103 protein-coding genes, 8 tRNA genes, 2 other RNA genes and 1 pseudogene (1 of these 114 cut by a window edge) are annotated in these 115,343 nt (G+C 38.5%); 60 read left to right on the forward strand and 54 right to left on the reverse strand.

The window, feature by feature from the left end; translation table 11 throughout:
* The first annotated feature begins 47 nt into the window (after nt 1-47).
* Entirely contained in the window at nt 48-500 is a 453-nt protein-coding gene (locus AC1M9K_RS07295) for a hypothetical protein (protein ID WP_481588905.1), read from the forward strand.
* Nucleotides 501-537: 37 nt separating this feature from the next.
* Here AC1M9K_RS07295 and AC1M9K_RS07300 read toward each other — a convergent pair whose 3' ends face one another.
* The 7 genes from AC1M9K_RS07300 to rpoD all read right to left on the reverse strand — a co-directional run bounded on the left by AC1M9K_RS07300 (nt 538) and on the right by rpoD (nt 8,961).
* Nucleotides 538-2,055 (reverse strand): outer membrane protein transport protein, encoded by a 1,518-nt coding sequence (locus tag AC1M9K_RS07300; RefSeq protein ID WP_035267884.1) that lies wholly within the window; start codon nt 2,053-2,055, stop codon nt 538-540.
* A gap of 307 nt (nt 2,056-2,362) precedes the next feature.
* Nucleotides 2,363-3,757 carry an APC family permease gene (locus tag AC1M9K_RS07305; RefSeq protein WP_035267885.1) on the reverse strand — a complete coding sequence of 465 codons (1,395 nt, stop codon included), beginning with the start codon at nt 3,755-3,757 and terminating at the stop codon, nt 2,363-2,365.
* A gap of 267 nt (nt 3,758-4,024) precedes the next feature.
* Entirely contained in the window at nt 4,025-5,209 is a 1,185-nt protein-coding gene (locus AC1M9K_RS07310; protein ID WP_035267887.1) for an iron-containing alcohol dehydrogenase, read from the reverse strand.
* Nucleotides 5,210-5,211: 2 nt separating this feature from the next.
* A complete protein-coding gene (locus AC1M9K_RS07315; RefSeq protein WP_035267888.1) occupies nt 5,212-5,745 on the reverse strand; it encodes a hypothetical protein in 534 nt (177 codons plus the stop codon).
* Nucleotides 5,746-5,822: 77 nt separating this feature from the next.
* A complete protein-coding gene (gene lipB / locus AC1M9K_RS07320; protein ID WP_481588906.1) occupies nt 5,823-6,479 on the reverse strand; it encodes a lipoyl(octanoyl) transferase LipB in 657 nt (218 codons plus the stop codon).
* 129 nt (nt 6,480-6,608) lie between these two features.
* Nucleotides 6,609-6,896: a YbeD family protein gene (locus AC1M9K_RS07325; RefSeq protein WP_092766921.1), complete on the reverse strand. Its 288-nt coding sequence runs from the start codon at nt 6,894-6,896 to the stop codon at nt 6,609-6,611.
* A 127-nt stretch (nt 6,897-7,023) separates the two neighbouring features.
* The gene (gene rpoD / locus AC1M9K_RS07330) at nt 7,024-8,961 is read right to left on the reverse strand and encodes an RNA polymerase sigma factor RpoD (protein ID WP_228133303.1); all 1,938 of its coding nucleotides are present in this window, start codon (nt 8,959-8,961) and stop codon (nt 7,024-7,026) included.
* A gap of 297 nt (nt 8,962-9,258) precedes the next feature.
* Between rpoD and AC1M9K_RS07335 the strand changes: the two genes are divergently transcribed.
* Together AC1M9K_RS07335 and AC1M9K_RS07340 are read left to right on the forward strand one after the other, a co-directional pair.
* Nucleotides 9,259-9,465 carry a PA3496 family putative envelope integrity protein gene (locus tag AC1M9K_RS07335; protein WP_092766845.1) on the forward strand — a complete coding sequence of 69 codons (207 nt, stop codon included), beginning with the start codon at nt 9,259-9,261 and terminating at the stop codon, nt 9,463-9,465.
* A gap of 66 nt (nt 9,466-9,531) precedes the next feature.
* Nucleotides 9,532-10,056 carry a YecA/YgfB family protein gene (locus AC1M9K_RS07340; RefSeq protein ID WP_092766844.1) on the forward strand — a complete coding sequence of 175 codons (525 nt, stop codon included), beginning with the start codon at nt 9,532-9,534 and terminating at the stop codon, nt 10,054-10,056.
* A 26-nt stretch (nt 10,057-10,082) separates the two neighbouring features.
* Here the strand turns inward: AC1M9K_RS07340 and AC1M9K_RS07345 are convergent, their stop codons facing one another.
* The 3 genes from AC1M9K_RS07345 to trhO all read right to left on the reverse strand — a co-directional run bounded on the left by AC1M9K_RS07345 (nt 10,083) and on the right by trhO (nt 12,228).
* Complete coding sequence (locus AC1M9K_RS07345; RefSeq protein ID WP_051586650.1) at nt 10,083-10,667, reverse strand: DedA family protein; 585 nt, start codon at nt 10,665-10,667, stop codon at nt 10,083-10,085.
* A gap of 91 nt (nt 10,668-10,758) precedes the next feature.
* Nucleotides 10,759-11,100, reverse strand: coding sequence for a hypothetical protein (locus AC1M9K_RS07350; protein ID WP_481588907.1), 342 nt, complete (start codon nt 11,098-11,100; stop codon nt 10,759-10,761).
* A gap of 195 nt (nt 11,101-11,295) precedes the next feature.
* On the reverse strand, nt 11,296-12,228 hold the full coding sequence (gene trhO / locus AC1M9K_RS07355; protein WP_481588908.1) for an oxygen-dependent tRNA uridine(34) hydroxylase TrhO: 933 nt from the start codon (nt 12,226-12,228) through the stop codon (nt 11,296-11,298).
* A 91-nt stretch (nt 12,229-12,319) separates the two neighbouring features.
* On the opposite strand from trhO, the gene AC1M9K_RS07360 reads away from it, so the two are divergent.
* Nucleotides 12,320-12,826, forward strand: a complete 507-nt coding sequence (locus AC1M9K_RS07360) for a DUF1289 domain-containing protein (RefSeq protein ID WP_171076814.1) — start codon at nt 12,320-12,322, stop codon at nt 12,824-12,826.
* A 58-nt stretch (nt 12,827-12,884) separates the two neighbouring features.
* Here the strand turns inward: AC1M9K_RS07360 and panD are convergent, their stop codons facing one another.
* From panD to AC1M9K_RS07405, 9 genes are all read right to left on the reverse strand, one after another.
* Nucleotides 12,885-13,265: an aspartate 1-decarboxylase gene (panD, locus tag AC1M9K_RS07365; protein ID WP_035269276.1), complete on the reverse strand. Its 381-nt coding sequence runs from the start codon at nt 13,263-13,265 to the stop codon at nt 12,885-12,887.
* Nucleotides 13,266-13,412: 147 nt separating this feature from the next.
* On the reverse strand, nt 13,413-13,991 hold the full coding sequence (gene pth / locus AC1M9K_RS07370) for an aminoacyl-tRNA hydrolase (protein ID WP_035269278.1): 579 nt from the start codon (nt 13,989-13,991) through the stop codon (nt 13,413-13,415).
* Nucleotides 13,992-14,010: 19 nt separating this feature from the next.
* The gene (gene rplY / locus AC1M9K_RS07375) at nt 14,011-14,307 is read right to left on the reverse strand and encodes a 50S ribosomal protein L25 (RefSeq protein WP_035269282.1); all 297 of its coding nucleotides are present in this window, start codon (nt 14,305-14,307) and stop codon (nt 14,011-14,013) included.
* A 98-nt stretch (nt 14,308-14,405) separates the two neighbouring features.
* A complete protein-coding gene (locus AC1M9K_RS07380) occupies nt 14,406-15,359 on the reverse strand; it encodes a ribose-phosphate pyrophosphokinase (RefSeq protein WP_035269283.1) in 954 nt (317 codons plus the stop codon).
* A gap of 36 nt (nt 15,360-15,395) precedes the next feature.
* Nucleotides 15,396-15,470, reverse strand: a tRNA-Gln gene (locus AC1M9K_RS07385).
* A gap of 91 nt (nt 15,471-15,561) precedes the next feature.
* A tRNA-Gln gene (locus AC1M9K_RS07390) sits at nt 15,562-15,636 on the reverse strand.
* A complete protein-coding gene (gene ispE / locus AC1M9K_RS07395) occupies nt 15,616-16,476 on the reverse strand; it encodes a 4-(cytidine 5'-diphospho)-2-C-methyl-D-erythritol kinase (protein ID WP_481588909.1) in 861 nt (286 codons plus the stop codon). Before ispE ends, AC1M9K_RS07390 begins: the two co-directional genes overlap by 21 nt.
* Nucleotides 16,477-16,488: 12 nt before the next feature.
* Nucleotides 16,489-17,073, reverse strand: a complete 585-nt coding sequence (gene lolB / locus AC1M9K_RS07400) for a lipoprotein insertase outer membrane protein LolB (RefSeq protein ID WP_481588910.1) — start codon at nt 17,071-17,073, stop codon at nt 16,489-16,491.
* Between the two features lie 6 nt (nt 17,074-17,079).
* Entirely contained in the window at nt 17,080-18,792 is a 1,713-nt protein-coding gene (locus tag AC1M9K_RS07405; RefSeq protein WP_481588911.1) for a tetratricopeptide repeat protein, read from the reverse strand.
* 76 nt (nt 18,793-18,868) lie between these two features.
* On the opposite strand from AC1M9K_RS07405, the gene hemA reads away from it, so the two are divergent.
* Nucleotides 18,869-20,152: a glutamyl-tRNA reductase gene (gene hemA / locus AC1M9K_RS07410; protein WP_481588912.1), complete on the forward strand. Its 1,284-nt coding sequence runs from the start codon at nt 18,869-18,871 to the stop codon at nt 20,150-20,152.
* A gap of 23 nt (nt 20,153-20,175) precedes the next feature.
* Here hemA and AC1M9K_RS07415 read toward each other — a convergent pair whose 3' ends face one another.
* Both AC1M9K_RS07415 and AC1M9K_RS07420 read right to left on the reverse strand, forming a co-directional pair.
* Nucleotides 20,176-22,071 (reverse strand): DNA primase, encoded by a 1,896-nt coding sequence (locus AC1M9K_RS07415; protein WP_481588913.1) that lies wholly within the window; start codon nt 22,069-22,071, stop codon nt 20,176-20,178.
* Nucleotides 22,072-22,200: 129 nt separating this feature from the next.
* On the reverse strand, nt 22,201-23,217 hold the full coding sequence (locus AC1M9K_RS07420; RefSeq protein ID WP_179997751.1) for an outer membrane protein assembly factor BamD: 1,017 nt from the start codon (nt 23,215-23,217) through the stop codon (nt 22,201-22,203).
* A 71-nt stretch (nt 23,218-23,288) separates the two neighbouring features.
* Between AC1M9K_RS07420 and rluD the strand changes: the two genes are divergently transcribed.
* The 5 genes and pseudogenes from rluD to AC1M9K_RS07445 all read left to right on the forward strand — a co-directional run bounded on the left by rluD (nt 23,289) and on the right by AC1M9K_RS07445 (nt 28,811).
* The gene (gene rluD, locus AC1M9K_RS07425) at nt 23,289-24,341 is read left to right on the forward strand and encodes a 23S rRNA pseudouridine(1911/1915/1917) synthase RluD (RefSeq protein ID WP_035269298.1); all 1,053 of its coding nucleotides are present in this window, start codon (nt 23,289-23,291) and stop codon (nt 24,339-24,341) included.
* 17 nt (nt 24,342-24,358) lie between these two features.
* A complete protein-coding gene (gene pgeF, locus AC1M9K_RS07430) occupies nt 24,359-25,108 on the forward strand; it encodes a peptidoglycan editing factor PgeF (RefSeq protein ID WP_481588914.1) in 750 nt (249 codons plus the stop codon).
* A 29-nt stretch (nt 25,109-25,137) separates the two neighbouring features.
* Nucleotides 25,138-25,720 (forward strand): annotated as a pseudogene (locus AC1M9K_RS07435) (flavodoxin family protein).
* A 271-nt stretch (nt 25,721-25,991) separates the two neighbouring features.
* Nucleotides 25,992-27,254 carry a hypothetical protein gene (locus tag AC1M9K_RS07440; RefSeq protein WP_228133287.1) on the forward strand — a complete coding sequence of 421 codons (1,263 nt, stop codon included), beginning with the start codon at nt 25,992-25,994 and terminating at the stop codon, nt 27,252-27,254.
* Between the two features lie 261 nt (nt 27,255-27,515).
* Nucleotides 27,516-28,811: a hypothetical protein gene (locus tag AC1M9K_RS07445; protein WP_481588967.1), complete on the forward strand. Its 1,296-nt coding sequence runs from the start codon at nt 27,516-27,518 to the stop codon at nt 28,809-28,811.
* Between the two features lie 29 nt (nt 28,812-28,840).
* On the opposite strand, the gene smpB is transcribed toward AC1M9K_RS07445, so the two are convergent.
* Entirely contained in the window at nt 28,841-29,317 is a 477-nt protein-coding gene (gene smpB, locus AC1M9K_RS07450) for an SsrA-binding protein SmpB (protein WP_035269908.1), read from the reverse strand.
* A 139-nt stretch (nt 29,318-29,456) separates the two neighbouring features.
* On the opposite strand from smpB, the gene coaD reads away from it, so the two are divergent.
* From coaD to AC1M9K_RS07470, 4 genes are all read left to right on the forward strand, one after another.
* Nucleotides 29,457-29,948, forward strand: a complete 492-nt coding sequence (coaD, locus tag AC1M9K_RS07455; protein WP_035269911.1) for a pantetheine-phosphate adenylyltransferase — start codon at nt 29,457-29,459, stop codon at nt 29,946-29,948.
* Nucleotide 29,949: 1 nt separating this feature from the next.
* Nucleotides 29,950-30,213 carry a YfhL family 4Fe-4S dicluster ferredoxin gene (locus AC1M9K_RS07460; RefSeq protein WP_092766836.1) on the forward strand — a complete coding sequence of 88 codons (264 nt, stop codon included), beginning with the start codon at nt 29,950-29,952 and terminating at the stop codon, nt 30,211-30,213.
* 28 nt (nt 30,214-30,241) lie between these two features.
* An RNA gene (gene rnpB, locus AC1M9K_RS07465) (RNase P RNA component class A) lies at nt 30,242-30,623 on the forward strand.
* Nucleotides 30,624-30,695: 72 nt separating this feature from the next.
* Nucleotides 30,696-30,772: transfer RNA gene (locus tag AC1M9K_RS07470), tRNA-Met, on the forward strand.
* Nucleotides 30,773-30,829: 57 nt separating this feature from the next.
* On the opposite strand, the gene AC1M9K_RS07475 is transcribed toward AC1M9K_RS07470, so the two are convergent.
* A complete protein-coding gene (locus tag AC1M9K_RS07475; protein ID WP_481588915.1) occupies nt 30,830-31,192 on the reverse strand; it encodes a hypothetical protein in 363 nt (120 codons plus the stop codon).
* 202 nt (nt 31,193-31,394) lie between these two features.
* Here AC1M9K_RS07475 and AC1M9K_RS07480 point away from each other — a divergent pair.
* Nucleotides 31,395-31,471 (forward strand) — tRNA-Met (locus tag AC1M9K_RS07480).
* Nucleotides 31,472-31,505: 34 nt separating this feature from the next.
* Here the strand turns inward: AC1M9K_RS07480 and AC1M9K_RS07485 are convergent.
* The 3 genes from AC1M9K_RS07485 to AC1M9K_RS07495 all read right to left on the reverse strand — a co-directional run bounded on the left by AC1M9K_RS07485 (nt 31,506) and on the right by AC1M9K_RS07495 (nt 34,973).
* On the reverse strand, nt 31,506-32,525 hold the full coding sequence (locus AC1M9K_RS07485; protein ID WP_481588916.1) for a hypothetical protein: 1,020 nt from the start codon (nt 32,523-32,525) through the stop codon (nt 31,506-31,508).
* The gene (locus AC1M9K_RS07490; RefSeq protein WP_481588917.1) at nt 32,518-34,143 is read right to left on the reverse strand and encodes an NAD+ synthase; all 1,626 of its coding nucleotides are present in this window, start codon (nt 34,141-34,143) and stop codon (nt 32,518-32,520) included. The genes AC1M9K_RS07485 and AC1M9K_RS07490 overlap by 8 nt, the downstream gene beginning before the upstream one ends.
* A gap of 341 nt (nt 34,144-34,484) precedes the next feature.
* Entirely contained in the window at nt 34,485-34,973 is a 489-nt protein-coding gene (locus AC1M9K_RS07495; RefSeq protein ID WP_481588918.1) for a hypothetical protein, read from the reverse strand.
* 282 nt (nt 34,974-35,255) lie between these two features.
* Here AC1M9K_RS07495 and AC1M9K_RS07500 point away from each other — a divergent pair, with 282 nt between their 5' ends.
* From AC1M9K_RS07500 to AC1M9K_RS07510, 3 genes are read left to right on the forward strand one after another with little or no spacing between them, the layout of a single operon-like run.
* Complete coding sequence (locus tag AC1M9K_RS07500) at nt 35,256-36,209, forward strand: metal-dependent hydrolase (RefSeq protein WP_481588919.1); 954 nt, start codon at nt 35,256-35,258, stop codon at nt 36,207-36,209.
* A 15-nt stretch (nt 36,210-36,224) separates the two neighbouring features.
* Nucleotides 36,225-37,070 carry an SDR family NAD(P)-dependent oxidoreductase gene (locus AC1M9K_RS07505; RefSeq protein ID WP_035269936.1) on the forward strand — a complete coding sequence of 282 codons (846 nt, stop codon included), beginning with the start codon at nt 36,225-36,227 and terminating at the stop codon, nt 37,068-37,070.
* Between the two features lie 15 nt (nt 37,071-37,085).
* On the forward strand, nt 37,086-38,663 hold the full coding sequence (locus tag AC1M9K_RS07510; RefSeq protein WP_481588920.1) for a flavin-containing monooxygenase: 1,578 nt from the start codon (nt 37,086-37,088) through the stop codon (nt 38,661-38,663).
* Between the two features lie 157 nt (nt 38,664-38,820).
* On the opposite strand, the gene gltA is transcribed toward AC1M9K_RS07510, so the two are convergent.
* A complete protein-coding gene (gltA, locus tag AC1M9K_RS07515) occupies nt 38,821-40,095 on the reverse strand; it encodes a citrate synthase (protein WP_481588921.1) in 1,275 nt (424 codons plus the stop codon).
* Nucleotides 40,096-41,136: 1,041 nt separating this feature from the next.
* Between gltA and sdhC the strand changes: the two genes are divergently transcribed.
* From sdhC to AC1M9K_RS07565, 10 genes are all read left to right on the forward strand, one after another.
* Complete coding sequence (sdhC, locus tag AC1M9K_RS07520; protein ID WP_035268514.1) at nt 41,137-41,535, forward strand: succinate dehydrogenase, cytochrome b556 subunit; 399 nt, start codon at nt 41,137-41,139, stop codon at nt 41,533-41,535.
* Nucleotides 41,535-41,900, forward strand: a complete 366-nt coding sequence (gene sdhD, locus AC1M9K_RS07525) for a succinate dehydrogenase, hydrophobic membrane anchor protein (RefSeq protein WP_035268511.1) — start codon at nt 41,535-41,537, stop codon at nt 41,898-41,900. Before sdhC ends, sdhD begins: the two co-directional genes overlap by 1 nt.
* A gap of 12 nt (nt 41,901-41,912) precedes the next feature.
* Entirely contained in the window at nt 41,913-43,811 is a 1,899-nt protein-coding gene (sdhA, locus tag AC1M9K_RS07530; RefSeq protein ID WP_035268510.1) for a succinate dehydrogenase flavoprotein subunit, read from the forward strand.
* Between the two features lie 14 nt (nt 43,812-43,825).
* The gene (locus AC1M9K_RS07535) at nt 43,826-44,536 is read left to right on the forward strand and encodes a succinate dehydrogenase iron-sulfur subunit (RefSeq protein ID WP_035268507.1); all 711 of its coding nucleotides are present in this window, start codon (nt 43,826-43,828) and stop codon (nt 44,534-44,536) included.
* Nucleotides 44,537-45,274: 738 nt separating this feature from the next.
* Nucleotides 45,275-48,097, forward strand: a complete 2,823-nt coding sequence (locus AC1M9K_RS07540; protein ID WP_035268518.1) for a 2-oxoglutarate dehydrogenase E1 component — start codon at nt 45,275-45,277, stop codon at nt 48,095-48,097.
* 17 nt (nt 48,098-48,114) lie between these two features.
* Nucleotides 48,115-49,335, forward strand: a complete 1,221-nt coding sequence (gene odhB, locus AC1M9K_RS07545; RefSeq protein ID WP_035268505.1) for a 2-oxoglutarate dehydrogenase complex dihydrolipoyllysine-residue succinyltransferase — start codon at nt 48,115-48,117, stop codon at nt 49,333-49,335.
* A gap of 60 nt (nt 49,336-49,395) precedes the next feature.
* The gene (gene lpdA, locus AC1M9K_RS07550) at nt 49,396-50,829 is read left to right on the forward strand and encodes a dihydrolipoyl dehydrogenase (protein WP_035268502.1); all 1,434 of its coding nucleotides are present in this window, start codon (nt 49,396-49,398) and stop codon (nt 50,827-50,829) included.
* Nucleotides 50,830-50,996: 167 nt separating this feature from the next.
* The gene (gene sucC / locus AC1M9K_RS07555) at nt 50,997-52,163 is read left to right on the forward strand and encodes an ADP-forming succinate--CoA ligase subunit beta (protein ID WP_035268500.1); all 1,167 of its coding nucleotides are present in this window, start codon (nt 50,997-50,999) and stop codon (nt 52,161-52,163) included.
* A gap of 12 nt (nt 52,164-52,175) precedes the next feature.
* Nucleotides 52,176-53,066, forward strand: coding sequence for a succinate--CoA ligase subunit alpha (gene sucD, locus AC1M9K_RS07560; protein ID WP_481588922.1), 891 nt, complete (start codon nt 52,176-52,178; stop codon nt 53,064-53,066).
* 76 nt (nt 53,067-53,142) lie between these two features.
* A complete protein-coding gene (locus AC1M9K_RS07565; RefSeq protein WP_481588923.1) occupies nt 53,143-53,622 on the forward strand; it encodes a hypothetical protein in 480 nt (159 codons plus the stop codon).
* Between the two features lie 4 nt (nt 53,623-53,626).
* Here AC1M9K_RS07565 and rsmD read toward each other — a convergent pair whose 3' ends face one another.
* Nucleotides 53,627-54,178, reverse strand: a complete 552-nt coding sequence (gene rsmD / locus AC1M9K_RS07570) for a 16S rRNA (guanine(966)-N(2))-methyltransferase RsmD (protein WP_035268497.1) — start codon at nt 54,176-54,178, stop codon at nt 53,627-53,629.
* Nucleotides 54,179-56,332 carry a penicillin-binding protein 2 gene (gene mrdA / locus AC1M9K_RS07575; protein WP_481588924.1) on the reverse strand — a complete coding sequence of 718 codons (2,154 nt, stop codon included), beginning with the start codon at nt 56,330-56,332 and terminating at the stop codon, nt 54,179-54,181.
* A gap of 236 nt (nt 56,333-56,568) precedes the next feature.
* On the opposite strand from mrdA, the gene AC1M9K_RS07580 reads away from it, so the two are divergent.
* The 4 genes from AC1M9K_RS07580 (at nt 56,569) to AC1M9K_RS07595 (ending at nt 59,428) form a co-directional block, all read left to right on the forward strand.
* Nucleotides 56,569-57,084: a hypothetical protein gene (locus AC1M9K_RS07580; RefSeq protein WP_035268492.1), complete on the forward strand. Its 516-nt coding sequence runs from the start codon at nt 56,569-56,571 to the stop codon at nt 57,082-57,084.
* A gap of 64 nt (nt 57,085-57,148) precedes the next feature.
* Nucleotides 57,149-58,465 carry a DUF445 domain-containing protein gene (locus tag AC1M9K_RS07585; protein WP_035268489.1) on the forward strand — a complete coding sequence of 439 codons (1,317 nt, stop codon included), beginning with the start codon at nt 57,149-57,151 and terminating at the stop codon, nt 58,463-58,465.
* A gap of 75 nt (nt 58,466-58,540) precedes the next feature.
* The gene (adk, locus tag AC1M9K_RS07590) at nt 58,541-59,200 is read left to right on the forward strand and encodes an adenylate kinase (protein WP_481588925.1); all 660 of its coding nucleotides are present in this window, start codon (nt 58,541-58,543) and stop codon (nt 59,198-59,200) included.
* A gap of 75 nt (nt 59,201-59,275) precedes the next feature.
* The gene (locus AC1M9K_RS07595; protein WP_171076785.1) at nt 59,276-59,428 is read left to right on the forward strand and encodes a hypothetical protein; all 153 of its coding nucleotides are present in this window, start codon (nt 59,276-59,278) and stop codon (nt 59,426-59,428) included.
* On the opposite strand, the gene nth is transcribed toward AC1M9K_RS07595, so the two are convergent.
* Nucleotides 59,425-60,126: an endonuclease III gene (gene nth / locus AC1M9K_RS07600; protein WP_481588926.1), complete on the reverse strand. Its 702-nt coding sequence runs from the start codon at nt 60,124-60,126 to the stop codon at nt 59,425-59,427. The genes AC1M9K_RS07595 and nth overlap by 4 nt on opposite strands.
* Entirely contained in the window at nt 60,127-60,918 is a 792-nt protein-coding gene (locus AC1M9K_RS07605) for an RnfABCDGE type electron transport complex subunit B (protein WP_481588927.1), read from the reverse strand.
* A 336-nt stretch (nt 60,919-61,254) separates the two neighbouring features.
* Between AC1M9K_RS07605 and gdhA the strand changes: the two genes are divergently transcribed.
* On the forward strand, nt 61,255-62,598 hold the full coding sequence (gdhA, locus tag AC1M9K_RS07610) for an NADP-specific glutamate dehydrogenase (RefSeq protein ID WP_035268479.1): 1,344 nt from the start codon (nt 61,255-61,257) through the stop codon (nt 62,596-62,598).
* A gap of 51 nt (nt 62,599-62,649) precedes the next feature.
* On the opposite strand, the gene AC1M9K_RS07615 is transcribed toward gdhA, so the two are convergent.
* The 5 genes from AC1M9K_RS07615 to AC1M9K_RS07635 all read right to left on the reverse strand — a co-directional run bounded on the left by AC1M9K_RS07615 (nt 62,650) and on the right by AC1M9K_RS07635 (nt 68,253).
* Nucleotides 62,650-63,426, reverse strand: coding sequence for a DUF4377 domain-containing protein (locus tag AC1M9K_RS07615; protein ID WP_481588928.1), 777 nt, complete (start codon nt 63,424-63,426; stop codon nt 62,650-62,652).
* A gap of 153 nt (nt 63,427-63,579) precedes the next feature.
* Complete coding sequence (locus tag AC1M9K_RS07620) at nt 63,580-64,356, reverse strand: DODA-type extradiol aromatic ring-opening family dioxygenase (protein ID WP_481588929.1); 777 nt, start codon at nt 64,354-64,356, stop codon at nt 63,580-63,582.
* Between the two features lie 100 nt (nt 64,357-64,456).
* Nucleotides 64,457-64,939, reverse strand: a complete 483-nt coding sequence (gene rlmH, locus AC1M9K_RS07625) for a 23S rRNA (pseudouridine(1915)-N(3))-methyltransferase RlmH (RefSeq protein WP_481588930.1) — start codon at nt 64,937-64,939, stop codon at nt 64,457-64,459.
* A 156-nt stretch (nt 64,940-65,095) separates the two neighbouring features.
* On the reverse strand, nt 65,096-67,522 hold the full coding sequence (gene lon / locus AC1M9K_RS07630; protein ID WP_481588931.1) for an endopeptidase La: 2,427 nt from the start codon (nt 67,520-67,522) through the stop codon (nt 65,096-65,098).
* A 116-nt stretch (nt 67,523-67,638) separates the two neighbouring features.
* Nucleotides 67,639-68,253, reverse strand: coding sequence for a 5-formyltetrahydrofolate cyclo-ligase (locus tag AC1M9K_RS07635; RefSeq protein ID WP_481588932.1), 615 nt, complete (start codon nt 68,251-68,253; stop codon nt 67,639-67,641).
* A gap of 225 nt (nt 68,254-68,478) precedes the next feature.
* Between AC1M9K_RS07635 and AC1M9K_RS07640 the strand changes: the two genes are divergently transcribed.
* Complete coding sequence (locus AC1M9K_RS07640) at nt 68,479-69,735, forward strand: putative solute-binding protein (protein WP_481588933.1); 1,257 nt, start codon at nt 68,479-68,481, stop codon at nt 69,733-69,735.
* 253 nt (nt 69,736-69,988) lie between these two features.
* Here the strand turns inward: AC1M9K_RS07640 and AC1M9K_RS07645 are convergent, their stop codons facing one another.
* From AC1M9K_RS07645 to AC1M9K_RS07660, 4 genes are all read right to left on the reverse strand, one after another.
* Nucleotides 69,989-70,963: a hypothetical protein gene (locus AC1M9K_RS07645; protein WP_481588934.1), complete on the reverse strand. Its 975-nt coding sequence runs from the start codon at nt 70,961-70,963 to the stop codon at nt 69,989-69,991.
* 401 nt (nt 70,964-71,364) lie between these two features.
* A non-coding RNA gene (gene ssrS, locus AC1M9K_RS07650) (6S RNA) lies at nt 71,365-71,548 on the reverse strand.
* A gap of 101 nt (nt 71,549-71,649) precedes the next feature.
* Nucleotides 71,650-71,934 carry a cell division protein ZapA gene (locus AC1M9K_RS07655; RefSeq protein ID WP_180027932.1) on the reverse strand — a complete coding sequence of 95 codons (285 nt, stop codon included), beginning with the start codon at nt 71,932-71,934 and terminating at the stop codon, nt 71,650-71,652.
* Nucleotides 71,935-71,936: 2 nt separating this feature from the next.
* On the reverse strand, nt 71,937-72,488 hold the full coding sequence (locus AC1M9K_RS07660) for a hypothetical protein (RefSeq protein WP_481588935.1): 552 nt from the start codon (nt 72,486-72,488) through the stop codon (nt 71,937-71,939).
* A 65-nt stretch (nt 72,489-72,553) separates the two neighbouring features.
* Here AC1M9K_RS07660 and AC1M9K_RS07665 point away from each other — a divergent pair, with 65 nt between their 5' ends.
* From AC1M9K_RS07665 to AC1M9K_RS07685, 5 genes are all read left to right on the forward strand, one after another.
* Nucleotides 72,554-73,174 carry a UPF0149 family protein gene (locus AC1M9K_RS07665; protein WP_092766815.1) on the forward strand — a complete coding sequence of 207 codons (621 nt, stop codon included), beginning with the start codon at nt 72,554-72,556 and terminating at the stop codon, nt 73,172-73,174.
* Nucleotides 73,175-73,256: 82 nt separating this feature from the next.
* Nucleotides 73,257-74,576 carry a Xaa-Pro aminopeptidase gene (gene pepP, locus AC1M9K_RS07670; RefSeq protein WP_481588936.1) on the forward strand — a complete coding sequence of 440 codons (1,320 nt, stop codon included), beginning with the start codon at nt 73,257-73,259 and terminating at the stop codon, nt 74,574-74,576.
* Nucleotides 74,577-74,771: 195 nt separating this feature from the next.
* Nucleotides 74,772-75,980 carry an FAD-dependent monooxygenase gene (locus tag AC1M9K_RS07675; protein ID WP_481588937.1) on the forward strand — a complete coding sequence of 403 codons (1,209 nt, stop codon included), beginning with the start codon at nt 74,772-74,774 and terminating at the stop codon, nt 75,978-75,980.
* Nucleotides 75,977-77,215, forward strand: a complete 1,239-nt coding sequence (locus AC1M9K_RS07680; protein ID WP_481588938.1) for an FAD-dependent monooxygenase — start codon at nt 75,977-75,979, stop codon at nt 77,213-77,215. The genes AC1M9K_RS07675 and AC1M9K_RS07680 overlap by 4 nt, the downstream gene beginning before the upstream one ends.
* A gap of 170 nt (nt 77,216-77,385) precedes the next feature.
* The gene (locus AC1M9K_RS07685) at nt 77,386-77,634 is read left to right on the forward strand and encodes a hypothetical protein (RefSeq protein ID WP_035269751.1); all 249 of its coding nucleotides are present in this window, start codon (nt 77,386-77,388) and stop codon (nt 77,632-77,634) included.
* A 40-nt stretch (nt 77,635-77,674) separates the two neighbouring features.
* Here AC1M9K_RS07685 and rsmI read toward each other — a convergent pair whose 3' ends face one another.
* Entirely contained in the window at nt 77,675-78,517 is an 843-nt protein-coding gene (gene rsmI, locus AC1M9K_RS07690; RefSeq protein ID WP_481588939.1) for a 16S rRNA (cytidine(1402)-2'-O)-methyltransferase, read from the reverse strand.
* 11 nt (nt 78,518-78,528) lie between these two features.
* On the opposite strand from rsmI, the gene AC1M9K_RS07695 reads away from it, so the two are divergent.
* The 4 genes from AC1M9K_RS07695 (at nt 78,529) to AC1M9K_RS07710 (ending at nt 81,526) form a co-directional block, all read left to right on the forward strand.
* Nucleotides 78,529-79,467, forward strand: coding sequence for a penicillin-binding protein activator (locus tag AC1M9K_RS07695; protein ID WP_481588940.1), 939 nt, complete (start codon nt 78,529-78,531; stop codon nt 79,465-79,467).
* A gap of 4 nt (nt 79,468-79,471) precedes the next feature.
* Nucleotides 79,472-79,888, forward strand: a complete 417-nt coding sequence (locus AC1M9K_RS07700; protein ID WP_481588941.1) for a YraN family protein — start codon at nt 79,472-79,474, stop codon at nt 79,886-79,888.
* A gap of 64 nt (nt 79,889-79,952) precedes the next feature.
* Complete coding sequence (locus AC1M9K_RS07705) at nt 79,953-80,645, forward strand: BON domain-containing protein (RefSeq protein ID WP_481588942.1); 693 nt, start codon at nt 79,953-79,955, stop codon at nt 80,643-80,645.
* On the forward strand, nt 80,645-81,526 hold the full coding sequence (locus AC1M9K_RS07710) for an alpha/beta hydrolase (RefSeq protein WP_481588943.1): 882 nt from the start codon (nt 80,645-80,647) through the stop codon (nt 81,524-81,526). Before AC1M9K_RS07705 ends, AC1M9K_RS07710 begins: the two co-directional genes overlap by 1 nt.
* Before the next feature lie 23 nt (nt 81,527-81,549).
* Here AC1M9K_RS07710 and nudC read toward each other — a convergent pair whose 3' ends face one another.
* The 3 genes from nudC to dnaQ form a co-directional block, all read right to left on the reverse strand.
* The gene (gene nudC, locus AC1M9K_RS07715) at nt 81,550-82,308 is read right to left on the reverse strand and encodes an NAD(+) diphosphatase (protein ID WP_092766807.1); all 759 of its coding nucleotides are present in this window, start codon (nt 82,306-82,308) and stop codon (nt 81,550-81,552) included.
* On the reverse strand, nt 82,308-83,948 hold the full coding sequence (locus AC1M9K_RS07720) for a chemotaxis protein (RefSeq protein WP_481588944.1): 1,641 nt from the start codon (nt 83,946-83,948) through the stop codon (nt 82,308-82,310). The genes nudC and AC1M9K_RS07720 overlap by 1 nt, the downstream gene beginning before the upstream one ends.
* 119 nt (nt 83,949-84,067) lie before the next feature.
* Nucleotides 84,068-85,495 (reverse strand): DNA polymerase III subunit epsilon, encoded by a 1,428-nt coding sequence (dnaQ, locus tag AC1M9K_RS07725; protein ID WP_481588945.1) that lies wholly within the window; start codon nt 85,493-85,495, stop codon nt 84,068-84,070.
* 215 nt (nt 85,496-85,710) lie between these two features.
* Between dnaQ and AC1M9K_RS07730 the strand changes: the two genes are divergently transcribed.
* From AC1M9K_RS07730 to AC1M9K_RS07755, 6 genes are all read left to right on the forward strand, one after another.
* Nucleotides 85,711-88,923 (forward strand): lytic transglycosylase, encoded by a 3,213-nt coding sequence (locus tag AC1M9K_RS07730; protein ID WP_481588946.1) that lies wholly within the window; start codon nt 85,711-85,713, stop codon nt 88,921-88,923.
* Between the two features lie 39 nt (nt 88,924-88,962).
* A complete protein-coding gene (locus AC1M9K_RS07735) occupies nt 88,963-90,810 on the forward strand; it encodes an extracellular solute-binding protein (RefSeq protein ID WP_481588968.1) in 1,848 nt (615 codons plus the stop codon).
* 11 nt (nt 90,811-90,821) lie between these two features.
* A complete protein-coding gene (locus tag AC1M9K_RS07740) occupies nt 90,822-91,892 on the forward strand; it encodes a microcin C ABC transporter permease YejB (RefSeq protein ID WP_481588947.1) in 1,071 nt (356 codons plus the stop codon).
* A 2-nt stretch (nt 91,893-91,894) separates the two neighbouring features.
* A complete protein-coding gene (locus AC1M9K_RS07745; protein ID WP_481588948.1) occupies nt 91,895-92,905 on the forward strand; it encodes an ABC transporter permease in 1,011 nt (336 codons plus the stop codon).
* Entirely contained in the window at nt 92,883-94,460 is a 1,578-nt protein-coding gene (locus AC1M9K_RS07750; protein WP_481588949.1) for a dipeptide ABC transporter ATP-binding protein, read from the forward strand. Before AC1M9K_RS07745 ends, AC1M9K_RS07750 begins: the two co-directional genes overlap by 23 nt.
* 102 nt (nt 94,461-94,562) lie before the next feature.
* Nucleotides 94,563-95,807 carry an NADH:flavin oxidoreductase/NADH oxidase family protein gene (locus tag AC1M9K_RS07755; protein ID WP_481588950.1) on the forward strand — a complete coding sequence of 415 codons (1,245 nt, stop codon included), beginning with the start codon at nt 94,563-94,565 and terminating at the stop codon, nt 95,805-95,807.
* 59 nt (nt 95,808-95,866) lie between these two features.
* On the opposite strand, the gene AC1M9K_RS07760 is transcribed toward AC1M9K_RS07755, so the two are convergent.
* The 6 genes from AC1M9K_RS07760 to AC1M9K_RS07785 form a co-directional block, all read right to left on the reverse strand.
* Nucleotides 95,867-97,270, reverse strand: a complete 1,404-nt coding sequence (locus AC1M9K_RS07760; protein ID WP_481588951.1) for an iron-containing redox enzyme family protein — start codon at nt 97,268-97,270, stop codon at nt 95,867-95,869.
* 157 nt (nt 97,271-97,427) lie between these two features.
* A tRNA-Glu gene (locus tag AC1M9K_RS07765) sits at nt 97,428-97,503 on the reverse strand.
* Nucleotides 97,504-97,548: 45 nt separating this feature from the next.
* A tRNA-Glu gene (locus AC1M9K_RS07770) sits at nt 97,549-97,624 on the reverse strand.
* 24 nt (nt 97,625-97,648) lie between these two features.
* A tRNA-Glu gene (locus AC1M9K_RS07775) sits at nt 97,649-97,724 on the reverse strand.
* A gap of 214 nt (nt 97,725-97,938) precedes the next feature.
* Complete coding sequence (locus AC1M9K_RS07780) at nt 97,939-99,351, reverse strand: amino acid permease (protein WP_481588952.1); 1,413 nt, start codon at nt 99,349-99,351, stop codon at nt 97,939-97,941.
* 108 nt (nt 99,352-99,459) lie between these two features.
* Nucleotides 99,460-99,535: transfer RNA gene (locus AC1M9K_RS07785), tRNA-Glu, on the reverse strand.
* Between the two features lie 270 nt (nt 99,536-99,805).
* On the opposite strand from AC1M9K_RS07785, the gene AC1M9K_RS07790 reads away from it, so the two are divergent.
* Both AC1M9K_RS07790 and AC1M9K_RS07795 read left to right on the forward strand, forming a co-directional pair.
* Nucleotides 99,806-100,273 (forward strand): YaiI/YqxD family protein, encoded by a 468-nt coding sequence (locus tag AC1M9K_RS07790; protein ID WP_035266848.1) that lies wholly within the window; start codon nt 99,806-99,808, stop codon nt 100,271-100,273.
* Between the two features lie 23 nt (nt 100,274-100,296).
* On the forward strand, nt 100,297-101,205 hold the full coding sequence (locus AC1M9K_RS07795) for a DMT family transporter (protein ID WP_481588953.1): 909 nt from the start codon (nt 100,297-100,299) through the stop codon (nt 101,203-101,205).
* Between the two features lie 9 nt (nt 101,206-101,214).
* On the opposite strand, the gene AC1M9K_RS07800 is transcribed toward AC1M9K_RS07795, so the two are convergent.
* Nucleotides 101,215-101,790 carry a PilZ domain-containing protein gene (locus tag AC1M9K_RS07800; protein WP_481588954.1) on the reverse strand — a complete coding sequence of 192 codons (576 nt, stop codon included), beginning with the start codon at nt 101,788-101,790 and terminating at the stop codon, nt 101,215-101,217.
* A gap of 23 nt (nt 101,791-101,813) precedes the next feature.
* Here AC1M9K_RS07800 and AC1M9K_RS07805 point away from each other — a divergent pair, with 23 nt between their 5' ends.
* From AC1M9K_RS07805 to AC1M9K_RS07815, 3 genes are all read left to right on the forward strand, one after another.
* Nucleotides 101,814-103,049 carry a lipoprotein-releasing ABC transporter permease subunit gene (locus AC1M9K_RS07805; RefSeq protein WP_092766794.1) on the forward strand — a complete coding sequence of 412 codons (1,236 nt, stop codon included), beginning with the start codon at nt 101,814-101,816 and terminating at the stop codon, nt 103,047-103,049.
* On the forward strand, nt 103,042-103,719 hold the full coding sequence (gene lolD / locus AC1M9K_RS07810; RefSeq protein WP_035266856.1) for a lipoprotein-releasing ABC transporter ATP-binding protein LolD: 678 nt from the start codon (nt 103,042-103,044) through the stop codon (nt 103,717-103,719). The genes AC1M9K_RS07805 and lolD overlap by 8 nt, the downstream gene beginning before the upstream one ends.
* A gap of 82 nt (nt 103,720-103,801) precedes the next feature.
* Complete coding sequence (locus tag AC1M9K_RS07815; protein ID WP_481588955.1) at nt 103,802-106,291, forward strand: DNA internalization-related competence protein ComEC/Rec2; 2,490 nt, start codon at nt 103,802-103,804, stop codon at nt 106,289-106,291.
* Here AC1M9K_RS07815 and AC1M9K_RS07820 read toward each other — a convergent pair.
* Nucleotides 106,288-107,223, reverse strand: a complete 936-nt coding sequence (locus tag AC1M9K_RS07820) for a lysophospholipid acyltransferase family protein (protein WP_481588956.1) — start codon at nt 107,221-107,223, stop codon at nt 106,288-106,290. The genes AC1M9K_RS07815 and AC1M9K_RS07820 overlap by 4 nt on opposite strands.
* Nucleotides 107,224-107,354: 131 nt before the next feature.
* Here AC1M9K_RS07820 and sppA point away from each other — a divergent pair, with 131 nt between their 5' ends.
* A complete protein-coding gene (gene sppA, locus AC1M9K_RS07825) occupies nt 107,355-108,368 on the forward strand; it encodes a signal peptide peptidase SppA (protein ID WP_481588957.1) in 1,014 nt (337 codons plus the stop codon).
* On the forward strand, nt 108,365-109,174 hold the full coding sequence (locus AC1M9K_RS07830; protein ID WP_481588958.1) for an alpha/beta fold hydrolase: 810 nt from the start codon (nt 108,365-108,367) through the stop codon (nt 109,172-109,174). The genes sppA and AC1M9K_RS07830 overlap by 4 nt, the downstream gene beginning before the upstream one ends.
* 15 nt (nt 109,175-109,189) lie before the next feature.
* Here the strand turns inward: AC1M9K_RS07830 and purN are convergent, their stop codons facing one another.
* Together purN and purM are read right to left on the reverse strand one after the other, a co-directional pair.
* The gene (purN, locus tag AC1M9K_RS07835) at nt 109,190-109,819 is read right to left on the reverse strand and encodes a phosphoribosylglycinamide formyltransferase (RefSeq protein ID WP_092766790.1); all 630 of its coding nucleotides are present in this window, start codon (nt 109,817-109,819) and stop codon (nt 109,190-109,192) included.
* Nucleotides 109,820-109,837: 18 nt separating this feature from the next.
* Nucleotides 109,838-110,908, reverse strand: a complete 1,071-nt coding sequence (purM, locus tag AC1M9K_RS07840) for a phosphoribosylformylglycinamidine cyclo-ligase (protein ID WP_035266866.1) — start codon at nt 110,906-110,908, stop codon at nt 109,838-109,840.
* Between the two features lie 135 nt (nt 110,909-111,043).
* Here purM and cxpE point away from each other — a divergent pair, with 135 nt between their 5' ends.
* The 4 genes from cxpE to AC1M9K_RS07860 form a co-directional block, all read left to right on the forward strand.
* Nucleotides 111,044-112,267 (forward strand): chloramphenicol efflux transporter CxpE, encoded by a 1,224-nt coding sequence (gene cxpE / locus AC1M9K_RS07845; protein WP_481588959.1) that lies wholly within the window; start codon nt 111,044-111,046, stop codon nt 112,265-112,267.
* A gap of 15 nt (nt 112,268-112,282) precedes the next feature.
* On the forward strand, nt 112,283-112,990 hold the full coding sequence (gene hda, locus AC1M9K_RS07850; protein WP_035266869.1) for a DnaA regulatory inactivator Hda: 708 nt from the start codon (nt 112,283-112,285) through the stop codon (nt 112,988-112,990).
* Between the two features lie 179 nt (nt 112,991-113,169).
* Nucleotides 113,170-114,960, forward strand: coding sequence for a rhombotarget A (gene rbtA / locus AC1M9K_RS07855; RefSeq protein ID WP_481588960.1), 1,791 nt, complete (start codon nt 113,170-113,172; stop codon nt 114,958-114,960).
* 12 nt (nt 114,961-114,972) lie between these two features.
* On the forward strand, nt 114,973-115,343 hold the 5' portion of the coding sequence (locus AC1M9K_RS07860) for a CSLREA domain-containing protein (RefSeq protein ID WP_481588961.1). 2,041 nt of this gene lie beyond the right edge of the window; the window shows 371 of its 2,412 coding nt (coding positions 1-371); the start codon lies at nt 114,973-114,975; its stop codon lies off the right edge, out of view.

The following is a 115,343-nucleotide window of genomic DNA, read 5'->3' on the forward strand; positions in this document are numbered from 1 at the left end:
TCTAATACGAACATAAATTTATCGAAATAAATTAGATACGGGGATGTATGATTAAAAACATTAAAAAATACAGCTATGGAATTATAGTAATCATCTGTGCAGGAATGACGACATCTAAAGTGATGGCACAAAATGAAAATAAAGAACAAGCGGATTTAAATAATATTAATCCATTGACTCAACAGGAAATCGATCAAGCATTAGCTCAGATGAAAGCAAAAATGTTCAAAAATTTGGAAAATTGGAGTGCAGCGTTAAAACGAAATGATTTCGAGCGGACAGGAAAAAATTTGGTGTTAAAAAGTAACAAACAGCTTGAATTATGTCATATATATCAAGCTTCTGTAGATGAAACATATTCTTTAGCGCAAAAAAATCGCCATCGTATGTCTATAGATGAACAGAAAATTGTGGATGATCGAAACAGGTTTATTGAGTATTTGGGATTCAAAGATAATCAAATTGATACTAAATTAGGTTTTAGTTGTCGATTAATTTAAAAAAAAGCACGGATGAAAAATCCGTGCTTTTTAAACTCTAGAAACGGTAACCAATTTTAAAGCTATATCCAATAGCTGTATTGTCTTTAAAATCTGCATCATAGCGATCGGTTCCGAACCAACTAGCAGATTGAGCTTTTGCATCACCTAACCAAAAATATCGTGCACCCGCTTGAATGAATGTATTTTTATTAAAGCTGTACTGACCACCTAATCCTGCACTCCAAAAACCTTCAGATGGACCTAAGGTAGAAACATATTCACCTGCACCAGAGTCCCATCCTCCGATAATGGTCAATGCGAGTTTTTCATTTAATTTTCTTGCGATACCGAATGTTGCAGATATTTGATCTTTTTCATAAGCGATTAAGTCGAAACCACGAGGTCCTTTACCTTGTCCCTCAGTAATCGAAGAAGTTAAAACTCCAAATTTGTATGGACGGATTTTGAACTCAGACCAATCTACCCAACGTAAATTGATATAAGCTAATGTATCAGCCATGATACCTGATTGGAAATCAAGGTTAACTGATTGTGGAGTTGATGCTGAGGTTTTACCTTCTGCATATTGGTAGTCGGTACCAAGTGCCCCAATTTTATCTACAATATGCCACCCTGGATGTACAATAGGTAATGTATCTGTAATCACTTCAGGCATACTTTCTTCAGCTTGAACTGAATAAGAAATTTTTGATCTGTACGTTAATGAAGCTCTTAATGCTATTTCAGGAATTTGAAATGCAGCACCCGCTAGCCAACCAAAAGCACCTTCTTCAGGCATACTTGCTTTATAGCCTTGATAATCTTTTCTTGTATCACGACCAAGAAGATCTCTTGAACCTGTACCTTTTTCCTTAAAAGTACTACACAGTGCTACACCACTAGTCTGTGAATTACATAAATAACCACCTAATAGACTGTAAGCAGTTCCTTGTAAACTAAGATCACCTTTTACTGTTTGATAAACTGGGCCTGCATAAAAATTAAGGTGTTCATTAGGTTGGAAGCCTACGACTAGAGATAAACTATTTGTCGATACTTCAGCCTCTGTACTGCCATACTCACTGTGAAATGCACCATATTTTGTCGCAGATTCAAGGTCACCTAATGGCAATCGTCCTGAGCTGTTGACTCTGGAATGTTTTTTATCAGAATTTGAATAAGAGGCTTTTGCTCCGAAAGGTTGGTCATAAATTAAACCTAATGAAATATTGTCAGTCACTTGAAATTTTAAATTAATATTTGCAAATCCGAACGTGTCTGCAATATCACTTAAATTTGAGCCCGCAATTTCCCCACCTGCGTTAATATCATCTGCTGTAGGCATATTCCAACCATTCGGGTCTCTTAATCCTGCAGATGCAGGACCCGAAGGTTCAGTTCTCATTGTTCCTGAAAGATCAGCATCCAAAATTGAGTAACTAAAATCTACATAGTTTCCTGGCTGTAAAAAGCCATTCATCGATTGGCCTGAACGATCCATAGCTGCAGCATAAGCGCCCGCGGTTGGAAACATTGCGACCAAAATCGCCCCAGTAAGTGTATTCAAACGCATTATTACATTCCCTGTGTAATGAATATTATTAGAGCTTTTACTCAAATATTTTGCTCTTTATACACATCGTGTAATTTTTGGTCAATGAGTATCCTGACAAATATGTAATTTTTTGCCAATCATTTTTTATTTAATTTCATGTATTTGCGTTTAAATGTGTTATTTGTCTCATTATTTTGAAATAAAGCTGCATATTATGATGTAGAGTTTATTTTTTAAATAATAAATTTTGATTGATGTTTGATCATTTTGGTCAATTTCCATGATAAAAAAAGGCGCCTAAGCGCCTTTTCTAAAAAATCAATTTTTAACGATCATTAAACTCATCATGTTGTGGAGCAGGGTATTTAAAGCCTTTGGTTTTATAACCTAAATACAAAATACCACCAATCGCCCAAATCAAACCATATTTAAGCGATGCTTGATCGACCTCTAACCACAATGCAAATACTGCAATAAAGCCGAGTAATGGTACGATAACGAAATTAATAATTTCTTTCGCTGTTTTAGTACGACCATCGCGTAACGCATAGCGTGAGATAACAGATAAGTTCACAAAGCTAAATGCTGTTAACGCACCGAAGCTAATTAATGAAATGACAAAGTCTAAATCCATAAAACCAGCGGTTAATGCGACTGCACCTACAATCATGATGTTATATGATGGAGTGAAGTTTTTAGGGCTGATGTGACCAAAAATTTTCTTATTGATGACACCATCGCGTCCCATAACATACATAAGGCGTGATACACCTGCATGTGCAGAAATACCTGATGCCATAACAGTAATGATGGCAAATGCAAGCACATAAGACTGGAACAAAGATCCACCAACCAACAACAAAATTTCAGGTTGAGTTTCTGCAATATTCTGGAAGTATGATCCCGGATTATTAGGGAAATAGATCTGCATGAAGTAAGTGCTGACGATAAAGATAATCCCTGCAATTAAAGCAGTTAAGAAAATTGCTTTTGGTAGCGTTTTCTCAGTATCTTTAGTTTCTTCAGCGAGAGAACTGAGTGAGTCAAATCCTGTAAATGAGAAGCAGAGTAATGTTGCACCTGTGATCAAGGCACCCACTGAAGTTAACTCATTCCAAAATGGTTCTAAACTCCAAAGTTGGTAGCGTTGTTCAGCAGAGATTGGACCATCCGCGTTATATCCCATTTGGAGCTTGGTATAGACCATCCATGTAAATACAGCGATCACAATTAATTGTACGAATACAATTAAGCTGTTGAAATTTGCAACAAATCGCGCACCACGAAGGTTAATACCTGTCATAAATGCTGTTAACACAATGACCCAGACCCAATGATTGACATCAGGGAATAAAGCCTCAAGATAAATCACCGCAAGGATGATGTTGACCATGGGGGAGAGCAGGTAATCTAACCATGATGACCAGCCAACCATAAAACCAACGTTAGGGTGGATAGATTTTTGAGCATAGGTATACGCTGAACCTGAAGATGGATATCTACGGATCATATGACCATAACTCAATGAAGTCAGTAGGATTGCAACAAGTGCAAAAATATATGATGTAGGAACGTGGAAATTACTTTCTTCTGATACCAAACCGAAAGTATCAAACAACGTCATTGGCTGAATATAAGCTAAACCGATAATAATGATGTGCCAGAGTCCTAGCGTTTTTTGCAGTTTAGCTGCCGATTGAGTCCCAGTTATATTAGTCAACGGCTTTATCCTCTTAATCGTTGATCAAGGATCAGTCAAATCAATTAAGGATCGTTTGAGACGAACGATCCCCCCTAATGTTTTTTCAAAAGTGCGCCAATCTAAACCAAATTGATGCAGTTTGTCAGTAGTTTGTGCGAGTTTTTTTAGCAGGATTTATGCCAAAGATATTGAACTCATGAGTTAAAACAACTAACAAATGAAAAGCCTGATGTCTAAAAAAACATCAGGCTAGTTTTAAGCGTATCTTTACTTATTTTGAGAAAATTACCAAGCTTTTTCTAAGATAGATTTCAAATCTTTTAATGTCGCTTCTTTAGGGTTGAAAATGATAGATCCGTCATTTAACGCTTTTTCGGCAACTTCATCTAATTGAGATTGCGTAACTTTGCCTGTCTCACGTAATGTACGTGGCAGTTTAGTTAAATCATAAATGCGATCACGCATTGTGTTGATAATCGCAATAGCTTTATCTGCACGTTGATTTGCTGGTGTCTGTGCATAGATATCAGTACCTGCAAGCGGTAGTAACAGGTCAGCAATCTTATCGCCATTCACATCCTTATTGTAATCAAGTACATAAGGGAGGAATAAGTTCATGCACAAACCATGTGGTAAGTGAGCAACTGCACCTAGAGCGTGTCCAAGGGAGTGAACAATACCGACCATTGCATTTGAGAATGCAATTCCAGCCATGGTTGATGCTTGAGCAAGTTCTAAACGGGCATCAGCATCTTTTGGATTTTCCAAAACTCTAAACAAGTTTTCACTAATTTTTTTAATTGCAGCAGTAGCGTAAGCATCACTGATAGGATTCGCTGCCAAACACGTATAGGCCTCAACTGCATGTGTCATTGCATCCATTCCTGTCATTGCTGTCAGGTGTGGAGGTAATGTTAAAGTCATACGTGGATCTAAAATTGCAGCACTAGGCATTAAATATTTTGAAGCAAATGCCATTTTTTGATTATTCGCTGTATCTGAAACCACAGCAACCATCGTGACTTCAGAGCCTGTACCTGATGTTGTTGGGATAACAAAAAAAGGCTTTAATGGGCGAGGTAGGTTGTGAGCTCCTGAATATTTCAGCAGATCATCGCCTCCTTCGGAGACGAGAATATTGGCAGCTTTTGCTGTGTCGATGACTGAACCACCCCCAATTGCAATGATGGCATCGCATTGATTGTTACGATACATCTCAGTCACGGCTTTTACTGTTTCTAAACTTGAGTCCGGTGGAACTTCATCAAAAATTGAGCCAATTTTTACTTCTGTCGCTGCAAAAGCAGCTTCCACTGGTTCAAGTAGACCATTGGCACGTACGCCTTTGTCTGTGATGATGAGTGGTTTTTTTGAACCCATTGAATCTAGCTCAAATGGAATGTGTTCAAGCGCAGCATTACCAGCAATCACTTTAACGGGACAGAAAAATTCATAATATGGTTTAGCCATGCTTAAGCACTCCCTTTAATATATGACTGAGCTACTTTGAGATAAATATTTGCTGCACCTGTCAATTTTTCTTTTAATGACAGATTGACCGGATATTCTTTGACTGCAAGTTCAGCGACTAATTTTGGAAGAATAAGGGCTTCCATTTTATTCAGACAACGCACTAAACGTATTGCATGACCTAAATCGCCATCAGCAATCATACGGTCATTCGCAAATGCTTGTGCAGTACTTTCTTGGAAAGAAAATACCAAAAAAGCATGATGCATATGTTTAAAGGTAATCGTTAAATCTGGTTTTTTTGATGCATGGTCGATTAAGACAAGTTGATGTTGTGGATTCACTTGTGCAATAAATGCTGCATCACTGTTAAAAACGTCCATTGAAATCGTGAAGCCGACAGGAAATTTAGCAATTTCCTGTTTTATTTCTTCATCGACTTGACTTGCCATCGCTAAGCCTCTGCCAATCACGTCAAGCATGAGTTTGACATAAGCTTGTTCTAGCGCGGGCTTTACAGAGTTAATAGAAATCACTCACTTGTCCCTTATCACATAGTTTTATAATTTAGAGTAAATACTCTAAAATTATCTAATGACAAAGTAAAGGAGTTTTAATGATCTTTCACGATAATTTGACTGAACAGGTCACTTTTTTCGAGATAGGCTATGAGGTCTTGAACTAACATATCAAAACTTGGGTAGGGATTTATCAAATCAGAGATTCTGACCATTTCAAGACCTGCATAACCACATGGATTAATAGTTTGGAAGCCTTCCAGGTCACAATCTATATTAAGTGAGAGTCCATGATAACTGCGACCTTTTCGGATTTTAAAGCCCAGAGATCCAATTTTTCTACCATCAACATAAACACCAGGTGCATCTGGTTTAGCATAAGCTTCGATACCGTATTTTTTTAATAAATCGATCATGACATTTTCTGCATAGCTGACTAAAGTACGGACATTCCAGCCTAATCGATTTAAATCAAACATAAAATATGCAACTAATTGTCCTGGACCATGCCAAGTGACTTGTCCACCACGATCAGTTTGAACAACTGGGATATGGCTAGGCACTAATATATGTTCTGGTTTGCCAGCTTGTCCTTGGGTAAGCACAGAATTGTGCTGCAAAATCCAAAATTCATCTGCTGTTTGTTCGTCACGCTGTTCTGTCATCAGCTTCATTTCTTGGAAGCGATCTTCATAAGAAGTGGTTTGGGTATAGTGACGAATAATCAATTGAGGTTTGGTTTTGACATCCACGGAGGTTAAGGCTCACATTCAAAAATGAGTTTTATTATAGACAATATTGTTGAATTAAGTGTGACCTAGGCACATACTTGATGAATAATTAACAAACATAAAAAAACACGCATGAAGCGTGTTTTTTTATTAAAGTGCAGTTTTAATTAAAGGGCAAGCAGCCAAGTCTGCATATACTTGATGTACTTGCTCAAGCTCTTCAAAACGAAGTTGCGCAGTAATTGAATGATACTTGCCTGTACGCGATGGTGTCACTTTCATTGCATTCCCATCAAAATCAGGGAAATGTTTAACAAAAATGTCATTCACGGCTTTGCGTAAATCCTCACCTGCAAGACCAATCAATTTAATTGGATAATCCATCGGAAACACCCAAAGATGTTCTTGTAGTTCGCGTGATGGAGTGCGATCGATCATGTCAGTCATAGGACACCTCATTAGTAAAAATACCTGCTAGGCGCAGGTATTTAGAATTATTTGCTACATGCTTTATATTATGGGGGAGTGTCCCCCATATTCAAGCCTGTATTATCCTATGGATAGATTAGTCATTCTCAAGGAACGAGCGTAAATGTTCAGAACGCGATGGATGACGTAATTTACGTAACGCTTTTGCTTCGATCTGTCGAATACGTTCGCGTGTTACATCAAACTGTTTACCAACTTCTTCCAACGTGTGGTCCGTCGGCATATCAATACCAAAACGCATCTTCAAGACTTTAGCTTCACGTTCAGTGAGGTTTTCAAGTACCTCACGTGTTGCTTCTTTCAAGCCTTCTGAAGTTGCAGCATCAACTGGTGAAGTGATGTTACCATCTTCAATGAAGTCACCAAGATGTGAGTCTTCATCATCACCGATCGGTGTCTCCATCGAAATTGGTTCTTTAGCGATCTTAAGCACTTTACGAACTTTGACTTCATCCATTTCAAGGCGTTCACCTAACTCTTCAGGCGTAGGTTCACGTCCCATTTCTTGAAGCAATTGACGAGATACGCGGTTGATCTTGTTAATGGTTTCAATCATATGTACAGGGATACGAATCGTACGTGCTTGGTCAGCAATTGAACGTGTAATCGCCTGACGAATCCACCAAGTTGCATAAGTCGAGAACTTATAACCACGACGGTATTCAAACTTATCTACGGCTTTCATCAAGCCAATGTTACCTTCCTGAATCAGATCGAGGAACTGTAAACCACGGTTGGTATATTTTTTCGCAATGGAGATGACCAAACGTAAGTTCGCCTCAACCATTTCTTTTTTAGCACGACGTGCTTTTGCTTCACCAATCGCCATACGTTTAGAAATATCTTTAATTTCACGTACAGTAAGGTCTAGATCTTTTTCGATATCAGCGATTTTTTGTTGGAAAGCAAGAACGTCAGGGCGTACTTTCTCTAAGTATGGTTTTTGGTCAGCAGTGGCTTTAGCAATTTGCTCATCTAACCAAGCTGGGTTTGATTCTTGACCAGGGAACGTTGTACGGAATTGAGTACGATCCATACGACCACGACGAACTGCGTAGCGCATTACTTCACGTTCTGCTGTACGAATTTGTTCATGCGTGCCACGAATCATTTCAGAAATGATGTCAAACAAACGTGGTGTGAACTTAAACATCATAAAGACGGTTGCGAGCGACTCAAGAGCTGCTTTACCTTCTTTACTGTTACGACCATGTTTTGCGATCGCATCTTTAGTCGCATTCCACGCAGCTTCTAACTCTGCAAAACGCACTTTTGCGATTTCAGGGTCTGGACCTGAATCACCCTCAGAATCATCATCACTTTCAGACTCTTCTTCATCATCGTCATCAAGTTTTACATCTTTAGTTGGTTTAGTCTCTGTTTCTTCTTCAAGATCAGCATCAACTTCTTCTAAAACTTCTGGAATTTCTTCATCAGACTCTGGATCTAAATAGCCTGAAAGGATATCGGCTAAACGACGCTCGCCAGTTTCGTAATCTTTATATTCTTGTAATACAACTTCAACCGCATTTGGCCAATAAGCAATTGAGTTTAAAACGTCACGAATACCTTCTTCGATACGTTTTGCAATCTGAATTTCGCCTTCACGAGTCAACAGTTCAACTGTTCCCATTTCTCGCATATACATACGAACAGGGTCAGTTGTACGACCAGGCTCATTTTCTACAGATGCTAAAACTGCAGCTGCTTCTTCTTCAGCAACTTCGTCAGTCGTTTCTGCGCTACTACCATCAAACATTGCATCGTCAGATTCTGGCGCACGTTCGTGTACAGGAATACCGACGTCTTGAAGCATCTGAATGATATCTTCAATCTGTTCGCTTTCAGTGATCGAGTCTGGGAGATGATCGTTAACCTCAGCGTAGGTTAAGTAACCTTGTTCTTTGCCTCGGCTAATCAGAGCCGCTACTTGTGAAGTAGGGGAATGCATATCGCTCATCTTTGCTCTCTTCTCGTTGAATCTGTGGCGGGGAAAAACCGTGCATTCTAGCACAATTAACTTATCTTTAGTATCGTATTAACTCAGTATAATTGGTTTTGAAAACCAATGAATTAAGTTGTTTAAGTCAATATTGGGTCAAAATTGTTCATTTCAAGCACATCATGCTTTTTATTTTAAACCAGCAATAAGGATTTAATCCTTGATTAAATAATGACATATTTTTTTGTCCAAAAAAAACTAAAATTTGTATAAATATCAGCGAAAAATAAAATAAAACTTGACAAGTATTCTGAACAAAGATAAATAGCGCCTAGCCCCATTCATTTTTTCACACATGAGGTAGTTTTAGTGTCTTCTACAGATTTTGAACTAGATGATAACTACGGTGATGATGATGTTAGTTTTGATGAAACTACGAGCAAAATTAGCGCCAAAGAATCATTAGAAAAGCGTCGCTTGATTGATGACTTACTTGCACAGCGTCGTTTAGATCGTGAATTGAAAGATCTTGAATATGATTTTGACGATGATGATTTCGACGATGATGAAGACTAAATTAGATTGGGTATCCTGATCTAAAATGTTATTCTACGGAATTAAGATACAACCTTTGGAAATACAATGAGTGCATTAGATTTAGACTTGTTAAGTGACTACTTAGATGGCGACCAAAATGAGTATGGTCTAGATTTTGCTGCAACTCATGGTTTTTTGTGTGCGACAGCTGTAGGTCCTCAATTTGATCGTTGGTTGGATGAGTTATTTGACAATAATCAAAAGAAAGTGCCTGCAGAGATCGTAGCTCAAATTAAACTTTGGTTAGAAGATTTACGTCAAAAACTTGCCAATGAAGAAGGTATTGAATTTCCTTTTGAAATTGAAGAAGCAGATGTAGAGTCAAGCCTTGGGGATTGGAGTGTAGGCTTTGTCGATGCAATGTTCTTAAATGAAGATGCATGGTTCACACCTGAGTTTGAAGAGCAATTGGTTGATCTCACTCTGCCAATCATGGTGTTTAGTGGAGTTGATGAAGAAGATCCTCAAATGGAGTCTTTCCGCCGTAACGGTCAATTGATGGATGAGCTTGCAGAAGAAATTCCAGATAACTTGAATGAATTGTATTTGATGTATCACACGCCGAACTAATTAAAAAGCACCGTAAGGTGCTTTTTTTATTTTGAGTGCTTTCTTTTTTGTCTGCGGTACACAATCCAAATGATTATGCTGATCACAATAGCAATAATTAGATAGCTGACTTGGCTAAATATTTTGTGCATCATTTCAGTATTATTTCCAAAATAATAACCCACATATGCTAAAAAGGTGGTCCATATAATCGTGCCTAAACCACTATAAAACATAAACTTTGCAAAAGGCATTTTGCTCATGCCTGCAGGTATGCTAATCAGAGATCGTACTGCTGGAACCATACGTCCAAAAAAAACGATTCGATGTCCATATCTTTCAAACCATTCTAATGATTTATCAACATCAGCTACTTTAATAAATAAATACTTTCCATATTTATCAACGAATGCATAGAGCTTTTGATCAGAGATCTTACGTCCTAACCAATACAGCGTAGCGGCAGCTAAGAGCGAACCTATACTTCCTGAAATAATGACACCGATCAAAAGTAATTGACCCTGAGAAGCGGTATAGCCAGCTGAAGGCATAATAATCTCTGAGGGTATAGGTGGAAAAACATTATCGAGAAACATCAATAGAGCAATGCCGAAATAGCCCAATTGCTCCATCACTGAAATGATCCAATCTTTCATAAGTGATTTGTATTTTAAAGTTAAACCTATGCTAGAGGTTTTTAAGAAAAAATACAGTGAAATTAAGTTAATGCATTAATTCAGGGTGTTGAATTTGTATAAGTGTATGAACATAGACTTCTCGTAGGATATAGCTGACGAGAAGGGGCGTTACGCTGATGATAAAGACAAGAGTCATTGAATCTCTCATCTGAAAACCGATTGCTAAAGCAATAATTGCACCGATACAAGCACCCAATGTTACGATAAAATAATGGGATTGGTTATGGATATGCAATTTAACATCAGAATTATGTGAGTCGATATATGTAAATTTTAAATGTGTCGGTACAGCCGATACACGATCTAAATGATTATGGTGAGCAAAATTCCGTTGAACAGGAAGATATTTGAATGGCACTCGATTCATGACTTTCATCCTTGAGCTAAATTGATTTCCTTCATATTAAATTTATCTGAATGACTTCATGTGTTTTGTGTTGTTATAAAATAACTTTGTAATGGTGATATATCAGAATTGAAATTTTGTTTGTTCAATGTAAAAAGCGTCATCTACACTGTAATGTAGACAACGCTTTTGTAAATTAAATAAAATATTTTTTATTTAGAGGCGTTTACGTTTTGCAGCAATAATCTGAGACTGGCGCATACGGAAACCTTCTTTCTGCTTTTCTGTTGTTTTATCGATACAATAAACACATGATACGCCATGTTCGTAACTTGGTAATGCTACTTCTTCAGGGGTTAATGGCCAACCACAAGCATGGCACTTCACATTTTGACCTTCTTCCACTCCGTGTGTAACCGCAGTACGACCATCAAAAACAAAGCATTCACCTTCCCATAAACTTTCTTCAGGAGGGGTTTCTTCTAAATATTTAAGAATACCACCTTTGAGGTGATATACCTCTTTAAAGCCTTCTTGAAGAAGTAGTGAAGTTGATTTTTCACAACGAATCCCGCCTGTACAAAACATGGCAATCTTTTTATCTTTATGCTGTTCAAGATTGTTTTTTACATATTCAGGGAATTCGCGGAACGTTTCAGTTTTTGGATCAATTGCCCCTTTGAATGTGCCTGCTTTGTATTCGTAATCATTTCTTGTATCGACTAAGATCACGTCATCACGTGCAATGAGTTCGTTCCATTCTTTAGGGTCTAGATAGTGACCAACTAAGTCGCGTGGCTTCACTGGAACACCTAAAGTCACGATTTCTTTTTTATGTTTGATTTTCATTTTACGGAATGGTTTTTCGTCACTGTGTGACTCTTTATATTCCATGTCATTAAACCCTTCATTTAAAAGGAATTGATGAATGACATCAATTGCATGGCGGTCACCTGCAACTGTTCCGTTAATCCCTTCATGGGCAACAATAAGAGTACCGCATAGGTTGATGGTTTTTACCAACACAAGTAATTTTTGTTGAAGTGCTAGAGAATCTTCAACTTCTTTAAATTGATAAAGTGCCGCAACAACCCAACCAGTGGTCGCTTGCTGTTCTACAGGTGCAAGCTGTTCTACAGTAGCGTTCATGGAGTACTCCAAATGTATTAATATAGGGATAAAATCAGGCGCGTATTCTAACGCGATTTTTGAAAATATGCGAGAAAGCCATAGAAAATTTATGGTTTTATATGAGGAAAATATTTTGAATACAGCGCGTCGAATCCCTTCATTAACACCATGTGCGGGACGTTGTTCAACAGTGTTTGGTGATGCGGTATGTCGTGGTTGTCGACGTTTTAATCACGAAGTAATTCAATGGAATACTTATAATGAGGAACAACGACTGAGTATTTGGAAACGTTTAGATCAACAACTGGATCAAATTTTGGTTCCAATGCTTCCTCATGCTCAACTTTCTGAGGTGGAAAAATTCATTGAATCAAAAAGAATCCGAGTATTGGAGAATGCTTCAAAAGGCCGAAAATTATATCATGCGCTTAAAATTTGCGAAAAAAACAAGCATTTAGCAGAGCAGAGTGGTTTAGGTATTTCAGCTCCACATGTTAAACCGATCTGGACTGAGTTTGAACGTCGGGTATTGGCTTTGGCGAATGCCAGTTATGAATTAGCTTGGCTAAGAGCAGATGGGATTAGCCAGAGCTTGCAGTTGGTGGATGAAGAGTAATTCTATGATAATTTGTTATAAAAAAACTCGCTAAAGTAAGCGAGTTTTTAGTCATTCATTAAGCAACTTGGACAGGAATACAATTTGCTGTGTGATTCACAGTGTTATCTGGATTTGCATAAACCAAACGTGGTTTATGTGCATCAGCTTCTGCAACAGTAAAATCACCGAAAGTCGCGATAATAATAATGTCACCTAAATCTGCTTGGTGAGCAGCACCACCATTTACAGAAATAATGCCTGAGTTTTCTTCACCACGGATTGCGTAAGTTGTAAAACGCTTGCCATTAGTTACATTCCAAATATGAATTTCTTCATATTCACGAATACCAGCTAAATCTAGTAATACACCATCAATTGCACATGAACCTTCATAATGAAGTTCAGCTTGTGTTACAACTGCACGGTGGATTTTAGCTTTTAATAAACGAGATAGCATGGGAAGCGTCTCCTGAGTTGTTCTAAGATTGTTTTATTATCTAGAAACAACAGTTTTTTAATTTGGGTGAAGCATTTGAAAGCGCATTTTGCCCTCAAATTTTCATCGTGGCAAGAAAAATTGTTGAACAAAAATTAAATTTATCAACTACGGCTTGTAGGCATTTATTTGATTCATTGCCTGCTGAATTTCACCATTCACTAATAATTTTGTACGACTTAGTGCGTGATGAATTGCATCGTCAATGAGCGTTTGTTCACTTGAGGGTGCTTTACCTAGAACATGACCTGATACACGGTCTTTTGATCCAGGGTGTCCAATTCCAATACGTAAACGATGGAAGTTAGGGCCAGTATGAGGAACAATGTCACGTAAACCGTTATGACCACCATGACCACCACCCGTTTTGAGGCGAATGATACCTGGATCCATATCAAGTTCATCGTGAGCAATAAGCATTGCTTCTGGAGAGATTTGGTAGAATTTTGCGAAGGGTACAACACTTTGACCAGAACGGTTCATAAAGGTTGAAGGTAATAAAAGTCGAACATCTTGTCCTTCTACATTACCGCGACCACTTAATCCATTAAACTTAGGGTCATTTTTAAGTGTTATGCCATATTGTTCTGCAAGACGTTCTACATACCAGAAGCCTGCATTATGGCGGGTTTGAGCATACTCTTTACCAGGGTTGCCCAAACCAACAATCAGTGAAATATGAGACACTAATTTACACCATCAACACTTATGCGCGTTTGAAGTCAGCGTGCATTGGAGTGTTTTTAGCTGGGTGACGTTGTAAAGCTTGGATTTTAACGCTTTCAACTTTACCATCAACATCAATTTCAATTACTTCTTCAAAGAAAGCGTTGTCTTCTAAGTATTTAACAAGCTGACGAAGCTCAAGTGTAATTGCTACAGGTGCAGCATCACCACCATAGATGATAGCAGGAACTTTAGATTGAAGACGAAGGCGGCGGCTCGCACCTTTCCCTTGTACTGCTTCTTCACGTGCTACTGCATTTAATACGAAGTTTGCCATGAGAGACATCCTATTTAAGTTAAGTGAACTAGATCTGCGACCGATCTAGTGATAGAAAGCCCTACCAAAAGGCAGGGCTTTAAAATTTTAGCGCTCTATTATAGATAAGAATCAAACATTGCGCTAATAGATTCTTCGTTGTTAATACGACGAATTGTTTCAGCAACCATACTCGCAACTGAAACTTGGCGAATCTTACCAAGAGCTAAAGCCTCTTCTGAAAGCGGAATTGTATCTGTCACAACAAGTTCGTCGATAACAGAGTTTTTCAAATTCTCGATCGCTTTACCAGATAAAACAGGGTGAGTAGCATATGCTACGACACGACGCGCACCAAAAGTCTTCAATGCATCAGCGGCTTTACATAAAGTACCAGCTGTATCAACCATGTCATCAACGATCACACAGTCGCGATCTTTAACATCACCAATCAAATGCATCACTTGTGATTCATTTGCTTTTTGACGACGTTTGTCGATGATAGCTAAATCGATATCGCCCATTTGTTTCGCAACAGCACGAGCACGAACAACACCACCAACGTCTGGCGAAACAACCATAAGGTTGTCATGAGACTGTTGACGTAAGTCAGCTAAAAGCGCTGGCGTACCGTAAATGTTGTCTACAGGGATGTCGAAGAAACCTTGAATTTGGTCAGCATGAAGATCGATCATCACAACACGGTCAATACCTACAGTTGTTAGCATATCTGCTACCACTTTTGCAGTAATTGGAACACGTGAAGAACGAGGACGACGGTCTTGGCGAGCATAACCGAAATAAGGAATCACAGCAGTGATACGACCAGCACTTGCACGACGCAATGCATCTGCCATTACTAAGATTTCCATAAGGTTATCATTAGTTGGAGCACAAGTAGGCTGAACGATGAATACGTCTTTACCACGGACATTCTCAGTGATTTCGACAGCGATTTCACCATCAGAGAATTGACCTACAGATGCAGCACCTAGAGGGATATGCAAGTGGCTAACGACTTTTTGGGCGAATTGTGGATGCGCAGTTCCACTAAAAACGACAAGATTGGGCATGAAGCACCCTTGGCGGTTGAAATGTATAGAATGAGATGGCAGGGGCGGCTGGATTCGAACCAACGGATGGCGAGATCAAAACCCGCTGCCTTACCACTTGGCGACGCCCCTAATGCGGCAGAACTTTAATGGTTTTATATGGGTTTGTCAAGATTGTTTGACTCAACTCATGATACCAATGTTCTGTCTTTTTGAACTAAATTGGCAGGGGCGGCTGGATTCGAACCAACGGATGGCGAGATCAAAACCCGCTGCCTTACCACTTGGCGACGCCCCTATCATTTAAATAAACGATGATTTGATTCAATGGTGATTGTTCTAAACTATTCACTAAGTAAGCTTTACAAGGTGAATGAGCAAGAATGTCATCAATGTTCATTTCAGTCGTTACTTCAGTAAAAACACAAGCACCTGTACCTGTAAGTTTTGCAACACCGAACTGATCTAAATATTGCATTGCTTCATCGACTTCAGCATATAGACTTCTTGCCAGAGGTTCAAAGTTATTTCTGAAATCAGATGGCTTTATCTGATAGGCGCAAAATTTAGAGGTCTTCGTGTCTCTTGTCAACGATTTTTGTGAAAAAAGCAGTTGAGTGCTGATAAAACAGTCAGGTTTTAACACAATGTATTGTTTTTGATCTAAGTCTATGAATGTTAAGTGTTCACCAATACCTTCTGCCCATGCATTACGACCATGGATGAAGATGGGAACATCAGCACCCAGTTGTACACCAATTTCTGCTAATTGATCACGATTTAAGCCACATTGCCAAAGTTGATTCATGATTAATAACGCGGTAGCCGCATTTGAAGAGCCACCACCGAGTCCTGCACCCATCGGTATATTTTTTTCGATGTTGACATGAATGCCTAATTTTTCACTTTTGGCATAGGGTTTCAGCATCATCATTGCACGATAAATCAAATTTTGTTCAAGACTTACTTCTGATAGGCCTGAAATGGAGATAGATTGGTTAGAGATTGGAGTAAATTCCATCCAATCACAAAGATCTATCAACTGAAAAATAGTTTGCAACTCATGGTAACCATTTTCACGGCGCCCCGTAATGTGTAAAAACAAATTCAGTTTTGCAGGGGAGGGTACACGAATCATAAATAATCAAACTTAACGATTTTGAATTACCATTGTAATACGATTTTCAGTTCCATCTTCAAGTTGTTGCTTTAAAATCAAACGGTTTGGTTGTGTAGATTGACCGTTGTAAGATAATTGAATATGCCAACCTTGTTCTTTAATTTCACTGATTCTCATCGATTCGTCTTTTTGAATTTCAGCTTCTTCAGTCGCTTGCTTAGTTTGTACCCAATCGACTAAATAAGTAATTGGTGCTTCCCAACCTGTTGCACGAAACAATAACTCTTCAGGTGAGTTGGCTGTAATTTCACCAGTTTTGGCACTGTTCAGTGTCACTTGACCAGGTTGACCTGAGATTTGAGTTTTACCGACTCCAAGAATTCCGCTTAACTCGATATCAAACTGTTCATCTTGCTGTTGCCAAGTAAAAAAAGCACTGCCTGATTGCTTGGGGGTCTTAACGCCAATTTTACCCTGAAGATTAAATTGATTTGATTGTTCAAGGTTTTGCGTTGTTGGCGGTGATGGTTGAGTTTGAATTGCTTGACAGCCAGTTAACCCAAGAAGCGCACTACTTGTGGCAATCAGCAATAATGATTTTAAATTTAAGATCATACAGTATTAACTCTTTTTGATATTTTGTGGCAACAATAAACTATCGAGTTGATCCAATTGAGGATGATTTGGATGATTTTTATGGAGTTGATGTAACACTTGGCTAAATTCTTCCAGTGAACCCAGCATATAAAGCGATTTAGCATATCGAATGCCGATATTTGGACTTTGGCTGAGTTGATATGCTTTCGCAAGTACACGGGTGGAAGTGTCAAAATCGTTTTGAAGAAAGCAGATATAGCCTAAGGTATCTAAGATAGATGCTTGTTCTGGGGCATTGTCTAAAGCTTGTTCGGCATATTGTCTCGCCTCATCTAAACGACGATTTTGCAACGCAAGTGTATATGCATACGCATTTAGATATGTTGGGCTATTCGGTTCAATCGTGAGTAATTTTTTAAGTAATTCATCTAATTGATCGCGATCCGTAAATGGATCAAGTAATAAGACTTGAGAATATAAAATTTCAGGGTCATCAGTTAAGTTTTTAGCAGCTTCTTTGAGTAAGCCCAAAGCAGCTTTGTTATTGCCCATTTTTTTGAGTATTTCAGCTTGTGCTTGGTATAAGAAACTCGCATGTTGAGGGTAATTCACTCGCTCTTGAGTCAGGAAGCGCAGCGCATCACTTAAGCGATTTTGTTTGTCATAGATTGAAATTAGATTTCGTCTAGAAACCATATATAAATTACCATCTACGAGTCGATAATAAGCTTTAGCTGTTTCAAAATGTTGTTTTCGTTCAGCATTCAATGCCAAATAAAAATAAGCATCATTTTGGTATTGTCCAGATGCACGTAGTTCGACCAAATACTGTTCAGCAAGCTCATATTCTTTGAGATCAATTGAGGTTAGACCAGCGATAAAAAGAGCTTCTTCCGAATCAGGCCATTTTTTTATGATGCGTTTTAATTTGCTTAAAGCCTGTTCATTTTTATTCAGTTTAATTAAGTAGCGGATTTCAGCCAGACTGAGCTCTAAATTATTACGATTTTTACGTGCACTTTTTTCAAACCATTTTAGCGTCTCTTCTTCGTCGCCTAAAGCCATGAGTAAGTTGGCTTTAAGTAAGATAAACCCAGTTGATTTGGGGCGTTTTTTTAATGCTTTATTTAAAGTAATTAAGGCATTTTCGATTTCATTATTTTGTGCTTGTAAACTCGCAATCAAGACGAGAATCGAAGGATTGTTACGCGTTTTACTATTATGTAAAGTATTTAATAAATATGCTCGATCCTCAGGTGATTCAGGAGAAATGCCTTCAAGAATTTGTTCTAAATCTGATTCAGGATCTAAATTTAAAATATCATCGAGCACATCCGCAGCAAGTTCATATTCGTGTGACTTTAATGCGATATGCGCAAGATAGAATTTTGCAGGTACATCTTTGGGTTCTTGCACGACCCAATGGGTTGCAATATCTAAAGCGGCTTGTAAGTCGTTTTGTTCGAGTGCGACGTTAAGTGCACGTTGTTTTAAAGCTGTTGAACTGGTTTGGATTGCAAGTACGGTATAGTTGTGTAAAGCAGTCGGTGTGTCATGTGCAGCTAAAGCAAATTCTGCAACCATCGCCTGTTGTAAAACTTTATGATTTAAATTGGCATGGTAAAATTCTCCAGATGCTCTAATATGAGCACTGTAAGTCATGCTACTCACCAACAAGAGTGTGGTAGAATACTGTCGAATTGTCATGCCGGTTGTGCGGCTCATTGTTTGACGCAATTTTTTTATCCAAGTACTGCTTTTTATGACACCGTTATTGCACAATAGCATAAATTTAGCCAATTGATGATCTGATATGTCTTTCTTTGCATTGGGTGTCAACCATCAAACAGCCTCAGTTGAATTACGAGAGCAAGTTGCTTTTAACCCTGAAAAGTTAAAACTGTTGTTGACTGAACAAAGTCACCATGACCAACTGAACGATATGGTTGTGGTGTCAACCTGTAATCGTACTGAAGTCTACGCCATCGCCGAAAATGCGGACATGGTATTAGATTGGCTCGCTCAAAAAAATGGAATTGATGTAAAACAATTACAAAATCATATTTACCGTTATGAAAATACAGATGCTGTGACACATTTGATGCGTGTGGCATCAGGATTAGACTCACTTATGCTTGGTGAGCCTCAGATTATGGGGCAAGTTAAGTCTGCACTTAATTTAGCAAAAGAGTCTGAAGTTGTTTCACAAAATTTAAATCGTATTTTCGAATATGCATTTTATGCTGCTAAGAAAGTGCGTTCAGAAACAGCGGTCGGTAGTCATGCTGTATCCATGGGTTATGCGGTAGCACAGTTAGCACTACAAGTTTTTAGTAAGCCTGAACAATTAACCGTCATGGTGGTTGCAGCAGGTGAAATGAATAGCTTGGTTGCAAAGCACTTGGCTGAAATGGGCGTTGCTAAAATTTTAATTTGTAACCGTGGTCAGGAACGGGCGGAAATTTTGGCGCAAGAAATATCACATCGTGTTGCAGTAGAAATTATTCCTTTTGTTGATTTAGCTCAAAACTTACATCGCGCTGATGTGATTTCAAGTTGTACAGGAAGTTTACATCAGGTCATTTCCTATCAAGATGTTAAGTCAGCACTCAAAAAACGTCGTTACCGTCAAATGTTGATGGTCGATTTGGCTGTTCCTCGCGATATTGAATCAAAGGTTGAAACTTTGGATGGTGTTTACCTTTATGGGGTGGACGATCTTCAAGGTGTTATTGATGAAAACTTAGCGCAGCGACGCCAAGCCGCTGTTGAAGCTGAAGTGATGGTCAATCAACTAGCAACACAATTGGTGACTCAGCAGAAAGTTTCACAAGCTGGAGCGACAATTAGTGAGTATCGTGCTCATGGAGATAAAGTTAAAGCATTTGAATTAAACCATGCATTGGATCGTTTAGCCTCTGGCGATGATGCAGCCATTGTCATGCAGGAAATGGCGCATCGTTTGACGCAAAAGTTATTACATCCTACATCCATCTTGCTTAGAGAAGTGGCTAAAGATGAAAATCCTGACGTCTATGAAACGATTAAAGAACATTTAGAAGATATTTTTAGTGCTCAGCGAAAACTAAAAAAATAAAAGCGGTCACTGACCGCTTTTATTTATTCATGTAGTAAGCGTAGTCCAATTTTTTTGGTTAGCTCATTCAGTTGTTGTCTTAAGTTTTTAGACTCGTTTAATGATTTTGCTGCTTTAAATTTGATTCTCAGATATTTTTCTTGAAGTGAAAGTGAGTATTCTGAGGCAAGTTTATCAGCCATTTCAGGGGCTTCAGTGAGTGCTTGAATATTGGTACGTTTTAAAATCTCAGAGAGTTCATGATGAAATGGGCTACAAGCACCCAAAATATAATAACTCGCTAGCTCTTGGTCGTCTGGCAGGTCATCAAAAATGACATTAAAAATTTTTAATACTTTTGCAAGCAATTCATCTTCAGGAATCACTGCACGTAATACTTCAAAATGAATATAAAGAAATGGATGGTACATTAACATTGCCACTGCGAAATCTTCATCTCGTGTGCGAATATTAAATGATAATGAAGCGTCAAGACTCACTTGAGGCTGCCACTTTTTATTGAATCCTAATTTCTCTTTGAAATATTGACGAATCAAATAGCGATACGAACCTTGCTTAGGCATCAGATTGGTGAGTTGATTTAGCTCAGCCATGACCTGACTTTTACCTTCAGGTGTATTGATTTGATATTGTTGACTGAGAAGTGAAAAAGCAAACTCTGATAAGAGTGGTGATTGTTGCCAAAGTCGATTGAAAGTTTCCACGCCATCCTTACGCACTAGTGAGTCAGGATCATGCTCCGCAGGAAGAATAAAAAATTTCAGCTCACGACCGTCATTTAAGAGGGGAAGCGCAATTTCTAAAGTGCGTCGTGCTGCTTTTCGACCAGCTGCATCACCATCAAAAGCAATAGTTAACTGATTGTTTTGTTTAAATAATAGATTCAAATGATCAGCATTGCTCGCCGTCCCTAAGGTGGCAACTGCGCCAGGAATGCCAGCTTGCTGTAATGCGATGACATCCATGTAGCCTTCGACCATTAGCCAATGATTGGCTTTGAGCTTACGACCTTCATATAAGCCATAGAGTAGTTGGTTTTTATGGAAAACTTCAGAGTCTGGCGAGTTAATATATTTAGGTTTGATCTCGTCATTCAATGCTCGTCCACCAAATCCGACAACGCGACCTTTTGCATCACGTATAGGAAAAATGACACGTTCTCGTAGTAGATCAAAATCACGGCCAGAATCACTGGTTCTGATCAAACCGAGTAGTTTTAATCCTTCAATATCTTGCGGAAATGCTTTTTCAAGATGTTGCCAATCTTCTGGGGCATAACCTAATCGCCAATACTTAATCGTGGTATCACTTAGTCCGCGTCGCTGAAAATACTGTTGCGCAATTTGGCTATTTGGAAGTTGTTTTTCATAAAATAAAGCAACATTTTCAAGAAGATCGTATAAATTACCTTCAGGTGCGACCTCAACTGAATTCAAGTCATCTGTATTAAATTGATACTCATCGAATTCATAGTTTTGAAATGCTTCAAAAGGATCTACATCAAAAGCTGAAGCAGACGGAGAAATGATTTCTCCTGCATCTGCTTCAATGGGTGCCTGCGGTTGCTTTTCTGGGTTAGGTTTAATAGGTTCTCTCTTGTATGAGAGTTTTTTATTGTCTTGATTGTCTTTAGGTAATTCGATACCGGTTTGGCTTGCCAGGTCTTTAATCACCTCGATGAAATTGCGATTATCAATATCCATCATAAAGCGAATGGCATTTCCATTGGCTTGGCAACCGAAACAGTGGAAATATTGCTTATCACGGTAGACGTGAAAAGAAGGTGTTTTCTCTTGATGAAAAGGACAACAGCCTGAATAGGTACGACCTGACTTTTTTAATTTCACACGTTGGCCAATAAGATCGACGATGTCAGTTCGATCTAAAATTTGATCAATCGTATGTTGTGGAATTGCCATAATTAAAAAGCCAAAAGAATGAGGAATAAAGTGATTGAATTAAGTCTATCCTAAACACTTAAGACGATAAATAAAGCCATGCAATAAAAAAGGTGGGTAATCCCACCTTTTTTGATTCATAAGAATGGATTATTGACGCTGTGGGTCGTACATACTTTCATTTGCTGGCGCACTTTCCACATTGTGATCTTTATTACCAAGCAAGCCAAAGCTTAAGCGATTCAATAAACCGGGTTGTGTATTGGTGTTGTCAGATTGCTCTGCTGATACTTCTGCCGTTGTTTGGCTGCGTGCCTCACGACCTAAAATACCCAAGGTTGCACGATTTAACCAACTTCCATCTTTACGTGCTGCGCGTAAATCGACCTCACCATTAGACTTCACAAGATGAGGGTAGTTTAGCTTTAGGACTTCAACGTATTGTTGAGATGTTGCCTTGTCACCGAGTTTATCGTATCCGTAAGCAATCGTTGCAAGCGCTTCTGGTACTTGAGGTGTTTGAGGGAAATGTTCCACAACCCATTGTCCACGCTCAACTGCTGCAAGCCAAGCTTTACGCTTTAAGTTAAAGCGAGCCGCATTCATTTCACTTTCAGCAAGTTCTTGACCAATAAATTTCATGCGCTGAGCAGCATCTACAGCATACTGACTACTTGGGAAACGACGAATGAAATCAACAAAATTTTGATATGCAACTTTTAAATAGCTGACATCACGATGAGCCTGTTGGAGTGATGTATAGCGGATGAGACCATCATAGTTTTGCTCCATATTCGCCACACCACGAACATAGTAAGCATAATCAACATTAGGATGTTGAGGATTTAAACGAATAAAACGGTCTGCTAGCGCAATAACAGCTTCATAGTCTTTTTGTTGAAAACGAGCATATAAAAGATCGAGTTGAGCTTGTTGAGTATATTGACCTGTAGGGTAATAAGTTTCAATTGCTTCTAATGATTGTGCTGCATCGCTATATTGACCACGATCTAATGCTTTTTGTGCTTTATCGAAATAAGATTGTTCGGTTGATTTAGGTCCAGTATCCACAACATCCTTCTTGGGATTACTACTACAGCCCACAAATGTTGCTGCTAAGCCTAGCGATAAAGCAAGCATCGTAACTTTATAACGTGGTAGCGACATAAAAATTCCTCTGTTTATACGGGCAATAGGCTACAATTGCACTATTAAACCACTTTTGTCCGAATGAGCAAATGACTTCAGCACAAACTTCTAATTCTAATTTCCCAGAAATCGACATCAATTTACTTGAAGATTCTGAGGATGCAGATAACCATACTTCAGCCCCAACTGCAACACGTTTATCGTTGCAATTTCAAGTGGATGAGAGTTCTCTTGGTCAGCGAATAGACCAAGTTGCTGCGCTCGCTTGGAACGAATTTTCGCGTGAAAAATTGAAACAATGGTTGAAGGATGGTCATTTGTTGGTAAATGGTCAAGTTGTGAAACCAAAATATAAAAGTGAAGGGAATGAGCTACTCACGCTTGATGTAGAGCTTGAAGCCCAAGTCACCAGTCAACCTGAAAATATCCCTTTAGATATTATTTATGAAGATGATGACATCTTAGTCATTAACAAGCCAGTGGGGATGGTTGTACATCCTGGCGCAGGAAATCCGAACGGTACTTTGGTTAATGCACTTTTATATCATTTTCCAAAATCAGCAGAATTATCTCGAGCTGGTCTAGTACACCGTATTGATAAAGATACCAGTGGTCTGTTGGTTGTAGCCAAAAATTTAGAAGCTCAATTTTCCTTAAGTAAACAGTTGGCGAAAAAATCAGTTTATCGAATTTATGATTTGATTTGTTATGGCAATATTATTGCAGGCGGTAAAATTGATGAACCGATTAAACGTCATCCCGTAGATCGTGTAAAAATGGCGATCTTACCAGGTGGTCGTGATGCCGTGACTCACTATAATGTGAAAGAAAGATTCCAAAATTTCACACGTGTTCAAGCACAATTAGAAACAGGACGTACTCATCAGATTCGTGTTCATTTCACTTATATTGGTTTTCCTTTGGTCGGTGATCCAGTGTATGTCAGTCGTGTCAAAGTACCTGCGGGTGCTTCGGAAAAACTTGCTACTCATTTACGAGAGTTTAGACGTCAAGCACTTCATGCATCAAAATTGGGGTTAGTACATCCACGGACAGGTGAAGAAATGATGTTTGAAGCACCATGGCCTGAAGATTTCACAGCATTACTTGAGACTCTTCGTACGGAAAATAAGGCTTACTAAATTAAAGGAAAGTTTACATGCAAATTGTGCAAGGTTTGCCCAAAAGTGTCGTGGTAGGACAAACAGAATTGAGTCACCCTCACGCACTGAAAACACCACAGACTGATTTAGAAGGTTTTAACTTGGCGTTGCATGTAAATGATCAACCAGAACGTGTTCATCGGCATAGAATGAGCTTGTTAAATGACTTTTCAGTCTATGGGGTGAATCGATTAACTTGGATGAACCAAACGCACAGTACAATCTGTCACGTTGTAAATGATGACATGAGCTTACACGCCCTAAATGGCGATGGTTTAGTGACACAGCAAAAACAACATGCATTAATGATGATGACGGCAGATTGTTTACCGGTGGTTCTCGGTAACAAAGATGGTACTGAAGTCGCTAATTTGCATGCAGGTTGGCGAGGATTGGCAAATGGCATTATTGAAAATACAGTCAATGCCATGAGCACTCAACCCTCTTGGGCGTGGTTAGGTGCGGCAATTAGTCAGCCATGCTTTGAAGTGGGTGAAGAAGTAATGCACACATTCTGCGATAGGATTCCAGAATTAAGTTCAGCATTTCAAAAGGGAGATCTAGAGGGTAAGTATTACGCAGATCTGTATGCGATTGCTCGCCATATATTGAAAAGTTTAGGGGTGGAACAGGTTCTTGGAGGTGAGCGGTGCAGTTACACGGAGGATCAAACATATTATTCTCATCGCCGTAATTCCAAAACTGGTCGCATGGCAACATTCGTATTTATGCACAGTAATCAATAAACTCATTTGATTTTTCAAAGTTTCATACCATGACCAAATTTCGTAAAAGCATCGCTATCGTTTATCACAGCCCATTTGGTCACACTCAGAAAGTCGCCGAACATATCGCCATTGGTGCACAAAAACTCAATATTGAGGTATTGCTCATCAATGTTACAGACGTGAACTGGGAGTTGCTTGATCAAGCTGAATCTATTGTATTTGGCTGTCCTACTTATATGGGAAGTCTAACCTCAGCGTTGAAATTATTTATGGAGCAATCTTCAAAGCGTTGGCTAGCGAGAACATAGCAGGGCAAATTGGCAGCTGGTTTCACAAATGGTGGAGGATTAAGTGGATATAAGTTGGCTGTGCTTCAGCATATCAATCTTTTTGCAATGCAACATGGCATGATTTGGTCTGTACTACCGCTAATGTCTACAGGTAGATCGCATCAAGATCTCAATCGTATGTCTAGTTTTTTGGGGACTCATGACGCAGTCTGATAATGCGCCTGTGGAGGTAACACCTCCGAGTGGGGATATTGAAACGGCCACATGGTTTGGTGAACATTTAGCGAACCGTATTCAGGTTAAATTGCATGGATTAAAAAATCATTTTCATCTAATTTAATTATTTATTGCTCGCTTGAAATGTAATGATGAAATGAAGTGAAGTTAACTAGGTTGTTGAAATTAAATTTATAATTGTTTATTCAGACAAAGAGCTGATCAATTAATTACAAAATAGTGTTAAATATTTCACATTAAATTTTAAAAATAATTATAATTAATCATCGAATAAAAAACGTGCGCCATTGGACTTGGTTGCCTAAAAATTACAAGGTTTGGAGTCATTCATGACCTACACTTCAAAAAATATTGGGTTCAATTCAGCTGTTTTAATGTTTGTTCTCATGTTATCACCACTGGTGCACGCTCAAACAACCATGGAAAAATTGGACGATCGGGAGTTGTCTGACATTTCTGGTCAAGCTTTATTAAGTATGAGTTATATCGATCCCAATGATGGGGCAAACAATATGCGAGGTAAAGGCGTTGGCTTTTATAAACTCGGAATGGAAGCAGATATAGAGCTCAATGCAAATATTAAGCATTTACAACTTGGCTGTGGTGGTATTAATGGAGCAGGTGGATGTGACATTGATATTGAAAATCTGAGTTTGAGTGGTGTGTCAGACACCAGAGAAGGTCGTGCAGGTTCTTCAGCCAAGTTAACCAATCCATTTTTAGAGTTTGCGGTAAAAAATCCAACATCGGCATCAACGCGAGAAGTCGTTGGATTGCGTCTCAGTGCTGAAAAAGTATTAGGTTTGCTGACGCTTGGTGATGAAAACTCTGACAAACCGAATGGCATTAACTCACTCAGTGGTTATTTAAAAATTAATCCGACCCAAGGTATGGCTTATACCAATGCTCGTAATATGTCCTATAGCGATACTAATTTAACGATCGATGGGAGAGTAAAGCCAAACATTTGTATACCAATCTTGGGATGTTTAGGGATTCCATTAGGATTTAAATCTGATGATTACAACCTCGCGTTACAAGAAACCTCAGCTCCATTAACACTGAATGGTGCTGTGATATCTGGCACTCGAATGAACTCTGCAAGGTTAAGTGGTATCGCGCATATCAATCCACTGTACTTTGATGGTGATTTAAAGGCTTCCTTAAATGTATCTCTTGGGTTATTAAATTTACAAAAAGAAGTGACTGGAAATATTACAGGTTTAAAAGCCAATATTACTGTTGATCAAAACCTAGGCTTTATCCATAAAATCATGCTCAACAACCCATTTTCACTTTCTCTACAAAATAGTGAGGTCTGGTGGCCAAATGCTGATGTTGCCGCAAAGCAAGGTTGGTGGATGGCATTTAATGATTCAATTGATATTGGGGATGTTACACCTGAGAAACGTATTGATATTACTAATGATGTATTAAAACAAGTGGTTGGACCTATTGGTGAATACATTACTCGAAATCCCATCGAATGTACTGTCTTGAATTGTCTTTTTGGGGATAAGTTAGGTGTAGGTAATGTCAATTTACCGAATACAAGTGTGAATTTTCCATTAAAAGACTTGCAACTAAAAAATCAAACCTTTGCTCCAAACTGTTATGGAAATTTAAGATTCTGTTAAATAGGTGATGTACTTGAGTTTTTGAGTTCGCATTTCATCGGATAAATGATTATTTACATCACATATTAATACTGTTTATTGTGATGTAAGTCTCTAAAAATATTCAATTTTATTATTATTTCTCTATTTCAATTCGTTAAGTCAAGTTTTGAGCCTCTTTATTTTTTTCATTAATTTATAGATAGTAATGCTGTTGCTTATGGATTAAGCCTGAATAAAAATAATACGGAGACTCTAATGTTGAAGAGTTTACTTGTTTCTATCAAATTGATTTTATCAACATCTTGCTTAGTGTTGATTCCTTTGTCTGCAACTGCTAATAACATTCAGAATGATTTAAAAATGATGACTGATGAAGAGTTATCTGCGACAAACGGTCAAGCTTTATTAAGTATGAGTTATATTGATCCCAATGACGGGGCAAACAATATGCGAGGTAAAGGCGTTGGCTTTTATAAGCTTGGAATGGAAGCAGATATAGAACTCAATGCAAATATTAAGCATTTACAACTTGGCTGTGGTGGTATTAATGGAGCAGGTGGATGTGATATTGATATCGAAAATCTGAGTTTGAGTGGTATGTCAGACACTAGAGAGGGTCGTGCGGGTTCTTCAGCCAAGCTAACCAATCCATTTTTAGAGTTTGCGGTAAAAAATCCAACATCTGCATCAACTCGAGAAGTTGTGGGTTTGCGTCTCAGTGCTGAAAAAGTATTAGGTTTACTGACGCTTGGTGATGAAAACTCTGATAAACCGAATGGTATTAACTCACTCAGTGGTTATTTAAAAATTAATCCCACTCAGGGTATGGGTTATACTAATGCTCGAAGTATGTCCTATGCCGATACTGGTCAAACTATCGATGGAAAAGTGAATGCAAGAATTTGTTTGATTTGTATTATTGCACCTACTTTGACACTCGATTTTAAATCGGATAGTTATAATCTAGCATTACAAGAAACGACTGCACCAATTCAAATCAATGGCACTACGGTATCTGGTACTCGAATGAGTTCTGCGCAACTGACAGGTGTTGCCAATATTAATCAGTTGAATTTTGGTGGTGATCTCAAGGCCAATATCCAAGTGCTAGGGGTAGGATTGCTGAATTTGCAAAAAGAGGTCAGTGGTAACATTACGGGCTTAAAAGCCAACATTACGGTAGATCAAAACTTAGGTTTAATTCATAAAATCCCTGTAAACAATCCATTCTCACTCTCTGTTCAAAATAGTGAGATCTGGTGGCCAAATGCTGATGTTGCTGCACAGCAAGGTTGGTGGATGGCATTTAATGATTCGATCAATATTGGAGATGTTACACCTGAGAAGCGTATTGATATTACAAATGATGTGTTAAAACAAGTAGTTGGACCAATCAGTGATTATATCAGCCGAAATCCTCCATCTTGTAATGCACTTGATTGTTTGTTTGGTGACAAACTTGGTGTTGGAAATGTTCATTTGCCGAATACCAATGTAAATTTTCCATTAAAAGATTTACAACTTAAAAATCAAACCTTTGCTCCAAACTGTTATGGAAATTTAAGGTTCTGTTAATAAAAAAACCGCTCATTTGAGCGGTTTTTTTATTTATGAAAAATTCTTGCTTTATCGCGCTGCCAATCGCGGTCTTTTTCAGTGGCACGTTTGTCGTGTAATTGTTTACCTTTAACAAGTGCAATTTCAAGTTTGACTAAACGACCTTTCCAATAGCACGCCAAAGGTACACATGTGTAACCTTTTTGATTGATCGCCCCTTGGAGTTTCTCGAGTTCGCGACGTGAAAGAAGTAGCTTACGAGTACGTGTTGCTTCGGGAACGATGTGAGTTGAAGCAGAAAGAAGAGGTTGAATTTGAGCACCAAATAAATAAGCTTCATTATTTTTGAAAATAATATAGCTTTCCGTGATACTCATGCGTCCAGCACGAAGAGATTTTACTTCCCAACCTTGTAACGCTAAACCAGCTTCAAATTTTTCCTCAATAAAATAATCGTGACGTGCACGTTTGTTGAGCGCAATAGTGCCACTATTATTTTTTTTAACTACAATCGATTTCGACATAATACAAATATTCCAAGATTAGGTCTATTTTGCCTCAAACTTGGCTTGAGGTGAAGTCATTTCACCGTCAACAAGTGTGCGTGTGAATTGAGTTTTTGTTAAACTATGCGCCTACATAATAATCTTAGAGTATAAATGGATGTCTAAAACTCGTGTCATCTATCCGGGAACATTCGATCCTATTACCAATGGTCATATTGATCTTGTATCTCGTGCTGCAAAAATGTTTGATGAAGTTGTAGTTGCGATTGCAATTGGTCATCACAAAAATCCAGTGTTTAGTTTAGATGAGCGAGTTGCGCTTGCAAAATCATCATTAAGCCATTTAGATAACGTAGAATTTGTTGGTTTTGATGGTTTGCTGGTGAATTTTTTTCAAGAGCAAAAGGCAACAGCTGTACTCAGAGGTTTAAGAGCAGTGTCTGACTTTGAATATGAGTTTCAACTTGCAAATATGAATCGTCAATTAGATTCAAATTTTGAAGCTGTATTTTTAACGCCGTCAGAGCAATACTCGTTTATTTCATCCACATTAGTTCGTGAAATTGCACGTTTGAAAGGTGATGTGACGAAATTTGTGCCAAAAGCAGTTGTTGAGGCATTTGAACGTAAGCATCAGCAAGGTTGGTAGAGTGTCTTTAATTATTACGGATGAGTGCATCAATTGTGACGTTTGTGAGCCTGTATGCCCAAATGAAGCGATTTATATGGGTGAACTGATCTATGAAATTGATCCGAACCTATGTACTGAATGTGTTGGTCATCATGACCAACCCCAGTGTTCATTATTCTGCCCAGTAGACTGTATTCCTAAAGATCCTAATCATGTGGAATCTGAGGTTGAATTGCTGGAAAAGTATAAAAAACTAATTGCTCAAAAAAGCACGAGCAATTGATCTCAAAGTTTGTTAAGATGCGCCACTTGAAGTGAGCCAGACGATCGCTGCTGTGAAGGTCTTTGTGACTAAAGCAGGGGAGGAAAGTCCGGGCTTCATCGGGCAAGGTGCCAGGTAACCCCTGGGAGGCGTAAGCCTACGGAAAGTGCAGCAGAGAGTAGACCGCCATTTTGCAACTGAACTTCGGTTTAGCCTAGAAAATGGTAAGGGTGAAAGGGTGCGGTAAGAGCGCACCGCATGACTGGTAACAGTTCATGGCATGGTAAACCCCACCTGAAGCAAGACCAAATAGGAATCCTTAAGGTATGGCCCATACTGGATTCGGGTAGGTCGCTTGAGCATATGAGTGATTGTATGCCTAGAGGAATGATCGTTCTAGACAGAACCCGGCTTATCGGCTCACTTCAACAAATTTTGATCAAACAGTGTCGATATTACTTGACGGATACATCAATCAAGTAGATAATGCGCGCACAGTTTACGGCTATGTAGCTCAGTTGGTTAGAGCACCGCACTCATAATGCGGGGGTCACAGGTTCAAGTCCCGTCATAGCCACCATTTTTATAGACCACACTCACTAGTGTGGTCTTTTTTTATGTGTGGAATCTTGAGTTTTCATTGGCACTGAATAAGCTGAGGATCTAGCTTAATTTTTGGAAACTCTTGTTCAAATTGTGCTAATACAGCTGCCTGATTTACATTTGAAAACACAATATTTTGCAAGCTATCAATTTTTTTCTCAGTTAAATAAAGATGTGCACAATGTAGAGCGACCGCATTCTCTTTACTCACGGCAAGTTTATGATCTTCAGGAATAACATCAATATGCACGAGCTTTTGTTGAGCACGGCTCAATTGAACTAGAGTTCGTTTTTGTTGCATGGTTATAAAATTTTGAGCATTGATCCATTGAGTGACATCCATGCGTACACCGTGATAATTCACAAATATGGGATGAATCGTTTGGCATCCGCTCACAAGGCTTAAACAGCATATGAGAATGAAATATTGAGGATTGAGCATGATTTTGATGTCATTGAAACCTTACTATTACAATAAAATCATATAATTATGGATTAATTTTGTTCAAATAAGGTTTATTTGTATAAAGGGTGATCATTAGTGCTTTCGTATGCTTGACGATACAACGATAACTTAAGATAATGCGTACACAGTTTACGGCTATGTAGCTCAGTTGGTTAGAGCACCGCACTCATAATGCGGGGGTCACAGGTTCAAGTCCCGTCATAGCCACCATTTTTATAGACCATGCTCACCGCATGGTCTTTTTTTATTTCTCAAAATATTCTGAGATAAGATCAAGTGTAGATTGTGCTTGATAAAAAGGCTGAATCAAACTTTGAATTAATTGTTCTAGAACGCCAAAATCATTTAACATGCTGATAAGCTGAGGTGCAAAACGATGGGCTTCGATCACTAAATCTTCTTGAGTTAGTCCAACAGCAGTGAGTAAAGCTTGTAAACTGTAATCACCAAAATATTCATAGAACTCATCAACCACTTCTAAAATGATGGATTGAATCTCAGAGGATTGGCGTAAATTTCTCCAGGCTTCATAGACCAGAATAAAAAAATCTTCGACATCAATGGCTTCAATCTGCTCAAGCTGGGCTGAAATTTTTTGAAATTGGAGATCTGACCAAATATGTTGAATGATTTCATAAAGTTCATTTTGAGGAAGTGTGATAATTTCGCCTAATTGAACCAATATTGCATTTGCAAGTTGGGATTCTAGTTTTAACTCTAATGTGTGTTGCTGATCTTGGAGAAAATTAAAAATCTTTGATTTGACCGTATTATTTTGAACTTTATTTTTTCGAAGCCTATCCAGCCAAGGTGTATATTTTTCTAAAATTTGATTTGCTAATTGAAGACTTACTGCATGTGCCTTCTCATGACTTAAAATTTGTTGTTTTAAACCATAACGTACTTGATCTAATTCAAGAATTTTATTTAGCCATAGCCCAAAATCATGGTCAGAAATTAAATCTCCGATTAAAGCATTTGAATCCTTTAAATGAAGGTAAATACGTTGTGCAACTGCGCCAATAAACTCTAGTAAATCAGGTCCAAGATTTAATTCAAAAGCATATTTTGAAACAACAGCATGAAGTTGTTCAAGATTTACAATGTCTTTTAGTTTGATTCGATTAAATTGAGCATAAGCCTGTGAAACAAACGTGTCTAGTACAGCATTAGATTCAGCATTTAATAAATACTGTTGCGTAAACCGGATTTGCTCAAGCATAAGTGCTTGAGCAAATTGATTGAGTTGTGTCGAGTTAGACACCTGCTTTCCATCCATTTACGATTGGATAGCGGCGTTCACGGCTAAATGCACGAGAGGATATACGTGGACCAATTGCACCCTGACGGCGCTTATATTCGTTGCGATCAACCAATCCAATGACTTTAGTCACGATATCTCGATCAAAACCTTTAGAAATAATATCTTCCAGACTCTGATCTTCTTCAATATATGCATATAAAATTGCATCAAGAACATCGTAAGGTGGTAAAGAGTCTTGATCTTTTTGATCAGGTCGTAATTCAGCAGAAGGTGGGCGAGTAATCACACGTTCAGGGATTACAGGCGTATCTTCCAAACTATTACGGTATTTCGCTAACTCAAATACAATCGTTTTATAAACATCTTTAAGTACAGCAAAACCACCGACCATATCACCGTACAGTGTGCAGTAACCAACAGATAATTCAGATTTGTTACCTGTAGATAAAACAAGATTACCAAATTTATTCGACAGACCCATTAATAAGGTGCCGCGTGCGCGAGCTTGTAAATTTTCCTCAGTTGCATCAGCAGGAGAATTGCCGAAGAATGGGTGTAATGTCTGCATAAAGCTGTTGACGATTGGGTGAATTTCCGCAATACCAAAAGTGACTCCCATACGTTTTGCCTGCTCAGTCGCGTCTTCAACACTGATTTGAGAGGTATATGTGTAAGGCATCATAACAGCTTGAACTTTATCTGCTCCAATAGCATCGACAGCGATTGCAAGGGTGAGTGCTGAGTCGATACCACCAGAGAGACCAAGAATGACACCAGGGAAACCTGAGCGTTGTACATAATCTCGTGTTGCCAAAACCAAAGCTTGGTAAATTTCTGCAATCGTATCTAATGCAGGTGCTTTGGTAGCGGCTTTAAAAGATTTAAGCTCTGCTTCATATTCAACATGAAAAAGGTCTTCTTTAAAGCTTGGTGCTTCAAGTACAACTTCACCATTTGCATTCACAACGAAACTTGTTCCGTCGAAAATGAGATCATCTTGCCCGCCTACTTGGTTGACATAAACAAGATTGAGATTCAATTGTTTAGCTAACTCTTTAAGCGTAACAACACGGTGTTGAGGCTTTCCAACTTCGTATGGTGAGGCATTTAACACAAGAACAGTTTCAACATTCAGTTTGGCAAGTTGTTGAACACTCTCAAGTGTCCAGACATCTTCGCAAATTAATACACCGAATTTATGTCCTAAATACTCAAATACAAGGTGTTGATGACCCTCAGCGAAATATCTCTTTTCATCAAAAACACTATAATTTGGTAAATTTTGCTTGTTATAAATACCTAATACTTGCCCATCTTTCATAACGGCTGCAGAGTTATAGCGTGCACCCGAATCAGCTTGATTAACAAAACCAAATACCATCACAATGTCTTTCACTTCAGCCAGTTTTTCGAAAGCTGATGCTGTACGTTTGCTTAGGCTTGGACGAAGTAGGAGATCCTCTGCAGGATAACCAATGGTCGAAAGTTCAGGAAACACAATGATATTGGCATTTTGCTGTTTGGCTTCGTTAGCGAGTCCAATCATTCGATGAACATTGGCTTCTAAATTGCCGACAAATGGAGAGAATTGAGCAAGAGAAACTTTAAAACTATTCATTTAAACCAAGTCCTATCCTATAGGTTTATATACAGCACGTGCTGATTTTATTGGAGTAATTATTCAGCTGTGTGTATGTGATATTACATAACTGCCAAATGGCTCAAATTTACATCATTAAAACATGATAAAAGATCTTATTTCTTGCACAGCAAAAACTACGATTCATATGTATTCTATCTAAAATAAAAGTAGATACTAGCTTTTGCCATTGTTTGTACATAAAAAATTAAATCGTAATGGATTTGCGACACAGTAAATCAGATGTCAAAGCTGATATGGTGTTTCTGATTCACAAATCAATAGCTTGAATAAAAAATATTCTTTTAATTTTACAGTTTTTATTGATTCAAAATAATATTCGGAATCTTTTTCAAAAATATATATCTAGCTATTTCGCCTTGTTGTTCAATGTTGTATTCATTGAAATTTTTTTTAGGGTCAAATTTATAGGCATAAGGATTATACTTTTTGAAGGAAATAAAATACGCACTTTGCAGAAAAGCGCCTTTGAGCAAAACATTTTGTCCTTGTTGGTGTTGTAAAATATGAGTCATCTCGTGAATGAAAATTCCTTGATAGATTTTATTTTCTTTCGAATAGTCAGTTTTGAAATGTTTGTTACGAATATGCAAATAGCCCTTTGGTGCCATAAATACCGCTGAGGGTTGCCACGGTAGAAACGGATGATTCATGATTTTCACACTGTCATAATCTATAAGATCACCAAAGACACTTTGGCTCAACGTGATTTCACCTTGGGTGAGTGATCTACATCTAAAAGCGTCAAATTTTATCCATTTTAAAATAAGTGGCATCCACAACATCATACTTATTTCTTAATCTACTTAAAGTTTATGTGACATTCAAAATATCACTATTTGGAATCATTACTTGTTAAAAATGGTGTTGACCTTTAATGATAATGAAATGGTATTTACTGATTAAAACTTAATAATTTTGTTAGACAATCTTGATGAATGAGCAATTATGCCATCTCTAAAGATTTATTATGCAAATGGCTATTTCGTCTTTTTATCTTAATTTTTTAGAAACGTCGAAGAATTCACATTATTTGAATTTATTCACTGAGATAAAAGAGAAGGTTCGCCATGTTATTAACTCAGCCACTAAAAAAAATTTCTAAATTTCTAAACGGTTCTAAATTTGATCCTGAGAATCAATCAAAAGCTATTCCAATTCGTCATATGAAATTTGATTTTGATCATCAAAAGATTGATCCAAAATTTTATTTGAATGCGGAATTAGCAAGTGCTTACTTTGCCTCACTTTCAATTTTTTTAATCTATGGTGAGGATCTCGTTATTGATACGGCACGTTATCATCGTGACTTTATTCAAGATCCATTACTCAAGCAAAGAGTGACAGCGCTGATTGGGCAAGAGGCTTTACATTCTAAACTTCATGAAGAATTAAATGACGCTTTTTTAAAGGCAGATTTGCCTGTCAAATTGTTTAGATTTCTGGCGCATCACGTTTTTGAATATGGTTTTAATCGGTTGCCTCAGCCAATGAAATTATCGCTTATGGCTGGGATTGAGCATTTTACCGCAGTGCTTGCTGAATACATGATGAATCATGAGCATATTTTCTTCGAATCTCAAGATGAGAAACAACGCGCAATTTGGATGTGGCATATGCTTGAGGAATCAGAGCATAAAGATATTGCATATGATGTGTTCCAACTTCTTTCGAGTAACTATGCTTTAAGGATAGCAGGCTTTTTCCCAGCGCTTATTACGATTTTAGTGCTGATTTCTGCTGCATCCTTAATTGTGCCATTTTATCGTAAGCCATCAAATCTAATCAGTTTAAGTTACTACAAAGATATGTACCGAAGTGTAGGTTTGATTTTTGGTCTAAAAGATGGTGTTTATGGCAGTTCGATCAAACATATTTTCGAATATCTCAAACCAGACTTCCATCCGAATGATCATGATACATCAGCGTTTTTAGAGTACTACAAAGAACGTTTATTAAATCCAGTGGATGGTATTTTAACACCATACTTTACGAAGGAATTCATGCCTGATTTAAAGGTATAAGAATAAGGATAGTTCATGCTTTTTTTTAAGAAGAAAATTAAACCGAGCCATCAGGCTTATGCTGTGGTAACGGGTGCTGGAAGTGGTATTGGACGCAGTTTTGCATTGGAAATTGCAAAACGTGGTGGTCAAGTGGTGTGTGCTGATATTAATTTAGCTGCAGCTGAAGAAACTGTTCAGCTGATTTCTCAGACCACAGGGCAAAAAGCATTTGCTGAATCCTGCGATGTGGGAAAAAAGGAAGATGTTGAGCGATTGGCGAATCAAGCAGAAAACCTTTTTAATCATCCTGTGACACTTGTTATTAATAATGCTGGCGTGGGGTTAGGTGGTAAGTTTGATGAGATAACACTAGAAGATTGGCAATGGTGTATGCATGTCAACTTATGGGGCGTGATTCATGGTTGCCACTTTTTTGTACCGAAGTTTAAACAACAAGGTTATGGGGCAATTATTAATGTTGCTTCAGCAGCAGGATTTACAGCTGCACCTGAAATGACAGCTTATAACGTGACGAAATCTAGTGTACTTGCATTATCTGAAACGTTATCTGCAGAACTACATCAAGATAATATCCGTGTGAATGTGCTTTGCCCAACTTTAGTACCTACTAATATTATGAAGAATGGGCGATTACCTTCCAATTACTCGGGTTTAGCGGATGATTTATTGCAGAATCATGCATTTGTCACAAGCGATCAAGTTGCACAAAAAACCTTAAACAATTTAGATAAAGGCATTCTTTATACGATTCCACAACCAGACGCGAAATTATTTTGGTTGATGAAGCGTGCTTCACCGACCTTATATACCAAAATGTTAGGTGTAGGTTATCCATGGTTTAAGCGTTTTGTAAAATAATAGAGAGATAAAAGAATGACACTCGATAACGAATTAGAGAGCAATGCAGATTTAAAAATTCAAACTGCTGATCAATCTGAAAAAGCAGAAGTAAAAGTAAAGAAAAAAAATAAGGCAGATAAAGAACTTAAAGTCGAACAATTACAGAAGGTGTATGACACGATTGTTGTTGGTGCAGGTATTTCCGGTATCGCTGCGGCATATAAAATGAATCAGGCAGGATATCGCGACTACATTGTGCTGGAAAAAGCGAACCGAGTTGGTGGTACATGGCGCGATAATAATTATCCAGGATGTGGATGTGATGTTCCTTCAGCCTTATATTCTTTTTCCTTTTCGCCAAGTCACAAATGGAGTCATTTGTTTGCCAAGCAGCCAGAAATCTTAAGTTATCTTGAGGAAGTGGTTGAGAAGCATCAACTGACTGAAAAAATCCAATTTAATCATGAATTAAAAACAGCACGTTGGGATAACGAGAAGGCGCAGTGGTCGTTAGAAACTTCTCAAGGAAAGTATCTAGCAAAAACGGTAATCTTTACAACGGGACCGATTACTGAGCCATCATTTCCAAAAATTAAGGGCATAGAAAGTTTCAAGGGGGAAATGTTTCACTCTGCAAGATGGAATCATGAGTACGATCTGAAAGGTAAACGTATTGCTGTTATTGGTACAGGTGCTTCAGCGATTCAATTTATTCCTCAGGTTCAGCCATTAGCGAAAGAACTCTTTGTGTTTCAGCGTACAGCACCTTGGGTGTTGCCAAAAGCTGATATGAATTTGAATGATCAAACGAAATCACTGATCCAGAAATTTCCCGTTATTCAATCCACTTGGCGGAGCAGTATTGCCCAAATTTTAAATGGCATTAACTTTGGTTTGCGTAATCCGAAAGTGCTGAAGCCTGTGAATTTCTTAAGCAAACAATTATTGAAGTTGCAAATTCAAGATGATGAATTAAGAAAAAAAGTCACACCAAATTTTGATATTGGCTGTAAACGTCTTTTATTTGCCAACAATTACTATCCAGCATTGCAACAAGATAATGTGAAACTAATCAATGAGGGGTTGGTTGAGATTGATGGGAATACGGTCGTTGCGGCCAATGGTGAGCGTCATGAAGTAGATGTCATCATTTGGGGTACGGGTTTTGAGGTATCGCATCCGCCAATTGGTAAACGCATTTACGATATGGATGGGAAGCTCTTAGCAGATCGCTGGAAAAATAGTTCACCAGAAGCTTATTTAGGTGCAAGTATTACCAATGTACCAAATGCATTTTTGGTGCTAGGACCAAATATTCTGGTTTATGACTCATTTATTGGTATTGCTGAAGCTCAATTAGATTATATTCTTGATGGCCTACTAAAGATCAAAAAGCAAAATATTAACAAGCTTGTGATTAAAGACGACGTTGTTAAGCGACATAATCAATTGGTTCAAAAGCATCTTAAAACCACTGTATTTAATGCAGGGGGCTGTAAGAGTTACTATTTGGATGAAAATGGTCGTAACTTTGCAGCATGGCCATGGTCTCTTGCAAAATTAAAACAGCAGTTAAGCTCATTAAATTTGGATCATTATTCACAACACTGATCAAAAAAGCCTGATTTAATCAGGCTTTTTTTTGTTTGTAGATATTCTAGATATACGAGGTTTCTATTTCATCAGGGCTGAAAACAATATTTTGTTGTTAATCAGATAATAAAAAACCACCCAAAGGGTGGTTTTTTGACTGTCGACGCAGTTCGAATTAACGAACGATATCGCGTTGAACTTCGCCAGTGTAAAGTTGACGAGGACGTCCAATCTTGTATGGGCCGCTGTGCATTTCTAACCAGTGGCTGATCCAACCAACAGTACGTGCAAGTGCGAAGATTACAGTGAACATTTCTGTTGGGATACCAATCGCTTTAAGGATGATACCTGAATAGAAGTCAACGTTTGGATAAAGGTTACGCTTGATGAAGTATTCATCAGAAAGTGCGATACGCTCCAATTCCATTGCTAAAGCTAACTGTGGATCATTGATACCTAAAGCACCAAGAACTTCATCACAAGTTTCTTTCATTACTTTAGCACGTGGATCGAAGTTTTTATAAACACGGTGACCGAAGCCCATAAGTTTAACTTCTTTAGTCTTCACTTTTTCCATGAAGCCAGCAACGTTTTCTACAGAGCCGATTTCATCAAGCATCTTAAGAACAGCTTCGTTTGCACCACCGTGAGCAGGGCCCCAAAGTGCAGAGATACCAGCAGCGATACATGCATACGGGTTAGCACCAGTAGAACCAGCTAAACGTACTGTAGACGTAGAAGCATTTTGTTCATGGTCAGCATGAAGCGTGAAGATACGATCCATTGCTTTTGCAAGAATAGGGTTAACTTTGTAATCACGATCTGCTGGAGTAGCAAACATCATGTACAAGAAGTTTTCTGCATAGCTTAAGTCATTACGTGGGTAAACGAATGGTTGACCAACAGTATACTTGTAGCTCCACGCAGCAAGGGTAGGAATTTTAGCAATCAAACGGATCGCAGTAATTTCACGGTGATCAACATTTTCGATATCAAGGTTGTTGTGATAGAACGCTGATAACGCACCAACAACACCAACCATAATCGCCATAGGGTGTGCATCACGGCGGAAACCGTTATAGAAGCGGCTAACTTGATCGTGAACCATGGTGTGGTTACGAACTTTAGCGTCAAACTCTTCTTTTTGCTCAGGTGTAGGAAGCTCACCATTTAATAATAAGTAGCAAGTTTCTAAATAATCAGCTTTAGTAGCTAGTTGGTCGATTGGATAACCACGGTGTAATAGAACACCTTTATTACCATCGATAAATGTGATTTTAGACTCGCAAGACGCTGTAGCCATAAAACCAGGATCAAAAGTGAAGTGACCTGCGGCCAATACATCTTTAACGTCGATTACATCTGGGCCCAATGTGCCGCTGTAAATTGGTAATTCAATTTCTTTGCCATCAAGCTGTAATACGGCTTTTTTGCCAGTTGCTTCAGACATTCAATAGATCTCCTGTCCTGGTGAATGTTTTATCTAACCCGAAATAATCTGTTGTAATCCGTGAGTTAGACGGTTTCAAAATTTGCTCTAAGCTTAGTGAGTAGTCAAAAATTGTCAATTATACTTATGGATAAAAATGACGACCTAAAGTGACTGGTTCTAAACTCAGTTAATCAGTAGGAATTTATCTGCTTTTCACTAGCGCCGCCGTATAATAAGACAATTTCAACGGTAGTGGCATAAAAAAAAAGACAAAAACGTGCATATTTTGATGATTTAAACCAAGTAATGCTTGATTATTAATACCTTTTATCAATATGTTAAAGGTTGTGAAAAGCGATTGTTTATAGAATTTGTCAGTTTTTTTAAGATGATAGACTGAATAAATACACCAAAAATGACAATGAAATATTTTTTTTCACTTTATTTACTAATTGATTAAAAAGTGTCTAATTTATAATGTTTCATTACATTTTAAGTGGAGAGCTCAACATTAGAAAATGAAGTTTATTTTGTAATTAATTTATAGGTGCATATGATTTTTATCCTTTTTTACATTTGAAATTACTCAATTCAATTAGATAAAAAAACAATGACCATGTGAGCAATATTCATTTTTCTAATTAGTTTTAAAAGTACAAATTATTTGAGAATTAATTTTCTTTAAGTTTTTGAAAAATAAAATGAATATTATATTTCTTAAAAAAATATATTTTTGTAGTGAGTTGTGCTTTAGTCTAATTAAGACAAATCGAACATTTGAGTTCAGTAACACTAAATTAAAATAAATTGATATAAATATTAATGGCTTAGTGTTTGTATTTAAATAGAGAGATGACTTAACTGTAAGAAAGTAGATGTAAATGATTCTTATTTAAAAATATTTTATGGTTGACGCCTGCTTCGTAGGTTTGTAATTTGAAATTGCACGTTTTATAATTCCGTGTCGTATAAAGGTTTAGATAATTTATTTGTCTAACAAATGCCAGCTTTCCTTCGAATTAATTCCAACAAACTCCGGATGGAGTTTTTAACTACAGGATGCCCGCTGTGAAAAGCAACAGACCTGTCAATTTGTCCATGGGTCAAGTTTTAGACGTAAACTTAAAATCCCCTGTGGCTATTGCATCTATTTTACACCGTCTTTCAGGTGTCATCGTATTTTTACTCGTACCAGTTCTTTTATGGATCTTAGACAAATCATTGTCTTCTCCTGAGGGCTTTGCACAAGTTCAAGCTATTTTTGATAGTTTTATCGTGCGCTTCATCGTATGGGTATTTGTCGCTGGCTTAATCTACCACTTCATCGCAGGTATCAAGCATTTGCTTGCTGATATGGGTATCGCTGAAGAGTTACAAAGTGGTCGTCTAGCAGCAACAATCGCATTAATTTTATCTGCAATTGGTATCGTTGCATCATTTGTATGGATCGTACTCTAATGAAAAGTGCTACTGGTTTAACGGGTTCAGGTTCTCGCGATTGGTTTATCCAGCGTGTAAGTGCTGTAGTTTTAGCTGTTTATACTGTTGTGGTGTTTGGTTGGATCCTTTGTAATGGTGGTTTCAACTTCGAACAGTGGTACGGCTTTATGATGACATTACCAATGAAGATTTTATCTTTATTGGCAGTCTTATCTCTTGTTGCACACGCATGGATTGGTATGTGGCAAGTATTCACTGACTATGTGACGACTCGTCAAATGGGTCCATCAGCATCAGGTTTACGCCTAGTACTGACTTCAGCAGTAATTATTGCTGTATTTGCATATGCGATCTGGGCAATCCAGATTTTTTGGGCGAATTGATAGGAAACAATCATGGGCGCTATAAACCCTAAAGAAGATTATACAAATATTCCACACGAAACTTTCGATGCTGTCATCGTTGGTGGTGGTGGTTCTGGTATGCGTGCTTCTTACCAACTTGCTCAAGCTGGTTTGAAAGTTGCGGTATTGACTAAAGTATTCCCAACGCGTTCTCACACTGTGGCTGCACAGGGTGGTATAGGTGCTTCTCTTGGTAACATGCAAGAAGATAACTGGCACTACCATTTCTATGACACAGTAAAAGGTTCTGACTGGTTAGGTGACCAAGACGCAATTGAGTTTATGACTCGTGAGGCGCCACAAGTTGTATATGAACTTGAACATCTAGGTATGCCATTTGACCGTAACGCTGACGGCACAATTTACCAACGTCCATTTGGTGGTCACTCTGCGAACTACGGTGAAAAAGCTGTTCCTCGTGCTTGTGCTGCTGCCGATCGTACAGGTCACGCACTTCTTCACACGCTTTATCAAAGCAACGTGAAAATGGGTACACAATTCTTCGTAGAATGGATCGCGCTTGATTTGATCCGTAATGAAGCAGGTGATGTACTTGGTGTTACAGCAATTGACCAAGAAACAGGTAAAATTGCAGTATTCCAAGCGAAAGCAACATTGTTCGCAACGGGTGGTGCTGGTCGTGTTTACCGCGCATCTACAAACGCATATATCAACACTGGTGACGGTCTTGGTATGGCTGCTCGTGCAGGTATTCCATTACAAGATATGGAATTCTGGCAATTCCACCCAACGGGTGTTGCAGGCGCAGGCGTATTGTTAACTGAAGGTTGTCGTGGTGAAGGTGCAATCCTTCGTAACAAAGACGGCGAACCGTTCATGGAGCGTTATGCTCCAACTTTGAAAGACTTAGCACCACGTGACTTCGTATCACGCTCTATGGACCAAGAGATCAAAGAAGGCCGTGGTTGTGGTCCTAAAGGTGATTATATCCTTCTTGATATGACGCACTTGGGTGCTGATACGATCATGAAACGTCTTCCATCTGTATTTGAGATTGGTAAGAAGTTCGCGAACGTTGACATCACAAAAGAGCCAATTCCTGTTGTGCCAACAATCCATTACCAAATGGGTGGTATTCCAACTAACATTCATGGTCAAGTTGTTGTTCCTGAATCGCGTGAAACTACTCCGCTAGAAGCACATTACGACAAAGACAGCGATACTTATTCTACCAACGCTGCGGATCGCAATTTCACTAAACCAGTGAAAGGTTTCTATGCGATTGGCGAATGTTCATGTGTGTCTGTACACGGTGCTAACCGTTTAGGTACAAATTCATTGCTTGACTTAGTTGTATTTGGTAAAGCTGCTGGCGAACATATCATTGACTATGTGACTAAGCATCACGGTGATGAATATGCGCCGCTTCCAACAACTGTGCTTCAGCAAACTGTTGAGCGTATCCGTCGCTTAGATGAGTCAACTTCTGGTGAGAATGCGCAAGAAGTTGCTGATGCAATTCGCGATATCGTTCAAGATCATGCAGGTGTATTCCGTACAACTGAACTTCTTGAAAAAGGTGTGAAAGAGATTCTTGCACTTGAGCCTCGTATCCGTAATATCCACTTAAAAGACAAATCAAAAGTATTTAATACTGCACGTATTGAAGCACTTGAAGTGGAAAACTTATACGAAGTTGCAAAAGCAACCTTAATCTCTGCAGCTGCACGTAAAGAATGTCGTGGTGCGCATACTGTTGTAGATTTTGAAGAGTCTCCAGATCATCCAGCATATCCTTACGGCCGTCGTGATGATGAGTGGATGAAGCATACTTTATGGTTCTCTGCTGATAACCGTCTTGAGTACAAGCCAGTACGTTACAAGCCTTTATCAGTTGATGCTATTCCACCTAAACCACGTACATTCTAATTGGGAGAAGTAAGATGAGTAGAGGTACTCGTACATTTAATATCTACCGCTACGATCCTGATAAGGATAAAGCACCGTACATGCAAACATTCAAGCTTGAGTTGACTGATAAGCACCGTATGTTGCTTGATGCGCTACTTGCATTGAAAGTTCAAGACGAAACTTTAACGTTCCGTCGTTCATGCCGTGAAGGTATTTGTGGTTCAGATGGTGTAAACATCAATGGTAAAAATGGTTTAGCGTGTCTTTGGAACCTAAACGATTTGCCAGAAGTAATTACTATTCGTCCATTACCAGGTCTTCCAGTAATCAAAGACTTGGTTGTAGACATGAATCAGTTCTATGATCAGTACGACAAAATTCAACCGTTCTTGATTAATAATCAACCTGCACCACCTAAAGAGCGTTTACAATCTCCAGAAGAGCGTGAGCATCTTGATGGTTTGTATGAATGTATTCTTTGTGCATGTTGTTCAACGTCTTGCCCATCATTCTGGTGGAACCCTGATAAATTCTTGGGTCCTTCAGCATTGTTGAATGCATATCGTTTCATTATTGATTCGCGTGATACTGCAACTCAAGACCGTTTGGCTCGTTTAGACGATCCTTTCAGTTTATTCCGTTGTAAAGGTATCATGAACTGTGTATCAGTATGCCCTAAAGGTCTAAATCCAACAAAAGCGATTGGTCACATTCGTAGCATGTTGTTAGATCAAGCTGGATAATGCTGTTCCAAAAAAAGCACACTTAGGTGTGCTTTTTTTTTAATCAAAACTTGATGTTAAATTTAGTTTTCGAGATATTTTGGTTGAAGTGGTTAGATTTGCCCCAATCATAAAAAAATATGCACTTTAGGGATAAATGAAAACGTTTTGCATCTGCAAATATCTTTTTAAAATGTTAAGATATCGGTTTTATGATCCAAGTTGCATGTATTTAAATCTATAATTTTAGGCTTTAGTCTAATAATTATGAATTTTAATAGAATTTATCTAAATGCACCTTATATTATCTCAATGGTTTATAGTTGTATTTAGCTAATTTATGAATGGTATGTGTCAATAAAATCAGTTTGAAGTGAAGTTCATGGTAGGATTTGAACAAAATTTTTAGCATGAATATTATTCAATCTGTACATTAAATCAACATTTTGGTGGTTTGGTGTTAAGCTGAAAGCAGGGATAATCAAATTGAAAAGTTGCTTTAGAAAAGACTAATATTTTTATTTTTTTCTAAGTCAATTTGCAAAAATTGCTCGGTAATTTTATCGAGTATAAAGATGAGTGATGATGCCAATGAGGGCGTTATGATTCGTCATTGGTATTAGAAACTCTCTAATGCTATACGCCCCATGGTCTTTTGTACCAGATGGGTGAATGTCAATTTACCGATTTGGCATTATCAATCATGGGCGAGCTTAGAAAGCTCCCTGTAATGTTTTGCAATAGGAAATGGGTCCACAAATGCAAGAAGTTGCTGACGCATTGCGTCTTGACACTGAACTTTCCGCTGACAGTGCAGCGTATATTGAAGAACTTTATGAGCAGTATTTAGTTGCTCCAGAATCAGTCGGTGCTGATTGGCAAGAATACTTTGGTAAGTTCCCAAAAGGGGATCAACCACACAGCAATGTACGTGAGCAATTCCTTTTATTGGGTCGTAACTCAAACCGTATTCAGCCTGTCGTTCAAAGTTCAGTTAGTTCTGAGCACGAGCGTCGTCAGATTGGCGTATTACAATTAATCGCTGCATACCGTAACCGCGGTCATCAAAAAGCAAAATTAGATCCATTAGGTTTGGCAAAACGAGAAGAAGTGCCTGATCTTGATCTAGCGGCTCATGGTTTAACCAAATCTGACTTAGATACTGTATTCAATACAGGTAATCTTGCAATTGGCAAAACTGAAGCAACTTTAGGTGAAATGGTCAATGCGATGGAGGCGACGTATTGCGCTTCTATTGGTGTTGAATATATGCACATTGTTGACACTAAAGAGAAACGTTGGATTCAACAACGTCTTGAAGGTGTGAAAGGTCAATTTGGTTTTTCAGCAGAACAAAAGAAACATGTTCTTGAACGTTTAACTGCAGCTGAAGGCTTAGAGAAATACTTAGGCAATAAGTATGTTGGCGCTAAGCGCTTTGGTGTGGAAGGCGGTGAATCTTTCATTCCGATGGTTGATGCTGTTATTCAACGCGCAGGTTCTGTGGGATGTAAAGAAGTTGTGATCGGTATGCCACACCGTGGTCGTCTCAACTTGCTTGTCAATATCATGGGTAAAAACCCAGCAGATCTTTTCGGTGAATTTGAAGGTAAATCACTTCACAAGAAAGGTTCTGGTGACGTTAAGTATCACCAAGGTTTCTCGTCAAACGTAATGACTCCAGGTGGCGAAGTTCATTTGGCATTGGCATTTAACCCATCACACTTAGAAATCGTAGGGCCTGTAGTTGAAGGTTCAGTACGTGCTCGTCAAGTTCGTCGTAAAGACATTGGTGGTGATGACGTATTACCAGTAATCGTACATGGTGATGCTGCATTTGCTGGTCAAGGTGTGAACCAAGAAACCTTCCAAATGTCACAAACACGTGGTTATACGGTAGGTGGTACAGTTCATATTGTTGTCAATAACCAAGTTGGTTTTACAACATCAGATCCACGTGATGCACGTTCTACTGAATACTGTACTGATATCGCGAAAATGATTCAGGCACCAATCTTCCATGTGAATGGTGATGATCCTGAAGCTGTATTGTTTGTTGCTCAACTTGCGCATGATTTCCGTCATACTTTCCGTAAAGACGTTGTTATCGATATGTTCTGTTACCGTCGTCGCGGTCACAATGAAGCAGATGAGCCAGCAGCAACTCAGCCAATGATGTATCAAGTCATTAATAAGAAAACGACGACTCGTGCATTATATGCTGACAAATTAGTACAAGAAGGTGTAATTGATCGTGCGACTGCAGATCAGATGATCGAAGATTACCGTGCTGATTTAGAAGCAGGTAAACATGTTGCGAATGCACTTGTACTTGAACCGAATAAAAAAATGTTCGTTGACTGGACGCCATACTTAGGTCACGAATACACTGACGTTTGGGATACTACTTTCCCTGAAGAGCGTTTAAAAGAACTTGGTCGCAAAATGCGTGAGCTTCCTGAAGGCTTCGTGATGCAGCGTCAAGTTTCTAAGGTGATCGATGATCGTCTTAAAATGCAAACTGGTGAAATGCCATTGAACTGGGGTGCAGCTGAGACTCTAGCTTATGCTTCGTTATTGGACGAGGGTTATCTTGTTCGTTTAACTGGTGAAGATGTTGGTCGTGGTACATTCTCGCATCGTCATGCGAAGCTTCATAACCAAGTAGACGGTTCGACGTATATTCCACTTTGCCATATTAAAGAAAATCAACCGCGTACAGCGATTTATGACTCATTATTGTCTGAAATGGCAGTATTGGCATTCGAATATGGTTATGCAACAACTCTACCTAAGAGCTTAATTATTTGGGAAGCACAATTTGGTGACTTCGCGAACTGTGCTCAAGTTGTTATTGACCAATTCATTGCTTCTGGTGAGACAAAGTGGGAGCGCGTTTGTGGTTTAACGATGCTTCTTCCACATGGTTTTGAAGGTCAAGGCCCAGAACACTCATCTGCACGTTTAGAGCGTTTCTTACAGCTATGTGCTGAAGAAAACATGCAAGTGATGACGCCTACAACTCCTGCACAGATTTTCCATGCTTTACGTCGTCAGGCGATTCGCCCAATTCGTAAACCAATGATTATCATGTCTCCAAAGTCATTATTACGTCACAAATTAGCGGTATCTAATCTTGATGAATTGGCGAACGGTACTTTCCAAACCGTGATTGATGAAGTTGATAACATTAATAAGTTGGATGTGACTCGTGTAGTGCTTTGCGGTGGTAAGGTTTATTACGATTTACTTGAAAAACGTCGTGAAAATGAATTGAACAACACTGCTATTGTTCGTGTTGAACAATTGTACCCATATCCAGAAGCACGTTTAGCGGAAGTACTTGCACAATATCCAAATATGAAAGAGCTTGTTTGGGCGCAAGAAGAACCGAAGAACCAAGGCGCATGGTTATTCATCGCACCACGTTTATACGAAGGTGTTATGAAGTCAGGTCAACAAATTCAAATCAGCTATGCAGGACGTGAAGCATCTGCTGCACCGGCTTGTGGCTCACCATATTTACATGCAAAACAACAAGCACAACTCGTTAACGAAGCGCTTGCGATCGTAGCAGAATAATCAGGAGAATCTTAAGAATGGCAACCGAAATTAAAGCACCGGTATTCCCAGAGTCAGTTGCAGACGGAACAATTGCAACTTGGCACAAACAACCAGGTGAAGCGGTATCACGTGACGAAGTGATCTGTGATATCGAAACGGATAAAGTTGTACTTGAAGTTGTTGCTCCTGCAGATGGTACGATTGCAAATATCATCAAAGGTGAAGGCGACACAGTTCTTTCTGATGAAGTAATTGCTACATTTGAAGCAGGTGCTGTTTCAGGTGCTTCTCAAACTCAAGCTGTTCAATCTGAAGAGAAAGTTGAGCAAGCTGCTGCTGCTACAGAAGCGGGTGCTGCTCCTGTTGTTGAACGTGCTCAAGCTCCTGTTCAAGACCAAGCTCCAGCTGTTCGTAAGGCATTAACTGAAACTGGTATTAATGCATCAGAAGTTTCAGGTACAGGTCGTGGTGGCCGTATCACTAAAGAAGATGTGGCGAATCACCAATCTAAACCTGCTGCTCCTGCTGCTGCACCATTAAGCGTAGCTGTAGGTGAGCGTATTGAAAAACGTGTTCCTATGACACGTCTTCGTAAGCGTGTGGCTGAGCGTTTACTTGCTGCAACGCAAGAAACAGCAATGTTAACGACGTTCAACGAAGTCAACATGAAGCCAATCATGGACATGCGCGCTCAGTACAAAGATGCTTTTGAAAAGCGTCATGGTGCTCGTTTAGGCTTTATGTCATTCTTTGTTAAAGCTGCAACTGAAGCACTTAAACGCTACCCAGCTGTAAATGCTTCAATTGATGGTGATGATATCGTTTATCACGGTTACTATGACATCGGTGTAGCGGTATCTTCTGACCGTGGTTTAGTAGTTCCAGTATTACGTGATACTGATCGCATGAACTATGCTGAAGTTGAAAATGGTATCCGTGATTACGCATTCAAAGCACGTGATGGTAAGCTGGGCATTGAAGACATGACAGGTGGTACATTCACGATCACTAATGGCGGTACTTTCGGTTCATTGCTTTCAACACCAATTTTAAATACGCCACAAACTGCAATTTTGGGTATGCATAAAATCCAAGAGCGTCCAATGGCGGTAAATGGTCAAGTTGAAATCTTACCAATGATGTATTTAGCGCTTTCTTATGACCACCGTTTAATTGATGGTAAAGAAGCAGTAGGTTTCCTTGTAACAATCAAAGAATTGTTAGAAGAACCAGCTAAACTTATCCTTGATCTTTAATTCTAAAGAATAAATCCATGGGCTTAGAGCGATCCTCTAGGCCCATTTTTGGAGAGAAGAATGTCTCAACAATTTGATTTAGTAGTAATCGGCGGTGGTCCAGGTGGTTATGAAGCTGCTATTCGTGCAGCACAACTGGGTTTCAAAGTTGCGTGTATTGAAAAGCGTATTCATAAAGGAAAACCATCATTAGGTGGTACTTGCTTGAACGTGGGTTGTATCCCATCTAAAGCACTTTTAGATTCTTCACATCGTTATGAAGATACTGTTCATCATTTAGATGATCATGGTATTACAACGGGCGAAGTGAAATTCGATCTTCAAAAATTACTTGCTCGTAAAGATAAAATCGTTAACCAACTTACAATGGGTATTGATGGCCTGTTGAAAGGTAACGGCATTGAATGGTTGCAGGGTACAGGTAAATTATTAGCTGGTAAAAAAGTTGAGTTTGTTCCACATGAAGGTGAAACTCAAATTTTAGAACCTAAATATGTCATTCTTGCCTCTGGTTCTGTTCCTGTAAATATTCCTGTTGCTCCTGTAGATCAAGATCTTATCGTCGATTCTACTGGCGCGCTTGAATTCCAAGAAGTACCTAAGCGTTTAGGTGTAATTGGTGCAGGTGTCATTGGTCTTGAACTTGGATCAGTATGGCGTCGTTTGGGTGCAGAAGTTGTTGTTTTTGAAGCAATGGATGCATTTTTACCAATGGCTGATAAAGCTTTGGCAAAAGATTACCAAAAAGTATTAACTAAGCAAGGTCTTGATATTCGTGTTGGAGCAAAAGTAGCTGGTACAGAAATCAATGGTCGTGAAGTGACAGTTAAGTACACTCAAGGTGGCGAAGACAAAACTCAGACTTTCGACAAATTGATCGTTTGCGTGGGTCGTAAAGCGTATGCAGAAGGTTTATTAGCAGAAGATTCAGGCATTAAACTTACTGAACGTGGTTTGGTTGAAGTAAATGATTGGTGTGCAACTTCTGTTGAAGGTGTATATGCAATTGGTGACTTAGTACGTGGTCCAATGCTTGCACATAAAGCAATGGAAGAAGGCGTAATGGCTGTTGAACGTATTCATGGTCACGCAGCTCAAGTGAACTATGACACGATTATTTCTGTGATTTATACACACCCTGAAGCGGCGTGGGTTGGTTTAACAGAAGAACAAGCTAAAGAAAAAGGTCACGAAGTTAAAACAGGTCAATTTGGTTTCGCAGCGAATGGTCGTGCGATGGCAGCTGGAGAAAATGCTGGTTTCGTGAAATTTGTTGCTGACGCTAAAACGGATCGTTTGCTTGGTATGCACGTGATTGGACCTGCTGCGTCCGATATCGTTCACCAAGGCATGATCGCACTTGAATTTGTATCAAGCGTTGAAGATCTTCAATTAATGACATTTGGTCACCCAACATTCTCTGAAGTAGTTCATGAGGCTGCGCTAGCAGTAGATGGGCGAGCAATTCACGCGATTCAGCGTAAACGTAAATAACACAAAAAAGAGCGGCTGAGGCCGCTCTTTTTGCATTTGGTGGTTGTTTTTGTTTGAATAATCATCTAAAAATAGAATACTAAATTTAATAAATGCCAATATTTATTGCGAAGGAAGTTTAAATATTGGTGTGTCATAAAAAGTGAAAAGTAGTAAAAGGTAAAACAATGAATTTACACGAGTATCAGGCGAAATCGCTGTTAAAAAAATATGGTATGCCAGTTCAGGAAGGCATCATCGCTACAAATGCAGAGGAAGCAGTAAAAGCATTTGAACAGCTAGGCGGCAAATTCGCTGTTATGAAAGCACAAGTACATGCCGGTGGGCGTGGAAAAGCTGGCGGCGTTAAAGTCGTTAAGTCAGCTGATGAAGCAAAAGAATATGCTTCGCAAATTATTGGTACTCGTTTAGTTACATATCAAACGGATGCAAATGGGCAACCAGTTAACAGTGTACTCGTTGCAGAAGATGTCTATCCAGTTGAGCGTGAATTGTATTTAGGCGCAGTTGTTGATCGTTCATCACGTCGTATTACTTTCATGGCTTCTACTGAAGGTGGTGTCGAAATTGAAAAAGTCGCTGAAGAAACTCCAGAAAAAATTATTAAAGTTGAAGTAGATCCATTGGTTGGCTTACTTCCTTTCCAAGCTCGTGAAGTCGCTTTTGCTTTAGAGCTGAAAGATAAACAGATTAATCAATTTGTTAAAATTATGTCTGCAGCTTATCAAGCGTTCGTAGAAAATGATTTCGCATTGTTTGAAATTAATCCATTGTCAGTCCGTGAAAATGGTGAAATTTTGTGTGTTGATGCCAAGGTCGGTATTGATTCGAATGCTTTATATCGTTTGCCAGAAGTTTCTGCTTTAAGAGATAAATCGCAAGAAAATGAGCGTGAGCTCAAGGCATCTGAGTTTGACCTTAACTATGTTGCTTTAGAAGGTAATATTGGTTGTATGGTGAATGGAGCAGGTCTTGCAATGGCAACCATGGACATCATTAAACTCTATGGTGGTCAACCAGCAAACTTCTTGGATGTAGGTGGTGGCGCAACCAAAGAGCGTGTAATTGAAGCATTCAAGATCATTTTAGCGGATCAGTCAGTACAAGGTGTGCTGATCAATATCTTCGGTGGTATTGTGCGTTGTGACATGATTGCTGAAGCAATTATTGCAGCGGTTCAAGAAGTAAATGTAACAGTGCCTGTTGTTGTTCGCTTAGAAGGGAATAATGCAGAACTAGGTGCAAAATTACTTGATGAATCTGGTCTTAAACTAATTTCTGCAAACGGCTTATCTGATGCCGCAGAAAAAATTGTTGCTGCAGTAAAAGCATAAGGAGTATCAATCATGAGCGTATTAATTAATAAAGACACTAAAGTATTGGTACAGGGCTTTACGGGTAAAAATGGTACATTCCACTCAGAACAAGCTTTGGCTTATGGTACTAAGGTTGTGGGTGGTGTGACTCCAGGTAAAGGCGGTCAAACTCATTTAAATCTACCTGTATTCAATACAATGAAAGATGCAGTGAAAGAGACTGGTGCTGATGCATCGGTCATTTACGTTCCTGCACCATTTGTATTGGATTCTATCGTTGAAGCAGTTGACTCTGGCGTTGGACTGATTGTTGTTATCACTGAAGGTGTACCAACCATTGATATGCTGAAAGCGAAACGCTATCTAGAAACCAATGGAAATGGTGCTCGCTTAGTGGGTCCAAACTGTCCAGGTGTTATCACGCCGGGTGAATGTAAGATTGGTATTATGCCAGGACATATTCATCAGCCAGGACGAATCGGTATTATTTCGCGTTCTGGTACGTTGACCTATGAAGCTGTTGCACAAACTACGAAGTTAGGATTAGGTCAATCAACGTGTATTGGTATTGGTGGAGATCCAATCCCTGGTATGAATCAGATTGATGCTTTGAAACTGTTCCAAGATGATCCAGACACAGATGCAATTATTATGATTGGTGAGATTGGTGGTACAGCTGAAGAAGAAGCAGCAGAATATATCCAATCAAATGTGACCAAACCTGTTGTTGGTTATATTGCTGGTGTGACTGCACCAAAAGGTAAGCGAATGGGTCATGCTGGTGCTATTATTTCAGGTGGTAAAGGCACAGCAGAAGAAAAATTTGCTGCGTTTGAGCGTGCTGGAATGGCATATACACGTAGCCCAGCTGAACTTGGTTCAACCATGTTAGAAGTACTTAAAGAAAAAGGTTTAGCTTAATCCTTTAAGTAAAAAAGCCTCCTGAGTGGAGGCTTTTTTCATGCATAATAATAAGATATAGAAACGTAAAATTAATATGATTCAAAATTTTAAACTTTATTTACAAGCTTTGATGATTTTTTCTATTTCTGCCGTTCACGCGAATTCCTTGGATCATGATGAAAATACGAATGATCAAAATCTCATTTTTAATTTTTTTGAAGCTCAGCAAGAACTTCACTATGAGCCTGCCATAGAAGATTTAAATAGTGAACAGACCAAGATTGCAGAATTAAATGAGAAAGAATATTCGAGATTTGATGTATTGACGCATTCAATTTTTCAATCCGAACGTATTCAATTTTTTAATTTCACGGCTTTTGATCGGAATGAATTGAAGAATAAACTTGATACAGGTCATTTTGACTTATCAAATCTGGAACAATTAAGCATTACGTTTGGATACGGTGTTGAGTATTTACTGAAAGAGAATCAAACGATAGGGTACGAGTTTTTATCCTCGTTTCCCTACGATCGAGGCAGATTGATTCGGATTTTTTGGAATCAGACATTTTAAATGTCTAATCTATTTTTCGATAAAGGCCTGATTTAACTGTTCCAGCTTTAGTTTCTTTTATGAGGTGCCATGAAGAAGGTAGATTAAGTGATGACAATGGTTGATCGGCTTCGACATAAATAAATGCATCTGCTTTGAGTTTTGGGTCAATCAACGAAGCCAACTCCTCCCAAAGATTTAAACTATAGGGAGGATCTAAAAAAACTACATCGAATTGATTGTTTGAAAGTTGTTTTAGCGCGATTTGGGCAGTGCTTTGAATCAGTTTTGCATTATTCACATTTAAAAGCGCTAAGTTTGATTTTAAAAATTTATTTTGCTCTAAATTAGGTTCGATCATCGTGACATGAGCTGCCCCTCGAGATAGCGCTTCAAAACCTAATGCACCAGATCCAGCGCAAACATCCAGCACCTGCGCTTGTTGAATATCCCACATTAACCAATTAAATAAAGTTTCGCGTACACGATCTGGTGTTGGTCTTAAACCCTCAATAGTGGCAAAAGGTAATACACGGCGTTTCCATTCACCACCAATGATGCGGAGTTGATTTTTCATTTATTGACTCGTGTTACGTTGAGTGTCAGTGTTTGCATTCGTTGCATTCGTTGCATTCGTTGCATTCGTTGCATTCGTTGCATTCGTTGCATTCGTTGCATTCGTTGCATTCGTTGCATTCGTTGCATTCGTTGCATTCGTTGTATTCGTTGTATTCGTTGCATTCGTTGCACTGTTGCTGTTACGTGATGTTTGGAGTTCACGAGGAAGTGCATTTGGATCGGCTGACAAATTAGTAGATCCGCTAGGTAATTCACCAGGCTTAATGCCTGCTGTCATTAGGCCGCCACTGACAACATGATTCATCGGCTTTATTGGTTTACGATCACGATGGAGTAACCAATAATCCAATACAGGACGGGCGAGCGCTGTTGCTCCTGAACCTCCACGACCATTTTCCCATATTACTGCAATCGCTATTTCTGGATTGTCGGCAGGGGCGAAGCCTACAAATAAGCCGTGATCGAGTTGACGTTCAGTTAATAAAGCTTCGTTATACTTTTTACCTTGCGCAATACTCTTGACCTGAGCGGTACCTGTTTTACCCGCAATTTGATATTGCAGTCCACCACGAATCCCTTTACCTGTTCCAGATTGGATCACATCCACCATGGCATCACGCATCTTAATCCAATCTTCATCAGTACCATTGAAGGCAATTTTATAATCTGGTGCATTGTGGACTTTGAATTGCTTTGTTCCTTTGGTTTCACGTAATACATGCGGTGTAACATGGGCGCCATGATTTGCAGTAATTGCAGTTGCCATCGCAAGTTGCAAGGGGGTAGAAGTGAACGCACCTTGCCCAATACTGACTGAGATTGTTTCCCCTTTGAGCCATTTAGAATTGCGAGTACGCATTTTCCATTCTGGCGAAGGATACAATCCTGTACTTTCGCTAGGAAGGTCTACACCTGTTTTCTCACCAAATCCAAACTGACGCATCCATGTGTTCATACGATCGATCCCCATCTGGTAAGAAAGAACGTAATAGTAAGTATCACATGAGACAACAATGGACTTGTGCATATTGACTACACCATGCCCCGTTTTTTTCCAGTCGCGGAATTTGTGAGAATCTCCTGGTAAGTGGAAATAACCTGGATCTGAAATAGCAGTTGACCAATCGACAATACCGTAGTGAATACCCCCTAATGCAGCCATAGGCTTAATGGTAGAACCTGGTGGATAAGTCCCTTGAACTGCGCGGTTATACAACGGCTGATCTAAATTGTCACGCAGCGCACTATAGTCTGTATGACTGATACCAGTCACGAATAAATTTGGGTTGAAACTTGGACTCGAAACGAGTGCCAAAATTTCACCTGTACGTGGATCCATTGCAACAATTGCACCACGACGCCCCGCAAGTTGCTCAGCAGCTACTGTTTGGAGACCATAATCAAGTGATAAATAGAGGTCATTACCGCGTACAGAATCTTTACGCCCTAATTTCCGTAAGACATTACCGAAAGCATCTGTCTCAATAGACTCAAAGCCAGGTGAGCCATGCAACAGGTCTTCATAAAATTTTTCTACACCAATTTTACCGATCAGGTTTGTACCTGCGTAAGCATCTTTATCAATGCTTTTGAGTTCTTTATCGTTAATACGACCGACATACCCAATAACATGGGCAAATAATTCACCATGCGGGTAATAACGCGTCATTTGGGTTTCAATAGAAACACCAGGAAATTTAAACTTTACTTCACTAAATTTAGCGATATCTGTTTCAGTTAAGTTTAGTTTAAGCGTGACACGTTCAGTCTTTTTTGCGGTTTTCACACGACTCATGAAGCGTTCGATGTCTTCTTCGCTCAAGTCAATAATCTTTCTAAGGCGTTCTACTGTATCTTCAATATCAGGTACATCCGCTTTACTTAATGTAGCCGTAAAAACTGGATAATTGTCAGCCAGTAGAATGCCGTTACGATCAAAAATATAACCGCGGGCAGGGGAAATCGGTTGTAAACGAATTCGGTTTTTGTCCGATGCATCTTTAAACTGGTCGTAATGCACAATTTGCAAATAAGCATATCGAGACAATAGAACAATTAAAAAAAAGATTACCACGCAAATAGCAAACACCACTCGACTGCGAAAAATTCGCTTTTCTTGTTGTACATTCTTCAGTGGGAACTGCTGCTTCATAGATCTTTACTTTTTTGCGGGTAAAAGCTGACTTTATATCAAAGTATTTTAACTCAGATTAACTATAAAATTTGAAAAATTAATAAATAGTTCGTATGTTATAAAAATTAAAATTTGACCAAATAGACACTAATTTTAAAGCTTGTTGTATATAAGAACGAAAATTATTCTGTTAAAGTCGAAGCACTATGGATGAATAATAATATTGTTCTCAGTTTGAGAGAATGGAGAAAATAATGAGAAAAATCGTTTCCTTTGCTGTCATGATGTGGGTAGGGAACTTAGCATACGCAGATTTTTCATCGTTTTATCCTGAAGCAAAATTGAAACCAGAACAATTTTCTAAAATAAATGTGGGTGCTGGTGTTACACAACGGTTAGCGCATGGGAATTTAGAATACGTCACTCCATACGGTATTGGATACGGAAAGCTTGGCGCTTTCTTAAATGACGACCACGATGTGGGTGCTCAAGTCGGTTTTCGTTACCCAATAATTCTCGGAACTAAGGACTTAAATGGATTTTATTTAGGTGCATTTGCTGGTCATCTAAAATCAAAAACAGTCAATGGTGAAAAGGAATCTCAACTCGGTGGTGGTATAGATTTATCATATGTCATGCTGAATAAAGAAAGAATTAGTACATTTAGTGTAGGGATAAAAGCAGGAGAGGAAATCACGCAAGGAAACCAAGTGATTTTTGAAACCAAACCAGAACTACAGTTTGCTTACACCTTAAGTGTAGGATTTTAGAAAGCTTTATGGTTTTATACCTCAAGTTCGACTGCAATTAGATATATGAATATGAGAGTCATGAATGTTTGGATATGTGAGTGATTTGTGGCAAGCCTTCGTCAATCGACCTGATTTTTATGCAGTACTGAGTATTATCCCAGTAACCGCATTTGTGACTTGGGCTCACGTCTGGATGGCACTCAAGATGGTGTTTTATCCAATTAAGTTTTGGGGTTTTCACTTAGGTCCGCTTCCGGTGGGATGGCAAGGAATTGTTCCACGTAAGGCAGGACGTATATCGGGTATTATTACCGACAATACACTATCAAAACTTGGCTCCTTACGAGAGTTCTTAGATGCGATGGATCCCGAGGATACTGCTCGTATCATTGGTGAACAGGTTGGCTTTGAGTTAGAGCACTTAATTGATGAAGTGATGATGGATCGCAATGCGGTTCTATGGGAAAACTTACCTTACTCAATCAAGAGACGTATTTATGCGCAAGCACATAAGCAACTTCCAAATGTTTTGAAAGAGCTCGTAACCGAATTAACTTTAAATGTTGAGTCGCTCGTGGATATGCGTGCGATGGTAGTGAGTCAAATGGAAGGCGACCGTCAATTGATGGTCAATATGTTCCTAAAAGTGGGTCAAAAAGAAATTAACTTCATTTGGCATATCAGTGCATTAATCGGTATGTTCTTCGGTATCTTCCAAATGATCGTTTGGTTTGTGGTGCCTTGGCATTGGACTGTACCATTCTGGGCAGCAATTTGGGGCTTTTTAACAAATTGGATTGCAATTTGGATGGTATTTAATCCAGTTGAACCACACTATATACGTTATCCACAATTCTTTGAATTAACGAAAGATCGTAAATTCCCTTGGATAAAACCTGTCATTCCACGCATTGGTTCTTATAATATTCAAGGTGCGTTTATGAAGCGCCAAGAAGAAGTATCTGATGTATTTGCCCGTGTAGTGACTGAAGATTTGATTACATTGAAATCTATTATGATGGAAATGATGTATGGTGGAAAAAAAGACAAAACACGCCGTATTGTTAAACGTCATATCAATGAAATCATGGAAACACCATTGGTTCGTACATCATTACAGCTATCTTTAGGTCCAAAAGAGTATGCAAAACTCAAGACAGACTTGATCGATCGCTCAATTGAAATTACGATGGTGCCTGTATGCGACCCAGCTTTTAATGCGAGCCGCGCACAGAAAATCTATCAAATGTTTAAAGAACGTATCCGTGAATTAACGCCGCGCGAGTTTCAAAATCTATTACGTCCTGCATTCCAGGAAGACGAATGGATCTTAATTGTGCTAGGTGGGGTAACAGGTTTCTTCGCGGGTCTGATTCATTTATTTGTGGCTTTCTTATAAATAGATGCTGGATTGGTGCCTACCAAAGACATTAACCAAGTATCGTCGATATAGTTAAAATGAGGATGTTTATTTATGCGCATTATATTACTCGGACCACCTGGAGCAGGTAAAGGTACTCAAGCTCAGTTGATCTGCAAGCGCTACAATGTCCCACAAATTTCAACCGGTGATATGCTCCGTGCTGCAATTCGTGAAGGAACTGAACTCGGTCTACAGGCAAAATCTGTAATGGACAATGGTGGTCTAGTTTCTGACGAACTGATTATTGGTCTGGTTAAAGAGCGTATTGCACAACCAGATTGTGCAAATGGTTGTATCTTTGATGGTTTCCCTCGTACGATTCCTCAAGCTGAAGCTTTGGAAAAAGAAGGCATTGATATTGATCACGTGATCGAAATTGATGTGCCTGATGAAGAAATCGTTAAACGCTTATCGGGTCGTCGCCAACATCCAGCATCAGGTCGTGTTTATCATATCGTCTACAACCCACCAAAAGTGGAAGGCAAAGATGATGAAACTGGTGAAGATTTAGTTCAGCGTCCAGATGACCAAGAAGAAACAATTCGTAAGCGCTTGGCTTCGTATCATACTGAAACTGAACAGTTGGTTGGCTTTTACCAAGGGCGTGCAGCTTCAGGTGAAAATGCGCCAACGTATGATAAGTTGAATGGACTTCGTCCTATTGAAGAAGTTCAAAAAGAACTTTTTGCAATTTTAGATCAAACTAAATAACCATTTTCAGCTTTGACAAAAAAGAAGCCCTAAGTCATATTAGGGCTTCTTTTTTTATGATGTGAAGGTAAACAAGTGCAAAATATTGCCATTATTTTATTGATGCTTGCATGCTTGGCAGTATTGTCTTTTTTGGTATTTATAAGTTTTAAATTACTTCGCGATAGTCAAAAACAGATGAAATTAGATAAAGAGAAAAAAGATCAAAAAAAATCTCTTGATCGTTAAACCTGTTTTAAATCGATCTGTCTTGTCGCTCCATATTCGAAACGTTCAGGCCAGTTGCACACATCACTCACAACACACTCATTGCACTTTGGCTTCCGCGCAATACAGCAATAACGTCCATGTAAAATTAACCAATGATGAGCGTCTACAATAAACTCTTTTGGAATCACTTTAACTAGACAGTGTTCAACTTCGAGTACATTTTTTCCTACCGCAAGTCCAGTACGATTACCTAATCGAAAGATGTGGGTATCAACGGCCATGGTTGGTTGACCAAAAGCGGTATTTAATACCACATTTGCAGTTTTTCGACCTACGCCCGGAAGTGCTTCTAAATCAGCACGGTTGTGAGGAACAATACTGTTGTGTTGTTTAATCAATATTTCACAAGCTTTGATGACATTTTCAGCTTTAGAGTTATAGAGACCTATTGTTTTAATATAAGATTTTAATCCTTCTACACCTAAGGCATAGATTGCTTCAGGTGTGTTTGCTACAGGGAAAAGCTTATCTGTGGCCTTATTTACGCTTACATCAGTGGCTTGTGCTGATAAGGTCACAGCAACTAACAACTCAAAGGGTGAAGAATAATTCAGCTCTGTTTTAGGGTTTGGGCGTTGAGCTCTTAATCTTTCAAAAAAAATTTGAATTTGCTTTTTTGTCATGTTTTTTACAGTTTTAGGTGTTTTAACGTTCATTTAAACACCCTCAATTGAATTGAGTTTTTCATATAAAGTATTGAGTTGCTCTTGCTTATCGACACTCTGACGTACAGCAAGTTGTTTTTCAAGCTTTTTAATTTGTGTACGTAATTTGGCAAGTTCGATTGTAGATTTTGCATCTAATGTCTTATGAAGCGCTGTTTTTTTTATCGTTTGAATAGTAGGTACTGATTGTAATTGTTTTGAAAATTGAGCAAAAAGCGCAGTATCAATTTCAGCTTTAACGACAGGACCTTTGCGATGAAGACTGCGATTTTCCTCACGTTGAATATGAGCATAATAACGATTTCTAAGATCATTTTGTTCTAGGATGCGGGCTTGCTCATTTGGTATGGGCTGTAAATCTTCAACAAGATCGATACAGTCAACTGGACAAGGTGGTATACATAATTCGCATCCAGTACAAAGATCAGTTAACACAGTATGCATTAACTTTCCTGATCCAATGATGGCATCTACAGGGCAAGCACTGATGCATTTAGTGCAACCAATACACTCGTCTTCACGTATGATCGCTTTCATACGCTGTGGGCGACCATCAGATTGAATTGGCCAAACGCTTTCTTCAGCTTTAAGCTTAGGGCGATTCAGTAAGTGAGTAATTGCGTCAGCAACAGGTTGACCGCCAGGGACACATTTATTCGCGTCTTCTCCTTCTACAATAGCTTTAGCATAAGGTAAACAACCATCACGGTGGCCACATAGACCACATTGGGTTTGAGGTAGGAAAGCATCAACTTGTTGTATCAATGAGATTTGTGCGTGCATGTACATTAAAACTTAATCAAGCGAAAAGGAGATCATAGGTGCGAAATATGAATGATTTTAACATGATTAGTGTTAGTTTGGGGTGCGCTGTTATGGGTCATTTATCGCGCAATAAAAGCGCCGAATAAGTATTAATCCATAATTAAAAGTAATGAATTTGATAATTTAAAATTATTAAATACTATAATTAAGTAATTGAAATTAAAAAAATATTAAAAAAAATTATGAAAACTATTGTACAGTGCTTGTAAAAGATATTTAATACTTTGCGCCAAAACTTATCAATATATTGAAATTTTGACCAATTTTGATCCATTTTCTGCTGAGGATTAAGCGTTGAAATACAACAGCCTTAACGACTTCCTAGACTACGTTAAAACACGTGATGCACATCAACCAGAATTTCTTCAAGCTGTTGAAGAGGTGATGACAAGCTTATGGCCTTTTATTGAAAAGAACCCTAAGTATGCAGCTCATGGTTTATTAGAACGTTTAGTTGAACCTGAACGTGCGATTCAATTCCGCGTTTCTTGGGTTGATGATCAAGGTCAAACACACGTTAACCGTGCGTTCCGTGTTCAGTACAACTCAGCAATTGGTCCATTCAAAGGTGGTATGCGTTTCCACCCTTCAGTGAACCTTTCAATCCTAAAATTCTTAGGTTTTGAACAGACTTTCAAAAATGCGTTAACTACACTACCAATGGGTGGTGGTAAAGGTGGTTCTGATTTTGACCCTAAAGGTAAATCAGAAGGCGAAATCATGCGTTTCTGCCAAGCACTCATGATCGAGTTATACCGTCACTTAGGTTCTGACACAGATATTCCTGCGGGTGATATTGGTGTTGGTGGCCGTGAAGTTGGTTACATGGCGGGTATGATGAAGAAGCTCAGCAATGACACTTCATGCGTATTTACAGGTAAGGGTTTAACTTTTGGTGGTTCACTAGCGCGCCCTGAAGCAACTGGTTACGGTACAGTGTATTTCGCTGAGGAAATGCTTAAGACTCGTAACGACAGTTTCAAAGACAAGGTAGTTACAATCTCTGGTTCGGGTAACGTTGCACAGTTTGCTGCTGACAAAGCAATGTATTTGGGCGCAAAAGTTGTTTCACTTTCAGATTCAGCTGGTACTGTATACATTAAAGACGGTTTAACTCCAGAGCTTTTAGCTGAAGTAATGGAGCTTAAAAACGTTCAACGTGGTCGTATCTCTGAGTTTGCAGCGAAGCATGGTTTTGAATATCTTGAAGGGCAACGTCCTTGGGGTATTAAGTGTGATATCGCACTTCCATGTGCCACACAAAATGAATTAGATGCTGATGATGCGGATAAATTGCTTGCAAATGGTGTGATCTGCGTAGCTGAAGGCGCAAATATGCCTTCTACACTTGCTGCAGTTGAAAAATTCGTTGATGCAAAAATTCTATATGCGCCAGGTAAGGCATCTAATGCAGGTGGTGTTGCAACTTCTGGGCTTGAAATGTCTCAAAATGCGCTTCGTTTAGGTTGGTCTTTCGAAGAAGTAGATGAGCGTTTACATGCAATCATGAAAGAAATTCACCGTAACTGCGTAAAATTCGGTACTCAAGAAGATGGTACTGTGAATTATGTAGATGGTGCGAACATTGCTGGTTTCGTAAAAGTTGCTGATGCGATGTTAGCTCAGGGTGTATTCTAAGAATATATTCAAAAATAAAAAAACCGAGGCTTAGCCTCGGTTTTTTATTCTTTATAAAGAACCTTTTACAGCTTCACGCTCTACAGCCATATCAAAAATATAAGCATACTTTGATTGATCTGCAGCAGGGTTTTTAATTTCATAACGTTTTACACGAATGATTTGACGTTCATTCGGACTATGTGAAAAACCTTCAATTTGATCGTAGAATAAAGTCCAGTCTTTATCGACTTGCGTTTTAATACCACTATCGTTGTATTTTATTTCTCTGACTTGTAGACAAGTTTGGGGAGCTACACCTGTACATTGTTTAGTTTCTGGCGAAATTTCAAGAAATATGGTTTCACCTTGAGTTTTGTATTTGGTTTCAGGTGTCATTTTACCCGTGAAGATAATCTTTTCACCATTCGGCTGTACCAAAGTCAACGTTGGATTATCACGATCATTTAAATTAAGCACGAAAGGAACAGCAGCTTGGGAAAATAGATTTCCAGCAAAGCGTTCTTGTTCGGCAGCCAAACCATTACATCCCTTCATGGTAGATGCAAGTTGAGCAGCTACGATAGTATTGTTTTTTAGCTCAAACCCGCCAAATAAAGTATTGCAGCTCGTATGAATTGAAAGTTTTTTATCAGTGGTGAAGTTTAAAGTGATTGGTTGAGGCGCATTTTGTGGATTGGCTTGCCATTGGTATGCAGAGAGAGTTTGATCAGCATTTTGTTGTTGAAGCACAGACACAGCTAAATCCCCAGCTTTTTGTAGATCGGAAGTCTGACACGCAGCAAGTGTGATAGGCAAAATAGCCAAGGTAATTAATTTTAATTTCATAACAAGCTTTCTAAATTGTATTGATCCGAGGAAGGATAACGCAGGAGATCTAAAAAATTATGGATACATTCTGCACTTTTCAGTATCAAAATGTATCCATTGATCGATGATTATTTCGTGATGGTCATTTAAAAAATGATATTTTATTTTCTCTCAATCAAAGCGATAAATATCCATTCCTAAAGCACCCATGGTAAAACTACTATGTACAATGCTAAAACGATCACCAGTGCCCATAGAGAAAAATAAAGGTGCAAAGTGTTCTATCGTAGGGTGGTTACGATGAACAAAAGGAATCGTATTCCACGCTAAAATAGCAGGATAATCCGAATGAGTGAGCTGCTGCACCACGTAGTTTCTAAAAGTTGATGCCCATTCTGGAACTTCACTCGTTTCACCATGCCAAGCAAGCTCTCTTAAATTATGAGTAATGCTTCCCGAGCCAATTAATAATATTTGCTGATCTCTTAATGGAGCGAGAGCTTGACCAATTTTAAATATCTCTTCAGCAGACATCGTCATGGGTAAAGAGATTTCGACTACGGGGATATCAGCTTCTGGATACATATGTAATAAAGGCATCCATACGCCATGATCACGAGGTCGCGTGCTATTGGCATGTGCAGTAATTTGTTCCTCAGCGAATAAATTTAAAACTTGTTCAGCAACATCTGGAGCACCAGGGGCAGGATAGCGAATTTCATAGAGTGCATCTGGGAAACCTCGAAAATCGTGCCATGTTTCAGGTCTAGTCCCCGTACTTACTTCGAGTGCATTGCTTTCCCAATGCGCAGACATGACGATTATCGCTCTAGGTTTGGGCAAATTGAGACTCAAGCGATGTAAAGCTGGACCAACCTGTTCAGGATTCAAAGCCAGCATTGGAGAGCCATGTGAGATGAATAAGCCAGGTAGCGTTTGAATAGTCATGAGGTTGGTTCCATTCTTAGATGTATGAGGTGATCATCGCAAATTTTAGAAGTCAGAGTAACCATTTAAATTTGAACATCATGTTGCAAATTCGGAACGATTATCCAGCACGATGGTACGGATGGTTATGATTAATGCTCATGGCACGGTAAAGTTGTTCAATTAACAGAATGCGAACCATAGGGTGGGGTAGCGTTAATTTAGATAAAGACCAGTGCCAAGCAGCAGCTTTACGAACTGCATCAGAATGTCCATCAGGTCCACCAATCGCGAGCACAACATCATTCCCTTCAAGCATCCAACCTTTCATGGTTTCAGCTAATTTTTCTGTACTAAACTCTTTTCCTCCCACTTCAAGTGCAATTAAAAGTTCATTTCCTTTCAGTGCATTTAAAATGCTATCGCCTTCGATATTACGGTATTTAAAAATATCAGCTTCAGAGTCATTCTTTCCGCGTTTCGCCATAGGAAGCTCAACAATTTGAGTTTGTACAAAAGGTTGAATTCTTTTGAAATAATCTTCAAAACCAGTAAGAACCCATGCTGGCATTTTTTGACCAATGGTCAAGATACGAATTTTCATGAAAATGTGTCACTAGAAGTTTCACGATATTATACATTTCAAAGTGATGAATTTATAAAATCAAAAGTTAAAACATAATGAGTTGTTAAATTTGCATCCATTGATATCTTATAAAAAAAGAGAGCCTAAGCTCTCTTTCTTCAGTTAAAAGACCGATTAGTGTCGTGCAGATTTTGATTCGTCAACTGCTTTCACAATGGGTGTTTTGACTAATGGTTTAGGCATAGAGGTTAATGCTAGTGGTAAAATTTCATCAATTGATTTTACAACTTTGATATCTAAACCTTCTTTCACATTATCAGGAATTTCGACTAAATCACGTGCATTTTCCTGTGGAATAAAGACCATTTTTACACCGCCACGATGTGCAGCCAGTAATTTTTCCTTTAAACCACCAATACGCATTGCACGGCCACTCAAGCTAGTTTCACCAGTCATTGCAATATCAGGTCGAATCGCAATGCCAGTAAACGCTGAAACTAATGCTGTCGTCAAAGCAAGACCAGCTGAAGGACCATCTTTAGGCGTAGCGCCTTCAGGTAAGTGCACGTGAATATCGGTTTCTTCAAAGCGAGTAGAATCGATACCCAAAGCATCAGCTCGTGTACGCACTACGGTCATCGCTGCAGTAATAGACTCCTTCATAACATCACCTAAAGAACCAGTGGTTACAAATTTGCCTTTACCTTTCATTGCTGCAACTTCAATTGTCAGTAGTTCACCACCAACTGAAGTCCAAGCTAGACCATTAACACGACCGACTTGAGCTTCTTCTTCCGCCATACCAAAATCGAATTTATGCGGCCCTAAGTAGTCAGGTAGATTTGCCGAATTAACTTCAATTTGAAGATTTTTCGCTTTTTTACTAACCGCTTCTTTAACCACTTTACGGGCGATTTTAGAGACTTCACGCTCTAAACTTCGAACACCAGCTTCACGTGTATAGCGTTGTACGATATCTCGAATTGCTTCTTCGTGTACACTTAATTCCTTAGCACGTAAGCCATTATTCTTGATTGCTTTAGGTACTAAGTAACGCTCAGCAATATTGATTTTCTCTTCCTCTGTATAACCAGGAAGGCGAATGACCTCCATACGATCTAACAAAGCTTCAGGTATAGTCATACTGTTTGCAGTACAAATAAACATGACTTCAGATAAATCAAGATCAAGATCGAGATAGTGATCGTTGAATTTGTGATTCTGTGAAGGATCAAGCACTTCTAACAAGGCAGATGCAGGATCACCACGATGATCTTGAGCCATTTTGTCAATTTCATCGAGTAGGAATAAAGGGTTTTTTACACCGACTTTAGAAAGTGATTGCACAATCTTACCTGGCATCGCACCAATATAAGTTCTGCGATGTCCACGAATCTCAGCCTCATCACGAACACCACCAAGTGCCATTCGAACGAATTCGCGACCTGTTGCTTTAGCTACAGACTCACCTAATGAGGTTTTACCTACACCAGGAGGACCTACGAGACACAATACTGGTCCACGTAGTTTTTTTACACGTGACTGAACAGCAAGATATTCAACGATACGTTCTTTAACTTCATCCAAACCATAATGATCAGCATCAAGAATATCTTGAGCTTTAGCAAGATTGATACTTACTTTGCTCGCCTTATTCCATGGTGTATCTAAAATAGTTTCGATGTAATTACGAACTACGGCTGCTTCACTCGATGCAGGCTGCATTGCTTTGAGCTTACGGAATTCACCTTCTGCTTTTTTACGAACATGCTCAGGAAGATCAGCTTCAGCTAAACGTTTTTCAATCTCTGCGATATCATCTTCAGCACCGCCATTCATGTCAGAAAGTTCACGCTGAATAACTTTCATTTTTTCATTTAGAAAATATTCGCGCTGATTCTTTTCCATTTGACGTTTTACATTGTCATGTAAATTTTGCTCAATCTGTTGTTCTTCAGACTGTTGAAGCAAATAAGTCATTAACTCTTGTAAATGAGCTTCAAATTCATCGTGTTCGAGGAATTTTTGTTTCACTTCGATATTTAACGGCACGCGTGTTGCGACGAAGAACATGAGTTGCAATAAATCATCGATTTTATTTGCAGCATTAATTAACTCACGCGCATTACGTAGTTTTGCTTCAGCGTATTGGCTGAAAAGACCACGTAATTCTTCGAGGCGAGTTTGTTGAGTTGCCGATTCCATACGGATCGTCATTGGGCTAAGGCTGTGCTCAGCTTCTAAATAATCGTTTTGATCGTAAATATTAATCAATTTAGAGCGATAAATACCCTCGATTAAAACCTTAATGCAGTTTTCATCGTTCTCATGATTTACGACTTGCACAATCTTCGCGACAGTACCGTATTGATATAAATTGTCGTGATCAATTTCTTCTGTAAGAGAATCTTGTTGAGCTACTACAAAAACTAAATTGTCACTGTTACGAGCTACATCAACTGCTTTAATCGATTTTTCACGGCCGACAAAAAGCGCAATTTGCATGTGTGGATAAACCACAACATCACGCAAAGCTAATAGCGGTAACACGCTAGGGGTCTGAAGTTCTAAGTTTTCTTCATTCATAATAATATCAGTCATGAGCACTCCTAATGAGTGACAACGGTGTTGCCATATTTTTATAGTGATGTGTAATTTAAAAAATACAAGGGTGAAAATCGATAAAATTCGATTTATTTCTACTAATCTTGATAAATTCAGTTGGATTTAGGGTGAATTAACATTCTCCGTTTGAATTTTAATCGTTTTTTAGGGGTGATTAACTCATCTAATGGCTGATCCCAAGGCTGGCGATTTAAAGGATCTAAAATTAATTGAAAGTCATGCGCTAAACCGATGCGATAGGGGTGATTGCTCGCATGCTTTAACGTTCTATCATAAAAGCCACCTCCCATACCCATACGTGTTCCATGATGATCACACGCAACAAGGGGCATCAACAGTACATCAAGTTGTTTTACATTTTGCCCCAATCTATGCATAGGCTCATACATTCCCAATTTATGTTTAGTAAAACGTTTATTTAGATATTGATGCTTTGAAATTGGAACCCATTTTAAAGTTGAATCAAGTCTGGAGACTTTTGGGAGATAGACGACTTTATGCTTTGAAAAGCAATGCATGATTAGGATATGTGTTTGAACTTCACCGAATGCATCTAAATAAATCCCAATTTTTTGTGCAGATTTAAATTTAGAGTGAGATTGGATTTTTGACAAAATCTGAAAAGCAGAACGTCGTTGCGTAAAAATTGAGAGTTGTCTTCTACGAGAGCGTAGAGTTTTTCTTAAAAGTTGTGTCTGCAACTGCATTTCAAACTGTACCAATCTAAGTGCATGTGTAAGGGTAAGTAGTTTATCGATTTTTACTCAGGTTTAATCAACCTGATTTGAATATTTTCGATAGTATATTTTTCATTTACTCTAGGTGTAACAAATAAAAGATTGGGGTCAATTTAATTTTTAATTGAAGCCGATAAGCTGAACTCTATCAGATCAATGAAGCTCTGATCATAAAGAATAGAAAAGGGAACGATAATGAAAAATAAAAAAAACGGTAGTCTATTTAAAAAGAGCAAGCATGCTTATCGTATGGTTATGCTCACGACAGTAATTAGTCTTTCTGGTCTAATCACAAATCATGTAAATGCTCAAACTAACTCTAAGTTGGATTTATCATTGTCCAGCCATTCTGTGAATAAAATAAAAAAACTACTGAATGATCCAAAAGTTTGGCAACAGATTCCGAAACAAGTCACCTTATGTGTGTATTCACCGAGCGGTGCTCATGGTGAAGCATTTGAGCAGGCGACGAGCTATATGAGTGAATTACCACGAATTGCTAAAGTTGCTCAAGATTTCGGCGTGCAAATGACTGTCAATCGTACGGCTAAGCTACAAATGCAGATAGATTTGAATTATCCAAAATTAAAGCAAAAAACATCCACTGAAGTTAATTTAAAAGTCTATACAGATGAACGGGTTTTAACTGAAGACTTTAGAAGTAAACGTTGTGATGGTGCTGGAATAAGTAATTTACGTGCTAAGCAATTCAACTCTTTTGTTGGAAGTATTGATGCAATAGGTGCAGTTCAAAACTATAAACAACTGACAAAAGTGATTCAGCTGTTAGCAAGACCTGAATTTGACTCAAAAATGGTCAATAAGGATTATGAGGTTGTCGGTATTGTGCCTTTAGGTGCTGCTTATATTATGGTAAATGATCGTAAAATTGATACTTTATCTAAAGCAGCTGGGAAAAAAGTTGCTGTAATGAGTTTTGACGCAACCCAAAAAAAATTAGTCCAAAATGTTGGTGCTCAACCAGTTTCAGTGGATTTAACTTCTGTAGGCGGAAAATTCAACAATAAGGAAGTTGATATTATCGCAGCACCTGCAATCTTATTTGAACCTTTGGAACTCTATCGTGGAATGACAAACAAGGGCGAGGTACGAGGCGCAATTATTCGTTTTCCACTGGTTCAAGTGACGGGTACATTGATTATGCATCGAAATAAATTTCCTGCTGGAATGGGGCCTATAGCAAGGGAGATTATTTCCAAGCAATTAACACCAGCTTATAAATTTATTGATCAAACTGAATCTAAAATTGATCCTAAATTTTGGATGAATATAAGAGATGCTGAGAAACCTGGATATTTGAAAATTATGCGCGAAGCTAGAATTCAGATGACAAAAGAAGGGCATTATCATCCTGAAATGATGTCTATCCTTAAAAAGATACGATGTAGTGATGATCCTAAGAATTATGAGTGTGCGCTTCAAGATGAGTAACTAATAATCTAAAAAATAGATGGTTTTTATAATTTTAATCGGTTTTATTTGTTTTTAGCCATGCTTTAAATTACTCACATCTTGGTTCATGAGTAAATGTGAGATGAAAATTTTTATCGCAGTAGTTACTTATACTTTGTTGATAAGTGCATGCGCATATGATCCAGTGCATTATGAGCAGCTTAGAATGTCAGAGAACGCGCAACACATGAAATTAAATGGTTAAAAAAGCCCCCAGATGGGGGCTTTATGCCTATTTCTTTTTAACGATATCGCTCCAAGACACATTAGTTGGCACGCCTGAGTTAAAGCGAACTGATGCGGATGATGAATAATCTTTAGTTTGTTCAACGACAATCTTTTGATTGTACTCATCAATAATTTCTAACTTACCGCCTGCTTTCGGGTAAATTCTCCACGACTCTTTTTCGAAGGGTTGAGTTACACTGAAGTTGAATGCATATGAAAAATTAGCATCTTTAGGTTGGCCAACGATTGTACCTTTACTTGACACACTTTGTAATTGTTCATCAAAAAAACGGTATTCATAATCCTGTAGCCCCATATATTCCAATGTAGTGCTAGGGTTGTTTTTATCTACAATCTGGAATTTTAAAGGATCTTTTACAGAATAAATTGCGCCATTAGAACCAACTGTATCTTTTACAATTTTACCAGTGACTAAATATAGTTTAGATGTATCAGTCCACGGTGTATAAAGCGCATTATTAAACTCAACTGTGGTTGAGCTTAATGTTTCAGTAAGCGAAATAGATCCTCCTTTAAATGTTACGACTTCCTTGCCGAAACTAGTAGCACAAGAATCATTACCACTTTTTAGCTTGATTGTTTGAGTAGTTCCACTTTTAGTGAGCTCAGTACAAATTAAATTTCTAAAAATTGTAAATGCACTTGTTCCTTGATCTGTTAATTCAATTACTCTACCTGTACGAGTAATGGGTCCATCACCCAATGTTTCGCCAATCATGTGTCCTAATGCTTGATTAAATCGATCATCCATGACATTTAAAGATTCTGAAAAACCAAGCGTTTCTTTAAGTTTTGTTAAAAAATCCTTATCTTTAAAAGGTATAAATGTAGAGCTCACATCACCTGGTTTAATATAATTATCATTTGGCGTGTCAAGCTTCGAGTCACTTCCACCACCACATGCACTTAGTAATGCAGCAATACTCGCAACCCCAGCCAATTTTGCTAATTTAGACATATTCTCTTCCTTTAAATATAAATCTATTCTCATTGTTTATAATGTTTGACTAATAATATGAAGTCTTTAAACAATAAGAAGACATTAAAATGAAATACTTTTTGTGTAATTTCTATTATGGGGAATAATAATTTAAATTTTAGAAAAGTTACTAGGTCATTATTAACCAAATTTACAAATAATATGTCAATTTTTTTATATTGTTAAATGTATATAAAGCAATAGGTTTAAATAATTAAATAATATTGAGAGTTAAGTATATTTGTTTTAGATTAGTGTCTAATAAGTTGTTTATAGTGAAAATAATGTGATAAAAATCAAAAAATATTAATAGTGATTATTAATTTGGGATAAAGCGCAAGGATGTTTATTCAAAAATAAGAAAAAAGAGAAAATAAAATAAAGACTCCGGAGATGCCGCTGCATGTGTCGTTACCCTGAACCCGACGAGTTCAAGGTGGACGCGACGTATACTTGCTGGGTTTCCCACTCGAGGTGGGCATACGCTCTAAATATACAGAACACAATCCATAAGTTTAAGTATCGGCAGGGGAATAGACCCGCTGGCGAACATCCCAGAGTTAAATCAAGTATAACGAAATGAGTGAGATTGGCAAACCTTGGTGTACCCATTATTTGAGTGATAATTCACTCAGTAAAACTGACTGTGCAAACTTAGATCAAATTTATACAGTTTTTTCAACGTCTTCCAAGATTGTTGCAAGTAAGCGTTCACAATGAGAATATTCTTGTAAGGATTTGTTCATTGTTAAAACTTCTTGCATAAGCTCTAAAGCCACCATGATAACGAGCTTATTGTGTTCTACGTTAGGTGCTTTTCTACGAAATTCTTGAAATTTCTCATTCAGCAAATCACCAGCACGTTGTAAATCATCTTTCCGATCTTGAGTGGTTGAAAGTCTAAATGTTTGTTCAATTAGTCTTAACTCGACTGTAACGACTTCAGACATAATTATGCTTCCTCATTTTGTTCAGCCGGATTTTCTAATTGTTGGATTTCTTGGGCATGATGATCTTGATCAGTACCTAAAATGGCCAATCGTTGAATGATTTGCTCAACCTTAGTTTTAGCGAGTTCATTTTTTTTGATTAAGCGTTGATTTTCAGCCTTCAATTCATCAATTTCTTTTTGAGCTTGACGTTGCTCAGCCAACATTTTTTCTTTAATGACTCTCAGCTCATTTCTTTCAGCCAAGATTTCCTGAAATCTATTTTTTAAATCAGTACAACTTTTTTCTAAACGACTATAACGTTCTGCTAAAGCAGTAGCATCTTGATTTAAGGTTTTGTAAATACTATCTAATTGATTGTATTTGTCATTTAGACTTTCAATCTGTTCTTGCTTTTGAGTGATGATGCTATTTTTTTGAGCGGTTTGAGTTTGATGAGTTTCCTGAAGTTCTTTCTGTTTAGCTTCAAGAGAACTATTCATTTGTTCGGTTTCGGACAAACGATGTTTAAGCGTGCCTAAATGCGTTTGTAAACGCTGTAATTGTTCTAACATAACGAGGTCGCGTAGTTTCGCAATCAAAGGTAATATATACAGAAGTATAGAGATTGGAAAAACGAATGCAAGACGATATTTCAGGTTGGACAGATTGGAACCAACAATTCGGTTCAATTGAGGAAATTACTAGTCCTAGTGAGTTACATGGTCTACTTACAGGTATTGTTTGTGTAACTGAACCGCCATCTCATGAGGAGTGGATACAAATTTTGTCTACATTGAATGTGCCTCAATTAGAACCTACTGCGCTTAATTTACTGGCTGAGGAATCTGAAGATGTTTCGCATGCTTTATCAGAAGATGAATTAGATTATTTACCCATTTTGCCTGATGATGAACATGTATTGTCTGAGCGTGTTCAAGCTTTAGCAGATTGGTGTGCAGGAGTGGTATTGGGGTTTGGATTAGCGTCTGGGCATATTCGTGCTGATGAAGCTGAGTTGATTGAACACTTGCAAGATATTGCAGCAGTCGAGTTTGAAGATTCTGATAATGATGAAGAAGGTGAAATTAGCTATCAAGAACTTTATGAATTTGTTCGATTAATTCCAGTGAGTTTATCTGTTGGACGAACCAAGATTGCTGTTGAAGAAAGCTCATTACTGAAACATGTAAAACCAACAATTTCGAAAAAAAATGAGCAAAGTGTCGTTGAGATGTTTACGCCTCATCGACCAAGTTGATTACATTTAATCAAGAGTACTACTTAACATATAAGTAGTACTGTATTTTCTTAAATTAAATAGCCTAAGCTGCAGAAAAGATATGAAACTTACTCAATCAGATTTTCAAAAACGACGTGATCAATTAGCCGCTGAAATAGGCCTAAGAAGCATTGCAATTATTGCAACACGTGAAGAAATGTTTAGAAATCGTGATGCTGATTATAAATATCGCGCTGATAGTAGCTTTTTTTATCTAACGGGATTTGCAGAGCCTGAAGCAGTTGCTGTAATTGAAACATTTGATACTGAAGAAGAAGGTTATACCTACAGTTTATTTTGTCGTGAACGCAATCGAGAGATGGAAATCTGGACAGGTTACCGTGCAGGGATTGATGGTGCAGTCGATGATTATGATGCGGATGAAGCTTATGCGATTGATCTACTAGACGAAGAAATGATCGCAAAGCTTCAAGGAAAAGAAAGATTATTTTATAGAATTGGTCAACAAGCCAGTTTTGATGCAAAAATTACAAAATGGATTGCAGAAGCAAGTGGTGAAAGCCGACGTGGTACCGCTGCACCGACACAATTGATTCAGTTAGATACAATTTTAGATGAGATGCGTCTACACAAAGAGCCAAAAGAAATAGAGTTAATGCAAATCGCATCTGATATTTCTGCTCAAGCACATACGCAAGCGATGAAATCTGTACGACCAGGAATGATGGAATATGCTTTAGAAGCGGAGCTGAATTATATTTTTGGTAAAAATGGTTGTGTACCATCGTATAACAGTATTGTGGGTGGTGGTGAAAATGCTTGTATATTGCACTATGTTGAAAATAACAAACAACTTAATGACGGCGATTTAGTTTTAATAGATGCAGCTTGTGAATATGAATTTTACGCGTCAGATATCACTCGGACATTTCCAGTAAATGGTAGATTTAATCCTGAACAAAAGGCGCTTTATAATATAGTGCTTGATGCTCAAATCGCTGCAATAGATGCGGTTAGAATTGGTAACTCTTACAAAGAGCCACACTACGTTGCTGTTCGTATTTTAGTGCAAGGCTTGCTTAATCTTGGAATCATGCAGGGTGATCTCGATGAAATCATTGAGACAGAAGCCTATCGTCAATTTTATATGCATGGAACTGGTCACTGGTTAGGCATGGATGTTCATGACGTAGGGGCATATAAAGTCGATGGAGAATGGCGAACATATCAAGAAGGTATGGTGGTGACCATTGAACCAGGTTTATATATTGCCCCTGATGATGAAACTGTCGATCCAAAATGGAGAGGGATTGGTATTCGCATTGAAGATGATATTGTTGTCACTCAAGATGGACCGAGAAACCTGACTGCTAAAGTAGTGAAAACCATTGAAGATATCGAAGCCTTGATGGCGAGTTAACCATTTTCACAAATCTCAAAAGTCGATGGAAACATCGGCTTTTTTTCAATGTCATATTCAATATTGAAAAATGAATTATGGCTTCATCTTCAATAACGCTAATTCATTATAAAAAGTAAAAACTTTATTGTAAGATGAATTTGATTAAAAATTTATGTGTATGCAGCTATTGCTTGCTTTTATAAGGATCAAAACATGCAACAAGAAGTCATCATTGTCGGTGGTGGAATGGTCGGATTAAGCCTTGCTCTTATGCTGGCTAAAACTAACATTGCAGTGAAATTGTTAGAGGCGATCAGCTATCCTAACTATGATGATGCTAACCTTGCACCATATCATTCAAGTTTTGATGCCCGTAATAGTGCGCTGTCACGTCGAAGCGTGCAAATTTATCAAGAATTGGGAATTTGGGATTCACTGCAACAATATGCAACGCCTATTTTAGAAGTAAATATCACAGAAGAAGGAAGCTTCGGTAAGGCACGTTTAATCGCGGCTCAAGAGAAAGTAGAAAGCTTTGGCCAAGTGATTGAGAATGCATGGCTTGGACGAGTATTGTTATCCGAAGTCAAAAAAAATCCACTCATTGAGTTAATTGATGGTGTTCAAGTGACGTCACTTAAACAGGATGAACATTTAGCTTATCTCGAAGCATCAAAAGCGAATGAACATTTGCAGTTTAAATCCAAATTAGTCATAGCAGCAGATGGACGTGATTCTTTCTGTCGAAAAGCACTTGGTGTTGGTGCATCAGTGCATGATTATGATCAAGTGGCGATTGTCACTACAGTGCAGACATCCAAACCTCACTCCCAAGTCGGTTTTGAACGTTTCAGCCCACTTGGTCCTTTAGCATTATTACCTTTACCTGGTGAATACCGTCGTTCTGTTGTGTGGCCAGTGCCTAAAGGTACTGAGGGAGAGTGGTTAGGTGATGAAAATGATCAGCATTTTTTAGATGCTCTTCAAAAAACCTATGGCGATCGAGCTGGTAAATTTGAGAAAACTGGTCGTAGATTTAGTTTTCCTTTATCTCAAGTTTTGGCTGAAAAACAAGCAGTAGGGCGTGTTGTACTTATGGGTAATGCTGCTCATACCATTCATCCAGTCGCAGGTCAGGGTTTTAATTTGTGTATGCGTGATGCATATGTATTGACCCGATATTTAAAACAACAAGTCATCAAAAATGCCGATTTAGGTGAAGCTGCTGTGCTGAAAGAGTATGAAAAATCTCGACTCAAAGATCAGCAACGTGTGATTAAGTTTTGTGATTCTGTGGTGCGAGGCTTTAGTAATCAAAATCCAATCCTAAAATTTGTGCGAAATACAGGTCTAATGTGCTTTGAAAATATTCCAGGTATTAAGCCACTCGTTGCCAATTATGCAATGGGGTTAAAAGCATGAATGATGCTATTTTAGATGTCGTGATTGTGGGCGGTGGTTTAGTCGGAGGATTAGCTGCTTTATTGCTGGCTAAAGGTGGAGTTCAAGCGACTGTACTTGATGCAGCACCGATATTGGATCACGAGAAGACCTTAAAATCATTGAATCCTCGTGTACTTGCATTGAGTCAAGCCACTATTCATTTGCTTAAGCATGTTGATGTATGGGATAAGTTGGCTCGTCAACAACCCTACACGGGAATGCAGGTGTGGAACAAAAATGGCTTTGGTGAAATCAATTTTGGAACATCAGCGCATTCTAAACCTGATCAAGCACAAATATTAGGTTCAATGGTCGAACCAAGTATCTTGAACCTTGCGATTCAGAGCATGATGATCGACCAGATTGATGATTACCGTACTCAGATTCAAGTGAAACATATTGAGCAAGGAAATGGTTGTTGGATTCTTCATCTCGCTGATCAAACTCAATTGAAAACGAAACTTTTAATTGGTGCGGATGGTGCAAACTCATTCGTACGTGAACAAGCCATGATTGATTTGGATGTTTTGGATTATCATCAGGCTGGTATTAGCTGTGCGATCAAGACGGAACAAGCGCATCAACATGTTGCGAGACAAATCTTCTTAGAAACAGGGCCACTGGCTTTTCTCCCAATGGCAAGTTTAGAAGATCAAGAATATGGTCATTGGCAATCCATTGTATGGACTTTACCAGATGATTATGCAGACGAATTTGCGTCACTCTCAGATGAAGATTTTGTACAATTACTGACACGAGAGAGTCATCATATGTTGGGCAAAGTATTAGCCGCAACGCCTCGAGCAAAATTCCCACTGAAAGCACGAGCTGCTCAACGATATATTAAAAATGGCTTAGCGCTAATTGGTGATGCAGCCCATGTTATTCATCCACTTGCAGGTCAGGGGGTGAATATTGGTTGCCTTGATGCAGCAATTCTATGCGATGCGCTACTTTCGGACTACGCACGTGGCGTTTGGGCTCATGAGCAAACTTTATTGAAATATGAGCATCGCCGTAAATTTCAAAACGATGCCATGATGCATAGTATGTCTATGATTGGGTGGATGGAATCTGCTCCTGTTTTTCCTATTGTTTGGGCGAGAAACTTTGGTTTGAAACAAGTTGAAAATATCAGTGCGTTAAAATCGGCGTTTATGTCGCAAGCGAATGGTTTGAGTCAGCTCAGTAATACAAGATATCAAGTGAATTGAAATCTGATCTAAAAAGAATCATCAGTATATATTTTTTTACCAATATGATTAAAAAATATACAAATGAGGTGCTTTAGATACTATGCGAACGATAAAGAGCTTGATACATTTCTCTAAAAATCAAAGCACGTTCCAATCAGGTGCGTGAAAACATTGATGGGGAGTTTGAAATGACAGACGCAAATGATTTTGATGACAACGAAGACAGTGTTGTAGACGAAAATGAATCACAAGCAGCAGAAAAAGGTGCGGCCGTAAGTGACGTTACTGTATCTGATGCCGATGTCGCGGAAGCTGAAACATTAACAGTGACAGCTAAACTCAAACAACGTCAGGCACTGGAAGATGAAGTTGCTGCTTTTCTAGCACGTGGTGGTCGTATTACTGAAGTTCCACCTGATGAATCAATAAAAGATTAATAAAAAAAGCACCATCAATATGGTGCTTTTTTTATTTTGCTTAATCATTCGCACCACTGAGCTCTAGCGCGCGTTGATATGCGACTTTCTTTTTGATTCCGGTGAGATCAGCTGCAAGTTGAGATGCTGCTTTTACAGATAAATCTTGCAATAAGCGATTGAGTAATTTATCTAATTCTTCTTGCTGCATGTCTTTTTCAGTGGCTGCTCCAGCAATGACCAGTACAATTTCACCTTTTTGCTGGTGATGATCATTTGCAATAAATGATTGTAAATCTCCAAGGGTCATTTTTTTGATTGTTTCGAAGGTTTTGGTAATTTCACGTGCAAACCCGACTTCACGGTCAGCCCCGAACACAGAGACCATATCCGTTACAGAGTCTAGGATTCGATGTGGTGCCTCATAGATGATCATGGTATGCGTGTTGTCTTTCAGTTTATTTAATTGAATAAGACGTTGTGATTGTTTCGAAGATAGAAATCCTTCAAAACTAAAGTGATCACTGGGTAGACCTACAGCGCTTAATGCTGCAATAGCTGCACATGCACCTGGAACAGGAACGACACGAATACCATGCTCCTGAGCTGCACGAACCAATTTAAAACCAGGATCACTAATCAATGGTGTACCTGCATCACTGACGAGTGCAACATTTTCACCATTTTTTAACTTATCGATAATTATATCAATTTTGTTACTTTCATTGTGATCATGGCACGCTGTAAGCGGAGTTGAGATATTATAGTGTTTCATTAAAAGAGCGGACTGACGTGTGTCTTCTGCCGCGATAAGAGAGACAGACTTTAAAACATCAATTGCTCTATAAGTCATGTCATCTAAGTGCCCAATTGGCGTCGCTACAACAAATAACTGAGCACTCATAAGGTTTCTCCATGTTGGATCTATTAAGAATAAAAAAAGAATTCATTGGTATTGGCTTATGTGGAATGATTTTCCAAGCCCAAGCGGAAGTATTGGTTATTTTACCTGATTCAGGCCCTATGGCGCGAGCAAGTAATAGTATTAAAAATGGTATTGATGAGGCTTATCAAAAGTCTAAAAGTGAAATGCCAATCAAATATGTCAATTCGGATCAAAAACGATTAAAAGAGATCCTAAAGACGCAAGTCAGTCAAAACACCAAACTTATTATTGGTCCATTAACCAGACAGGATGTCGAAGCAATAATGAAAGAACCGCTTAAAATTCCTGTTTTAGCACTGAATGAAGTTCCTTCTAAGCATGCAAAAGTGTGGCAGTTTAGTTTATCGAAAACTGATGATGCTCAAGTTTTAATTAAACAGATTGAAAAGGATCGAGTTCAACATCTCTATATCTTGCGTGAGTCTGGTACTGAGTCCGAGAGTTTAAGCTTTGTAAATGCCGTGTTTAAAAATTTTCATGGTAAGTTTTCTCTAGTCCAACAATTGCCTGATATAAAGTCAAATGAAGGGGTGTTGCTTTTAGGCAGTATGGCGTGGATCAACTCATTGAAGAATAAGCCTTCAAAACGTTTGTATGTTCAGGCTTTTGCTATTGATCATAATATGGATATTCCGAAGGGAACTAAATTCTGTGATGTACCAGTCATGGTTCAATTTTTAAAAAAACCTAATCAAACAACAGAAAATACTGCTGCATTCCAACGTCTCAATGCCTTCGGTCAAGATGTTTGGCGTTTGGCGGATTTGATGTTGAAAACGAAGAATCCTGATCAAATATCAATTCAAGGTCAGACTGGGCATTTGAGTTTTAAAGAGCATCGGATCGAAAGAAAACCTGCTTGTTTCGAGAAAACATGGTTTAGATTAAAAATATTTAAGAGGACTTAAATGGATGAGTTCTCAACAATTAGGTATATGGGCTGAAGACCAAACTGAAAAAGTCTTGATCTCACAGGGTTATATTGTGCTGGCTCGAAATTTTCATTCTCGTTATGGTGAGATAGACCTGATTGCTCAACGTGATCTTGAGCTTATATTTGTTGAGGTCAAAGCCAGATCAAAAACAACCTATGCTTCAGCACTAGAATCAATATCATCGAGCAAGCAAATTAAAATTGCGAAAACAGCAATGTCATTTCTTCAAAAATTTCCAAGCTATACAGAGTTTTATTATCGTTTTGATGTGTTTTGTTTTGATTTTCATAAAAAAATTGCAAAACCGTTACAGCATGAAATTTCTGATATAGATTATGATCTCGAGTGGATTGAAAATGCATTTACAATAAATGCAGACTTGATTAATCTATGAACCGAATGAGCTAAGCCATTTCCAACAATAGAAAAAATTCAAGTTTCACGAGGAGACGGATTGAGTGTTGAAGCGTATTGTAATTTCGATGGCGTGTGTTGCTAGTCTTTCAGGCTGTGCAAGTTTTATTTCAGGTGGAACTGGCGCAGAACCAGTTGGGGTGGTGAGTGGAGCTCGTTCTTTAGGTCAGGTATTTATTGACTCTTCAATTGAACGTACAGCAAAGATCAATTTATACAAATTGGATGCTCGTTTTAAACAATCTCGAGTCAATGTGAATAGCTTTCACAGTAATGTCTTGTTAACAGGTCAAGTGCCTGATGCGCATTTGAAACAGTTAGCAGAAGATAACGTTCGAGCGATGAGTGATGTGAAATCTATTCATAATTACATCACAGTTGGTCCTCAAATTGGTTACTCTACCATCATGCAAGATGCGACTGCGACAGCGAATACACGTGGCTTAATTATGCGTGCGCCAGTTGTTTCAGACAGTAAAGTCTTGGTTCATACTGAAGATGGCGTGTTATATGTGATGGGACGCTTAAATACAGCTGAAGAGCAAGATCTCATTGAAGTTTTACAACGAGTAGGGAATGTAACGAAAATTGTTACTTTGATTGATAACGTGGAATCTGCTCAAGTAGGTGCAGGTGTTCAATCATCATCACTTATTAACCCTTCAGCGGTGAGTACTCAACCTTATGTTGAGACACCCGTTGCAATTGATCCTGATGCTGGTGTTAGTTACCAATAATGTCGAATAAGATTGCGCAATTTTTTCCGAAATCAGTTCAGTTAAAACTTACCCAGTTGAATCAAAAACTGAATGCTTTTCGCCCATATAATTTGGGTGGTTTGGCATTAAATCAATTGACCTCAAATAAAGGCTATTCTGTAAAAAGAAATATTGCTTATGGTCTTAAAGCTCGGCAACGACTGGATCTTTATGTTTGCCAAGCACCAGCGAATAAACCTTTAGTTATATTCGTGCATGGTGGTGCATGGAGTAGAGGAAGTAAGGACGATTACAAGTTTCTTGGAGAAAGTTTGACACGTGCTGGATATAACCTCGCCGTAATAAACTATCATCTGGCGCCAGAACATATTTTTCCTCGTTACGTAACTGACCTTGCAGATTCAATTCAATATTTAATCAAAAGTGCTGATAAATATGGTATTTGTGCAGATCAAATAGCGCTTATCGGACATTCTGCTGGTGCTTTTAATGTGATGTCATTGATTTACCATCCTTCATTCATTGACTTTGAAGGACGAGATCGAATTAAAGCGTTGATTGGTTTGGCTGGACCCTTTCACTTTAACTATCTAGGTGATCATTTATCTGAACATGCATTCGATAAAGCAGTAAATTTCAAAGCGGTGATGCCATACTATTTTGTAGAGAAAAATAATATTCAGCACTATATTTTTCTAGCAGATCAAGATACGTTGGTAAAAGATCATAATTCTGAAGAGATGCATCAAGCACTGTTAGCTGTAGAGAATCATAGCCAGCTCATTCGGGTGCCTCGTACTGGACATGTATCAATCATGGCAACAACTGCCACATTATTTGATCGACTCTTCAAAACTCGATCTCTCATCCTGAAAGTTTTAGAAGAGTCCTTCAAATAAATCTATAACGATTCGGATTTGATTTATTCAGATTTGAAAGGAGTATTGTGAATGACATGTTGAATCATGGCATGCGCAATACTTCCTGCAAATGGAATTTCTGGTAAGTCATCAAATTTAAAGAATTGGGCATCACTAATTTCATCTTCTTGAAGCACAATTTCACCTGAATCATACTCGGCTCGAAAAGCAATCATTAAATTACTTGGGAATGGCCAAGGTTGGCTGGCAAGATATTGAATATTTTTAACGTTTAGACCAATTTCTTCCATGGTTTCGCGTTGCACAGCCTCTTCTAAAGTTTCACCAACTTCGACAAAACCTGCAATTAATCCATACATATTGGATTTATTTTTTGCATTTTTCGCCAGCAAAATTTCATTGTCACCTCGTGTGATTACGGTGATAACACAAGGTTGAACACGAGGGTATTGGTGATAATTACATGCTGGGCAGATCATGGCATATTCTGAACGGTGAACATCCGTTTCTGTACCGCAATGACTGCAAAATTTATGATTACGACGCCATTCTAATAATTGAACTGCTCGACTCGCTTGTTCAAATTGTTGCTTAGACCATTGAGTGATCAACTGTCGGATTGGCACAAGTTGATAACCTTTAGGAATTGCTTCTTCAATATGTAGATCTCGTGCAATTACCTGATCACCAGATTTGAAAATCAGATCACTCTCTAAACGTTCAACACGTGGTAATTGGAAGTTTTCATCGACGAGAAGTTGATGTTGTTTAAAAATATAAGCAACAGAGAGTTCAGACATTAGGCAACCGCTTTAATTTTTTGACTGCTGATGAGTGCAGTCTCAGATACTGATTTATGAATAGGATAATCATACTTCAAGCCATCAAGATGAAGCTCTAGACTGGCAAGCACATCTTGAATGTGCTGAAGTTGTTGGGGGGTGAGTGATTTCTGAATATCGTAATAGTGTTCAACCGCCTCAACACTATTTTTTAGCGCATTACTTAATATTTGAGCATCAAGAAATAGAGCAGCTCCGCTTAATTGTCTTAAATTGGTTGTGATGTTTAATAAATCCTTTGTGTCTTGAACATCATTGCTTTGAAAAAGTTTATCGCCTAGTTCTTGCAAGAGAATTCGAGCTTCTTTTTGCAGCGTTTCATGTGCATCATCTAGCCGATCCAGTGATATATTCATATTATTCACATCAAGTTGAATGCGAGTTGGTGCGAAATTTCGCTTCAAAATCCCGATAGAGTTCATAGCCGATAGCATGCTGTTCATTAATCGTTGAGCAAAATCGGCATTTTGTTGAATATAGGTTTGATGAAAATGATCTGCTTGCAGTTTCATCTCTGCATAAGCTTCATTAAGATTCATGACTAAAAAGATATTTGCCATACGATACAGCTTTAAGCGAATATCTAAAATTTGATCGTCAGTAAAACTTTGATAGTGACTTTCAATATCTAACCTTAATTGATTCAATTCTTCTGTAATCAAGTGAGCAACGGTATCGATTGTTCTTTGATCAGGTCCAAACAGATGGCGACTAAAAATTTGTAGTTGAACATCAGTCAAAATGTTGTCCGAGATTTGAAAATACTCACGAAGCATTTGTGAATCGTAGTTTTCTTGGCTAATACAAATCGCTAAAGCATTAGCAAAGTCAGTTTCATCGACCTGAAAATGCTGGGGTGCATTTAAAAACTCTCGGATCTGACTGCCAACTTTAGCCAACCATTTTAGGCGTGCATCACTGAGAATGAGTTGGTCAAGTTGATTAAATGCGATTTGCATCAGAAGCCAATATTGTTGACTCGGTGTTTCAAGAGAGAGCAGTGCTATATGATCTACAATGAGTTTAAAACGATCAAAATCGTCTTCAGTTTCATTTTGCGTCACTAATTTTATTAAACAATCTTTATATAGTGTATTCCAATAATCAGATGAATTAATCTGATTCGATGAAGCTTGCGGTGTTAAAGTTAATTGTTTCTGAGTGGTCTGAATTCCATTACCCAAAGCTGTGCAAGGGATGTTCAATACTCGCTCAAGATGGTTAAGTGTGTCTAAGAGAAATTGGGGGACATCGACTTCACGTAAGCAAATAAATTCAATATATCGCTTTAGCATCGTTGTACCATCACTTAATGCAGCAGTGTATTTCAGGTTTTTTGCAGTTGGATTTTGCATCATCTTTGACATGACTTGCGCACAGTAGTGTGCAAGTTGTGCGAGATGAGGAAGCTCGATCATGGCAAAAACTTGATTGGATTGTTCAAGTCGAATGAATGCGTCATCTATCCCAAAAGGAAGTGTTTGATCCTCAATAAGCTCTGATACTGTATTTTCGACCTGATCGATGATTTGATCAATTTCTTTTTTAACAATAAGTAATGCTGTAGGGTCAAAATAAATTGAACTTTGATAAGACATCGATCGAAACCTATGTTGGCCGTTAATTTTGCTCAGAGCCCAGATAAGGGGAATTTTTGCTCTAAATGAATATAGCCGAACTGATCGTACTTTACAAAATGAATCAAGCAGATGGAAGATTATTTAGCAAATAAACACGGCTCACCATTTTTTTCTTGGTAATCTTCGATCCATTTTTGGTGTGCTGCTAATTCCTCATCAGAAGCATAAATGATTGGTAAATCTACCTCAATTTTTTGGTACTGATTTTGCCCAGTTTCAGAATGATGATCATGTGCTGAGAGTGCATCGATATCAAATGAAACTTGACCACCTGTCATGGCTAAATAAACATCTGACAGAATTTCTGCATCCAGTAAGGCGCCGTGGAAGGTACGATCACGCTGTGGAACTTCGTAGCGTTTCACTAATGCATCCAATGAGTTCTTTTGACCTGGATGTTTCGCTTTTGCCATTGCAAGTGTATCGGTCACTGCGCAGACTTCTGAAAGCGTACCAAAGCCAGCACGTTTGAACTCCATATCTAAGAAGTTCATATCGAAAGTTGCGTTGTGTGCGATAATTTCTGCACCTTTTAAGTACTTATACAGTTCAGCAGCGATTTCTTCAAATATAGGTTTATCTTTCAAAAAATCATCAGAAATACCGTGAATTGCTTCAGATTCACCGACTGGTTTTTTGGGATTGATATAAATGTGAATCGAACTTCCTGTCAGTTTACGATTGATCATTTCAATCGCACCCACCTCGATAATACGGTCTGTATCTTGATAATAAAAACCTGTAGTTTCCGTATCTAAAATCAGTTGGCGTGGTCCCTGTAAATTTAAACGAGCAGGTGTGACCACAATATGTGGATGCGATTTTTCAGCTAACTGAGGAACGCTTTGATCTACAGATTCAGAATTTAAGTCCTGTGCATCAACTGTCTTAATAATATCCTTAATAATATCTGAGGAGTTTGAGGTGACTTCGTCCGTGCGGTATTCAGCTTGATCATCATTTTCTGCTAAATCAATTTCAACTTCTTCATCTTGATCATTGAGATCTAAACCAAACGGATCATTGAGCAACCAATCTTCAGGCTGTTTTTTTTTATCATTCGCTTGCAGGGAATTTTTAAATTGTTCAGTCGTTTGGTCAGCGCCTTGATTAGCTAACTGATCTGCCATTTCATTGCCTGGATGTCCTGCATGACCTTTAATCCAGTTCCATTCAATGTCTCGACCTTGACAAACTTGATCCAAAGTTTGCCATAAATCAGGATTTTTTACGTCTTTCCAATTTTTCTTTTTCCAACCACTGATCCATTCAGTAATACCGCGTTTTACATAGTTTGAGTCTGTCCAAATGATCAGCTTTGCATCAACAGGACAAAATTTGATTCCTTCGATTGCAGCGGTTAACTCCATACGATTATTGGTCGTGTCTGGTTCACCACCACATATTTTATGTTCTGTATCCTTAGTGATGATGTAAGCACCCCAGCCACCTAGCCCAGGATTACCACGACATGCGCCATCAACATAAAGTGTTATTTCAGACATAGTTTGAACCAATCAATCGAATAAAGTGTTGAACATCAAGTTCGGAAATTTTATTGTATACGTAAATGCGAAACATCAGTGCGATAACTGGATATTTTTTAATGTCTTGTAACATTTATAAGCAATTACTCATCAAGAAGAGACTTGCCTGAACAACGAGCTCCTCTAAAATGGCTTATATACAATAAATTTACTATGCGTCTTTCGGAATTTGTATGTCTAAAACAACCACCGCAGTGTGGCAGCCATCTGCAACTTTTTTATTTAAAATTTCAGTAATTACTTCCGCAGTAACCGGATTAGGCGTAATGACTGGCTGTACAGCGAGTCCCACTTCTGCAAAGACGCAAAAGTCGAATCAACTCGGCATGTTAGATGCCAGTAGCTTAGATTCACTTGAAGATCTTTTATCTGCAACTGATATGCGTGCAGTTGAAGGTGATCGTTTACTTATTTTAAAACACGGCGATGTTTGGAAACGTATGACCGTTGGTTTTAAAATGGATGAAACAAAGTGGGATCCACGGATTGATGCTCAAAGAAGTTGGTTTATTACGCGTCAGCCTTATCTGGATCGTTTATCCGCTCGAGCTTCTCGTTATCTTTATCATACTGTAAAGGAAGCAGAGCGCCGTGGATTACCTACTGAACTTGCTTTACTTCCCGTTATTGAGAGTTCCTATGATCCTGCTGCAACGAGTTCAGCGGCAGCTGCAGGGATGTGGCAATTTATCCCAAGTACAGGTCGTATTTATGGATTAAGACAGACCAATTTGTATGATGGACGCCGTGATGTAGTTGAGTCTACACGTGCAGCCTACGAGTTTTTAGGAAGTTTATATAACCAATTCGGTTCATGGGAATTAGCTTTAGCGGCTTATAACGCTGGTCCTGGACGTATTCAACAAGCGATTAACCGTAATAAGGCTGCTGGCTTGCCTACAGATTATTGGTCATTACGTTTACCTCAAGAAACAATGAACTATGTACCTCGTTTCCTTGCGGTTGCACAGATTATCAAATCCCCTGAAAAGTATGGCGTAAGATTACCACCAATTGCGAATCGTCCTCACTTTAGAGAAGTTCCAGTTCCAGCAGGTGCGAGTTTAAACGAAATTGCTTCTCTGACAGGCTTAAGTCGTGCAGAACTTTATCAACTGAATCCAGGGCATCGTGGTGATATCATTGATCCTCAAAGTCCACAGCGAATTTTAATTCCAGCAGATTTAAATCCAAATATTGATCGTAAACTGAAAGCACTTAAACCAAGCAGTACAGGTCTATGGGCGAGCGCTTCAAGCCCTGTTTCTACATCTACGCCAGCAACCACAATTACAACGACAGTAAATACACCAAAAGCTTCAAATGCTTCCGTAATGGCAACTCAAACAGCGAAACCAGTTAATAATACTCAAACATCTTCAGTATCTACAACAATTTCAACATCGAAGGGTAGGACTCCTTCTGGTTCTGATGCATTGGCAGCTTTTGCCGCTTCGGCAGTGGTGCCAAGCGCACCTCGTATACCTGTTGCTGTTACACCGGCGCAAAATGTTAAACCTGTACGTGTAGAACCAGAAATCACTGCTGAAGAAAAAGCCAAAATCTTAGCTTCAATTGCACCTGAAAAAACCACAACAACTACGAGTTCTGATCAAATTATTGCCTCGGTCATTGAACCACAGGCCACTGAAGCAGAAAAAGCGGAAGTCGTTAGAGAGATTAGTGCCATTGCACCTCAAGGTACTGAGATTGTCGATCCGTTGGATGGCAAGATTAAATTAACTGCGATTCAAACAAGTCAATCTGTGGCAGCAGGACAAGGTTCAGAAGTTAAAGTTGGCTTTGCTTATCCTAAATCTGTGGCAGAAAGTACATTGCCTACTTCTGAGGAAGCCCAGCTTAATCAAGGTAAGGCATTTAAGAAAACTGAAAGTGAAGTGGTTGTAGAACCACCTAAGGGTAAGCGTAGTACGTATACGGTACTCCCTGGTGACACGCTAGCAATTATTGCAATGAAAAACGGCGTAAGTTGGAGAGATATTGCAAAATGGAACCAAGTAGATCCAAATGCAACCTTATATGTAGGTGCGACCCTATATCTCTACGATGCTAAGCCAGTGACATCTGCTCAGAAAACGGATATAAAGCCAGCAAGTTATATTGTAAAAGCAAATGATAGTCTGACTAGTGTTGCAAACCAGTTTGATTTGAGCGTCCAACAATTGGCTGAATTGAATGGTCTAACTATCAATAGTAATTTACTGGTTGGGCAGAAGTTAAATCTAATCCAGTCTCAAGCATCTAAATCAAGCAAAACAGAACAAGCTGTAACAAAGGTTCAAACGAAATCTTATACGGTTAAACGTGGCGAATACTTAAAGTTAATCGCTGATCGATATGGACTTTCGACTCAAGAGTTAGCGTCATTAAGCTCAGGACTGAAAGCTGATAGTAGCCTGTACGCGGGTCAAAAAATTAATGTTCCTTTAGAAGAAGTGCAATCTGCTACAGCTTCATCAACAACTCGCGCGAGTAATGCTAAAACTGTACCTGAAATTCAGACTGAAACTTACCGCGTACAACGAGGAGATACGTTGTACAACATTGCAAATGCGCATAAGTTAACCGTTGTTGAGTTGGCGACACTGAATAATTTGGATATTGAAAAAGGATTGATGGTTGGTCAAACCATTAAAGTACCAGCGGGATCTAAAGTACCAGAGCAATATGTTGTTCAATCAGGCGATAGCCTGAATGCCATTGCAAGCAAATATAATCTTTCTGTTGCACGGTTAGCAGAAATGAATGGCTTGCGAACGAATGCTGGTTTACAAGTTGGGCAAAAGCTGAATTTGAAAGAAGATGAAAATAAAGCTTCCACTAAGCAGAGTTCGACACGAAATAATTCGGTTGCTGAGAAAGTGGAGTTTCACACTGTGAAGAGTGGAGAGACCTTAGCAAGTATTGCGCGACAATATGATATGCCGCTTCAATCATTACTTACGCAGAATGATCTAAATGCGAGATCAGTCCTTCAAATTGGTCAAAAATTAAAAGTAAGTGGCGATGTTGAAAAGACGGCTGCAAGTACAGAAAAAACACCAGTCCGTCAATCAAAATCGCGTGATACAGAGGATTATGCTGTCAAATCAGGCGAGTCTCTTCATGTTATTGCTACACGATTTGACATGACTGCAAAAGAACTTGCAGATCTCAATAAGTTAAACCTACGTGCTGGATTGCAAAGAGGCCAAATTATTCAAGTTCCTAAAGTGGTCACAGATTATAAAGTCCGTAGTGGTGATTCCCTGTACAGAATTGCGAATCGATTTGGTATAGACATTGATCAGCTTGCAGAAATGAATGGTTTGAAACCAAACACACCTTTACAGATTGGTGCTACGATTAAAGTTCCACATTCTTAAGTCTGCTTAAGCAATCAGGAATTTCATATCGAGATGTGCATTTCATCAACTTTGTCAAAAGCAAAGTTTATTTTCCTCTTCTTGCCCATTCATATCAGTGCATGGGCAAATCTTCAAACGACGCCTTATATTGCTTTACAGTCAAAACCGAAATATCTGAATTTAGATGCGATGCCATATGCCAACCCAGACGCACCAAAGGGTGGAAAGTTGGTGAAAGCGGCTGATGGGACATTTGATAATCTAAACGGTATGAATGGGCAAGGAAGTTGGGTTGAAGGTACAAATTACTTGTTCGATACGCTATTTTCCAAGTCATTAGATGAACCAAATGTGTTTTATCCACTTTTGGCTGAGAAAATTCAGTTTGATCCAACCCGAACACAATTTGTGATTTTTCATTTAAATCCACGTGCTCGATTTAGTGATGGATCTCCTGTACTGGCTGAGGATGTTAAATTCACGTTTGAAATGTATTTAACTAAAACCAATCCCGGTTTACAGATGTATTTGTCTGATTTAGATAAAATTCAGGTTCTGTCTAAACATGCCGTAAAAATGGTATTTAAATCAGAAAGAAATACTGAAATGCCAGCAATACTTTCACAGATGCCAATTTTTTCTAAAAAAGATTGGCAATCTAAAGATTTTAGTCGAGCAACACTCAAACCCATTTTAGGATCAGGGCCATATACAATTAAAAATCTTGATGCTGGTCGTAGTATTACCTATCAGCGTAATCCCCATTATTGGGCTAAGGATTTACTTGTAAATCGCGGTCGTTATAATTTTGATCAAATTAAATATGTTTATTACCGTAGTTCGGACATTGCATTTGAAGGATTTAAAGCTGGACAATATACATTTCATCAAGAGAAATTTGCTCGTAAATGGAAGACGGAATACAACTTTCCAGCATTTAACTCAGGATTGGTTAAAAAATATAGTGTAGCTTTACAAAACCCTGCTCCGACACAAAGTATCGTTTTTAACACACGAAAAAAACCGCTAAACGATATCTATTTTAGACAAGCAATGACCTATGCTTATGACTTTGAATGGCAAAATAAAGCATTGTTTTATCAACAATATCAACGTTTACAAAGTCATTTTCAGTTTAGTGAGCTCGAAGCAAAGTCAGTACCAAGTCCAAAAGAATTAACAATATTAAAACCTTATTTATCTCGGTTACATCCTTTACAACGAGAAGGGGTATTAAAAGCGTGGAAATATCCCGTCACTGATGGTACAGGTTACAATCGTAAAGGCTTACTCACTGCTCGGAAAATTTTAATTGAGCAGGGGTATTCATTTAAAAATGGTAGTTTGCATGCGCGTGATGGAAAACCAATTCAATTAGAATTGCTTCTTCATCAAGAGGGCTTACAACGGACGCTCATGCCTTATATTCGAAATTTAAAAAAACTGGGTATTCAAGTTTCGATTCGGCAAGTCGATATGCCTCAATATTTACAGCGGATGCGTCAATATGATTTTGATTTAACCACGATGGTGATGCCTCAATCACTAAATCCTGGGAATGAGCAAGCGCAATTTTGGAGCAGTCATGCTGCAGATGAAGAGGGAAATTATAATTTTTCTGGTGTGAAAAATAGCGTTATAGATGAAATTATACAACGTATTATTCATGCACCCGATCGAGAAAAATTAATATTAAATACACGTATCTTGGATCGTTTATTACGTGCAGGATATTATCAGATACTTACTTACGGAAATGATCGTGAATGGTATGCGTATTGGAATATGTATAAACAACCACAGATTAAACCCAAACTCGCTGTTGGTGAAGATTATTGGTGGGTAGATCAACAGCAAGCTCGCAAAGTGTCTGCTTATCTTGGTCGAAGTAAAGGCTCACGTTAAAGGTTAAATTTATGGGTCTTTATATACTTAAACGACTTTTGCTGATCATTCCCACCTTATTTTTGATAATGCTGATCAATTTCGCCGTCGTTCAAATTGCTCCTGGTGGACCTGTAGAACAGGCAATACAGAGAGCTGAACAATTTCAAGGCATTGGTGTTGTGTCTGGTTCGACATCTCATATCAATGAAGTCCAGAGTTATTATCAGGGTACACGAGGACTCAGTCCTGAAATGGTCGAGCAGATCAAAGCGCAATATGGATTTGACCGCCCTGTGCATGAGCGCTTTTTTCTAATGCTAAAAGGATATTTTCAACTCGATTTTGGAACGAGCTTTTTTAAAAATAAATCAGTAGCAACATTAATTTTGGAAAAAATGCCAGTCACGATCTCCCTTGGATTATGGAGTACCTTACTGATCTACAGTATCGCCATTCCTCTAGGGATTAGAAAAGCGAATAAACATGGCGGTCTGTTTGATCAAACGACCTCCTTAATATTGGCGGTTGGTTATGCAGTGCCAACTTTTGTATTTGGTATTCTACTTATTATGATTTTTTCGGGGGGATCCTATTTACAATGGTTCCCATTACAAGGATTGGTCTCTGAGAATTTTGCTGAACTCAGTTTCATTGATAAAGTTAAAGATTATTTTTGGCATCTTACATTGCCTGTCCTTACTATTATATTAGGTGGATTTGCGACCCTTACATATCTAACAAAATACTCTTTTATGGAAGAATTAAATAAACAATATGTGACGGCAGCTCGTGCTAAAGGTTTGACCGAGCAACGCGTTTTATACAATCATGTTTTCCGTAACGCGATGTTGATCGTTATAGCAGGATTACCTGAAGCACTGATCGGAATTTTTTTTGTTGGCAATCTATTTGTAGAAATTATATTTAATCTTGATGGTTTGGGTTTGCTTGGATTTGAGGCAATTCAGCAGCGTGATTATCCCGTGATTTTTGGAACATTGTTTATCTTTACATTGGTCGGTCTAATTTTGAGATTACTCAGTGATGTTCTATATCAATTGATTGATCCAAGAATCAATTTTGATCGTCGAGGAGCATAAAAATGTCTCCACTTTTCGATCAACGAGTTTCAAAATTTAAGTCACATCGACTCGGATACTTCAGCTTCATTTTATTTATCGCGATCTTTATTTTATCCTTGGGGGCAGAGTTTATTGCCAACGAAAAACCAATACTTATTTATTATAAAGAAGAAATTTATTTCCCAATTTTTAAGCCTTATCCTGAAACAACATTCGGTGGTGTCTTTGAGACTGAGGGTGATTATAAAGATCCAGCTGTTCAAGAATTGATTAATGAGCAAGGATGGCAGATTTGGCCTATCATCCCATTTTCATATCAAACACCTAATTATGAATTGGCAGAAGCTTTACCATCTCCACCGACCTCCGTGAATTGGTTAGGCACAGATGATCAAGGTCGTGATGTCTTGGCAAGATTAATATATGGTATTCGTATCTCTTTGCTGTTCGGCATTGCACTTACTATTGGATCTGCATTCATAGGAATTACCATTGGTGCTATCCAAGGCTACTTTGGCGGTTGGTTGGATCTGATCGGTCAAAGACTGTTAGAGGTGTGGGGTGGTCTACCAATGTTATTTATTGTGATGATCTTAGTGAGCATGTTTACACCAAGCGTATATTGGCTGTTTTTAATTATGCTGATGTTTGGTTGGACTGCGTTAGTTGGTCTTGTTCGTGCAGAGTTTCTGAAAGCCAGAAATTTGGACTATGTGCGAGCTGCTCGATCACTCGGTGCTACAGATAGTCAAATTATTATCAAACATATTTTACCCAATGCTATAAGTTCGTCACTCTCACAGCTTCCTTTCATTCTTACCGCTAATATTACCGCACTTACAGCCTTGGATTTTCTGGGCTATGGTTTGCCACCTGATACAGCTTCAATTGGTGAAATTTTACTGCAGGGTAAGAATAATCTATCAGCACCGTGGTTGGTTTTATCTGGATTTTTTTGTCTAGCAGTTGTGTTATCTATTCTTATTTATATTGGAGAGGCAGCTCGAGATGCATTTGATCCAAGAGGCTAAACCAATACTTGAAGTCAACAAGCTCAATATTCAGTTGAATGAACAAAAAATCTTAACTGATTTGTCTTTTCAGCTAAATGCGGGTGAGACAGTAGCGATTGTTGGTGAAAGTGGTTCAGGAAAATCTCTAGCTTGTCTAAGTCTTCTAGGTCTTCAAGATCGCGCTCTAGACTTAAGTGGTGAAATCATATTTCAAAATGAAGATCTGCGTCTAAAACACGAAGATCAGTTGCGCTTAATACGTGGCAATAAGATCGCGATGATATTTCAAGAGCCAATGACGGCACTTAATCCATTACATACAATTGAAAAAATTATTTCAGAACCTTTATGGTCGAAGGGGCTTAAGAGAAAAGACATTCGAAAAAAAATAGAAGAAGTGCTTTGTGATGTAGGGTTGGGTAATTCATCAGACATCCTCAAGCGATATCCACATCAGTTGTCTGGTGGACAGCGTCAAAGGGTGATGATCGCAACAGCTCTGATTTCGGAACCTGAAATTTTAATTGCAGATGAACCAACAACAGCCCTTGATGTATCACTACAGAAGCAAATTTTAAATTTAATTAAAGACCAAGCGCATCAAAAAGATATGGCCTTAGTTTTGGTTAGTCATGATTTAAGGTTGGTGCAACAATATGCTGATCAGGTATTGGTTTTGTCTAAAGGTGTCACAGTTGAACAGGGTGATGTCTCTCAAATATTCCTGCAGCCTCGCCATGAATTGACTCGACTGCTCCTTAATCAGCAGTTTGATTCGATTTCACCTATCAGTGAACAGGCCAAAGAACTTTTAAATACTGAACATCTTCGAGTGCGGTATCCACCTAAGCTGAATTTTCTGAATGTATTTAAAACTCAATTTATAGCGGTGGAAGATTTAAGTTTCCAGCTTAAACAAGGAGAGTCGCTTGGTATTGTAGGTGAAAGTGGGTCTGGAAAAACCAGTGCTGCACTCGCGCTTGCACGACTCATAGAGTCAACAGGTACCATTGAGTTAAATTGTATCAATCTCAATCACTTGTCTGACAAGCAATTAAGAGCGCATCGAAAAGATTTTCAATTCGTTTTTCAAGATCCTTTTTCGAGTCTCAATCCAAGAATGGATGTTTTGTCGTTATTAACTGAAGGGTTAAGATTAAAAAAATTGAGAAAGAGTGAAAAATTAAATCTCGCGATTCAAGCCCTTGAAGAGGTTAATCTCACAAAAGAATTTCTTGATCGTTATCCTCATCAAATGTCGGGTGGACAGCGACAAAGAGTATCGCTGGCCAGAGCACTTATTCTGAAACCTCAATTACTCATTCTGGATGAGCCAACATCTGCATTAGATCGCAATACACAAATAAAATTGGTGAAATTACTTCAAGATATACAGCAGAGAACAGGGATCAGTTACATCTTTATTAGTCATGATCTGAAAATTGTGAAAGCGTTATGCCATCGAGTTATGGTGATGAAAGATGCAAAAGTTTTAGAAATTCAAGAGACAGAACGTTTATTCCGTGCACCGATTCATGCTTATACGCAACATCTTATACAAAATAGTTTATAAAAGTTATTTGACAAGAAGGATTGTCAATTCTAGACTGAAATTCAGGGAAGTCACGCCTAATTGGTTTTAGGTTTAGATAAGCACAAAATTGAGAACTTCAAGATGAGTAAAATTGCTGAGCCGATTCAAATTCGCAATACAACTTTCAAAAATCGCATTATTAAAGGCGCAATGAGTGAAGCTCTAGCGAATGCTGCTGGTGAACCAAATCATTTGCACACAGGCTTGTATGAAGCTTGGGCAAGAGGAGGTTTAGGGTGTTCAATCACAGGAAATGTGATGGTTGATCTACGTGCGAAGAATGAGCCTGGTGTCGTCGTGGTCGAAAATGAGCGAGATTTACCTAAATTAAAGGCATGGGCTGACCTAGGTAAACGTTATGGTATGGTCCAGCTTGTTCAATTGTCTCATCCGGGCAGACAGTGTCCTAAAGGCTTAAATAAAGAAACTGTTGCACCGTCTGCTGTTCCATTTAGTGCTATGTTGGCTACTACCTTTGCTACTCCACGGGCTCTCGAGCATGAGGAAATCCTAGATCTAATCCAAAGGTTTGCAACCTCTGCAGCGATTTGCGAAAAAGCGGGCTTTGAAGGTGTTCAATTACACGGTGCTCATGGATATTTAATAAGTGAATTTCTATCGCCACTGACCAATAAGCGTAATGATCAATGGGGTGGAAGCATTGAAAATCGTATGCGTTTCTTATTAGAAATTTATAAAGCTGTTCGAGCTGCAACATCCGAGAATTTTATCGTTTCAGTGAAATTGAATTCCGCAGATTTTCAACGTGGTGGAATTACTGAAGAAGAAGTGATTCAAGTATTTAAAGCTATTGATGATGCAGGTATCGATTTAATTGAAATTTCAGGTGGTACGTATGAAGCGCCCGCAATGGCAGGTGCTAAAGCTGAACAGCGTAAAGCAAGTACCATTGCACGTGAGGCTTACTTTTTAGATTTCGCAGAGAAAATACGTAAAGAAGTAAAATGCAGACTGATGGTTACAGGTGGATTCAGAACCGTTAAAGGGATGAATGATGCTTTAGAAAGTGGTGCATGTGACTTTATTGGAATTGCACGCCCGCTCGCTGTAGAAACGGATTTAACTGATCGTTTGATTGCAGGACACGATGTTAGATATGCAGTAAAACCAATTAAAACAGGGATTCCATTTATTGATAAAATGGCAATTATGGAAATTATTTGGTATGCGGCACAATTCAAAGCGATTGGTGAGGGTAATCAACCTAATCCAAAACTTTCACCTTTAAAAGTTTTTCTGAATTATGCAAAAGGAAATGTGAAGGCTATCATTCAAGGTAAAGTTAATTCAAGAAAATCTGCATAGTGTGAATCAATATATATAAGGAGCCTTCATGGCTCCTTATTTTATGCTGCGACTTAGAACTAAAGCGCAAGCGTTTGAAAAGGGAAAAGTATCTTAGAAACTTCTTGGGTTGCCCATAATCCGATCGCTCGTGGATGATAGTAAGGTGAGAGATATGGAATTAATAATGCTAGTTTATCGTTTGTATCATCTAATGAATCACATTGATGTTTGATCTGTTCAAGTTCATGTTGATTATTGTATTTTGAGAGCCAGTTTTGATCTCCTGTTACAGGCATTCTTTTTAAACGAATAGTTAATGATTCCCCTTGAATCCAGTCTTTGATCAGCATTTTCTCAGTTGCATTAAATACACCAAACATTTTGCCATCACTATCGTGAATAAGTTTCCAAAAACGACTTTCTTCGACAGGTCTGTTTTTAATAATCCATTGTTTATCAATTAAGATTTGAACAAATTCAGATATTAATTGAGGTTGAGCGAGCCACTCATTAATAGACTTGCCACTGAATTGACATTTTTGGTTATGGATATGTTGACCGACAACTGCTTTTCTTTGCAGAAGTTGATAAACGCTTTTAGTCAGATCAATTTCTTGAATGATATTCGTCGAGCTCAAGCCAAGATCATTCATTTGGAAGCCCATTTTCACCAGTTCAAGATATTTTGATTTATCTTGAGCTTGATGATAATGATCAATAAATGCCTGTATTGATTTTTCAGCATGTCCATTGTGTGCATTATCAATCGTAATATGAACATTAAAATAATGAGGATCAATTCCAAGTTCTGCTAATTCATAATTGGTAATTAACAGGTGTAGTGGTAATTGTTCATAACCCAAGTTAAATCCAATTACTATTGGAAATAAATCATGTGGTACATATGCGAGAGCAAGTTGAACAGCGGCTTGTTCGAAATAAATATCATCTAAATAATTAATGTATGGTTCAAGCTCGAAATGTCGCAGTAAGTTTTGATACATGCAAACATGATTTGCTTTAGCATCTCCCAAGCCAAGTTCTTCTAAGTAGATATAGCTTAGATCTTTGCTTTCAAACAGAGAGGGGTGCGTAAGAGATGAATATAGCCAGGAGCCATCTACATATTTAACTGGAGCAACTTTATATAAAAATTCTAAAGCATGAGAGATGGTTGGAAAGTAGTCACGCCCAAGGCCTGATTTTCGTTGATCTAGATAACTTTGAAATTTAGAACAAGTTTGATCATGTTCGTGTTGTATATGTTGCCTAACTTGTTCTACCTGATCAATCCACGATAAATGAGTCGTATTGAGTTGATCAAATAGTGAAAGAACATAGGTTTCAGCATATTCTGTTTTACATTCACGATTCACTTTAGGGTCTAAAAAAAACTCAACCCAGTCTTTATTTGTTTTAGGACTAATTGTATTTAATTGTGATGGGGATGCTAGGGGATTAAGTACGGTGTTGTCCAACATCATCTTCTCCAAGCGTTATTAAGGGTTTAAACCACCATAACCTGCAAAGATGATAATGTTGTTTATTTTGTGTTCGATTTTTAGGGTGACTAAGTTATAAAAAAAAGCCCAAGTCTTAAATGCTTGGGCTTTTTTATGAGATGTATCATCTCGAATATGGCGTCCCTACGGGGATTCGAACCCCGGTTACCGCCGTGAAAGGGCGATGTCCTAGGCCTCTAGACGATAGGGACAGTGCAGAAATATATTTTAAACCATGTTATTTCAATTGAAATTAATGGCGTCCCTACGGGGATTCGAACCCCGGTTACCGCCGTGAAAGGGCGATGTCCTAGGCCTCTAGACGATAGGGACTTAATAAAATCTACTTCTGAAAATTGGCGTCCCTACGGGGATTCGAACCCCGGTTACCGCCGTGAAAGGGCGATGTCCTAGGCCTCTAGACGATAGGGACGTTTCAGAGGTGGGCGTATAATAGGGTGAAAATAGGGGGGTGTCAAACGCATTTCAGCAAAAAAATTAAAAAAATGGTGTGTTCGTATGAAAATAAAACAATATTGAATTTAAAGGCTAAATTTAGATCAAATCTCCAAGAAATATTAGAAAAGCATTGGGAAAATAGGAACTGTCTAAGCAAAAAAATAGCGACCGAAGTCGCTATTTCAAAATCAAGATTTATCGTGATAAAACAGGTAATAACTGGCATAGCATACAGCAATGAACGCTAAACACCCGAAAAAGCTAATACGCATACTTGGATCAAATACCATACTTAAGCATGTGATAAAACAGAACACAAAACCTAAGATTGGGACAATTGGAAATAATGGAGCAGCAAAGCCCAGCTCTTCTTTTTTGCGCCCTTGCTTATACCAATCGCGTCTGAAATTAAATTGGCTTAAACAAATACTCATCCACACAACGACCATTGTGAAAGCAGCAATACCTAATAAATTGGTAAAAATAGTCTCAGGTGCGAATTGTTCTGACAATAATCCTGGTAACCCACCGATCATTGTCACGATCACTGCAACATAGGGGATACCACGTGCATTCACTCTAGAAAATACTGCAGGGAGCTGCTTTTTGTAAGATAAAGACCACATCATGCGTGACGCAGCAAACAAACCAGAGTTAGCAGCTGATAATAAAGCGGTAATAATTACAAAACGGATGATATCTTCTGCATAGGGAATACCAATATGCTGGAAAACAGTCACAAATGGAGAGCTACTCACACCTTCAGCAGCTAAGCCAGCTTCTTGATGTGGAAGAAGTGACGTTACTACAATGATTGTACCTACGAAGAAAATCAACAGACGAAAAATCGCTGTATTAATCGCTTTAGGAACATTTTTAGCTGGGTCTTTAGTTTCACCAGCAGCAACCCCAATTAATTCTGTTCCAGAGAATGCGAAGTTTACGATAAGCATCGTAGCAAAAATTGGGAATAGACCTTCAGGGAACCAACCTTGAGCCGTTAAATTGCTAAATAAAGGCGCCGTTTCGTAACCTTGATAGCCAATTACGCCAAAAATTGCGAGTAGGCCTAAGAGAATAAATGCAACAACAGTAATAACTTTAACTAATGCCAGCCAAAATTCAGATTCTGCGAACCATTTTGTGGAAATCATATTTAAAACAAATACGAATACACCAAAGACTATAGTCCACATCCACATGGAACTATCTGGGAACCATTCCTGCATGAGGAGGGCGGCGGCTGTAAACTCAGTTCCTAATGTAACCGACCAAGTTAACCAATATAACCAAGTGATGGTATAGCCTGTTCCTGGTCCAATATATCTTTTGGCATAAGCACCAAACGAACCAGACTCAGGCATATGAACGGCAAGCTCACCTAAACACAGCATAACCATGTAGGCGATAATCCCGCCAAGGATATAAGAAATAATGGCACCTATAGGCCCCGTTTGTGCAATGACTTCACCCGAACCTAAGAAAAGTCCAGTACCGATTGCGCCGCCAAGCGAAATCATAACCAGATGTCGAGTACTCATAGCGCGTTGTAAAGGCGCAGAATTGCCCTGATGCGAAGCATCATTCGGAGATGAGTGCATAGGATTGAAAATTCGAAACAAATGAAGCGAGTTATTGTAGTGAAAAACTACAATTCTTCAATGAAATAATAGTAATTTTGAATATTGAGTGATCGTATGAAACGATAATGGCGTCCCTACGGGGATTCGAACCCCGGTTACCGCCGTGAAAGGGCGATGTCCTAGGCCTCTAGACGATAGGGACGTTGCGAGGTGCTTGTATATTAAGGATAGACATTTCAATTGTCAAAAGCTTCGTATCAAAAAAAGTTTTAATCGTTCATACATTAAGCAAAAACAATCAATTAGTTTTAATTTTGATTAAACTGACAACAATAAGATTTTTCATGTATTTAAATAACATGGAGAGAAGGTCCTCACTATAAAAAAACGATCCGCTTTATATTCATCATATCAAACCAGCCATCTGTAAAATTTGATAAGATGACGTGGTAAGACAACGAAGGAAAGAGGCGTGTTGCCATTTAAACTCTGGGTGGATGCTGATGCATTACCTAAAATTTTGCGTGAAGTCATTTTAAGAGCTTCTGATCGTTATCAACTTGAAGTAACTTTTGTCGCCAATCAAAATGTAGGAATAACTCCTTCTGTTCGTATTAATTCAATACAGGTGATGAGTGGAGCAGATCAAGCTGATAAAGAAATTATCGAACGTATGAAAGAGCATGATATTGTCATGACGCAGGATATTCCTCTAGCAGCTCAAGTCATCGAAAAGGGTGGCGTTGCAATTCATCCACGTGGTGAAATTTGGACAGAAGCTAATATTAAGGCACGATTACATTTGCGTGATTTCATGGAAACTTTGAGAGGGGCTGGCGTTCAAACCGGTGGACCACCGCCAATTTCAGAAAGAGATAAGCGTGAATTTTCAAGTGCTTTGGATCAAACGATTCAAAAACAAAAAAGAAAAACTGCCTGATTTATCTTATCAATCGAGTTCACATGCCAGAAAAATCTAAACTTATGCTCATTTATGCCTTATTGGTCATCATCTGGGCAACAACTCCACTTGCGATTGTGTGGAGTGTAGAAGATATTTATTTAATGTGGGCATTGGTGATTCGATTAGGCTTGGCACTGCCTATCGCGGCATTGCTTCTCATTGTTTTAAAGGTAAAATTTCCTTTAAATTCAATTGCATTGCATAGTTATTTTGCTGGTTCATTTAGCTTGATTGGTTCACAATTTTTTACTTATGTAGCTACTGATTATCTAAGTTCTGGCATGATTGCACTGATGTTTGGATTAGCACCAATTATGGCGGGGCTTATTGGAAAATTTATCTTTCAACAAGATTTGCATAAGCTGCAATGGTTAGGAATGATCGTCGCGATTACTGGGCTCGTAGTGATCAGTTTTACTGGATCATCACAACATATCCATCCCATTGGAATTGGTTTAATGTTGCTTAGCGTTTTTTCATACGCAATGTCAATTTTTTGGGTAAAAAAAATAAATGCTGATGTAGCACCGATGGCACAGGCGACAGGTTCAATACTGGTTTCTACCTTTGTTGCATGTTTAATTGTGCCATTTATATGGAAATATTTACCTACTGAATTACCTTCAATGAAGTCATTACTTGCGATCATATATTCTGTTGTTATGGCTTCATTAGTGGCTATGTTTTGTTATTTCTATTTGGTCAAAAAAATCCAACCGACGACATTGTCACTGACAAATGTAATGACTCCAGTTCTAGCACTTGGTGTAGGCGCTGCATTTAATCATGAGAAATTAACGCTAGGTATGATACTGGGAGCAATGATCCTACTTCTGGGATTGTTTATGTATTTTTATCGGGATATAGAAGCGAATCAGAAATTTAAACAAAAAGTATTAAAGCCTTAAGTTGGATGCTCAGCGATTCTGTGAGTTTTTTAAATGCTTCAAGGCTTCTGTTAACTTTACTTTGTCTTGGGGATGTAACGTTAGAAAATATGCACCGGTTCTAAACAGCCCATTTTCTTCTTGATTGCTGTAGACAACCTGTGCAGTTGCAGCGATATGAAAATCATTTTCAGGGTGACTCAATGTGATATGAATATAGGTTTGTTCAGGGATATGTTGCTCAGCATAAAAACTAAAACCCGTTTCAGACAAATTGACTTGAGTAGGTACTGGTAACATGGTTTGTACAATAGAGTCGTAAAGTGAGCCCGTAATCAGGTTTAATTTTTGATTAAATAAGGATAATATCCGAGCAATTTGTTGATCTTTTTGATTTAATTGTTCTAATTCGTACATAAGCGCATGATCAAATTGATCTAATTCTGCAAGTAAGAGAAAATAGCGCGGTAGTACAAAATTTGAATCATAGGGATCATTCAAAGCGACATCTTTAGTGATGATCTGATAATTTATTCTTAAGGCAGCATCAATACGTGACATGACGCGTCTTTCAATATTGCCACTTTGATGCTGAAGATTTTTCATTAAAACACCTCGGACTAGATGGTATGTTTAAACCGATCTCGCTGTATATAGGGTTGAGATACACTCGCGCACGGCGAAGTAATCACTTTATTTCTTTTATTGCTTTAGTTTCCATGATCGGTCTGACTTTGGGCGTCGCTGTTCTCATTACTGTGTTATCTGTAATGAACGGTTTCGATCGTGAATTAAAAAACCGTGTCTTGGGAATGGTACCTCAAGCGACTGTTTCCTCTACACAAATTCTAACAGACTGGCCTGAGCTTGCAAAGAAAATAGACCAACATGAACATGTGACGGGTGTTGCACCTTTTACACAGTTGCAGGGGATGTTAACAGCCCAAGGACAGGTTGCAGGGATAATGGTCACGGGTATTGAGCCTGACTATGAAAAAAATGTATCTATTATTCAAAATCATATGGTTCAAGGCGACCTCAACTCATTAAAGAAAGGTGAGTTCGGGATTGTTTTGGGCAAGCAGATGACGGATGCTTTAGGTTTAAGTCTCAATGACAATGTAACATTGGTATTACCTGAAGCGACACCATCACCCGCTGGCGTTGTTCCACGATTTAAACGTTTTAAAATTGTCGGTATTTTTAGTATTGGTGCGGAAGTGGACTCGATGATGGGTTACATCGCGCTAAATGATGCTTCGACACTGTTGAGACTGCCGGATGGTGCACAAGGTATCCGTATGAAGCTAGATGATATCTTCAAAGCACCACAAGTCGCTGAAGAAGTTGTTATGGATTTACCAGGCAATTTCTATCCATCAAATTGGACTTATACGCACGGCAATCTCTTTAGTGCCATTCAGATGGAAAAAGCAATGGTCAGCCTTTTACTTTTCCTGATTGTCTTGGTTGCAGCATTTAATATTGTATCTTCATTGGTGATGGTGGTTACTGATAAAAAATCCGACATTGCTATTTTAAGAACCTTAGGTGCTTCACCAGCAACGATCACTAAGATTTTTATGGTACAGGGTACGGTGATTGGTGTTGTAGGAACACTGGCAGGAGCAGCACTAGGTATCATCTTTGCAACGAGCATCAGTGGATTTATTGGCTGGCTGAACACCGCTTTTGGACTAAATTTATTCGATGCATATTTCATTAACTATTTACCATCGTATCTACGTTGGCAAGATGTGGTGGTGATTGTTAGCTTATCACTAGCGCTAAGTTTCCTTGCAACAATTTATCCAGCGCTGCGTGCTGCTAAAGTTCAACCAGCAGAGGCTTTACGCTATGAGTAATATTGTCTTAGAAGCCAAAAATATTCATAAACATTTTACAGATGGTAAATCAACTGTTGAAGTGATTAAGGGATTGGATTTAGTTGTTGAGCAAGGACAATTTGTTTCAATTGTTGGATCAAGTGGTTCGGGTAAGAGTACGCTGTTACATGTATTAGGGGGGCTTGATCGTCCGTCCGAAGGTGTAGTGATGCTTAATGGGCAGCGTTTTGACACTTTAGGCGAAGCTGAACGCGGTTTCCTACGTAATGAACACCTCGGATTTGTGTATCAATTTCACCATTTACTTCCTGAGTTTACGGCTTTAGAAAATGTATCAATGCCGCTGATGTTACGTAAAGATGCAAATTTTAAAGAAGTAAAAGAACGTGCAGAATATTTGTTGAATAAAGTGGGTTTATCACATCGTTTAACGCATAAACCAGGTGAGTTATCTGGCGGTGAGCGACAACGCGTTGCGCTTGCACGAGCTTTAGTGGCTCAACCTAAATTGATGATGGCAGATGAGCCTACTGGAAATTTAGATCGTAAAACTGCCGTCACAATTTTTGAATTGCTTTCCGATCTGCGTAAAGAATTTAATATGGCAATGCTCATCGTGACCCATGATGAACAGCTCGCACAAACTGCTGATAAGATTTTGCATATGCAAGATGGATTGTGGGTATAGCCTAAAAATCCGATTAACAGTCTTGTTAAAGCCCACTTAGGTGGGCTTTAATCTATTTAAGAAAAATAAACATAAAAGTTAGATGTTTTTAATATTTATTCTCATCTTTTGGATCATTGGTGTTGCTACGATCAGCTTTCAGGGTGAAGTTGAATATTCAACTCTCTTGCTGGGTATGGCAAGTATCATTTTGATCATGGGTTACTTTGTACGATTAATGAGGCAACCTGATCGATTCATTTATCCTCACACCTCAAGTATTGTCCAGTCATCATCAAGAATGCTTGTGCTAACGGGAATTTGTCTGATCACATTTGTTTTGGGGCATCAACATGCAAAAACAGCCTTACACGATCGTTTAGAGAAACGTGTTCAATATATTGAAGAAAAAGAAATAGTTGTCTATATCAATAAAATTAATCAGCTGAAAATGGATCAGGAAAGTCGATCAATACAGCAGCGTGCGCAAGTGATCGACAAGAAGCAAGGACAATCTCAAACGCTATTATTATATTTGCGAGAGTCAAAACTTGATACGACATTAGAACTAGGGCGCTATTATAAAGTTATGGGAAAATTAAGACCCGCACATAGTTATGCAGTAGATGGGGTATTTGATCATGAGAAATGGTTGTTGCAGCAAAATATAGCTGGAACAATGCGTGTAGATTGGATCGTACCTGTAAGTGAAGCGGTGTTATATTCTGAAGGTTATTTATCTTCAACCGATGTGCATCGGAGCCTTATCGCACGATTGAGCCTGAGCATTGAAAAAGCACGTTTAGCTTTTAGGGATGATATCGAACAGGGAGTATTCAGAAATAAGGGTTTGCTAGTCGCGTTACTCACAGGTGATAAGAGTCTACTGACGGAGCAACAAGAAGAATTATTTAAAAAACTAGGCATTACGCATTTATTGGCTATTTCAGGTCCACATGTTCTAATTTTTGCTGGTTTATTATCGTGGTTCATGGGGCATCTTGTATCAATTTTTCGTCCTCATATTTTTCTAAAAGTTCCCAAAACATATTTACTTTTAATCCCTTTCGTATGTGGGGTAATTATTTATAGTTTTTTTTCAGGGCTCGAAATTCCTGCACTAAGAACTACATTGTCAGTTTGTCTAATTAGTATCGCTATTTTATTTAAATTTAAGATTAAGCCTTTTGTGCTATTACTTATCAGTGCGAGCTTTATGCTCTATTTAGACCCTTTTAGTACTTTATCTGCTGCATTTTGGCTTTCGTACGGCGCATGTTTGATTTTGATTCGTGTATACCAAACGATCGTTCATGAACAGCAAAACACTGCTTTAATCAACAAATATCATTTTCTAGATAAAGCAAAAATGTATCTTAAAATACTTTTGCAATCCCAATGGAAAATATTTATTGCACTGTTACCATTCACTTTACTGATATTTCAACAGATTTCTTTACTTGCACCATTTGCTAATTTAGTTGCTGTTCCAATGATTGGGACCTTGATCGTGCCATTAGAAGTACTGGGCTATTGTCTCAGCTTTATTCCTTTTGTTGGTCTATTTTTATTTCATCTGGCTGATATGTTGATATCGGTGCTTTTGGTGCTGCTGACTAAGTTGGGATTAATATTAGACAATCCATTGAAATGGGTGGCGTTAACGAAAGCACAAATGTTTTTGCTCGCTTTGGCAGTATTGATGTTCTTTATGCCAAAGAATGTAATCCCTCGATTATGGATACCCGTATTAGGTGTGGCATTGCTGATGCCTAAACGTGATGATGGATACGATATCATTGAAATTTTAGACATAGGACAGGGGCAATCCATACTCTTACAGTCATCAGGGAAAAATGCTTTAGTTGATACAGGCGGGAGCTTTGATGAGAATACATTTAGTATTGGAGAAAGTGTAGTTGTCCCTTTCTTAATTCAACGTGGAATATCAAAATTAGATCAAATTTTTATGAGTCATCTTGATCAAGATCATGCTGGTGCATACCGCGCTATCGAAAAACATATACAAATTGATCAAGTTATCTCAAATGAAAAAGATGATAGGTTTCAGCAAGTGAAATTTGATTATTGTCGACAGCATCAACAGGTGCAATTGGGTAGGATAAATATACAATTTCTCTCACCAGCTGAATCACAATTAAATTTTGTCAGTCAAAATCGTAATGAGCTCTCTTGCGTAATATATCTGACATTACCCTATGCTAACGATTTTAAGCATCTTCTGATTATGGGAGATGCAGGATGGGAGACAGAGTATAGTATTTTAAAGCAGTATCCTGAACTTAAAGTAGATATTTTAATCTTAGGACACCATGGCAGTCGACATAGTTCATCTTACGACTTTTTAAAAAATACCAAACCTAAAATTGCCATTGCATCGGCTGGTTTTGATAACCGCTATAATCATCCACATCCTGTTGTCAAAGAGCGTTTAAAAGCGCTTAATATTCCGCTACTCGATACCCAATCGAAGGGCAGCATTCGAATGACCTTCGATAAAAACGGAGATGTACAATTTCGATATCATCGAGATCAAAAAGCGTGGTTAACTCGGAATAACCCCATAGATTAACTTGCTTTTCTAACTTGTTCTATTTTTGCTCTGGCTTGTTCTGCAGGGATACGATAAATGTTATGTAGATCAGGATTTGCACGGAAACGTTTGTAGCTCCAATGAGCATGTTCAGGATAACGATGAATCAGGCTTTCTATTGCACGGTGAATTACTAACGTTCCATCAGCGGGAGTGCCTTCATAAATCGAAGCATCCATTGGTTCAATAAATACATCAAAATCTTCAGTTTCATTGCGAATTGCATAGACCAAAAGGCCTTTGGCTTTAGTTTTTTGGATGAGTTTGGCACTTAAATTACTGGACTCGAGTGGGATGCCGAAATAATCGATCATTTCACCACCGTGTTTAGGATTGTGATCTGGAAGAATCACAGTTGTCCCTCCTAATTTAAGGGCTTTAAAAATTTGTCTTATACCACTCTCATCTGTAGGGACTAAAGTTGCTTGTTCTCGACTACGAGCCTGGCGCACAAATTGATCTGCTTCTTCATTCTTGATGGGTTTATACATGATGGTCATCTTGGTATACTGTGCGAACCACGCATTCATGACTTCCCATGTACCAAAATGTGGTGCGAGTAAAATAATCCCTTTCTTTTCAGCCATTGCTTCATGAAAATATTCAGCACCCGTGACATGGCGTATTCGTGAAATATTGGTTTCATTTGAGCTTCCCCAAATACTAAAAAATTCCATATAAGATTGAAGTTCGTTTCTTACTGCTGCACGAGTCACTAAATGTTTTTCTTCATCAGAAAGATGTGGTAAGCAAATGTCGATATTGAGGCGGATGGTGTTCGTAGTTTTTGTAATTTTTAGCGTATTAATCAGCCCTGCAAGCATTTTTGCAAAAAAACGAGAAAAACGAATCGGACGGCGACTGAAGAAATTTAACAGGCGGGTTGTGGTCGATGTTTTGGTTTCAGGCATTAGATTCAAAATTTGGTAAGTTCATAGAATATTGTGATTTGGGTTTATTATATGTTAAATCTTGACTTATAAATAGTTTGACCTCATTCCTTGTATATAATGTCAGCTTAAATTTAATTTGGATGGTATGTATGTCCGCTTGGCCGCCTGAACCACAAAATGAAAATCAAAAACCTAATAACCAACCTAACGGAAAAGAATGGCAAATTTTAGAAAAAGCTGTTCTCGCATCTGTAGAAGAACAGAGACGTGCAAGACGTTGGGGAATCTTTTTTAAATTTCTTACTTTCGCATATCTGTTATTTATTGTTTTGGTCATGGGGAAAAGTTGCTCAACGACTTCCACTGAAAGTGCTGTGTCATCACAGCATATTGCTACGGTGGATATCGTGGGAACGATTGCTGCAGACCAGCAAAGTGTGAATAGTGCAGATACGATCAAAGGTTTGAAAAAAGCATTTGAAAGCAAGCAATCGCAAGCTGTTGTTTTAAATATTAACTCTCCGGGTGGATCTCCAGTTCAGTCTGATGAAATTTGGCAAGAGATCCAATATTTAAAGTCGGTTTATAAAGATAAAAAACTTTATGCATTAATTGGTGACACAGGTGCTTCAGGTGCATATTACATTGCGTCTGCAGCGGATGAAATTATTGTTAATCCATCAAGTTTAGTCGGCTCAATTGGTGTCATTATGCCAAACTATGGAGTGAGTGGTTTGATGCAAAAACTTGGCGTTGAAGATCGCACCATGACTTCAGGTGAGAACAAAGCATTATTGTCGATGACACAACCAGTTGATCCTGCACAACGTGCACACGTACAAGGTGTATTGGATAATGTTCATCAACATTTTATTGATGCAGTCAAAAAAGGTCGTGGCAATAAATTGAAATCGCAAGACCCTGCTATATTTTCAGGTTTGTTTTGGACTGGTGAGCAGGCTGTGAAGCTCGGTATTGCAGATCGGATTGGCAGTATTCACACACTGAAACGCGAATTAAAAGTCGAAAAAACGGTAGATTATACTATTCAACGTAGCCCCTTTGATTCTGTGCTTGGACGACTTGGAAGTGAAATTGGTCAAGGTTTTGCTTCTTCAATTTCCAAGCAGATTCAATCTGAGCAGGTGAATCGAATCCAATGAAACCATTGATCCATTTTGCTCATGCCAACGGGGTTCCATCGAAAGTTTATCAAAAATTTTTTGATGCTTTGTCTGATCAATTCGATGTGATTTATACGACCAATCTTGGTGTTGATCAACGTTATCCTGTAGATCAACACTGGGAAAGTATGACACAGCAAGTGATTGATAATATTGTTCAGAAATCCCATGGTCGTAAAGTGATTGGTATCGGGCACTCCTTAGGAGGAGTTTTGACGTTCAAAGCTGCGTTGAAATGCCCAGAACTTTTTAGTCAAACTATTCTTCTCGATCCACCTCTTATTATGGGGCTAGAATCATTTGCTATGCATATTGCAAAGTCTTTGAAGTTAAAAGCAGTGGATCAAATGTCGCCAGCGGCATTGTCTAAACGTCGACGTGATCATTGGGATAGTCGAGAGCAAGCTGCAACATTACTTCGACCCAAAGCATTATATGCAGCATTTGATGAGCAATGTTTTAATGACTATATTCAATTTGCATTAGTTGAAGATCCAACGCGTGGCGGCGTTGAATTGGCGATTCCAAAATCTATTGAAGTGGATATTTTTAGAACCAATCCTTCATTATGGTGGCTGCCTCAACCTAAGCTCAAAGTTCCAAGTCAATTAATTGTTGCTTCTGAAGGTCCATTCTTAGCACGTAAATTCCCTCATAAAGTGAGGAAAAAGTTTGGTGTGCCTTTTAGTATTTTTGAAGGTGGACACATGTTCCCACTTGAACATCCTGAGCAATTGGCTGCGCATTTAAAAACTATTTTGACGCCACTAAAAAACGCAGCCTAAGCTGCGTTTTTTAAATCAAATATGACAGAACTGTATTGGATCTTTCAAAATTTGATTTTTATAGTGCACGCCTTCGGATGTGACTTGAATGGTTTGATTACAAATCCATTCTACAACTTGAGGATAAATTAAATGTTCAAGTTGATGTACACGATCAGCTAAAGATGCAACATTATCATGGTGCGACACTTTGAGTACGCCTTGAGCAAGTGCTTGACCTGCATCTAGTTCTGCAGTGACATAATGTACTGTACATCCATGCCATAAATCACCAGTATTTAATACACGTTGATGTGTATGCATTCCTTTGTAATTTGGTAGTAGAGAAGGGTGGATATTGATCATTTTACCCTCCCATGCTTTAACGAACTTAGCACTTAAAATACGCATAAAGCCCGCTAAAACTACAAGATCAGCTTCCCAGTCGAGCAGTTGCTGATGCATAACATCATCAAACGTTTCACGGTCTGGGAAGTTTTTGTGTTCAATCACTGCAGTTGCAATGTTGGCATGAGTAGCACGCTCAAGTGCGTAAGCATCAGGTTTATTCGAGATCACACCGACAATTTGACCTGAAAGGTTTGCATCAATTAATGCTTGTAGGTTTGATCCGTTACCTGATACTAAAACAGCAATTTTAATCATGTTTTAACAATAAACTGATTAAGCGAAGATCACACGAATTTTTTCGTCTGCACCTTCGACAGATTCAGCATTGTCAACAATGTGGCCCATTGTCCATGCTTTTTCGCCGAGTTGATTTAAGATTTCAACTGTTTTATCAGCTTCAGCAGCATCAACAACTAGAACCATACCTACGCCACAGTTGAATGTACGGTACATTTCAAATTGTTCTACACCACCTTCACGTTGAAGAAGTTTGAACAGCTCAGGCCATTCCCAAGAAGATTCGTTTACTACAGCTTGAGCACCATTTGGTAATACGCGAGGTAAGTTACCTGGTAAACCGCCACCTGTGATGTGTGCCATCGCGTGAACATCAACCTGTTTGAGAAGCTCTAGAATTGGTTTAACGTAGATACGAGTTGGCTCCATTGCGACATCAGCAAGTGGACGACCATCAACAATTTGAGTTAAATCAACATTTTTTACATCTAAAATTTTACGAAGAAGAGAGTAGCCATTAGAGTGTGCGCCGCTTGAAGCAACACCAACTAATACATCACCAGCTTTAACTTTAGAGCCATCAATAATTTTACTTTGTTCTACAACACCTACACAGAAACCAGCTAAATCGTAATCTTCACCTTCATACATGCCTGGCATTTCAGCAGTTTCACCACCGACCAACGCACATCCAGCAAGTTCACAACCTTGACCGATACCTGTCACTACATTTGCTGCGACATCAACATTGAGGTGACCAGTTGCGTAATAATCAAGGAAGAAGAGTGGTTCAGCACCACAGACAAGTAAATCGTTCACACACATTGCAACCAAATCCTGACCAATTGTGTCATGACGGTTTAAATTCAATGCTAAACGTAATTTTGTACCAACACCGTCTGTGCCAGATACGAGAACAGGTTCTTCATAACCTTTAGGAATTTTACAAAGTGCACCGAAGCCACCAAGACCGCCCATTACTTCAGGACGAGTCGTGCGTTTAGCGACAGATTTGATACGATCGACTAACGCGTCGCCCGCCTCAATGTCGACACCTGCATCTTTGTAGCTTAAACCAGTGTTTGGGGTAGAAGTTGAGTTGCTCATATTGAAGTCTCCGCATTCGCGCGGGGATTATAACCCGAATATACGAAACTCTTATGTTATTTATGCACTAAAATGTTATCTTTACTAAAATATTTTCCTTTACATAACGAATAATCTTAAAAAAGGCGAGTTTCTATGGTAGATCGTACCCTACGCCGTGTTTTTATCCTTGCAGGGATAGCTTTATTTCTCTGGATTTTATACTTATTAAAACCGGTCGTAATCCCATTTATTGGTGCATTTTTAATAGCTTATCTTTTCAGTCCATTGGTTGATCGATTGCATAAGATAGGTTTACCTCGTTGGTTGTCTATCAGTTTGGTATTTATTGGTATTGGTGTCGTGATCACATGGGCAATGTGGTATTTGGTTCCATTAATTTGGGAACAGCTGATGTATGCTAAATCCAGTATCCCGAAAGTAGTTCATTGGGTAAATTTTAGCTTCTTACCGTGGTTATCAGATACTTTCAATATAGTGCCACTAGAATTAGATGTAGATCAGATTTCAGCAGCTGTTATGGAGTATGTTCAAACCAATTATAGTGCTGACAGTATCCAAGCGATGGCACTCAAATTGGCACAATCTGGTCTGAATTTTATTCAGATTGGTGGGACAATTGTACTGATTCCAATTATTGCATTTTATTTCCTCTTAGATTGGGATCGAATGCTCAATAGTTTGCGTCGACTCATTCCACGTCCTTATGAAGCTTCAACGCTTGAAATCGTAGGTGAATGCCATAGCGTACTAGGTGCATTTGTAAAAGGACAATTCCTCGTGATGATCCTTTTGGGGATTGTTTATGCTGTTGGTTTACAACTGATTGGTCTGGAAGTTGGTTTGATTATTGGCATGATTGCAGGCTTGGCAAGTATCATCCCATATTTAGGATTTGCAGTAGGAATTATTGCTGCCGTGATAGCAACTTTCTTCCAATTTGGTATGGATTGGACTCAACTCCTTTTAGTTGCAGTGGTGTTCATGGTAGGGCAAGCTGTTGAAGGTTATGTGCTTCAGCCATTCTTATTGGGAGATAAAATTGGTCTTTCTCCAGTAGCGGTCGTATTCGCTGTATTGGCTGGTGCACAATTGGCTGGTTTCTTGGGTATGTTGATTGCATTACCTGTTGCAGCTGTAATCGTGGTACTGCTCCGACATGCACGTGACACTTATGAAAGGAGTACAATTTATGGTACGCCAGCTGTTGCCGTAGCTGATCATGGTGGTGGTGAAATTACAATCCAAACCGATCAGGTTGATATTGAGCTTGATCTCAAACCACAATCAATCAATAATCAACAAGATATTGCAACATCTGAAAAAATCGATGTGCAGAAACAAAATAAAGAACCTTAAGGTGACCAAGCATTTATGCGGCAACTGCAACTTGATATAGAACCTCAACTTGATGCACGGATCAGTGATTTTTCCGGCCCAGGTTGGGGACCCGTCATTGATGCAGTTCGCCAACTTCATGCTGGATTAATGAATCGATTTTACCTTTATGGCGGTGCGGGCACAGGTAAGAGTCACTTATTAACTGCGATATGTGACTCATATCTAGATGTTGGGAAATCTGCAATTAAAGTGTCATTGCTAGAATTGCTCGATGCTCCAATTGAGGCGATTACTTCATTGGATCGTTATGATTTGGTCGCTCTAGACGATATTGAAGCGATTAGTGGTGTACCGCATTGGCAAAAGGCGGTATTTCATTTAATAAATAATAATAATGATGGTGGAGGACAACTAGTCTTTTCATCTAGATCTGCGCCAATTGAATTGAAACTTGAATTACCAGATCTTCAGTCGAGATTAACTCAAGCGGTGAGTGTTAAAGTGCCAACAGGTCAATCCTACGCTGACCGCTATGCCTTATTACATTCTGTGTTGGATCGTAAAGGTGTGCATTTTGATCCTTTAATTATTGATTATCTGCTGACCAATGGCCCGATACAGACCAGTACCTTATTACAAACGGTTGATCAATTATCAAAGTTACTACAGGGTGAAAAAGTTAAGCTATCCAACGCAACCCTTAAGCAAATCTACGCGCTCATCGATCAGTATAGTGCTTAAATGCTTTTTAAATGTTATTCAAAACTCAAAATGTAGATTTTATCTGAACTCGGCAATTTTTTACTTAAAAATAATTGAGAATTCTAAAAATTTGTGACAGATTAGTCAAAATGGACAAATAGCGCTACATAATTAAAGTTCGCTACTTAAAAAAATAAAGAAAAATTAAGGAGATGGTAATGCTCAGACGGGGCTTAGGTCTTGTATTGTTGTGTGCAACAGGGCATGTATTCAGTGCGGATATTGTGGTTACGACCACTGAAGATATCACCAAAAATGATGATCAATGTTCGTTGCGTGAAGCAATTGAATATATTAATCAGGGTAAACCTGAAGCAGGTCTCAATGGCTGTGGTGGTAAAGATGCGACAGATAATATTATCTTATCTACGAAAGAATATCTTCTAAACGAGCAAGTTCGCATCTCTAAACCGATGGTTTTTAGAACGCAGTATGAAACTACCATTGTTGACGATATTCCTGGTACAAAAAATGCCGTCATAGCAATGAAGGGTACTGATAGAATTTTCCATATTGAGCGAATTCGTCCTAAAGCTGATAATGAAATTAGAGATGCTGCAATTGGTGTGGAATTTTACGAAATTACCTTGCAAGGTTGTACTGCATCTGTATGCAAAGACAAAGGTGGGTTAATTCTCAATTATGAACGGCTAAAATTTGATAAAAGCCATCTTATCAATGGCAAAGCAAATTTTGGTGGTGCGATTTATAATGTTGAATCATTTATTGAATCCGAAACTAGCAAAATTCGTTCCGCGCGAGTGAATCTAGTTAATTCGTTACTGGAAAACAATCAAGCACAACAAGGTGCTGTTTTGTATAGTGAATTTCCTGATTTTGACATTAGTGCTTCTGTTATTAAAGGTAATAAAACAACAGATTCAGAAGGTTTCGCAATTTATAGCCATAAAGTGTTGAGTGAAGATGAAACTAAGGTGACCAATCTCAATTATGCCAAAGTGATCAATTCAACAATTTTTAATAATAAGGGCTATATTATCAATGTGAAGGATGGTATTGCGCTTAATAACAATACGCTGGTCTTTAATGATTTTGGCTTGATTTTTAATGCGCCGTTTAAGAAGGCATTGCTTACTAACAATATAATTGCAAAAAATGGCAATCTAGACTGTCGTGTAGAGACTGCAATAGATCAATCAAATTTAAACAATAATTTATATGGTTTTGGTTGTGAGGGCACAGCTTCAGAACAACTGGGCGAGCGCACATTATTAGCTGGGACTGATGTAGAAGGTGAATGTGATGTTAATTCATCTGGCATTTTATGTCCGTTCAAAGTCTATTCTGGCTATGCTTTAGGATATTTCCGCCCAAGAGTGTTGCCTAGTTATCGACAATTAACAGATTCTCCGATCATTAATCGTGGACCAGATTCAAATGGTACATCATGTGAAACAGTTGATCAGCGTGGCAACGCACGTAAGGATCGTATTTTGTGTGATCGAGGCGCAATCGAACTTATTCAGTCAAGTACGTCTTCAGGCAGATTTGGCAAGGATATCTTTTACGGAGAAATTGTTAAGTTAAATATTAATGATTTTCTAGGAGATGGTGAGCTAATACCTGCTAGTCAATGTGATGCCTTAGTCGGACCTCATCCCAAAAAAGAAGAATGGCAAGCGGGCTGTATGATCATCCAACAAAATAATTCTCCAAGTAAAGGTAAAGCAGAACTACTCCAAAATGGGGAGTTTACTTATACGCCTCAAGGGAATTGGCACGGAACTGATGATTTTAAAGTTTTGGTCGTTGTATCTACACGTCAATTGAATGAGTCAATGAATCCTTATATCGAAATTCCAACCGTCATTAAACAAGACCCCAGAGATACTTATACAAGCGATAAAGTAAAAACTTCTGGTGGGGGGCTAGGTCTAATCTCCGTATTAGGTCTGATGACTTTAATCGCGATACGTAGAAAAAAATAATAAAGGAATCGTATGTTGAAAAGTAGAAAAGCTTTTTTGACCTTAGCAGTCCTGTCTGCAATGTCCTTGATGGCTGCTGAAGATACAATAATTTATGTCACTACCTTTGATGATGAAGACGGTACTAATGATGCAAAGTGTTCACTCAGAGAAGCGTTGACGGCTGCTTCGACTAATCGAGCTTATGGAGGTTGTGCTAAAGGAAATACGGATCGAGTACAAACTGACATTATTCAGCTTGAAGCTGGTACCTATAGTTTGAATGCAGAGCTTCAGCCAACTTCTTCAGTGATTATTAGGGGAAAAGAGCCTGTCGATTATTCCAAACCGAATGTCATTTCAAATAGTTATCCTGCGCAAACTAAAATTCAAACTATAATTAA

Source organism: Acinetobacter sp. 24-47-67 (genome assembly GCF_056779735.1).

Bases quoted from the DNA above. Each gene is read 5' to 3' on its own strand.
- AC1M9K_RS07295 (WP_481588905.1), top strand. From the start codon at position 48: ATGATTAAAAACATTAAAAAATACAGCTATGGAATTATAGTAATCATC.
- AC1M9K_RS07300 (WP_035267884.1), bottom strand. From the start codon at position 2,055: ATGCGTTTGAATACACTTACTGGGGCGATTTTGGTCGCAATGTTTCCA.
- AC1M9K_RS07310 (WP_035267887.1), bottom strand. From the start codon at position 5,209: ATGGCTAAACCATATTATGAATTTTTCTGTCCCGTTAAAGTGATTGCT.
- AC1M9K_RS07325 (WP_092766921.1), bottom strand. From the start codon at position 6,896: ATGATCGATCGCACTCCATCACGCGAACTACAAGAACATCTTTGGGTG.
- AC1M9K_RS07340 (WP_092766844.1), top strand. From the start codon at position 9,532: ATGAGTGCATTAGATTTAGACTTGTTAAGTGACTACTTAGATGGCGAC.
- AC1M9K_RS07345 (WP_051586650.1), bottom strand. From the start codon at position 10,667: ATGGAGCAATTGGGCTATTTCGGCATTGCTCTATTGATGTTTCTCGAT.
- AC1M9K_RS07350 (WP_481588907.1), bottom strand. From the start codon at position 11,100: ATGAATCGAGTGCCATTCAAATATCTTCCTGTTCAACGGAATTTTGCT.
- trhO (WP_481588908.1), bottom strand. From the start codon at position 12,228: ATGAACGCTACTGTAGAACAGCTTGCACCTGTAGAACAGCAAGCGACC.
- AC1M9K_RS07360 (WP_171076814.1), top strand. From the start codon at position 12,320: ATGGTTTTATATGAGGAAAATATTTTGAATACAGCGCGTCGAATCCCT.
- panD (WP_035269276.1), bottom strand. From the start codon at position 13,265: ATGCTATCTCGTTTATTAAAAGCTAAAATCCACCGTGCAGTTGTAACA.
- rplY (WP_035269282.1), bottom strand. From the start codon at position 14,307: ATGGCAAACTTCGTATTAAATGCAGTAGCACGTGAAGAAGCAGTACAA.
- AC1M9K_RS07380 (WP_035269283.1), bottom strand. From the start codon at position 15,359: ATGCCCAATCTTGTCGTTTTTAGTGGAACTGCGCATCCACAATTCGCC.
- ispE (WP_481588909.1), bottom strand. From the start codon at position 16,476: ATGATTCGTGTACCCTCCCCTGCAAAACTGAATTTGTTTTTACACATT.
- lolB (WP_481588910.1), bottom strand. From the start codon at position 17,073: ATGATCTTAAATTTAAAATCATTATTGCTGATTGCCACAAGTAGTGCG.
- hemA (WP_481588912.1), top strand. From the start codon at position 18,869: ATGTCTTTCTTTGCATTGGGTGTCAACCATCAAACAGCCTCAGTTGAA.
- AC1M9K_RS07415 (WP_481588913.1), bottom strand. From the start codon at position 22,071: ATGGCAATTCCACAACATACGATTGATCAAATTTTAGATCGAACTGAC.
- AC1M9K_RS07420 (WP_179997751.1), bottom strand. From the start codon at position 23,217: ATGTCGCTACCACGTTATAAAGTTACGATGCTTGCTTTATCGCTAGGC.
- rluD (WP_035269298.1), top strand. From the start codon at position 23,289: ATGACTTCAGCACAAACTTCTAATTCTAATTTCCCAGAAATCGACATC.
- pgeF (WP_481588914.1), top strand. From the start codon at position 24,359: ATGCAAATTGTGCAAGGTTTGCCCAAAAGTGTCGTGGTAGGACAAACA.
- AC1M9K_RS07440 (WP_228133287.1), top strand. From the start codon at position 25,992: ATGTTTGTTCTCATGTTATCACCACTGGTGCACGCTCAAACAACCATG.
- smpB (WP_035269908.1), bottom strand. From the start codon at position 29,317: ATGTCGAAATCGATTGTAGTTAAAAAAAATAATAGTGGCACTATTGCG.
- coaD (WP_035269911.1), top strand. From the start codon at position 29,457: ATGTCTAAAACTCGTGTCATCTATCCGGGAACATTCGATCCTATTACC.
- AC1M9K_RS07490 (WP_481588917.1), bottom strand. From the start codon at position 34,143: ATGAATAGTTTTAAAGTTTCTCTTGCTCAATTCTCTCCATTTGTCGGC.
- AC1M9K_RS07495 (WP_481588918.1), bottom strand. From the start codon at position 34,973: ATGATGTTGTGGATGCCACTTATTTTAAAATGGATAAAATTTGACGCT.
- AC1M9K_RS07500 (WP_481588919.1), top strand. From the start codon at position 35,256: ATGTTATTAACTCAGCCACTAAAAAAAATTTCTAAATTTCTAAACGGT.
- AC1M9K_RS07505 (WP_035269936.1), top strand. From the start codon at position 36,225: ATGCTTTTTTTTAAGAAGAAAATTAAACCGAGCCATCAGGCTTATGCT.
- AC1M9K_RS07510 (WP_481588920.1), top strand. From the start codon at position 37,086: ATGACACTCGATAACGAATTAGAGAGCAATGCAGATTTAAAAATTCAA.
- gltA (WP_481588921.1), bottom strand. From the start codon at position 40,095: ATGTCTGAAGCAACTGGCAAAAAAGCCGTATTACAGCTTGATGGCAAA.
- sdhC (WP_035268514.1), top strand. From the start codon at position 41,137: ATGCCCGCTGTGAAAAGCAACAGACCTGTCAATTTGTCCATGGGTCAA.
- sdhD (WP_035268511.1), top strand. From the start codon at position 41,535: ATGAAAAGTGCTACTGGTTTAACGGGTTCAGGTTCTCGCGATTGGTTT.
- sdhA (WP_035268510.1), top strand. From the start codon at position 41,913: ATGGGCGCTATAAACCCTAAAGAAGATTATACAAATATTCCACACGAA.
- AC1M9K_RS07535 (WP_035268507.1), top strand. From the start codon at position 43,826: ATGAGTAGAGGTACTCGTACATTTAATATCTACCGCTACGATCCTGAT.
- AC1M9K_RS07540 (WP_035268518.1), top strand. From the start codon at position 45,275: ATGCAAGAAGTTGCTGACGCATTGCGTCTTGACACTGAACTTTCCGCT.
- odhB (WP_035268505.1), top strand. From the start codon at position 48,115: ATGGCAACCGAAATTAAAGCACCGGTATTCCCAGAGTCAGTTGCAGAC.
- lpdA (WP_035268502.1), top strand. From the start codon at position 49,396: ATGTCTCAACAATTTGATTTAGTAGTAATCGGCGGTGGTCCAGGTGGT.
- sucC (WP_035268500.1), top strand. From the start codon at position 50,997: ATGAATTTACACGAGTATCAGGCGAAATCGCTGTTAAAAAAATATGGT.
- sucD (WP_481588922.1), top strand. From the start codon at position 52,176: ATGAGCGTATTAATTAATAAAGACACTAAAGTATTGGTACAGGGCTTT.
- AC1M9K_RS07565 (WP_481588923.1), top strand. From the start codon at position 53,143: ATGATTCAAAATTTTAAACTTTATTTACAAGCTTTGATGATTTTTTCT.
- rsmD (WP_035268497.1), bottom strand. From the start codon at position 54,178: ATGAAAAATCAACTCCGCATCATTGGTGGTGAATGGAAACGCCGTGTA.
- mrdA (WP_481588924.1), bottom strand. From the start codon at position 56,332: ATGAAGCAGCAGTTCCCACTGAAGAATGTACAACAAGAAAAGCGAATT.
- AC1M9K_RS07580 (WP_035268492.1), top strand. From the start codon at position 56,569: ATGAGAAAAATCGTTTCCTTTGCTGTCATGATGTGGGTAGGGAACTTA.
- AC1M9K_RS07585 (WP_035268489.1), top strand. From the start codon at position 57,149: ATGTTTGGATATGTGAGTGATTTGTGGCAAGCCTTCGTCAATCGACCT.
- adk (WP_481588925.1), top strand. From the start codon at position 58,541: ATGCGCATTATATTACTCGGACCACCTGGAGCAGGTAAAGGTACTCAA.
- nth (WP_481588926.1), bottom strand. From the start codon at position 60,126: ATGAACGTTAAAACACCTAAAACTGTAAAAAACATGACAAAAAAGCAA.
- AC1M9K_RS07605 (WP_481588927.1), bottom strand. From the start codon at position 60,918: ATGCACGCACAAATCTCATTGATACAACAAGTTGATGCTTTCCTACCT.
- AC1M9K_RS07615 (WP_481588928.1), bottom strand. From the start codon at position 63,426: ATGAAATTAAAATTAATTACCTTGGCTATTTTGCCTATCACACTTGCT.
- AC1M9K_RS07620 (WP_481588929.1), bottom strand. From the start codon at position 64,356: ATGACTATTCAAACGCTACCTGGCTTATTCATCTCACATGGCTCTCCA.
- rlmH (WP_481588930.1), bottom strand. From the start codon at position 64,939: ATGAAAATTCGTATCTTGACCATTGGTCAAAAAATGCCAGCATGGGTT.
- lon (WP_481588931.1), bottom strand. From the start codon at position 67,522: ATGACTGATATTATTATGAATGAAGAAAACTTAGAACTTCAGACCCCT.
- AC1M9K_RS07635 (WP_481588932.1), bottom strand. From the start codon at position 68,253: ATGCAGTTGCAGACACAACTTTTAAGAAAAACTCTACGCTCTCGTAGA.
- AC1M9K_RS07640 (WP_481588933.1), top strand. From the start codon at position 68,479: ATGAAAAATAAAAAAAACGGTAGTCTATTTAAAAAGAGCAAGCATGCT.
- AC1M9K_RS07645 (WP_481588934.1), bottom strand. From the start codon at position 70,963: ATGTCTAAATTAGCAAAATTGGCTGGGGTTGCGAGTATTGCTGCATTA.
- AC1M9K_RS07655 (WP_180027932.1), bottom strand. From the start codon at position 71,934: ATGTCTGAAGTCGTTACAGTCGAGTTAAGACTAATTGAACAAACATTT.
- AC1M9K_RS07660 (WP_481588935.1), bottom strand. From the start codon at position 72,488: ATGTTAGAACAATTACAGCGTTTACAAACGCATTTAGGCACGCTTAAA.
- AC1M9K_RS07665 (WP_092766815.1), top strand. From the start codon at position 72,554: ATGCAAGACGATATTTCAGGTTGGACAGATTGGAACCAACAATTCGGT.
- pepP (WP_481588936.1), top strand. From the start codon at position 73,257: ATGAAACTTACTCAATCAGATTTTCAAAAACGACGTGATCAATTAGCC.
- AC1M9K_RS07675 (WP_481588937.1), top strand. From the start codon at position 74,772: ATGCAACAAGAAGTCATCATTGTCGGTGGTGGAATGGTCGGATTAAGC.
- AC1M9K_RS07680 (WP_481588938.1), top strand. From the start codon at position 75,977: ATGAATGATGCTATTTTAGATGTCGTGATTGTGGGCGGTGGTTTAGTC.
- AC1M9K_RS07685 (WP_035269751.1), top strand. From the start codon at position 77,386: ATGACAGACGCAAATGATTTTGATGACAACGAAGACAGTGTTGTAGAC.
- rsmI (WP_481588939.1), bottom strand. From the start codon at position 78,517: ATGAGTGCTCAGTTATTTGTTGTAGCGACGCCAATTGGGCACTTAGAT.
- AC1M9K_RS07695 (WP_481588940.1), top strand. From the start codon at position 78,529: ATGTTGGATCTATTAAGAATAAAAAAAGAATTCATTGGTATTGGCTTA.
- AC1M9K_RS07700 (WP_481588941.1), top strand. From the start codon at position 79,472: ATGAGTTCTCAACAATTAGGTATATGGGCTGAAGACCAAACTGAAAAA.
- AC1M9K_RS07710 (WP_481588943.1), top strand. From the start codon at position 80,645: ATGTCGAATAAGATTGCGCAATTTTTTCCGAAATCAGTTCAGTTAAAA.
- nudC (WP_092766807.1), bottom strand. From the start codon at position 82,308: ATGTCTGAACTCTCTGTTGCTTATATTTTTAAACAACATCAACTTCTC.
- AC1M9K_RS07720 (WP_481588944.1), bottom strand. From the start codon at position 83,948: ATGTCTTATCAAAGTTCAATTTATTTTGACCCTACAGCATTACTTATT.
- dnaQ (WP_481588945.1), bottom strand. From the start codon at position 85,495: ATGTCTGAAATAACACTTTATGTTGATGGCGCATGTCGTGGTAATCCT.
- AC1M9K_RS07730 (WP_481588946.1), top strand. From the start codon at position 85,711: ATGTCTAAAACAACCACCGCAGTGTGGCAGCCATCTGCAACTTTTTTA.
- AC1M9K_RS07740 (WP_481588947.1), top strand. From the start codon at position 90,822: ATGGGTCTTTATATACTTAAACGACTTTTGCTGATCATTCCCACCTTA.
- AC1M9K_RS07745 (WP_481588948.1), top strand. From the start codon at position 91,895: ATGTCTCCACTTTTCGATCAACGAGTTTCAAAATTTAAGTCACATCGA.
- AC1M9K_RS07750 (WP_481588949.1), top strand. From the start codon at position 92,883: ATGCATTTGATCCAAGAGGCTAAACCAATACTTGAAGTCAACAAGCTC.
- AC1M9K_RS07755 (WP_481588950.1), top strand. From the start codon at position 94,563: ATGAGTAAAATTGCTGAGCCGATTCAAATTCGCAATACAACTTTCAAA.
- AC1M9K_RS07760 (WP_481588951.1), bottom strand. From the start codon at position 97,270: ATGTTGGACAACACCGTACTTAATCCCCTAGCATCCCCATCACAATTA.
- AC1M9K_RS07780 (WP_481588952.1), bottom strand. From the start codon at position 99,351: ATGCACTCATCTCCGAATGATGCTTCGCATCAGGGCAATTCTGCGCCT.
- AC1M9K_RS07795 (WP_481588953.1), top strand. From the start codon at position 100,297: ATGCCAGAAAAATCTAAACTTATGCTCATTTATGCCTTATTGGTCATC.
- AC1M9K_RS07800 (WP_481588954.1), bottom strand. From the start codon at position 101,790: ATGAAAAATCTTCAGCATCAAAGTGGCAATATTGAAAGACGCGTCATG.
- AC1M9K_RS07805 (WP_092766794.1), top strand. From the start codon at position 101,814: ATGTTTAAACCGATCTCGCTGTATATAGGGTTGAGATACACTCGCGCA.
- lolD (WP_035266856.1), top strand. From the start codon at position 103,042: ATGAGTAATATTGTCTTAGAAGCCAAAAATATTCATAAACATTTTACA.
- AC1M9K_RS07815 (WP_481588955.1), top strand. From the start codon at position 103,802: ATGTTTTTAATATTTATTCTCATCTTTTGGATCATTGGTGTTGCTACG.
- AC1M9K_RS07820 (WP_481588956.1), bottom strand. From the start codon at position 107,223: ATGCCTGAAACCAAAACATCGACCACAACCCGCCTGTTAAATTTCTTC.
- sppA (WP_481588957.1), top strand. From the start codon at position 107,355: ATGTCCGCTTGGCCGCCTGAACCACAAAATGAAAATCAAAAACCTAAT.
- AC1M9K_RS07830 (WP_481588958.1), top strand. From the start codon at position 108,365: ATGAAACCATTGATCCATTTTGCTCATGCCAACGGGGTTCCATCGAAA.
- purN (WP_092766790.1), bottom strand. From the start codon at position 109,819: ATGATTAAAATTGCTGTTTTAGTATCAGGTAACGGATCAAACCTACAA.
- purM (WP_035266866.1), bottom strand. From the start codon at position 110,908: ATGAGCAACTCAACTTCTACCCCAAACACTGGTTTAAGCTACAAAGAT.
- cxpE (WP_481588959.1), top strand. From the start codon at position 111,044: ATGGTAGATCGTACCCTACGCCGTGTTTTTATCCTTGCAGGGATAGCT.
- hda (WP_035266869.1), top strand. From the start codon at position 112,283: ATGCGGCAACTGCAACTTGATATAGAACCTCAACTTGATGCACGGATC.
- rbtA (WP_481588960.1), top strand. From the start codon at position 113,170: ATGCTCAGACGGGGCTTAGGTCTTGTATTGTTGTGTGCAACAGGGCAT.